Source organism: Accumulibacter sp., from assembly GCF_023806635.1.
Classification (GTDB): domain Bacteria; phylum Pseudomonadota; class Gammaproteobacteria; order Burkholderiales; family Rhodocyclaceae; genus Accumulibacter.
The window spans coordinates 1-92424 of record NZ_JAMTDQ010000064.1 but is presented as its reverse complement, the minus strand read 5'-3'; the positions used below and the strand labels follow the sequence as shown (position 1 = coordinate 92424).

General features: G+C 66.3%; 85 protein-coding genes and 2 pseudogenes. 50 read left to right on the top strand and 37 right to left on the bottom strand.

The genetic code is table 11. The features are described 5' to 3' along the window. Positions 1-227: 227 nt before the first annotated feature. Genes lspA through NFW30_RS12435 form a run of 3 tightly spaced genes read right to left on the bottom strand, consistent with a single transcriptional unit; the run spans position 228 to position 4469 of the window. Positions 228-722, bottom strand: coding sequence for a signal peptidase II (gene lspA / locus NFW30_RS12445; protein ID WP_295351623.1), 495 nt, complete (start codon positions 720-722; stop codon positions 228-230). After that, positions 709-3537, bottom strand: a complete 2829-nt coding sequence (gene ileS, locus NFW30_RS12440; protein WP_295372181.1) for an isoleucine--tRNA ligase — start codon at positions 3535-3537, stop codon at positions 709-711. Before ileS ends, lspA begins: the two co-directional genes overlap by 14 nt. Before the next feature lie 8 nt (positions 3538-3545). Continuing rightward, the gene (locus tag NFW30_RS12435) at positions 3546-4469 is read right to left on the bottom strand and encodes a bifunctional riboflavin kinase/FAD synthetase (RefSeq protein WP_295351628.1); all 924 of its coding nucleotides are present in this window, start codon (positions 4467-4469) and stop codon (positions 3546-3548) included. A gap of 94 nt (positions 4470-4563) precedes the next feature. Here NFW30_RS12435 and NFW30_RS12430 point away from each other — a divergent pair, with 94 nt between their 5' ends. The 10 genes from NFW30_RS12430 to NFW30_RS12385 all read left to right on the top strand — a co-directional run bounded on the left by NFW30_RS12430 (position 4564) and on the right by NFW30_RS12385 (position 13861). Beyond that, positions 4564-7020 carry a heavy metal translocating P-type ATPase gene (locus NFW30_RS12430; protein ID WP_295351631.1) on the top strand — a complete coding sequence of 819 codons (2457 nt, stop codon included), beginning with the start codon at positions 4564-4566 and terminating at the stop codon, positions 7018-7020. Positions 7021-7026: 6 nt separating this feature from the next. Further along, on the top strand, positions 7027-7236 hold the full coding sequence (gene ccoS, locus NFW30_RS12425) for a cbb3-type cytochrome oxidase assembly protein CcoS (protein WP_295351634.1): 210 nt from the start codon (positions 7027-7029) through the stop codon (positions 7234-7236). A 290-nt stretch (positions 7237-7526) separates the two neighbouring features. Further along, positions 7527-8954 (top strand): cytochrome-c oxidase, cbb3-type subunit I, encoded by a 1428-nt coding sequence (ccoN, locus tag NFW30_RS12420; RefSeq protein ID WP_295351637.1) that lies wholly within the window; start codon positions 7527-7529, stop codon positions 8952-8954. Between the two features lie 13 nt (positions 8955-8967). After that, positions 8968-9582 (top strand): cytochrome-c oxidase, cbb3-type subunit II, encoded by a 615-nt coding sequence (gene ccoO / locus NFW30_RS12415; RefSeq protein ID WP_295351640.1) that lies wholly within the window; start codon positions 8968-8970, stop codon positions 9580-9582. A gap of 4 nt (positions 9583-9586) precedes the next feature. Continuing rightward, the gene (locus NFW30_RS12410; RefSeq protein WP_295351643.1) at positions 9587-9781 is read left to right on the top strand and encodes a cbb3-type cytochrome c oxidase subunit 3; all 195 of its coding nucleotides are present in this window, start codon (positions 9587-9589) and stop codon (positions 9779-9781) included. Beyond that, complete coding sequence (ccoP, locus tag NFW30_RS12405) at positions 9778-10683, top strand: cytochrome-c oxidase, cbb3-type subunit III (RefSeq protein WP_295351646.1); 906 nt, start codon at positions 9778-9780, stop codon at positions 10681-10683. The genes NFW30_RS12410 and ccoP overlap by 4 nt, the downstream gene beginning before the upstream one ends. Positions 10684-10919: 236 nt before the next feature. Next, entirely contained in the window at positions 10920-12332 is a 1413-nt protein-coding gene (ccoG, locus tag NFW30_RS12400) for a cytochrome c oxidase accessory protein CcoG (RefSeq protein WP_295351650.1), read from the top strand. Then, entirely contained in the window at positions 12329-12871 is a 543-nt protein-coding gene (locus NFW30_RS12395; RefSeq protein ID WP_295351652.1) for a FixH family protein, read from the top strand. The genes ccoG and NFW30_RS12395 overlap by 4 nt, the downstream gene beginning before the upstream one ends. Before the next feature lie 15 nt (positions 12872-12886). Beyond that, on the top strand, positions 12887-13027 hold the full coding sequence (locus NFW30_RS12390) for a DUF3149 domain-containing protein (protein ID WP_295351655.1): 141 nt from the start codon (positions 12887-12889) through the stop codon (positions 13025-13027). Between the two features lie 69 nt (positions 13028-13096). Then, positions 13097-13861 (top strand): TonB family protein, encoded by a 765-nt coding sequence (locus tag NFW30_RS12385; protein ID WP_295372177.1) that lies wholly within the window; start codon positions 13097-13099, stop codon positions 13859-13861. Here the strand turns inward: NFW30_RS12385 and NFW30_RS12380 are convergent. Next, a complete protein-coding gene (locus NFW30_RS12380) occupies positions 13839-14402 on the bottom strand; it encodes an NUDIX hydrolase (protein ID WP_295351660.1) in 564 nt (187 codons plus the stop codon). The genes NFW30_RS12385 and NFW30_RS12380 overlap by 23 nt on opposite strands. A 256-nt stretch (positions 14403-14658) precedes the next feature. Between NFW30_RS12380 and motA the strand changes: the two genes are divergently transcribed. After that, complete coding sequence (motA, locus tag NFW30_RS12375) at positions 14659-15516, top strand: flagellar motor stator protein MotA (protein WP_295351663.1); 858 nt, start codon at positions 14659-14661, stop codon at positions 15514-15516. A 32-nt stretch (positions 15517-15548) separates the two neighbouring features. After that, a complete protein-coding gene (motB, locus tag NFW30_RS12370; RefSeq protein WP_295351666.1) occupies positions 15549-16505 on the top strand; it encodes a flagellar motor protein MotB in 957 nt (318 codons plus the stop codon). A gap of 92 nt (positions 16506-16597) precedes the next feature. On the opposite strand, the gene NFW30_RS12365 is transcribed toward motB, so the two are convergent. Beyond that, positions 16598-17206: a glutathione S-transferase gene (locus NFW30_RS12365; protein ID WP_295351668.1), complete on the bottom strand. Its 609-nt coding sequence runs from the start codon at positions 17204-17206 to the stop codon at positions 16598-16600. A 124-nt stretch (positions 17207-17330) separates the two neighbouring features. Here NFW30_RS12365 and purB point away from each other — a divergent pair, with 124 nt between their 5' ends. The 4 genes from purB to NFW30_RS12345 are packed head-to-tail and all read left to right on the top strand — an operon-like array spanning position 17331 to position 19838. Continuing rightward, a complete protein-coding gene (gene purB / locus NFW30_RS12360) occupies positions 17331-18698 on the top strand; it encodes an adenylosuccinate lyase (protein ID WP_295351670.1) in 1368 nt (455 codons plus the stop codon). Then, positions 18698-19027 (top strand): hypothetical protein, encoded by a 330-nt coding sequence (locus NFW30_RS12355; RefSeq protein WP_295351673.1) that lies wholly within the window; start codon positions 18698-18700, stop codon positions 19025-19027. Before purB ends, NFW30_RS12355 begins: the two co-directional genes overlap by 1 nt. Positions 19028-19030: 3 nt before the next feature. Beyond that, positions 19031-19351 (top strand): DUF2322 family protein, encoded by a 321-nt coding sequence (locus tag NFW30_RS12350; protein ID WP_295351675.1) that lies wholly within the window; start codon positions 19031-19033, stop codon positions 19349-19351. Between the two features lie 31 nt (positions 19352-19382). After that, positions 19383-19838, top strand: a complete 456-nt coding sequence (locus NFW30_RS12345) for a cytochrome c (RefSeq protein ID WP_295351678.1) — start codon at positions 19383-19385, stop codon at positions 19836-19838. Positions 19839-19911: 73 nt separating this feature from the next. Here the strand turns inward: NFW30_RS12345 and NFW30_RS12340 are convergent, their stop codons facing one another. From NFW30_RS12340 to NFW30_RS12295, 10 genes are all read right to left on the bottom strand, one after another. Next, positions 19912-20607 carry a cytochrome b/b6 domain-containing protein gene (locus NFW30_RS12340; protein ID WP_295351681.1) on the bottom strand — a complete coding sequence of 232 codons (696 nt, stop codon included), beginning with the start codon at positions 20605-20607 and terminating at the stop codon, positions 19912-19914. Positions 20608-20651: 44 nt separating this feature from the next. Continuing rightward, positions 20652-21596, bottom strand: a complete 945-nt coding sequence (gene secF / locus NFW30_RS12335; protein WP_295351684.1) for a protein translocase subunit SecF — start codon at positions 21594-21596, stop codon at positions 20652-20654. An 11-nt stretch (positions 21597-21607) separates the two neighbouring features. After that, positions 21608-23485, bottom strand: coding sequence for a protein translocase subunit SecD (secD, locus tag NFW30_RS12330; RefSeq protein WP_295351687.1), 1878 nt, complete (start codon positions 23483-23485; stop codon positions 21608-21610). Between the two features lie 59 nt (positions 23486-23544). After that, the gene (gene yajC / locus NFW30_RS12325; RefSeq protein WP_295351690.1) at positions 23545-23871 is read right to left on the bottom strand and encodes a preprotein translocase subunit YajC; all 327 of its coding nucleotides are present in this window, start codon (positions 23869-23871) and stop codon (positions 23545-23547) included. Positions 23872-23923: 52 nt separating this feature from the next. Further along, positions 23924-25039: a tRNA guanosine(34) transglycosylase Tgt gene (tgt, locus tag NFW30_RS12320; RefSeq protein ID WP_295351692.1), complete on the bottom strand. Its 1116-nt coding sequence runs from the start codon at positions 25037-25039 to the stop codon at positions 23924-23926. A gap of 136 nt (positions 25040-25175) precedes the next feature. Beyond that, a complete protein-coding gene (ppdK, locus tag NFW30_RS12315) occupies positions 25176-27908 on the bottom strand; it encodes a pyruvate, phosphate dikinase (RefSeq protein ID WP_295351693.1) in 2733 nt (910 codons plus the stop codon). Between the two features lie 163 nt (positions 27909-28071). Next, on the bottom strand, positions 28072-29694 hold the full coding sequence (locus NFW30_RS12310) for an NAD(P)-binding protein (RefSeq protein ID WP_295351696.1): 1623 nt from the start codon (positions 29692-29694) through the stop codon (positions 28072-28074). Continuing rightward, positions 29694-30707, bottom strand: coding sequence for a thiamine pyrophosphate-dependent enzyme (locus NFW30_RS12305; protein WP_034934664.1), 1014 nt, complete (start codon positions 30705-30707; stop codon positions 29694-29696). Before NFW30_RS12305 ends, NFW30_RS12310 begins: the two co-directional genes overlap by 1 nt. An 11-nt stretch (positions 30708-30718) precedes the next feature. Continuing rightward, complete coding sequence (gene porA, locus NFW30_RS12300; protein ID WP_295351701.1) at positions 30719-31972, bottom strand: pyruvate ferredoxin oxidoreductase; 1254 nt, start codon at positions 31970-31972, stop codon at positions 30719-30721. Next, positions 31965-32561, bottom strand: a complete 597-nt coding sequence (locus tag NFW30_RS12295; protein WP_295351703.1) for a 2-oxoacid:acceptor oxidoreductase family protein — start codon at positions 32559-32561, stop codon at positions 31965-31967. Before NFW30_RS12295 ends, porA begins: the two co-directional genes overlap by 8 nt. Before the next feature lie 232 nt (positions 32562-32793). Between NFW30_RS12295 and NFW30_RS12290 the strand changes: the two genes are divergently transcribed. Continuing rightward, complete coding sequence (locus NFW30_RS12290) at positions 32794-33798, top strand: DUF3616 domain-containing protein (protein WP_295351706.1); 1005 nt, start codon at positions 32794-32796, stop codon at positions 33796-33798. 98 nt (positions 33799-33896) lie between these two features. Here NFW30_RS12290 and NFW30_RS12285 read toward each other — a convergent pair whose 3' ends face one another. The 5 genes from NFW30_RS12285 to NFW30_RS12265 all read right to left on the bottom strand — a co-directional run bounded on the left by NFW30_RS12285 (position 33897) and on the right by NFW30_RS12265 (position 39782). Further along, a complete protein-coding gene (locus NFW30_RS12285) occupies positions 33897-34955 on the bottom strand; it encodes a MaoC family dehydratase (protein WP_295351707.1) in 1059 nt (352 codons plus the stop codon). Positions 34956-34988: 33 nt separating this feature from the next. Next, complete coding sequence (locus tag NFW30_RS12280; RefSeq protein WP_295351710.1) at positions 34989-36032, bottom strand: CoA ester lyase; 1044 nt, start codon at positions 36030-36032, stop codon at positions 34989-34991. Between the two features lie 66 nt (positions 36033-36098). Next, positions 36099-37319, bottom strand: a complete 1221-nt coding sequence (locus tag NFW30_RS12275) for a 2-methylfumaryl-CoA isomerase (RefSeq protein WP_295351712.1) — start codon at positions 37317-37319, stop codon at positions 36099-36101. A 21-nt stretch (positions 37320-37340) separates the two neighbouring features. Then, positions 37341-38570 carry a CoA transferase gene (locus tag NFW30_RS12270; protein ID WP_295372173.1) on the bottom strand — a complete coding sequence of 410 codons (1230 nt, stop codon included), beginning with the start codon at positions 38568-38570 and terminating at the stop codon, positions 37341-37343. Between the two features lie 24 nt (positions 38571-38594). Continuing rightward, positions 38595-39782: a CoA transferase gene (locus NFW30_RS12265; RefSeq protein ID WP_295351832.1), complete on the bottom strand. Its 1188-nt coding sequence runs from the start codon at positions 39780-39782 to the stop codon at positions 38595-38597. A gap of 1169 nt (positions 39783-40951) precedes the next feature. On the opposite strand from NFW30_RS12265, the gene NFW30_RS12260 reads away from it, so the two are divergent. From NFW30_RS12260 to NFW30_RS12210, 11 genes and pseudogenes are all read left to right on the top strand, one after another. Next, positions 40952-42394: a phosphoenolpyruvate kinase gene (locus NFW30_RS12260; RefSeq protein WP_295351716.1), complete on the top strand. Its 1443-nt coding sequence runs from the start codon at positions 40952-40954 to the stop codon at positions 42392-42394. A 39-nt stretch (positions 42395-42433) separates the two neighbouring features. Next, on the top strand, positions 42434-44110 hold the full coding sequence (locus tag NFW30_RS12255) for an acyl-CoA dehydrogenase family protein (RefSeq protein WP_295351719.1): 1677 nt from the start codon (positions 42434-42436) through the stop codon (positions 44108-44110). 43 nt (positions 44111-44153) lie between these two features. Continuing rightward, positions 44154-45341 (top strand): MaoC family dehydratase, encoded by a 1188-nt coding sequence (locus NFW30_RS12250; RefSeq protein WP_295351721.1) that lies wholly within the window; start codon positions 44154-44156, stop codon positions 45339-45341. A gap of 2 nt (positions 45342-45343) precedes the next feature. Then, on the top strand, positions 45344-47362 hold the full coding sequence (locus NFW30_RS12245; RefSeq protein ID WP_295351724.1) for a protein meaA: 2019 nt from the start codon (positions 45344-45346) through the stop codon (positions 47360-47362). A 7-nt stretch (positions 47363-47369) separates the two neighbouring features. Further along, positions 47370-48386 (top strand): methylmalonyl Co-A mutase-associated GTPase MeaB, encoded by a 1017-nt coding sequence (locus NFW30_RS12240; protein WP_295351726.1) that lies wholly within the window; start codon positions 47370-47372, stop codon positions 48384-48386. Between the two features lie 12 nt (positions 48387-48398). Then, positions 48399-49631: pseudogene (ccrA, locus tag NFW30_RS12235) on the top strand (crotonyl-CoA carboxylase/reductase); the annotation flags it as partial. 81 nt (positions 49632-49712) lie between these two features. Further along, on the top strand, positions 49713-50153 hold the full coding sequence (locus tag NFW30_RS12230) for a CBS domain-containing protein (RefSeq protein ID WP_363322104.1): 441 nt from the start codon (positions 49713-49715) through the stop codon (positions 50151-50153). A 164-nt stretch (positions 50154-50317) separates the two neighbouring features. Then, positions 50318-51295 (top strand): NADPH:quinone oxidoreductase family protein, encoded by a 978-nt coding sequence (locus tag NFW30_RS12225; RefSeq protein WP_295351729.1) that lies wholly within the window; start codon positions 50318-50320, stop codon positions 51293-51295. Positions 51296-51525: 230 nt separating this feature from the next. Then, positions 51526-51972 (top strand): MaoC family dehydratase, encoded by a 447-nt coding sequence (locus NFW30_RS12220; protein WP_295351732.1) that lies wholly within the window; start codon positions 51526-51528, stop codon positions 51970-51972. Positions 51973-52201: 229 nt separating this feature from the next. Then, positions 52202-52327, top strand: a complete 126-nt coding sequence (locus NFW30_RS12215; RefSeq protein ID WP_295351735.1) for a hypothetical protein — start codon at positions 52202-52204, stop codon at positions 52325-52327. Then, positions 52328-53188: an acyl-CoA dehydrogenase gene (locus tag NFW30_RS12210; RefSeq protein WP_295351738.1), complete on the top strand. Its 861-nt coding sequence runs from the start codon at positions 52328-52330 to the stop codon at positions 53186-53188. 107 nt (positions 53189-53295) lie between these two features. On the opposite strand, the gene NFW30_RS12205 is transcribed toward NFW30_RS12210, so the two are convergent. Together NFW30_RS12205 and NFW30_RS12200 are read right to left on the bottom strand one after the other, a co-directional pair. Beyond that, a complete protein-coding gene (locus NFW30_RS12205) occupies positions 53296-53883 on the bottom strand; it encodes an RloB family protein (RefSeq protein WP_295351741.1) in 588 nt (195 codons plus the stop codon). After that, positions 53880-54299 (bottom strand): hypothetical protein, encoded by a 420-nt coding sequence (locus NFW30_RS12200; protein WP_295351743.1) that lies wholly within the window; start codon positions 54297-54299, stop codon positions 53880-53882. Before NFW30_RS12200 ends, NFW30_RS12205 begins: the two co-directional genes overlap by 4 nt. Before the next feature lie 399 nt (positions 54300-54698). Between NFW30_RS12200 and NFW30_RS12195 the strand changes: the two genes are divergently transcribed. Continuing rightward, positions 54699-55841 (top strand): ABC transporter substrate-binding protein, encoded by a 1143-nt coding sequence (locus NFW30_RS12195; protein WP_295351745.1) that lies wholly within the window; start codon positions 54699-54701, stop codon positions 55839-55841. On the opposite strand, the pseudogene NFW30_RS12190 reads toward NFW30_RS12195, so the two are convergent. Continuing rightward, a pseudogene (locus tag NFW30_RS12190) lies at positions 55810-56277 on the bottom strand (FMN-binding negative transcriptional regulator); the annotation flags it as partial. The gene NFW30_RS12195 and the pseudogene NFW30_RS12190 sit on opposite strands and share 32 nt — an antisense overlap. Then, entirely contained in the window at positions 56235-56417 is a 183-nt protein-coding gene (locus tag NFW30_RS12185) for a hypothetical protein (protein WP_295351747.1), read from the bottom strand. The gene NFW30_RS12185 and the pseudogene NFW30_RS12190, both read right to left, overlap by 43 nt. Here NFW30_RS12185 and NFW30_RS12180 point away from each other — a divergent pair. Continuing rightward, positions 56409-56747: a hypothetical protein gene (locus NFW30_RS12180; protein ID WP_295351749.1), complete on the top strand. Its 339-nt coding sequence runs from the start codon at positions 56409-56411 to the stop codon at positions 56745-56747. The two genes, NFW30_RS12185 and NFW30_RS12180, sit on opposite strands and share 9 nt — an antisense overlap. Positions 56748-56777: 30 nt before the next feature. Here the strand turns inward: NFW30_RS12180 and cysS are convergent, their stop codons facing one another. Next, entirely contained in the window at positions 56778-58154 is a 1377-nt protein-coding gene (gene cysS / locus NFW30_RS12175; RefSeq protein ID WP_295351751.1) for a cysteine--tRNA ligase, read from the bottom strand. A gap of 115 nt (positions 58155-58269) precedes the next feature. Between cysS and NFW30_RS12170 the strand changes: the two genes are divergently transcribed. The 5 genes from NFW30_RS12170 to recQ all read left to right on the top strand — a co-directional run bounded on the left by NFW30_RS12170 (position 58270) and on the right by recQ (position 63153). Next, positions 58270-59244 (top strand): tetratricopeptide repeat protein, encoded by a 975-nt coding sequence (locus NFW30_RS12170; protein WP_295372170.1) that lies wholly within the window; start codon positions 58270-58272, stop codon positions 59242-59244. Between the two features lie 140 nt (positions 59245-59384). Further along, complete coding sequence (locus tag NFW30_RS12165) at positions 59385-59954, top strand: peptidylprolyl isomerase (protein WP_295351755.1); 570 nt, start codon at positions 59385-59387, stop codon at positions 59952-59954. Next, the gene (locus NFW30_RS12160; RefSeq protein ID WP_295351756.1) at positions 59951-60442 is read left to right on the top strand and encodes a peptidylprolyl isomerase; all 492 of its coding nucleotides are present in this window, start codon (positions 59951-59953) and stop codon (positions 60440-60442) included. Before NFW30_RS12165 ends, NFW30_RS12160 begins: the two co-directional genes overlap by 4 nt. Before the next feature lie 34 nt (positions 60443-60476). Further along, positions 60477-61214, top strand: a complete 738-nt coding sequence (locus NFW30_RS12155) for a UDP-2,3-diacylglucosamine diphosphatase (protein WP_295351758.1) — start codon at positions 60477-60479, stop codon at positions 61212-61214. A 109-nt stretch (positions 61215-61323) separates the two neighbouring features. Beyond that, positions 61324-63153: a DNA helicase RecQ gene (recQ, locus tag NFW30_RS12150; protein ID WP_295351838.1), complete on the top strand. Its 1830-nt coding sequence runs from the start codon at positions 61324-61326 to the stop codon at positions 63151-63153. A gap of 120 nt (positions 63154-63273) precedes the next feature. On the opposite strand, the gene mltB is transcribed toward recQ, so the two are convergent. From mltB to NFW30_RS12130, 4 genes are read right to left on the bottom strand one after another with little or no spacing between them, the layout of a single operon-like run. After that, entirely contained in the window at positions 63274-64311 is a 1038-nt protein-coding gene (mltB, locus tag NFW30_RS12145; RefSeq protein WP_295351760.1) for a lytic murein transglycosylase B, read from the bottom strand. Next, complete coding sequence (locus NFW30_RS12140) at positions 64308-66275, bottom strand: DUF3488 and transglutaminase-like domain-containing protein (protein WP_295351763.1); 1968 nt, start codon at positions 66273-66275, stop codon at positions 64308-64310. The genes mltB and NFW30_RS12140 overlap by 4 nt, the downstream gene beginning before the upstream one ends. After that, positions 66265-67239 (bottom strand): DUF58 domain-containing protein, encoded by a 975-nt coding sequence (locus NFW30_RS12135; RefSeq protein ID WP_295351766.1) that lies wholly within the window; start codon positions 67237-67239, stop codon positions 66265-66267. Before NFW30_RS12135 ends, NFW30_RS12140 begins: the two co-directional genes overlap by 11 nt. After that, positions 67239-68165 (bottom strand): AAA family ATPase, encoded by a 927-nt coding sequence (locus NFW30_RS12130; protein WP_295351769.1) that lies wholly within the window; start codon positions 68163-68165, stop codon positions 67239-67241. The genes NFW30_RS12135 and NFW30_RS12130 overlap by 1 nt, the downstream gene beginning before the upstream one ends. Before the next feature lie 111 nt (positions 68166-68276). On the opposite strand from NFW30_RS12130, the gene NFW30_RS12125 reads away from it, so the two are divergent. The 4 genes from NFW30_RS12125 (at position 68277) to NFW30_RS12110 (ending at position 72156) form a co-directional block, all read left to right on the top strand. Then, positions 68277-69203: a histone deacetylase family protein gene (locus tag NFW30_RS12125; RefSeq protein WP_295351771.1), complete on the top strand. Its 927-nt coding sequence runs from the start codon at positions 68277-68279 to the stop codon at positions 69201-69203. A 147-nt stretch (positions 69204-69350) separates the two neighbouring features. Further along, positions 69351-70229 carry a 4-hydroxy-tetrahydrodipicolinate synthase gene (gene dapA / locus NFW30_RS12120; RefSeq protein ID WP_295351774.1) on the top strand — a complete coding sequence of 293 codons (879 nt, stop codon included), beginning with the start codon at positions 69351-69353 and terminating at the stop codon, positions 70227-70229. A 17-nt stretch (positions 70230-70246) separates the two neighbouring features. Then, complete coding sequence (gene bamC, locus NFW30_RS12115; RefSeq protein WP_295351777.1) at positions 70247-71389, top strand: outer membrane protein assembly factor BamC; 1143 nt, start codon at positions 70247-70249, stop codon at positions 71387-71389. After that, complete coding sequence (locus tag NFW30_RS12110) at positions 71389-72156, top strand: MBL fold metallo-hydrolase (RefSeq protein WP_295351841.1); 768 nt, start codon at positions 71389-71391, stop codon at positions 72154-72156. Before bamC ends, NFW30_RS12110 begins: the two co-directional genes overlap by 1 nt. A 256-nt stretch (positions 72157-72412) precedes the next feature. Here the strand turns inward: NFW30_RS12110 and NFW30_RS12105 are convergent, their stop codons facing one another. After that, complete coding sequence (locus tag NFW30_RS12105; protein WP_034933564.1) at positions 72413-72760, bottom strand: hypothetical protein; 348 nt, start codon at positions 72758-72760, stop codon at positions 72413-72415. A gap of 167 nt (positions 72761-72927) precedes the next feature. After that, positions 72928-73263, bottom strand: a complete 336-nt coding sequence (locus NFW30_RS12100) for a hypothetical protein (protein WP_295351782.1) — start codon at positions 73261-73263, stop codon at positions 72928-72930. 565 nt (positions 73264-73828) lie between these two features. On the opposite strand from NFW30_RS12100, the gene NFW30_RS12095 reads away from it, so the two are divergent. Together NFW30_RS12095 and NFW30_RS12090 are read left to right on the top strand one after the other, a co-directional pair. Continuing rightward, entirely contained in the window at positions 73829-74107 is a 279-nt protein-coding gene (locus tag NFW30_RS12095) for a hypothetical protein (protein ID WP_295372167.1), read from the top strand. A 132-nt stretch (positions 74108-74239) separates the two neighbouring features. Further along, positions 74240-75487 carry a nucleoside transporter C-terminal domain-containing protein gene (locus tag NFW30_RS12090; protein WP_295351787.1) on the top strand — a complete coding sequence of 416 codons (1248 nt, stop codon included), beginning with the start codon at positions 74240-74242 and terminating at the stop codon, positions 75485-75487. Positions 75488-75554: 67 nt separating this feature from the next. Here the strand turns inward: NFW30_RS12090 and cobT are convergent, their stop codons facing one another. Beyond that, positions 75555-76589 carry a nicotinate-nucleotide--dimethylbenzimidazole phosphoribosyltransferase gene (gene cobT, locus NFW30_RS12085; protein WP_295351790.1) on the bottom strand — a complete coding sequence of 345 codons (1035 nt, stop codon included), beginning with the start codon at positions 76587-76589 and terminating at the stop codon, positions 75555-75557. 68 nt (positions 76590-76657) lie between these two features. Here cobT and cobU point away from each other — a divergent pair, with 68 nt between their 5' ends. Both cobU and NFW30_RS12075 read left to right on the top strand, forming a co-directional pair. Continuing rightward, positions 76658-77203 carry a bifunctional adenosylcobinamide kinase/adenosylcobinamide-phosphate guanylyltransferase gene (cobU, locus tag NFW30_RS12080; RefSeq protein ID WP_295351793.1) on the top strand — a complete coding sequence of 182 codons (546 nt, stop codon included), beginning with the start codon at positions 76658-76660 and terminating at the stop codon, positions 77201-77203. Between the two features lie 74 nt (positions 77204-77277). Continuing rightward, on the top strand, positions 77278-77742 hold the full coding sequence (locus NFW30_RS12075; RefSeq protein ID WP_295351796.1) for a universal stress protein: 465 nt from the start codon (positions 77278-77280) through the stop codon (positions 77740-77742). On the opposite strand, the gene NFW30_RS12070 is transcribed toward NFW30_RS12075, so the two are convergent. After that, positions 77739-79211 carry a cobyric acid synthase gene (locus NFW30_RS12070; RefSeq protein ID WP_295351798.1) on the bottom strand — a complete coding sequence of 491 codons (1473 nt, stop codon included), beginning with the start codon at positions 79209-79211 and terminating at the stop codon, positions 77739-77741. The genes NFW30_RS12075 and NFW30_RS12070 overlap by 4 nt on opposite strands. 198 nt (positions 79212-79409) lie before the next feature. Between NFW30_RS12070 and NFW30_RS12065 the strand changes: the two genes are divergently transcribed. The 6 genes from NFW30_RS12065 (at position 79410) to NFW30_RS12040 (ending at position 86408) form a co-directional block, all read left to right on the top strand. Then, positions 79410-80147: a ParB/Srx family N-terminal domain-containing protein gene (locus NFW30_RS12065; RefSeq protein WP_295351801.1), complete on the top strand. Its 738-nt coding sequence runs from the start codon at positions 79410-79412 to the stop codon at positions 80145-80147. A gap of 94 nt (positions 80148-80241) precedes the next feature. Next, a complete protein-coding gene (locus tag NFW30_RS12060; RefSeq protein WP_295351804.1) occupies positions 80242-81717 on the top strand; it encodes an FAD-linked oxidase C-terminal domain-containing protein in 1476 nt (491 codons plus the stop codon). Continuing rightward, entirely contained in the window at positions 81717-82784 is a 1068-nt protein-coding gene (gene glcE, locus NFW30_RS12055) for a glycolate oxidase subunit GlcE (protein ID WP_295351807.1), read from the top strand. Before NFW30_RS12060 ends, glcE begins: the two co-directional genes overlap by 1 nt. 13 nt (positions 82785-82797) lie before the next feature. Then, positions 82798-84051: a glycolate oxidase subunit GlcF gene (gene glcF / locus NFW30_RS12050; RefSeq protein ID WP_295351810.1), complete on the top strand. Its 1254-nt coding sequence runs from the start codon at positions 82798-82800 to the stop codon at positions 84049-84051. 35 nt (positions 84052-84086) lie between these two features. Beyond that, positions 84087-85427 carry an AMP-binding protein gene (locus NFW30_RS12045; RefSeq protein ID WP_295351812.1) on the top strand — a complete coding sequence of 447 codons (1341 nt, stop codon included), beginning with the start codon at positions 84087-84089 and terminating at the stop codon, positions 85425-85427. Positions 85428-85592: 165 nt separating this feature from the next. After that, positions 85593-86408, top strand: coding sequence for a protein phosphatase 2C domain-containing protein (locus tag NFW30_RS12040; RefSeq protein WP_295351815.1), 816 nt, complete (start codon positions 85593-85595; stop codon positions 86406-86408). Here NFW30_RS12040 and NFW30_RS12035 read toward each other — a convergent pair. Both NFW30_RS12035 and NFW30_RS12030 read right to left on the bottom strand, forming a co-directional pair. Then, positions 86382-87866, bottom strand: coding sequence for a DEAD/DEAH box helicase (locus NFW30_RS12035; protein ID WP_295351817.1), 1485 nt, complete (start codon positions 87864-87866; stop codon positions 86382-86384). The two genes, NFW30_RS12040 and NFW30_RS12035, sit on opposite strands and share 27 nt — an antisense overlap. A gap of 109 nt (positions 87867-87975) precedes the next feature. After that, entirely contained in the window at positions 87976-90066 is a 2091-nt protein-coding gene (locus NFW30_RS12030) for a DUF1631 family protein (protein ID WP_295351820.1), read from the bottom strand. Between the two features lie 238 nt (positions 90067-90304). On the opposite strand from NFW30_RS12030, the gene NFW30_RS12025 reads away from it, so the two are divergent. Continuing rightward, positions 90305-91342 carry an aldo/keto reductase gene (locus NFW30_RS12025; RefSeq protein WP_295351823.1) on the top strand — a complete coding sequence of 346 codons (1038 nt, stop codon included), beginning with the start codon at positions 90305-90307 and terminating at the stop codon, positions 91340-91342. Between the two features lie 129 nt (positions 91343-91471). Here the strand turns inward: NFW30_RS12025 and NFW30_RS12020 are convergent, their stop codons facing one another. Further along, the gene (locus NFW30_RS12020) at positions 91472-91873 is read right to left on the bottom strand and encodes a hypothetical protein (protein ID WP_295351826.1); all 402 of its coding nucleotides are present in this window, start codon (positions 91871-91873) and stop codon (positions 91472-91474) included. A gap of 255 nt (positions 91874-92128) precedes the next feature. Continuing rightward, on the bottom strand, positions 92129-92251 hold the full coding sequence (locus NFW30_RS12015; RefSeq protein WP_295351829.1) for a hypothetical protein: 123 nt from the start codon (positions 92249-92251) through the stop codon (positions 92129-92131). Positions 92252-92424 lie beyond the last annotated feature (173 nt).

Genomic DNA, 92424 nt, shown 5'->3' with positions numbered 1-92424 from the left:
CACTCCTCGAGGGTCTCGGCAAGCTGGCCGCTACCCATCTGCAGGGTGGCGGGCGACAGCCCGAAGGTGCTGACGTATTCGTTGCCAGCGAGGTCGGCGAGGCTGTAGTGCAGCGTCAGGTAGCTGTCCCGATCGACGCTGGCGGCTGCGGGTGTGGCGGTGGGCGGCATGCGTTTTCCCGTGCGTGGTGGCGATGGAATGGCTGCGGCACGGCGGCCGCCGCCTGCTCAGGGCGGGCTGCCCTGGCCTCGGGTGCTGCCGCTGGCGAACTGGTCCCAGATCAACAGCCCGGCACCGAGGCAGATCGCCGCGTCGGCGAGGTTGAAGGCCGGCCAGTAGAAGCCGGCGGCGTGCCACTGGATGAAATCGACGACGGCGCCGAAGCGCAGGCGGTCGATGACGTTGCCGACGGCGCCGCCGAGGATCATGGTGAGCGCCAGCGAGAGCCGGAACTCGCCGCTGTGGCGCGGCAGGATGCTGACGATCCAGGCGGCGATGGCGATCGCCAGCGCGGTGAAGAACCAGCGCTGCCAGCCGCCGGCATCCGAGAGGAAGCTGAACGCGGCGCCCGGGTTGAAGACCAGTACCCAGTTGAAGAATGGGGCGAAGTAGACGCTGTCGCCCGGCCGCAGCCAGCCGAGGACCAGCCACTTGCTGATCTGGTCGAGGACGACGACGATACCCGCCAGCCAGAGCCAGCGGTCGATGTTACGCGAAGGCACGTTCTTCGCCCGCGCCGAAGAGGTTGTCGAGGCAGCGGCCACAGAGCCCGGGGTGCTCGGCATGCCTGCCGACATCGGCGCGCACGTGCCAGCAGCGTTCGCACTTGGCGTGCGGCAGCGGCGCGCAGACCAGTTCCTCCCGGCTGTCGTGTACGAGGGTCGTCTGCGAGCAGATGAGGACGAAGCGCAGGTCGTCGCCAAGGGATGCCAGCGTGTCGTACTTCTCGCCAGCGCAGTGGATGCGCACCTCGGCCTGCAGCGACGAGCCGATGCGGCCGGCGATCCGCAGTTCCTCGAGTGCGCGCATGACTTCGCCACGGCAGTCGCGCAGGCAGCGCCACTTCTCGATGAGTTCCGCTTCGCCGGCGGGCGCCGGCAACGGCTGCCAGGTGTGCAGCATCACCGAATCGTTGCGGTCACCACTCTGCAGCTGCCAGATTTCCTCGGCGGTGAAACAGAGAATCGGTGCCATCAGCCGGACCAGGCACTGCAGGATGTGCCACAGGGCGCCCTGTGCCGAACGGCGCGCGGGCGAGGCGGCAGCCGTGGTGTACAGGCGGTCCTTGAGGACATCGAGGTAGAAGCCGCCGAGATCCTCGGAACAGAAGGTTTGCAGTGCCTGTACGACGCGATGGAACTCGAAGCGCTCGTAGTCGGCCTCGCACCGGCTCTGCAGCTGCCGCGTCATCGCCAGCGCGTAGCGGTCGATCTCGATCCACTGCGCGATCGCCGGCATGTCCTGCGCGGGGTCGAAGTCGGCGGTATTGGCGAGCAGGAAACGCAGGGTGTTGCGGATGCGGCGGTAGCTTTCGACGACGCGCTTGAGGATCTCGTCCGAGATCGACAGTTCGCCCGAGTAGTCGGTCGCCGCCACCCACAGGCGCAGGATCTCGGCACCGAGGGTATCGGCGATCTTCTGTGGCGCGATGACGTTGCCTTTCGACTTCGACATCTTGAGGCCCTTGCCATCGACGACGAAACCGTGCGTCAGCAGGGCCTTGTACGGGGCTCGGCCATCGATCGCGCAGCCGATCAGCAGCGAACTCTGGAACCATCCGCGGTGCTGGTCCGAACCTTCGAGGTAGAGATCGGCCGGATAGGCGAGTTCGTCGCGGTGCGAGCCGCGCAGGACGCTCGAGTGGGTCGATCCGGAGTCGAACCAGACGTCGAGCGTGTCGCTCATCTGGCGGTAGTGCGCGGCTTCGTCGCCGAGCAGTTCGGCCGGGTCGAGGGCGAACCAGGCTTCGATGCCGGCTCGTTCGACGCGTTGCGCGACGGCTTCGATCAGTTCGGCGGTGCGCGGATGCAGTTCGCCCGTCTGGCGATGCAGGAAGAAAGGCAGCGGCACGCCCCAGTTGCGCTGGCGCGAGACGCACCAGTCCGGGCGGGTGCGCATCATCGCCTCGAGGCGCGCGCGTCCCCAGGCGGGAAAGAACTGCGTCGCGTCGACCGCACGTTCGGCTCGCCAGCGCAGCGTCGGCTCCTCGTCGCCGGTGTGCGTCGGCGCCGACGCCGGCGCCGGCGGGCGGTGCTCCATGCCGATGAACCACTGCGTCGTCGCCCGGAAGATGATCGGCGTCTTGTGGCGCCAGCAGTGCGGATAGCTGTGGCGGATGGTCTCCGAATGCAGCAGGCGGCCGTTGCCGGCGAGTTCCTCGACGACCAGCGGGTTGGCCTCCCAGACCGACCTGCCGGCGAGTTCGCCGTTGCCCAGAGGCGGCGTGCCGGCGACGAAACGGCCATCGTCGGCGACCGGATTGTTCATCGGCAGGCCGTAGACCTTGCCCACGAGGTAGTCGTCGGTGCCGTGTGCCGGCGCCGTGTGCACCAGTCCGGTGCCGGCCTCGAGGGTGACGTGGCGGCCGCAGATCAGCGCCACGTCGCGCGCCTGGAAGGGGTGCCGGAGCAGCAGCTGCTCGAGTTCGGCGCCTGTCGCCGAGCCGATCACCGTGCCGCTCAGGCCGTAGCGCTGCAGGCACGACGGCGCCAGTTCGCGTACCAGGAGCAGCGCTCCCTTGCCGGTCTCGATCAGGTCGTACACGAAATCCGGGTGGGCGCAGACCGCCTCATTGGCCGGCAGCGTCCACGGGGTGGTGGTCCAGATGACGGCGAACGCCGGACCGCGCAGGTGGCTCAGCCCACAGGCGCGGGCCAGCCTGGCGGCATGATTGGGGTGCACTTCGAAGGCGACGTCGATCGCCGCCGAGCTCTTGTCCTCATATTCGACCTCGGCTTCGGCGAGCGCCGAACCGCAGTCGAGGCACCAGTTGACGGGCTTCAACCCCTGGTAGAGGTAGCCCTGGTCGAGGATGCGGCCGAGCGCACGGATCTCGTCGGCCTCGGTCATGAAGTCCATCGTCAGGTAGGGTTGCTGCCATGCGCCGAGGACGCCGAGGCGGATGAAGTCTTTCCTCTGCCGCTCGATCTGCTCGCCGGCGAAGGCGCGGCAGAGGGCGCGCACACGGTCGGCGGGCAGGTGCTTGCCGTGCAGCTTCTCGATCTGGTGCTCGATCGGCAGACCGTGGCAGTCCCAGCCCGGGACGTAGGGTGCATCGAAGCCGGCCAGCGTGCGGGCGCGGACGATGATGTCCTTGAGGATCTTGTTCACCGCGTGGCCGATGTGGATGTCGCCGTTGGCGTACGGCGGCCCGTCGTGCAGGACGAAGCGCGGGCGGCCCTGCGACACCGCGCGGATGCGCTCGTAGAGACCGGATTCCTGCCAGTTGGCGACCCACTGCGGCTCGCGCCGGGCGAGGTCGCCGCGCATCGGGAACGGGGTGTCGGTAAGGTTGAGGGTCTTCCTGTAGTCGGACATGATGGGTCTCACAACTGGAAAAGGGCCCGGATGGCGGCAACGTCGCTGGCGATCTGGGCGCGCAGCGCGTCGAAGTCGGGGAATTTCATTTCGTCGCGCAGCTTGTGCAGGAAACGGACGCTGAGGTGCGCGCCATAGATGTCGGCGCTGAAATCGAGCAGATGGACCTCGAGCAGGGGCCGCGCGGCCCGGTTGGCGCTCGGCCGGTAACCGAGGTTGGCTGCGCCCCGGTGCGGTCCGCCGGGCAGTCCGTGGACCTCGACGGCAAAGACCCCGCGCAACGGAGGGCGCTCGTGCTTGATGCGGATGTTGGCGGTGTGGAAGCCGAGCTGGCGTCCAATGCCGTCGCCACGGACGACGCGGCCGTCGATCGCATAGGGACGGCCGAGCAGCCGCGCCGCATGTTCGATCCGCCCGGTCTGCAGTGCGTCGCGCACCGCCGAACTGGATGCGCGTTCGCCATCCAGGGTAATGCTTTCCATGGCCTCGACGCGGAAGCCGAGCCGCGCGCCGGCGGCGCGGAGCAGCGCGAAGTCGCCACTGCGGCCGGCACCGAAGCGGAAATCGTCACCGACGATCAGCAGCCGCACACGCAGCGCGCCGAGCAGGACCCGCTCGATGAAATCGGCAGCACTCAACGAGGCGAAGGCGGCGTTGAAATGGCAGACATGCACCAGGTCGACGCCATCGTCGGCGAGCAGTTCGAGCTTCTCGCGCAGCGTCGACAGGCGTGGCGGCGCATCCTGCGGGGTGAAGAACTCGCGTGGATGCGGCTCGAAGGTGAGGACGGCCGCCGGCAGCCCGGCGCTGGCGGCAGCCGCAGTCAGGCGGGCGAGCAGGGCGCGATGGCCGAGGTGGACGCCATCGAAGTTGCCTATGGTGAGGACGGTGGCGCTGGGCGCTGTCTGTGAAAATCCGCGATAGACGAGCATCGGGCGCGAGTGGGAGCGGACAAAACGTGCGATTATAACCGGCCTGCTGCCGCGCCGGCTGGCGCTGGCGCCTTTTTCCTCGTCTGTTGCGGTGATGAACAACGGCAATTGTTACCATTGTGGCCAGGCCATCCCGGCGGGCGTCGACCTCGTCACGCGCATCGACGGAGCGCCGTGCGCGATGTGCTGTGGCGGTTGCCAGGCGGTGGCGCAGGCGATCGTCGACAACGGCCTCGGCGACTACTACCGTACCCGCGATGCGCTGCCCGACGCGCCGCGCGAGGCGATGCCGGCGATCGTCGATGGGCTGCAGCTCTACGACCATGCCGACTTCCAGAAGAGCTTCGTCCGCGTCCTGCCCGACGAGGCGGGCGGGTGCGAGCGCGAAGCCTCGCTGATCCTCGAAGGGATCACCTGTTCGGCGTGCATCTGGCTCAACGAGCAGCACCTGTCGCGACTCGCAGGCGTCACATCGGTGGAGATCAATTACGCCACGCGCCGCGCGCGCGTCCGCTGGGACGAGCGGCGGATCCGGCTGTCCGGGATCCTGGCGGCGATCGCCGCCATCGGCTATCGCGCCTATCCCTACGATCCGGCGAAGAGCGAGGAACTCGCGCGCGACGAGCGGCGCCGCGCCCTGTGGCGGGTGTTCGTCGCCGGCTTCGGCATGATGCAGGTGATGATGTACGCCGTGCCGGTCTATCTGGCGGGCGAGGGCGAGATGACGCCGGCGGTCGAACAGCTGATGCGCTGGGCCAGCCTGACGCTGACGCTGCCGGTGGTCTTCTATTCGGCGGCGCCCTTCTTCACCAACGCCTGGCGCGACCTGCGACTGTGGCGTGCGGGTATGGACGTGCCGGTCGCGCTGGGCGTCGGCGCGGCCTTCCTGGCGAGCGTCTGGGCGACGCTGACGGCCAGCGGCGAGGTCTATTTCGATTCGGTGACGATGTTCGTCTTCTTCCTGCTGAGCGGGCGTTTCCTCGAGATGACCGCGCGCCAGCGGGCGGTCAGCACCACCGAGGCGCTCGCCCGGCTGATGCCGGCGGTCGCCACCCGGCTGCCGGAGTACCCGGCCAGGCGGCAGCAGGAACAGGTCCTGGTCGCCAACCTGCAGCCCGGCGAGGTGGTGCTCGTGCGTGCCGGCGAGACGATCCCGGCCGACGGCAGGGTGCTCGAAGGGGAGAGCAGTGCCAACGAATCGCTGCTCACCGGGGAGAGCGCGCCGGTCCACAAGGGTCCGGGATCGGCGGTGACCGGTGGCGCGCTCAATGTCGAGAGCCCACTGCTGGTCGAGGTGACGCGGGTGGGTGAGGCGTCCCGGCTGTCGGCGATCATCCGCCTGATGGAGCGGGCGGCGACGGCGAAGCCGCGGATCGTCGAACTGGCCGATCGCATCGCCAGCCATTTCATCGTCGCATTGCTCGTCCTGGCCGCGGCGGTGGCGTTGGCCTGGTGCTTCATCGATCCGCGCCAGGCGCTGTGGATCACCGTTTCGGTCCTCGTCGTCACCTGCCCCTGCGCGCTGTCGCTGGCGACGCCGGTGGCGCTGACCGTTGCCAGTGGCGCCATGGCGCGCGCCGGTCTGCTGGTCACCCGCAGCCATGCCGTCGAGACGCTGGCACGGGCGAGCCACTTCGTCCTTGACAAGACCGGTACGCTGACGACCGGCGAGATGCGCGTGCTGCAAGTGCTGCCCCTCGCCGACGACAGCGCCGATTCGTGCCTGCGCCTGGCAGCGGCGCTCGAGCAGGCGTCGGAGCACCCTCTTGGCAAGGCCTTGCGCGTGGCGGCGGCCGGCTGCCCGTTGCCCGCCGTCGAGGCGCCTGGCAACGAGCCGGGTTGCGGCGTGACGGCGGTCCTTGGCCGCCGCCGCCTGCGCCTCGGCCGGCCGGCGTATGTGCACTCGCTGCACGGCCAGCCGTTGCCGGAATCGGCGAGTGCCGTTCTTGCCAGTGGCGACACGGTAATCGCCCTTGGCGACGAGGGGGGCTGGATCGCCCTCTTTCGCCTTGGTGACGAGGTGCGGCCGGAAGCCGCCGCGTTGGTGGCCGATCTGCGTGCCGCCGGGCGGCGGGTCGTGCTCCTGACCGGCGACTGCGAGCCGGTCGCCCGGCGCATCGCGCGCGGTCTGGCGATCGACGAAGTGGTGGCGGATGCGTCGCCGCAGGCGAAGCACGACCACGTCAGCCGCCTGCAGGCCGCTGGCGCGGTCGTCGCGATGGTGGGCGACGGCGTGAACGATGCGCCCGTTCTGGCGCAGGCACAGGTTTCGGTGGCCATGGGGGGTGGTTCGGAGCTGGCGCGCACGCAGGCGGACCTGGTGCTGCTGTCGGAGAACCTCGATCACCTGCGTCGTGGCATCCGGGTGTCGCGCCGCGCGTTGCGCGTCATCCGGCAGAACCTGTGGTGGTCGTTCGCCTACAATTTCGTCGCCCTGCCGCTGGCGATGGCCGGCTTCATCACTCCATGGATGGCCGGCATCGGCATGTCCGGCAGCTCGTTGCTGGTGGTGGCCAATTCGTTGCGGCTGCAGAAGACTGGCGGAGGCTGATCGCCGATGGAGACCCTCTACCTGCTGATCCCGATTTCCGTCGTCCTGGTCTTCCTGATCACGCTTGCCTTCTGGTGGTCGCTGCGCAGTGGTCAGTTCGACGACATGGAGGGGCCGGCGTACCGCATCCTGATGGATGACGACCGTTCCCCACCCGCGGCGGGCGCCGGCGACGGGCGGCCAGGCCGGTCGCCGGCCGATCCATGCGACTCTTGACGCAGGTCAATACGGCGGCCTGTCGAGCGGGGATAATTCGCGCGTCGCCGGCGCGAATGTTTCGGGATTCGCCGCCCGGTGCGTCCAGGGATGTTTCTCTGTTGGGGTTTCGGGTGCGTTTCGGCGCACCCCTTTTTTTGTCCGCAGGCGGGGGTGGCTCGTGCGCAGTGGTTGATCTGTGTCAAATTTGACACCCCCGGGTTAGAATAGCATCCGTTTATTCAGTGCCCGGGACAAGGGCATTCAGGGCGGTGAAAACCGGTTTTCTTGATCAGGAACGAGGTGAGTCCATGTCGGAAACTCAGTCAACATACAACTACAGGGTGGTGCGGCAGTTCGCCGTGATGACCGTCATATGGGGGATTGTCGGGATGCTGGTGGGGGTGATCATCGCCGCCCAGCTGGTCTGGCCTGAATTGAACCTCGGATTCCTGCATTTCGGGCGCCTGCGCCCGCTGCATACCAATGCCGTGATCTTCGCCTTCGGCGGTTGCGCCCTCTTCGCCACGTCGTATTACGTCGTCCAGCGGACCTGTCACACGCGGCTCTTCTCCGACGGGCTGGCGGCGTTCACCTTCTGGGGCTGGCAATTGATCATCGTGCTCGCCGCCGTGACCTTGCCGCTGGGGATCACCTCGGGCAAGGAGTACGCCGAACTCGAGTGGCCGATCGACATCCTCATCACGCTCGTGTGGGTGGCTTACGCGGTCGTCTTCTTCGGCACACTCGCCAAGCGCAAGGTGAGCCACATCTACGTCGCGAACTGGTTCTACGGCGGCTTCATCCTGGCCGTGGCGCTGCTGCATGTGGTCAATAGCGCCGCGTCGCCAGTCACCCTGTTCAAGTCATACTCGGCCTATGCCGGTGTCCAGGACGCGATGATCCAGTGGTGGTACGGTCACAACGCGGTCGGCTTCTTCCTCACTGCCGGCTTCCTCGGCATGATGTACTACTTCGTTCCGAAGCAGGCCGAGCGGCCGATCTACTCCTACCGTCTGTCGGTGGTGCACTTCTGGGCGCTGATCTTCACCTACATGTGGGCCGGCCCGCACCACCTCCATTTCACGGCGCTGCCCGACTGGACGCAGTCGGTCGGCATGGTGTTCTCGCTGATCCTGCTGGCGCCGTCGTGGGGTGGCATGATCAACGGCGTCATGACGCTCTCGGGTGCCTGGCACAAGCTGCGCGACGATCCGATCCTGAAGTTCCTGATCACCTCGCTGTCCTTCTACGGCATGTCGACCTTCGAGGGACCGATGATGTCGATCAAGACCGTCAATGCGCTGTCGCACTATACCGACTGGACCGTCGGCCACGTGCACTCGGGTGCGCTGGGCTGGGTGGCGATGGTTTCGATTGGTGCGATCTACTACCTGCTGCCCAGGCTCTTCGGCAAGAGCGAGATGTTCAGCGTCAGGCTGATCACCGTGCACTTCTGGGTGGCAACGATCGGCGTCGTGCTCTACATCGCGTCGATGTGGATCGCCGGCGTCATGCAGGGCCTCATGTGGCGCGCGGTCAATGCCGACGGCACGCTGACCTACAGCTTCGTCGAATCGGTCAAGGCCTCGTACCCCTTCTGGGCGATCCGTTTCCTCGGTGGCGTCCTGTTCCTGTTCGGCATGCTGGTGATGGCCTACAACATGTTCAAGACGATGGCTGGCGGACGGACGGTCGACGACGCGCGCGTCCTGGTGCCTGCCGCCCACCACGCCTGACAAGGAAGAAGCAATGAAGATCACGCAAGATGCAATCGAACGCAGCGTTCCGTTGATGATCGTGCTGACCCTGCTGGTGGTCAGCGTCGGTGGCCTGGTGGAAATCGTTCCACTGTTCTTCCAGAAGTCCACCACCCAACCGGTGACCGGTCTCAAGCCCTACGATCCGGTCCGCCTGACCGGTCGCGACGTCTACATCCGCGAAGGCTGTTTTCTCTGCCATTCGCAGATGATCCGTCCGTTCCGTGCCGAGACCGAGCGCTACGGGCATTATTCGGTCGCCGGCGAATTCGTCTATGACCACCCCTTCCAGTGGGGTTCGAAGCGTACCGGTCCTGACCTCGCCCGTGTCGGTGGACGTTACTCCGACGAGTGGCACCGGGTGCACCTGATCAATCCGCGGGATGTGGTTCCCGAGTCCAACATGCCTGCCTTTGCCTTCCTCGAGAAGGCGCCGGCCGACGCCAGCACCATCGAGGGCAAGATGCGCGCCCTGCGCCGGGTCGGCGTTCCCTACACCGACGAGGAGATCGCTGGCGCGAAGAAGCAGCTTGAAGGCAAGAGCGAACTCGACGCCCTCGTTGCCTACCTGCAGGGGATGGGCCTGGAACTGAAGAACGCCAGGTGAGCGCATGGACATCAACGACATTCGATCCATCGTCACCGTCGTTTCCCTGCTGACCTTCCTCGGGATCGTCTGGTGGGCCTACGGCGTCAAGGGCAACAGGAAGCGCTTCGAAGAAGCAGCGATGCTGCCGTTCACCGATGAGGAAGCTGATCGGATCGAACTTGGCTTGGATCGCAACGGACAGAGGAAAGCATCATGAACGATTTTGTGAATCAGTTTTGGAACTGGTATGTCATTCTGCTCGTACTGGGGAGCATCATCGCCTGTGGCGTGCTGCTGTGGACACAGAGCCAGCCACCGCCAGCCAAGCTCGACACCACCGGCCACGTCTGGGACGAGAACCTCGAGGAGTACAATCATCCGCTGCCCAAGTGGTGGATGTGGCTGTTCTACATCACGGTGTTCTTCGCCTTGGGCTACAGTGTGCTCTACCCGATGCTGGGCAGCTTCCCCGGGGTTCTTGGCTGGTCGTCGAGCGGCCAGTGGGCCAAGGAGATGGCGAGGTTCGACGAGCAGACAAAGCCGCTCTATGCCAAGTACCTGCAGACCGACCTCAAGGCGCTGGCGGCGGACAAAGTCGGCATGGAAACCGGCAAACGCCTGTACCTGACCTATTGCGTCCAGTGTCATGGCGCCGATGCCAAGGGCTCGAAGGGTTTTCCGAATCTGGCGGACAGCGACTGGCTGTGGGGTGGCGAGCCGGCGCAGATCGTCGAGACGATCGCCGTCGGCCGCAACGGCGTCATGCCTCCTCACGCCCAACTCGGCGCCGAGACGATCAAGGATCTGGCAAGCTATGTCCGTTCCCTGTCGGGTCTTCCCGCTGATTCGCTGCGTGCCGCCAAGGGCCAGGAGGCGTTCAACAGCGCCGGCTGTTCCGGCTGTCATGGTCCCGATGGCAAGGGGATGCAGGCGCTCGGCGCGCCCAACCTGACCGACAAGGTCTGGCTCTACGGCAGTTCCGAGGCGACGATCATCGAGACCATCACCAAGGGTCGCAACAACCAGATGCCGGCCTGGAAGGAGTTCCTCGGCGACGAGAAGGTGCATCTGCTGGCAGCCTACGTCCTGAGCCTGGGCCAGGCCGCAGGCGGCAAGTAGATCCTGATGGCTGAAGAACGGAGCGCATCGTCGCTCCGTTCTTGCATTTCCGGGCGGAACGCCGCCGCAGGCTTACCGATCCGTTCGTTCCGGCGCGCTGCCAGCGCCGGGCTTTCTCCGCCAGTCGCTGACTGCGGTTGCCGATGCATCGTGACTGATTCAGATCAATTTCGCTCTCACGCCACAAGCTAATATTAGAGTTTGGTGTAATTCGCAAGTGGATCGGAGCTGAAATCATGGACCAGGTGGCAAGCAAGGCCAAGGCAATCCCCATCAACGTCGACGGGCTCTACGAAAAGCATCGCACCGTCTACGCTCGCAGCACCACGGGAATCTTCAACAACTGGCGCTGGGCGATGGTCTGCTTCACCCAGGCGCTGTTCTACGGGCTCTGCTGGCTCGAGTGGGGCGGCCGGCAGGCGGTTCTCTTCCACATCGAGGAGCGTCGCTTCTACATCTTCGGCATGGTCTTCTGGCCGCAGGACGTGATCTACCTGGCGGTCCTGCTCGTCATCTCGGCTTATGCCCTGTTCCTTGTCACTGCCGTCGGTGGCCGCCTGTTCTGCGGTTACGCCTGCCCGCAGACGGTGTATACCGAGATCCTGATGTGGATCGAGCGCAGGATCGAAGGCGAGCGGCCGGCAAGGATGAAGCTCGACGCACAGCCGATGAGTGCGCGCAAGTTTCGTCTCAAGTTCACCAAGCACGCTCTGTGGCTGCTTGTCGCTCTGTGGACCGGCATCACCTTCGTCGGCTACTTCACTCCAATCAGGGAACTGCTGCCAGCGATCGCTACATTCGCCCTCGGGCCGTGGGAGACCTTCTGGATCCTGTTCTACGCCGCTTTCCTATATATGATGGCGGGCTTCCTGCGCGAGCAGGTGTGCAAGTACATGTGTCCCTATGCACGCTTCCAGGGCGTCATGTTCGACCCCGACACGCTGATCATCAGTTATGACCCCGAGCGCGGCGAGCCGCGCGGAGCGCGCCGGAAGGGGGGGGCGGTGAAGTCGGCGCCGCTCGGCGACTGCGTGGATTGCAGCATCTGCGTGCAGGTCTGTCCGACCGGGATCGACATCCGCAATGGCCTGCAGCTCGAGTGCATCGCCTGTGCCGCGTGCATCGACGCCTGCGACCAGGTGATGGACAAGGTCGGCTCACCGCGCGGCCTGATCCGTTACTCGACAGAGAACGCCATGGCGCGGCATTACACGGCTCGGCAGATGGCGACGCACCTGTTGCGGCCGCGCACGCTGCTCTACGCGAGCGTCCTGCTGGCGATCATCGTGGCGACCGTGTGGAGCCTGGCGCATCGTGTGCCGCTGAAGGTCGATGTGCTGCGTGACCGTTCGACCCTGTCGCGCGAGGCGGATGACGGACGCACCGAGAACGTCTTCAGCCTGCACATTTCGAACACCGACGAAGCCGACCACCGTTACGCGGTCGGTGTCAGCGGGCTGGAGGGAATCGAGATCGCCGGCGAGCGCAGCGTCGAGGTGCCGGCGGCGTCGTCGAAGACCTTCCTGCTGTCGGTGCGCGCAGAGCCGGGCGTCGGCAGGAAGGGTTCCAACGTCGTCCACTTCGAGATTCGCGCCGACGATGATCCGGACATCGCCGTGCGCGAGAAGACGAGTTTCTTCCAGCCATGAGCAGGGCCGCCAACTCGTCGGCAAAGGCGTGGTACCGGGAGCCCTGGCCATGGCTGCTGATGCTCGGGCCGCTGGTGGTCGTCATTGCCGGTGTGGCCACCGCCTATCTCGCGGTCGTCAGCAACGATGGGCTGGTCGTCGACGACTATTACAAGGAAGGGCTGGGGATCAATCAGCGCACGGCTCGCGATCAGCGAGCCGCGGATCTCGGGATCGGCGCCGAACTGGTGCTCGGCGGCAATGGCGAGCGCATACGGGTGCTGCTGCAGACCAGCGAAGGCGTCCGCATGCCGGAGTCACTGATTCTGCGCATCGCCCACCCGACTCGTCCGGGTCTGGATCAGAACCTGTCGCTGCGGGGCGAGGGCGGCCGCGTCTATGGCGGTCCGCTGCGGCGGCTGCAGGAGGGGCGCTGGCATGTCGTCCTGGAAGATGAGCGGCAGGAGTGGCGCTTGGTTGGCGATTGGGTTGCCGGGCCGGAGACGGTATTGCAGTTGCAGGCTGCGCGCCCGCCGACGGCCGCGGCGCAGGCCAATTGAGAGAGGAGCTTGGAGATGGCTTGGGATCTGCTTTTTTCGACCGATTATGGGCTGATGAGCCTGTTCGTGATCGTCTTCGTGGTCGGCATGTCGTTCTGGTTTGCTCGCTTCTTCAGCAGGAAGATACGCGAGGACGAGGCGCAGAGCCGCAGGTAGGCGCACAGGCAGCGTCTCGACGCGGACTGGCGGGGGCTGTCGGCGCGCGTCGCCGGCGAAAGAGGTTTCGTGGCTGACGCGGCACGCCGGCGGATTCTGTTCGCGCTGCTGGCTTCGCTGCTGGCGCACGCGGGTGTGCTGGCGCCTGGCTTTCGTCCGCCGCAGCGGCCGTCCGCAATGGCAGGGCAGCCGCTCATCGCCGTGATTGCCGAAACGGCGCCGTTGTCCGGAGATCTCGGGGCAGGCAGCAAGAGCGCCGCTGCGTCGCCGGATGCCCGCCGCGGGGCCGGCGGCGAGCGGCCCGCCGCGGCTGCGGCGCGGCGCTTGCCAGCGCCCGCATCGCCCGTTCCCGAGCAGGCGGCGACGTCCTTCGCGGACGATTCCCGAACGCCGCGGACGGGCCGATCACATTCTCCGCCGAGCGCGCCGCCAGCGAGCGGTGTGACGACCGCTGGTGACGGTGCGGTAGCGCCGGGCACTTCGGCGGTGGACGCCAGTGCGGCTGCGGCCGCGCCGTCTGCAGGAGTCAGTGCCGATGATCTGCGGCAGTACCGGATCGACCTGGCGATCGCGTCGCGTCGCTTCAAGGGCTATCCGGCGTTGGCGCGCGAGCGTGGCTGGGAGGGACGGGTCGAGGTGGCCGTCAGCGTCAGCGCCTGGCAACCACGTCCACAATTGTCGCTGGCTCGCTCGAGCGGCCATGCCCCGCTCGATCAGCAGGCAGTGGCGATGCTCGAACAGGCTGCGACCGCGACGCTTCTTCCGGCGGGACTCAGGGGGCGGGATTTTCGCATCCTGCTGCCGGTCGAATTCACGCTCGACGATGCGCGCTAGGCGCCTCCTGGCGGCGCACGATCGCGTCTTCGTGCAGGCGGAACCTGCCCTGCCGGCGATCGGCAAAGTAGGCCTGCAGGCACAGGGTGACACTCTGGAAGGCGAGTGACTGCCAGGGCAGCTCGTGTTCGCAAAAGAGCGCGGTTTCGAGCGTTTCGACGCCGGCAGCGAAGCCGGTGTCGAGCAGGCGGGCGCGATAGAAGAGGTGCACCTGGTTGATGTGCGGCACATTGACGAGCGAGAACAACTGCTCGATCTCGACGCGTGCGCAGGCTTCCTCGAGCGTTTCGCGAATCGCCGCCTCGGCCGTCGATTCGCCGTTCTCCATGAACCCGGCTGGCAGGGTCCAGAGCCCATGGCGTGGCTCGATCGAGCGCCGGCAAAGCAGGATGCGGTCCTGCCATTCGGCGATGCAGCCAACCACCAGTTTCGGATTCTGGTAATGGATCGTTCTGCATTGCCGGCAGACGTGCCGTGGCAGGCTGTCACCTGCCGGGATCACCAGTTCGACCGTTGCCCCACATTCACTGCAATGCTTCATCTTCTTGATTGCCTCGGGTGCTGCCTGCGCACGCCACAAGTTTAAACGATTTGTCTGCGCTGAGGCGTTGCCGGCACTCCTGCAGACTCCTGCAGCTGCGCCGCGACCCACGGCGCAGTGCTCGCAAGGGAGTCGCCGGAGCCCAATATAAGGACCTTTGGCCGATGCCGGGGCGGCGCAATGTGGCTACAATGCGCGACTATGATCGGGTTCGAGAAGCCGGACCGTGCGGACGCGCCAAGACAAGGGGGGGCGGATGTTTCTGATCGTTGGCTATGTGGTCATTCTGGCGGCGGCGCTGGGGACCTACGCGGTTCACGGCAGCCTGGCGGCACTCTGGGTGCCGCTCGAGTATGTGGCGATCGTCGGCCTGACGATTGGCGGCTTCGTCGCTTCGAACGACATCAAGATCATCAAGGCGACGATCGGCGCGCTGCCGAGCCTGTTCAAGGGTTCGAAGTATACCCGGACGCTGTACATCGACCTGCTGGCGATGCTCTTCGAGATTCTGGCGAAGGTCCGCAAGGAAGGCTTGATGTCGATCGAGAACGATGTCGAGAATCCGAAGGAGAGTCCGATCTTCAGCAAGTATCCGGCGCTCGCCGGCGACCACCATGTGATCGAGTTCATCACCGATTACTTGCGGATGATGGTCGGCGGCAACCTGAACGCCATCGAGATCGAAAGCCTGATGGACATCGAGATCGAAACGCACCACCACGAGGTCGAGACGCCCGGTCATGTGGTCTCGAAGGTGGGTGATGCGGTGCCGGCCTTTGGTATCGTCGTCGCCGTGATGGGCGTGGTCAACGTGATGGGATCGGTGGGCGAGCCGCCGGCTGTGCTCGGCAAGATGATCGGTGGCGCGCTGGTCGGCACCTTTCTCGGCATCCTGATCGCCTACGGCTTCGTTTCGCCGGTGGCCAGCCTGCTCGAGCAGAAGGCGCACGAGGGCTCCAGGATCTACCAGGTGATCAAGGTCGTCCTGCTGGCGTCGATGTCGGGTTATGCGCCGCAGGTGGCCGTCGAGTTTGGCAGGAAGGCCCTGGCGACCGATGTCCGCCCGAGTTTCCGCGAGCTGGAAGAGGAACTCAAGAACCGCAAGGGCAAGTAGGCGCCGGGGCAGCGACCGATTGGGGAGAATGAATGAGTGACGATCTGCGCCCGATAGTCGTCAAGCGGGTCAAGAAGGTTGCCGGCGGCCATCATGGTGGTGCCTGGAAGATCGCTTACGCCGACTTCGTGACGGCCATGATGGCTTTCTTCCTGTTGATGTGGCTGCTCGGATCGACGGCCAGTGGCGATCTCAAGGGGATTGCGGACTATTTCCAGAACCCGCTCAAGATCGCCTCGCAGGGGGGGTCGGGAACGGGCGACAGCTCGAGCGTGCTCAAGGGGGGCGGCAAGGATCTGACGCGCTCGTCGGGCCAGGTCAAGGGCGGCGACATCGATGCCAAGAACAAGACCGTCAACCTGAAGGAAACCAACGCCGAGCAGGTTCGCCGGGAGTTCGAGGAGCGCGAGAAGGTGAAGCTCGGCGAACTGAAGCAGAACATCGAGAAGCTGATCGAGAGCAATCCCGCGCTCAGGCAGTTCAAGAACCAGTTGCTGGTGGACGTGACCAGCGAGGGATTGCGCATCCAGATCGTGGACGAGCAGAACCGCCCGATGTTCGACACCAGCAGTGCCGAGCTGAAGCCCCATACCCGGGTGATCCTGCGTGAGATCGGCAAGGCGTTGAACGCGGTGCCGAACAAGCTGAGCCTTTCCGGCCATACCGACGCTGCCCAGTTCGGCGGTGGCGACAAGGGCTTCTCGAACTGGGAGCTGTCGGCAAACAGGGCGAACGCATCGCGGCGCGAGCTGATCGCCGGCGGCATGGATGAGCACAAGGTCCTGCGAGTCGTCGGTCTGGCTTCAACGGTCCTCTTCGATCGCAACGATCCGCTGAGTTCGATCAACCGCCGCATCAGCATCGTCGTCCTGAACCGCAAGGCGGAGGAGGCGTTGCTGCAGGAGGACGGCAAGGTGGACGCGGTCGAGGTCGGCGCACAAGGACTGGATGCGGATGCCGTCAGCGCGCCGGCAGCGCCGACGAAATGAGTCTCTCCTCGCCCATCCATCTGATCGGTCACGTCGTTCGCTCGCCCGCGCCGTGCATCTCGGCCTGCTCGCGACGACTTCCTTGCAACCGCTCAGCCCTGCGGTACGGTGTCGCTGAACGCCGGGCGCAGCATCAGCTTCTCGTAGAGGCGCGCGAGATTCGGGTGCTTGCCACGCCAGTCGATCTCCGGAAAGCGGAAGACGAGGTAGCCGAGCGCACAGCCGCTGGCGACGTCGGCGAGCGAGAAGTGGGTGCCCATGCACCAGTTGCAGTCGGCGAGCTCGCTCGCCATGTATTCCACACTGGTGATGATCTTGGCTTGCTGACGACTGATCCAGTCCGGGCTCTGCTGCACGACGGGCCGCTTCCTCTCGAGGAACACCAGCGCCGCAGCATCACAGATCCCGTCGGCGAGTGCCTCCCAGCGCTTCACCTCGGAACGTTCGCGGTTTGGCGCGGGCATCAACTTGTTGTTGGGCGCGACGTTGTCGAGGTATTCGACGATGACTCGCGAATCGAACAGGACGGTGTTGTCGTCGAGGACGAGCACCGGTATCTTGCCCAGCGGATTGACGTGGCTCACCTGGTTCTCGGGCAGCCATGGCGAGTCGACCTCGAACTCGTAGTCGATCTTCTTCTCGGCCAGAACGACCCGCGTCTTGCGGACGTACGGACTGGTCAGTGATCCGATGAGCTTCATCTGTTTCCCAATGGTAAAAAACTGCGCACGATTATAGCATCGGGCCCGCAACCCGGTTACGGCTGCACCTCAGGGACGGGTAGAATACCCGGGTGTCCCGTTGTCTGTTCAAGGATTGTCCTGCATGTTGCCTTCACCGCTCACATCGCTCTCACCACTCGATGGTCGCTACGCCGGCAAGGTGGATGCACTGCGCCCGGAGTTTTCCGAATGCGGCCTGATCAGGCGTCGCCTGCAGGTCGAAGTGGCATGGCTGCAGGCGCTCGCTGCCGATCCGCATCTGGACGAGGTGCCTCCCTTCTCGGCCGCCACCCTGTGTCAGCTCGATGCCCTGGTGGCCGACTTTGGTCCCACCGAAGCGGCTGAGGTGAAGGAGATCGAGGCGGTCACCAACCACGATGTCAAGGCGCTCGAGTACTGGCTCCGGAAAAGGCTGGCGGACAACGTCGAGGTCATGCGCGTCGCCGGGTTCATCCATTTTGCCTGCACCTCGGAGGACATCAACAACCTGGCTCATGCGTTGATGCTGCAGGGCGCGCGCGGCGAGACGATGTTGCCGACACTGGACCGGGTCGTCGAGCGCCTGCGCGAACTGGCGCACGAGTTTGCCGATCTGCCGATGATGTCGCGCACACATGGTCAGCCGGCCACGCCGACGACGCTGGGCAAGGAAATGGCGAACGTCGCCTTCCGGCTGCGGCGCGCGCGCTCGGCGATCGCCGGTGTTCGCCTGCTGGGGAAGATCAATGGTGCCGTTGGCAACTACAACGCACATCTGGCGGCATACCCGGACCATGACTGGGAGGGCTTCGCGCGTCGCTTCGTCGAGTCGCTCGGCCTGGAGTTCAATCCCTACACGATCCAGATCGAGCCGCATGACTCGATGGCGGAGCTGTTCGATGCCTTCGCGCGTGCGAACCTGATCCTGATCGATCTCAACCGCGACATCTGGGGCTATATCTCGCTCGGATTCTTCCGGCAGAAGCTCAAGGCCGGGGAGATCGGTTCGTCCACCATGCCGCACAAGGTGAATCCGATCGACTTCGAGAACTCGGAGGGCAACCTCGGCCTGGCCAATGCGCTCCTGCGCCACCTTGCCGACAAGTTGCCGATCTCGCGCTGGCAACGCGATCTCAGTGATTCGACGGTGCTGCGCAACATGGGCGTTGCGCTCGGTTACACGCTGCTCGCCTACGACTCGCTGCTGCGCGGTCTCGGCAAGCTGGAGGCCGATGCCGGGCGACTGCACGCCGATCTCGATGCGAACTGGGAACTGTTGGCCGAACCGGTGCAGACCGTCATGCGCCGGCATGGCGTCGCCAACCCCTACGAAAGACTCAAGGAACTGACGCGCGGCAAGCGCGTTTCGCCGGCGGAGATGCGCGCCTTCGTCGAATCGCTGGGGCTGCCCGAGGCAGCAACGGCCGAACTGATGCGCATGACTCCCTCGAGCTACACCGGTATGGCGGCCGAACTGGCGAGGAGAATCTGATGGGCGCCAACCGGCACTCGCCCGCCGGCATCGGTCCGGATCGCGAGCCGGCGCCGGCAATGGTCGCCTGCCCGAGTTGCGAGCGAATGGTACCGGCCGACTCGGCTTATTGCCCGCATTGCTGCGGTGAGGATGGGCGCCGTGGCGCGCTGGTGCGTGGTGGCATGCTCGGCTGGATCTTCGGTTTTCTGACCGGCGGGCTGGCCAGCGCCGCCTGGTCATCCTTCGTCGGGCCGGAACAGACGACATGGACCCCGGTGCTGCTGACGACCTTCGGTTGTGCGGCGGCGGGGATCGTCATCGGCATCGCCGTAAACTGGCGACGCTGAGCCGTGTCGGTCTTCGCCGCGAATCTGCGCAAGCTGCCGGGGATTTCGCACCTGCAGGCCATCCACCTGCTGGATGCGACGGGAGAACTCCTCGGCAGCGTCGAGAACCGTGCCGGAAGCCAGGGTGCGCTCGCGATCTACAATCACCTTGCGCAGACCTATGGCGCGATCACTCCCGAGGCAGCGGCAAAGGGTCTCGAACTGTTTGCCGAAAACGTCGATGAGGCGCGTGCCAACCCTGGCCGGCATCCCAACATCGACCGCCTGCTGCTGCTCGTCAGCGAGCAGCGGACCTTGCGCACCAAGCACGTCTTTGCGCTATGAACCCCTACCTCAACCACAACGGAGAGAAACCATGAAGACAGTCGTCGCAGCGCTCTTGCTGACCACCTGTGCCGGGGCCGTCTGTGCCCAGCAGGCCCTGAAGCCGGAGGAGATGATCAAGTATCGCAAGGCCGGTTACAGCTTCATGGCGTGGAACATGGGCAAGATCAAGGCCAATCTCGAAGGTGCCTACAACAAGGAGCAGGTGATCGCCGCTGCCAACGTCGTCGCAGCGACCGCCAATTCCGGCATGGGTGCCTTGTTTGGCGCGGGTACGGACAAGGACGTCGGCAGCGAGAAGACGCGAGTCAAGCCGGAGTTCTTCAAGGAGCAGGAGAAGGTCAAGGAACTGGCGATGGCCTACATCAAGGAAGCCAACGAGTTGCAGAAGGTGGCTGCCACCGGCGACGCGGCGGCGGTGAAGGTACAGTTCGGCAAGACTGGCGAAAGCTGCAAGGCCTGCCACGACAAGTTCCGCAAGGATTGAGTGCGGCGGCACACGTCGCTGCCGGATCGAGTGCGGCCGGCAGCGACGCCGCTGCGCTGCCGATTGCCGGGCTCTACCAGGCGGGAGCGGACACCGGTGCTGCCGCCGGTGGCGGTACCCACTCCCCACTGCCGGCATAGACCGCCGCGACGGCAAACAGCAGCGCGACGATGAACGCCAGCGGCCCGCCTCCGGTTGCCGGCGGCCCATGTTCCGGAGCGACCTCCTTCCAGCCGGTCAGCATCGGTCTGACCAGGTTCTCCTTCCTGACGTGCGCGTAGAAGCCGATTGCCGTCAGGTGCAGCAGAACCAGTAGCACGAGCAGGTTGACCGAAAGCTTGTGCCAGCCGGTCAGGCGCTCGCTGAGCTCGCTGCTGACCAGTGCGTACAGGGGGCCGCGGAAGGCGATGTCGTCATTGGCGAAGAGACCGCTGCCGACCTGAAAGGCAAGGAGCCCGAGGAGGCCGAAAACGGAGAGCGCGCCAAGCGGATTGTGGCCGAGTCCGCGCCACTGGCCGCGCAGGTAGGCCATGATGGCGGCGGGCGTCGGCAGAAAGGAGATGAAACGGGCGTAGGTCGAGCCGATCAGTCCCCACAGCAGGCGAAAGCTCAACAGACCGAGGATGGCGAGACCGAAGCGGCCGTGCCAGACCATCGCGTTGCCGCCGATCTTGCCGCTGACGAAGGATGCGACGACGAGCAGCACGAGCGCCCAGTGGAAGACCCGTGTGGGCAAATCCCAGACGCGGATGCGCTGCCTGTCGCTCATCTCCTGACCTCCGTCGTTGCACGTAGCCGTGGTCGCGTTGCCAGTCAGACGACCGCACCTTCCTCGTTGGCGCCCTCGATCTGACGCTTCGGTTTGACGAACTGCTCGCGCGACACGCCCAGCCACATCACCAGCGGGCTGGCGACGAGCACCGACGAGTAGATGCCGAAGCAGATGCCGATGGTCAGTGCCAGCGAAAAATAGTACAGCGTCTCGCCGCCGAAGATGAGCATCGAGAGGACCATCATCTGCGTCGAACCATGCGTGATGATGGTGCGCGAAATGGTGCTGGTGATCGCGTGGTCGAGCACCTGTGGCGTCGTCAGGCCACGCGTCTTCTTGAAGGTCTCGCGCACGCGGTCGAAGACGACGACCGATTCATTGACGGAATAGCCGAGGACGGCCAGCACGGCGGCGAGGACCGAGAGCGAGAATTCCCACTGGAAGAAGGCGAAGAAGCCGAGGATGATCACCACATCATGCAGGTTGGCGATGATCGCCGAGACCGAGAAACGCCACTCGAAGCGGAAGGCGAGATAAAGCACGATGCCGACGACCACCAGCAGCAGCGCCAGCGCGCCGTTCTCCGCCAGTTCCCTGCCCACCTGCGGGCCGACGAACTCGACCCGTCGCAGGTCGGCTCCCGGTGCCTCGGCAGTCAGCGCCTGCATCACCGATTCGCCGATCCGGGCGGTGTTCTGCTCCGCCTTGAGTGGCAGCCGGATCAGCACATCGCGGCTGGAGCCGAAATTCTGGACCGAGAAGTCACTGTGGCCGGCCTTGGCGAGTCCCTCGCGGACCTTTTCGAGATCGGCCGCCTGCTCGTAGTTGATCTCGATCAGCGTGCCGCCGGTGAACTCGACCGAGAGGTGCAGGCCACGGCTGACGAGGAAGAAGACCGAGAGCAGAAAGGTGAGCAGCGAGATGACGTTGAACGTCACCGCATGGCGCATGAACGGGATGTCTTTTCGGATGCGGAAGAATTCCATCGGTCCGTTTCCTATCTGGCAGTCGTGGTGCTGCCATCGATCGGCTTCCAGACCTGGCCGATGGCAAGGGATTCGAGTTTGCGGCGACGGCCGTAGATCAGGTTGATCATTGCGCGCGAGACGACGACGGCGGAAAACAGCGAGGTCAGAATGCCGAGGCAGTGCACGACGGCGAAGCCACGTACCGGTCCGGAACCGAAGATCAGCAGCGCGACGCCGGCGATCAGGGTGGTGATATTGGAGTCGAGGATGGTGCCGAATGCCCGCTCGTAGCCGGTGTGGATCGCCGCCTGCGGTGTCGAGCCATTGCGCAGTTCCTCGCGGATGCGCTCGTTGATCAGCACGTTGGCGTCGATCGCCATGCCCAGCGTCAGCGCGATGGCGGCGATTCCCGGCAGCGTCAGGGTCGCCTGCAGCAGTGAGAGCAGGGCGACGAGAAAGAGCAGGTTGGCCGCCAGGGCGACGACCGATACCACTCCGAAGAGTTGGTAGTAGGCGATCATGAAGACGGCAATCGCTGCGAAGCCCCACATCGTCGAATGGAATCCCTTGCGGATGTTCTCGGCGCCGAGGCTGGGGCCGATGGTCCGCTCCTCGATGATCTCCATCGGCGCGGCGAGCGAGCCGGCGCGCAACAGCAACGCCGTGTCGTTGGCCTCGACGGTACTCATGCGGCCCGATATCTGGACACGCCCGCCGGCGATCTCGGCCCGGATGACCGGCGCCGTGATCACTTCGCCCTTGCCCTTCTCGATCAGCACGATCGCCATCCGCTTGCCGACGTTGTCGCGCGTGACGTCCTTGAAGATTCGCGCGCCAGCGGAATCGAGGGTGAGATGTACCGCCGGTTCCGATGTCTGGTTGTCGAAACCTGGCTGCGCGTCGGTCAGTCGGTCACCGGTGAGCACGACCTGCTTCTTCACCAGCAGTGGCATGCCACCACGCTCGACGTACAGTTCGGTGCCAAAGGGTACCTGCCCGGCCAGGGCGGCTTCGATCGCCCCCGCGGTTTCCTCGACCATGCGGATTTCCAGCGTTGCCGTCCGGCCGAGGATGTCCTTGGCCTTGGCGGTATCCTGGACGCCCGGCAACTGGACGACGATCCGGTCGGCCCCTTGCTGCGCGATCACCGGCTCGGCGACGCCGAGTTCGTTGATCCGGTTGTGCAGCGTCGTCATGTTCTGCTTGATGGCGAATTCCTGGATCCGCTTTATTGCCTCCGGCCTGAGCGTGCCGACGAGCCGCAGATCATCGCCTTCCCCCTGGTCGGCGAGGAGCAGTTCCGACTGGTTGTCCTCGAGTACGATGCGCGCCTTGGTGCGCGTCTCACCGTCACGGAAGCGGATCACCATCCGCTCGCCCTCGCGGCTGATGCCGGCATGGCGGATGTTCCTGTCGCGCAGCAGGCTGCGCAGGTCGCCGCCGAGGGCATCGAGCCGCTTCGTCACGGCGCCCTTCATGTCCACCTGCAGGAGGAAGTGAACCCCGCCGCGCAGGTCGAGACCGAGGTACATCGGCAGTGCGTGCAGGCTGGTCAGCCAGCGCGGCGAACTCGACAGCAGGTTGAGCGCGACGACGTACTGCGGGTCACCCGGGTCCGGATTGAACTGCTTTTCCAGCACGTCCTTCGCCTGCAACTGCTGGTCGGTCGTTGCCAGCCGGACCTTGACGCCATTGCTGTCGAGGAAGATGCCGCTGTTGGCGATGGCAGCGGCCTGCAGCGCACTGGCGACACGCTCGCGCGCCCGGTCGTCGATCTTGATCGTCGCCTTGGCGCTGGAAACCTGTACCGCCGGTGATTCGCCGAAGAAGTTCGGCAGCGTGTAAATGAGGCCGAAGACCAGTGCCAGGCCGACGATGACGTATTTCCAGAGCGGATAACGATTCATGGATGCTTGCCGTCAGGGGTGTGTGCCAGTTGCCCACGGGTCGGGCAACGAGAAGCTGGTCAGAGCGCTTTCAGCGACCCCTTGGGCAGGACCAGCTGCACCGCTGGTTTCTGCACCTGGATCTCGACGCCCTCGGCCACTTCGAGGCTGACGAACTGCTCGCCGACCCTGGTGATGCGGCCGGCGATTCCGCCGCCGGTGATGACCTCGTCACCCCTGGCTAGGGCCTCGACCAGCGCCTTGTGCTCCTTGGCGCGTTTCATCTGTGGCCGGATCATCAGGAAGTAGAGGACGACGAACATCAGGATGATCGGCAGCAACTGCATGAAGCCGCCGGTCGGGTCGGAAGAGGCTGCCTGTTGGGCGTGGGCGGTGCTGATCAGCACATCATTCTCCTGAGAAAACAGTGGCGTTGGAATCGAGCCGGCGATTGTACCACTAGCCTTCGCCCTGCTGGGAACGCGCCAGGTGAAAGGACGCCACCGTCGCCGGCAGCGTGCCGGAGCTGATCGCCTGCCGCAGGTCGCGCATCAGCTCCTGGTAGTAATGGAGGTTGTGCAGCGTCGCGAGTTGCGCGCCCAGGATCTCGCGAGTGCGGTTGAGGTGATGCAGATAGGCGCGCGAGAAATTCTGGCAGGTGTAGCAGGAACAACTCGTGTCCAGCGGGCGCCGGTCGCTGCGGTGGCGGGCGTTGCGGATGCGGATGTCGCCGTGGCGGGTGAACAGGTGGCCGTTGCGCGCGTTCCGCGTCGGCAGGACGCAGTCGAACATGTCGATGCCGGCGGCGACGGCGCCGACCAGGTCCTCCGGCGTGCCGACGCCCATCAGGTAGCGCGGCCTCTGCGGCGGCAGCCGCGGCGCCGTATGCGCCAGGATCCGCCGCATGTCGTCCTTCGGTTCGCCGACCGAGAGACCGCCGATGGCGAAACCGTCGAAGCCGATGTCGAGCAGGCCGGCGAGCGATTCGTCGCGCAGATCCTCGTGCATGCCGCCCTGGACGATGCCGAACAGGGCGTTGCCGTTCAGCAGGCGGTCATGCGCCGCGCGCGAACGGCGGGCCCAGCGCAGCGACAGGCGCAGCGAAGCCGCCGCCTCGGCGTGGCTGGCCGGGTAGGGTGTGCATTCGTCGAGGATCATGGCGATGTCCGAGTCGAGCACGTGCTGGATGCGCATCGACTCCTCGGGTGTCAGGAGGAGGCGGTCGCCGTTGACCGGCGACTGGAAGCGCACGCCTTCCTCGCTGATGCGGCGCAGGGCGCCGAGCGAGAACACCTGGAAGCCGCCGGAGTCGGTGAGGATCGGCCGCTCCCAGGACATGAAGCGGTGCAGCCCGGAATGCGCCGCGATCACCTCGAGGCCCGGGCGCAGCCAGAGGTGAAAGGTGTTGCCGAGGCAGATCTGGCTGCCGGTGGCGAGCAGCTCACGGGGGCTCATCGCCTTCACCGTGCCATAGGTGCCGACCGGCATGAAGGCCGGGGTGTCGACGGTGCCGTGGCAAAGGTGCAGTAGACCGCGACGGGCTGCGCCATCGCTGGCGAGGAGCTCGAATTTCATCGCTGTTCGGGACGATCGGAGCAGGCTTGCCGGCAAACGGAGTGCCGGCAGAAACAAAACGCCCGACCGGAGGTGGCCGGTCGGGCGAGAAGGCCTGCTGACCGGCGAACCGGCCAGCAGGACACCCACTGGCGCCTCAGGCGGGATTGTCGATCGCTGCCTGGGCGGCTGCCAGACGCGCGATCGGTACCCGGAATGGCGAGCAGCTGACGTAGTCGAGACCGGCACGGTGGAAGAAATCGACCGAAGCCGGGTCGCCGCCGTGCTCGCCACAGACGCCGAGCTTGATGCCCGGGCGCACCGAACGGCCCTTCTCGACCGCCATCCGGACCAGCAGGCCGACGCCCTTCTGGTCGATCGACTGGAACGGATCGCGCTCGTACATGCCGTCCTTGAGGTAGCTCGGCAGGAACTTGCCGGCGTCGTCGCGCGAGAAGCCCATGGTCATCTGCGTCAGGTCGTTGGTGCCGAAGGAGAAGAACTCCGCCTGCTGGCCGATGCTGTCGGCGATCAGCGCGGCGCGCGGCGTTTCGATCATCGTGCCGAGCAGGTAGTCGAGCTTCTCGCCGCGCTCGGCGAAGACCGCCGCCGCCGTCGCCCGGATCACCTTTGCCTGCGCGTTGAATTCACGCACCGTACCGACCAGCGGGATCATGATCTCGGCCTTGACCTCGATCCCCTTGGCCTTCATGTTGAGGCCGGCCTCGAGGATGGCGCGTGTCTGCATCTCGGTGATTTCCGGGTAGGTGATGCCGAGACGACAGCCGCGATGACCCATCATCGGGTTGAACTCGTGCAGATCCTCGACGCGCATCTTGATCACCGGCAGCGGCAGGTTCATCTCGTGCGCCATCACGCGCTGGTTCTCTTCGTCGTGCGGGACGAACTCGTGCAGCGGCGGATCGAGCAGGCGGATGGTGACGGCAAGGCCGTTCATCTCGCGGAACAGGCCCTCGAAGTCGCCGCGCTGCATCGGCAGCAGCTTTGCCAGCGCCTTGCGGCGACCGGCTTCGTCGTCGGCGAGGATCATCTCGCGCACCGCCTTGATGCGGTCGCCCTCGAAGAACATGTGCTCGGTCCGGCACAGGCCGATGCCCCTGGCGCCGAAGTTGCGCGCCACCTTGGCGTCTTCCGGCGTATCGGCATTGGCGCGCACGCCAAGCCGCCGATGCCGGTCGGCCAGTTCCATCAGGGCGCCGAAGTCACCGGTCAGCTCGGCTTCCTTGGTCGGCACCTGGCCGAGGAAGACGTCTCCGGTCGAACCATCGAGCGACAGCCACTCGCCTTCCTTCCAGGTCTCGTTGCCGACCGACATCGTGCGTGCGTGGTAGTCGACGTGCACCGCGCCGGCGCCGGAAACACAGCACTTGCCCATGCCGCGCGCGACGACGGCGGCGTGCGAGGTCATGCCACCGCGGGCGGTGAGGATGCCCTTGGCGACGCTCATGCCGCGCAGGTCTTCGGGTGAGGTTTCCTGGCGCACGAGGATGACCGTCCTGCCCTTGCGCACCCAGTCCTCGGCCTCGTCGGCGAAGAAGACGATCTGTCCGGTTGCCGCACCGGGCGAAGCCGGCAGGCCGTGCGCGATGACCCGCGCCTTGCGGATCGCCACCGGGTCGAAGACCGGGTGCAGCAGTTCGTTCAGTCGCTCGGGGTTGACGCGGCGCAGCGCTTCCTTCTCGTCGATGATGCCCTGCCGCAGCATCTCCATCGCGATGCGCACCATCGCCGCACCGGTGCGCTTGCCGTTGCGCGTCTGCAGCATCCACAGGCGGCCTTCCTGGATGGTGAATTCGACGTCCTGCATGTCGGCGTAGTGCCGCTCGAGCTTTGTCTCGGCCTGCAGCAGCTGCTGGTAGATCTCCGGCATCAGTTCCTCGAGCGACGGGAAGCGCGCCCGGCGCTCGTCTTCGCTGACCATCGCCAGCTGCGCCCAGCGGCGTGAACCCTCGAGGGTCACCTGTTGCGGTGTCCGGATACCGGCGACGACGTCCTCGCCCTGCGCGTTGATCAGGAACTCGCCGTTGAACAGGTCCTCGCCGGTACTCGCGTCGCGCGTGAAGGCGACGCCGGTGCCGCTGTTGTCGCCGAGGTTGCCGAAAACCATCGCCTGCACGTTGACCGCCGTTCCCCAGCTCTCCGGGATGTCGTTCAGCTCGCGGTAGACCTTCGCGCGGTCATTGTTCCAGCTCTGGAAGACCGCCATTACCGATCCCCAGAGCTGTTCCCACGGATCGCTCGGGAACTCGCGGCCGACGCGCGCGCGAATCAACCCCTTGAAGCGCGTGACGAGTTCCTTGAGATCCGCGGTGTCGAGTTCGGTATCGAGCTGGACCCCCTTCTTCTCCTTGACCATGTCGATAACGACTTCGAATGGATCGTGATCCTCCTTCGACACCGGCTTGAGGCCCATGACGACGTCGCCGTACATCTGGATGAAGCGGCGGTACGAGTCCCAGGCAAAGCGCTCGTTGTTCGCCTTGCGCGCCAGTCCTTCGACCGCCGCGTCGTTGAGTCCGAGGTTGAGGATGGTATCCATCATTCCCGGCATCGAGGCGCGCGATCCCGAGCGTACCGACAGCAGCAGCGGATCCGACGAATCGCCGAACTTCTTGCCCATCTCCTGTTCGACATAGGCGACGCCGGCGCGGACCTCGGCATCGATCAGCTTCAGGACGGCATCCTGGCCCTGTTCGGTGTAGACGGTGCACATCTCGGTGCTGATCGTGAACCCGGGCGGGACGGCGATTCCCAGACGGCACATCTCCGCCAGGTTGGCGCCCTTGCCGCCGAGCAGATTCTTCATCTTGGCGTCGCCGTCGGTTCGCGCGGCACCGAATACGTATACGTTCTTGCTTGCAGTCGTCATAAAAACCCCACTCATGAGGAGAGAATGAAAGGGCACTTCGAACGGCACGTTCGCAGTGCCCCGAGAGTCGGTGACCCGGGCGCCTGTGCCGGATCACGGTGTGGCGGCGCCGCTGCCGATGCTGCCGTTCAGCGGCGCGAAAACCGGGGAAAGGTTGACGATACTATATCTCTTCCGCCTCCATCTTGATCGCGCCACACGGGCATTCGGCAACGCACATGCCGCAGCCCTTGCAGTAGTCGTAGTTGAACTCGAAGCGCTTGCCGGGGCCGAGCTTGATCACCGCGTTGTCGGGGCAGACGCCGTAGCAGTTGTCGCATTCGAAGCAGTTGCCGCAGGACAGGCAGCGGCGCGCCTCGAACAGGGCGTTGTTCTCGTCCAGCCCGCCCTGCACCTCCTCGAAGGTCGACTGGCGGCGGATGATGTCGAGCATCGGTCGCACCGTCTTCGGTGCATCGGCGTAATACCAGGTGTTGAGGTTCTCGAAGCTCGCCACCTCATGCTTGGGCGGCGCCACATACTCCTCGCCGCGCAGCCAGGCATCGATGTTGCGCGCCGCCTTCTTGCCGTGACCGATGGCGACCGTGACGTTGCGCTCGGCCGGCACCATGTCGCCTCCAGCGAAGATTCCGGCATGACCGGTCATCATGTTGGCGTTGACCTGCACGACACCGTCGCTGACCTCGAGCCCGGGCACGCCCTCGAGCAGGCCGAGATCGACATCCTGGCCCAGCGCCAGCACCAGCGAGTCGGCCTCGATGGTTTCGTACTCGCCCGTCGGTTGCGGGAAGCCCTTGCTGTCGAGCGCCATCTTCTCGATCGTCAGCGAGGATTCGTGCGCCTGCTTGATCGTCGACAGCCACTTGACCATGATGCCTTCCTGCAGAGCCTCTTCGACTTCGAAGTCGTGCGCCGGCATCTTCTCACGCGTGCGGCGGTAGACGATCAGTGGCTCGGCTCCCATGCGCTTGGCGGTGCGGGCGACGTCGATGGCCGTGTTGCCGCCACCATAGACGACGACGCGGCGGCCGAGCAGCGGCTTCTCCTCGCCCTCCATGCTGCGCAGCAACGAGATGGCATCGATGATCTTCGCCGCGTCACCGGCGGGAATCATCGCCCGCTTGCCGATGTGGGCGCCGACCGCGAGGAAGGCAGCGTCGAAGCCCCCATCCTGCATCGTCGCGAGGATGTTCTCGACCTTGCTGCCGAGCTTCACGGTGACACCGAGGTCGACGACCCGCTGCATCTCGGCTTCCAGCACCTCGCGCGGCAGGCGGTACTTGGGAATGCCGAAGCGCATCATGCCGCCGAGCAGCGGCCCGGCTTCCTGGACGGTGACCCGGTGGCCGAGGCGGCGCAGGTGGTAGGCAGCCGACATTCCCGATGGGCCGGCGCCGACGATCAGGACGTGCTTGCCCGACTCGCTGGTCGGCGGCGTCAGCTTCCAGCCGCGCTTGAGCGCCTCGTCGCCGAGGAAGCGCTCGACCGAATTGATGCCCACCGGCGCATCGAGCTGGCCGCGGTTGCAGGCGCCCTCGCAGGTGTGGTAGCAGACCCGTCCCATGATCGCCGGGAACGGGTTGTCCTTCGTCAGGTGCCGCCAGGCGCTCTCGTAATCGCCCGATTCGGCGTGGAACAGCCAGCCCTGGATGTCCTCGCCGGCCGGGCACTGCTTGTTGCACGGCGGCAGCCGGTCGAGATAGACCGGCCTCGAGGTGCGCCAGGAGCCGGTGCGGTTGGCCAGCGATGAGCCGGGATCGAGGGTGATCGCAAAGGGTTTGTCCATCAGTTCGCCTCCTGGTCGAGCAGTCCGTACTTGCGAATGTTCTTGTCTGCCGCCGCCTGCAGGCGGGCGATCGTCTCCACTGCCGGCTTCTTGCCGAAGAGGTGGGCATAGCGTTTCTGCAACTTCAGATACTCCTCGACGGGTTGTGGCCGGCGGATCTTGAGGACGCCGGTGACCTCGCCATGTTCGGCCTCGAAGACCGGGAAGATGCCGGTTTCCTTCGCCAGCCGCGCCAGCTTGATGGTGTCCTGCGAGGCCGCGCCCCAGCCGAGCGGGCAGGGTACGAGGATGTGGATGTAGCGCGCGCCACGCAGACCCATCGCCTTGGTGACCTTGTACTCGAGGTCGCGCAGGTCGGCGACGGTAGCCGTCGCGACGTAGGGGATCTCGTGCGCCATGGCGATCGCCGGCACGAACTTGCCCTGGCCGAAGACATTGCCCGGTTCCGGACCGACCGGCATGGTGGTCGCCGTACGTGCCGCCGGCGGCGTCGCCGAACTGCGCTGGACGCCGGTGTTCATGTAGCCGCCGTTGTCGTAGCAGATGTAGAGCACGTCATCGTTGCGCTCGAACATGCCGGACAGACAGCCGAAGCCGATGTCGGTGGTGCCGCCGTCACCGCCCTGGGCGACGACGCGGACGTCATCCATCTGGCCCTTCTGTCGCTTGACCTTGATCGCCGCGGCGATGCCGGTACCGATCGCGGCCGTGTTGCCGAACAGCGAGTGAATCCACGGGATTTGCCACGACGTCTCCGGGTAAGGAGTCGAGAAGACTTCGAGGCAGCCGGTGGCGTTGGCGGCGATCAGGCGCCCGCGGGCGGCATTCATCGCCGCGTCGATCGCGTAGCGGGCGCCAAGCGCCTCGCCGCAGCCCTGGCAGGCGCGGTGTCCCGAGTTCAGCGAATTGGTCCGTTCGACGTTGGCCTGGACGCTGCGCTCCTCGGCGGAGAGCAGGCGGTTGCCGACGGTGAAGGTTCCGGTCTGGTAGAAATGAACGGGTTGGAAGCTCATGGTCGTTCTCCTCAGCCGATGCGGGCGGCAACGACGCCGATGTCGCGCAGCATGCTCTCGGCTGCCGGACCCGAACGGCGCTTGGTGCGCTCGCGTTCGAGTTGCTTGTTGACGACGTTCCAGTCGAGATCGAGGAACGTGAGGTGGCCGAGTTCGCCACGGATCGCCTTGCCGAAGAGCCCGCGCAGTGACTTGCGGGTGATGGCACGGCCGCCCAGTCCGGCGACGACGGTGTGGCCGTGCAGCTGCAGGCCGGACATCGCCATGCGCACGTCGGTCGACAGGATGCCGCCGATGCCGACCGCCAGGCTCTTCTCGAGGACCACCACGCGCTGCGCGTTCTGCAGCGCCGCACGGACGCTGTCGAGCGGGAACGGACGGTACGAGGTGATGCCGAGGACGCCGATCCGCTGGCCCTCCCGGCGCATCTCGTCGACGGTGTCCTTGATCGTGCCGAGGACCGAGCCCATGGCGACGACGACGGTCTCCGCATCGTCGATGAGGTAGCTGTGGGTCAGACCGCCGGAATCGCGGCCGAAGACCGCCTTGAACTGCTCGGCCAGTTGCGGGATGCGCTCGAGCGCCTGCATCTGTTTCGCGTGCGCCAGGTAACGGACCTCGGAAAAGGCTTCCGGACCGACCATGGCGCCGATCGACACCGGTTCCTTCGGATCGAGCACCTGGCGCGGCTCGTACGGCGGCAGGAAGGCGTCGACCTGCTCCTGCGTGGGTACGTCGACACGCTCGTAGGCGTGCGTCAGGATGAAGCCGTCCATGCACACCATCACCGGCAGGCTGACCTCTTCGGCCAGCTTGAAGGCCTGGATGTGCAGGTCGAGCGCCTCCTGGTTGGTTTCGGCAAACAGCTGGATCCAGCCGCAGTCACGCTGCGAGAGCGAGTCGGAGTGGTCGTTCCAGATGTTGATCGGCGCACCGATGGCGCGGTTGGCGACCGTCATGACGATCGGCAGACCAAGGCCGGCAGCGTTGTATACCGCCTCGACCATGAACAACAAGCCCTGCGAGGCGGTGGCCGTGTACGTCCGGGCGCCGGTGGCCGACGAGCCGATGGCGACGCTCATGGCGGCGAACTCGGACTCGACGTTGATGAACTCGCAGTTGGCAACCTCACCCGCCTTGACCATTTCGCCAAGGCCTTCGACGATATGCGTCTGCGGCGAGATCGGATAGGCGCAGATCACCTCCGGCCGACAGAGTGCGACCGCCTCGGCGACGGCGTGTGAACCCTCGGTCTGTTTAAGCATGTGCAGTCTCCCCGTGCCGCGCGTGTGCGACCTCATCGATGACGAACTGGTAAGCCTCGCTGGCGGCAGCGACGTTGTTGCTCGCCACCTTGTCGGAGAATTTGGCATTGATCGCCTGGATCACCGATTCCAGGCGGATGACTCCCGAGGCGGCGGCGAAACCCGCCAGCAGCGGCACATTCGGCATCGGCCGGCCGACATGCTTGCGGCTGAGTTCGGTGGCCGGTACCGTGCACAGGCGATCCTGCGGCCAGTCGCGGACATAATCACCGAGACCGAGCTCGTCGAAGCTGCGGCTGGTATTGATCAGGATGTACCCATTCTTCTTCAGGCCGCTGAAGACATCGACCTGGTACAGCAGGGTGGGATCCTGGATGATCAGTGCGTCCGGTTCCATGATCGGCTCGCGCAGGCGGATCTCCTTGTCGGCGATGCGGCAGAAGGCGACGACGGGGGCTCCGGTGCGTTCCGAACCGAAACTTGGGAAGGCCTGAGCGTGGCGGCCTTCTTCAAAAGCAGCAATCGACAACATCTCGGCAGCCGTCACCACGCCTTGGCCACCGCGACCGTGTATGCGGACCTGGAACATATTTCCTCCATTGTTTTACATCGTTCTTTCGACGTCCGCGCAGCATAGCCGAGTTCAACTCCGATGAAAACAACGATACCGCGGCGTATGGTGAAAGTTCACCTCACGATGTGGGGCGGATCGGCGCCGGCTGCGGCCGAAGGCTCTGCCAGTTGCCCGCGTCACCGGCCGCCAAGCTATGATGTCGCCGGTACGCGAGCTCGCCGTCGCGCCGTCACCAGGGAGCCAGCAAATGAAGGCAGCGCTGAAAGTCGTCCTCATCGTCCTGCTCACAGCGGTCGGTCCGGGAATCCGGGCGGACCAGTCGGAGCGTTTCAGCTATCGGGGACCCTGTGATGCATCGGCCGCAGTCGCCCTCGATGCCGAGCATTTCGTCGTCGGCAACGACGAGGATGCCGTCCTGCGGGTCTATCGACGTGGACAGGCGACTGCGGTGGGGCGTGGTCTCGACCTGTCGCGCTTCCTCGACGTGTCCGCGGGCGACGAAGTGGATATCGAGGCGGCGGCACGCGTCGGCAACAGGATCTACTGGATCAGCTCGCATGGCCGGAGCAGCGCCGGCCGCAAGGAAGAGAGCCGCCGGCGCTTCTTTGCCACCGACATCGTCGATGCCGCGGACGGCCGGCCGCCGTATCTGCGAACCGTCGGCACGCCCCATGCAGGTCTGTTGCGGGCGATGGAAAAGGCCCCCGAGTTGCGGGCGTACCGTTTGCGGGACGCGGCACGGCTGGCGGCCGAGGCGGAAGGTGGGTTCAACATCGAAGGCCTGGCGGCGACGCCGGACGGCCGTTTGCTGATCGGGCTGCGCAACCCGTTGCCGCAGCGGCGTGCGTTGCTCGTTCCCTTGCTCAACCCGGCGGCGGTGGTGGCTGGCGAGCAGGCTGCAGAGCTGGCGCAGGCCATCGAGCTCGATCTTGCCGAGCGGGGCATTCGCAGCATCGAACGGGTGGGCTCGTCGTACCTGATCGTCGCCGGTCCACCGGCCGATAGCGGTAGCTTCAGGCTGTTCCGCTGGTCCGGTGTCGCAGGCGATGCGCCGCAGGCGCTGATCGACGTCGATCTGCAGGATCTCCGGCCGGAGGCCCTGTTCGCGGTCCCCGGTGGCCGGCTCGTCCAGCTGCTCAGCGATGATGGCGGGGTCAGGTCCGCAGGCGGCAGGGAGTGCAAGAAGCTGCCGCGGCAGCAGCAGGGTTTCCGCAGCCTGACGTTGCCGCTGCTGCCACAGGAAGAGCGCTGAGCGCGGCAGCAGCCGGCGATCGGGGTCCTTCGGCAAGAGGGATGCAGGCGGCGGTGCGCGGCGCGCCGTGCGCAGCGCCGCAATCGCCACCGGCACCGCTACGCGCGCCGGGGAATCAGCACCGTGTAGTCGAAATCGAGCAGGACTCCCGCCTCGTGGGAGCCGTCGGCCGTCTTGTACGGAAAGTTGCTGCACGGCAGGTCCTTGGTCGCCACGGTGCGCAGGCGCAGGGCGCCGACATCGCTGCGCCCGGGCAGCGTCAGCGGCTCGATGACCTCGGTCCACGCATAGATGGTGTCGCCGGCGAAGGCCGGACTGACATGCCGGCCGCCATTGATGGCGGCGATGGTGAAGGCGTTGGCCAGCCCGTTGAACGACAACGCACGCGCCAGGCTGAGGATGTGGCCGCCGTAGACGACGCGCCGCCCGAAACGTCCGCCGCGCTCGCTCTGCTGGTTGAAATGGACGCGCGACGCGTTCTGGTAGAGGCGAGTGGCGAGCATGTGCTCGCTCTCCTCGATGGTCACGCCGTCGACGTGATCGATGCGCTCGCCGGCGGCATAGTCTTCCCACAGTTCGTCGCTGCCGGACAGCGAAGTGTCGTACTGGTTGAGGCGGATTCCCGCCGGAACGACCAGCTCGCCGACATCGACCTCGTCGGGGAGTTCGGGAACGCAGGTCGGTTGGGGAGGCGAGCGGGGATCGCGTTTGCGTACCATCACCCAGCGGCAGTACTCGAGGGCGATCTGTCCGCGCTGGTTGACGCCGCACGACCTGACATGGACGATGCCCGACCGGCCGTCGCTGTTTTCCCGCAGTCCGATCACCGTCGAGTCGGCGCTGAGTGTGTCGCCCGGGTAGACCGGGTGGCCGAAACGGCCGGCGGCGTAACCCAGGTTGGCGATGGCGTTCAGCGAGATGTCCTGTACCGTGCGCCCGAACACCATGTTGAAGGCGAGGAGGTCGTCGACCGGCGCGCGCGGGAAACCGAGGCTGTGGGCGAAGGTATCGGCCGAGGTGGTCGCGAAGCGTGAGCCGGTCAGCGCCGTGTACAGGGCGACGTCGCCTTCGGTGATCGTCCGCGGCGGCGCGTGCGCGACTTTCTGGCCAACCTGGAAGTCCTCAAAGAAGTTGCCGAGTCTGTTCTTCGCGCTCACTGCATGTCCTCCCTCTGCCGTTGATGGGGTGTGCTACAGGCCATAGGCGGCGGCGAGTTCCGGGTCGCGGCGGGCGACCAGTCGCGCCAGATCGACGATGACCTTCGCCTGCTTCCAGGTGGCATCGTCCTGCATCTTGCCGTCGATGGTCGCCACGCCGCTGCCGTCAGGCATCGCCTCGAGGATACGCTTGGCGAAGAGGACTTCCTTGATCTCGGGGCTGAAAACGCGCTTGGCGATGGCGATCTGGTTGGGTGCCAGCGACCAGGCTCCCGAGCAGCCCATCAGGAAGGCATTGCGGAACTGCGCTTCGCAGGCGGCTTCGTCCTTGAGATCGCCAAACGGCCCGTAGAACGAGCGCAGACCATGCGCGACGGCGGCGTCGACCATGCGCGCGACCGTGTAATGCCAGAGGTCCTGCTGGAAGAAGGCGCGCTGATCGTGACCCGCTTCGGGGTCGGCGAGGACGCCGTAGCCGGGATGGCCGCCACCGACCCGCGTCGTCTTCATGCCGCGGGAAGCGGCCAGGTCGGCCGGACCGAGGCTGAGGCCATGCATGCGCGGGCTGGCGCCGCAGATCGCCTCGACGTTGCTCACCCCCTGCGCGGTCTCGAGCAGCGCGTGCAGCAGGATCGGCTTGCGCACCGAGTACTTCGCTTCCAGCAGCGCGACGTACTGATCAACGAAATGGATGTCCCACGGTCCCTCGACCTTGGGGATCATGATGACATCGAGCCGGTTGCCGACATGGCGGATGATCTGTTCGAGGTCGTCGAGCAGCCACGGGCTGTTCAGTGCATTGACGCGCACCCACATGGCCGTGTCGCCGAAATCGTGCTGGCTCAACAGTTCGATGAAACCGGCACGCGCCGCCTCCTTGGCGTCGATCGGGATCGCGTCCTCGAGGTTGCCGCACAGGACGTCGCACTGGCGGGCGGTCTCCGGCGCCTTGGCGCGAATCTTCTCGATGTGCGGCGGAAAGAAGTGGATCATCCTTTCCGGCCGTACGGGCAGTTCACGCAGGGGTTGCGGCGCACCGATGGCAAGCGGTTTGTAGAAATGGACGGGCAGTTTCATGGCGTTTCCCCTGGTGGCAAGAAGGCGTGTGGATGCGGCGGCAGGATGCGGCCGGCGGCCGCGATGTCAGGCCGGCCCGGCGACGATGCGCGCATCGTGCAGGCGGCCGACCTCGGCCTCGTTCAAGCCGAGGACGTCGAGCAGGATCTCGTCGGTGTGTTCCCCGAGTCGCGGTGCCGGCATCGGCGGCAGGCGCGGCACCCGGCTGAAATCGAGCGGCGTTGCCGGCATCAGGTAGGAGCCGATGCCCGGTTGTTCGACGAGCGAGAACATCGGATTGTCGGTCGAACAGTCGGGGTCGAGCGCGATCGCTTCACGCACGCTGCGGTACGGACCCCAGGTGACGCCATGCGCATCGAGTGTCTGTGCCACCTCGGCGAGCGTGCGGGCGTGAAACCACGGTTCGAGCAGGGCGGCGATCTGCTGCCGCGCGCGATAGCGGTTGCCCTCGTTCTCGAGGTCGAAGCCGAGGCGGGCAGCGAGGGCGGCGATCGCCTCGCGCAGACCGGTGGCCTTCAGCAGGCGGTGCCATTGCATCGCCGTCAGGCCGACGATCATCAGCCGCTTGCCGTCGAGCGTCGCGAAGTCGCGGCCGAAGGCGCCGTAGAGATAGTTGCCCTGCCGTGGCCGGTCGCTGTCATTGACCATCACCTCGGCCAGCATGCCGAAATTGCCGAGCATCGCCAGCGCCACGTCCTTCAGGGCCAGACGGACGAGTTGTCCTTCGCCGCTCAGCCGCCGATGCCGCTCGGCGGCGAGCAGGCCGACGGCGATCATCTGGCCGCTGATGAAATCCCAGGCTGGGAAGACGTGATTGACCATCTCCGGCGAACTGAGCGGTCCGGTCATCATCGGCAGGCCGACCTGCGGGTTCAGCGTGTAGTCCACTTCCGAACTGCCGTCACGGCGCCCGCTGAGGTGGACCATGATCAGGTCCTTGCGGTGCGCCTGCAGTGCCTCGTAGGCCAGCCAGCCCCTGGCCGGGAAGTTCGTGCTGAAGAGCCCTGCCTGCTCGCCCGGAGCACAGATCAGCTGCGTCAGCAGTTCCTGTCCACGCGGGAAGCGGAAATCGACGACGATCGAGCGCTTGCCCTTGTTCAGACCGGCCCAGAACAGGCTGTGCCGACCATCGAGGGTCAGCGGCCAGCGACCCTGGTCGAGGCCGCCACCAGGCGGGTCGAAGCGGATGACCTCGGCACCAAGTTGCGCGAGCGTCATCCCGCCGAGTGGCGCGGCGACGAAAGCCGAGCCCTCGACGACTCGCAAACCGCTGAGAATTCCCTGCATCGTAGGCTCGACTCCGTGGTGTCAGATGACGCGCTTGCGGCGCAGTTCTTCGATTCCGGCCGCGTCGAGGCCGAGCAGTTCGTGCAGCACCTCGTCGGTATGCTGTCCCAGCCGCGGTCCCAGGTGTTTGATGCGTCCCGGCGTCAGCGACAGCCGCGGCAGCACGGATGGCACGATGACCGTCTCGCCGATGTCCGGCTCGTCCATCGCGACCAGGTTGCGCCGGGCATGGAACTGTCGATCGCCGAAGATGTCCGCGATGCTGTTCAGCGGCCCGGCCGGTGCGCCGGCGGCGAAGCAGCGATCGAGGATCTCGTCGCGATGCAGCGAGCCGCACCAGTCGCGGACGATCTCGTTCACATCGTGCCGGTTTTCCAGCCGTGTCTTCTGGTCGCCGTAGACGTGTGGTGCCGCCAGCTCCGGTCGGCCCATGGCCGTCGCCAGCCGTTCGAAGAGTTTGTCGGTGACGCACGAGATCGCCACCCACTTGCCGTCATCCTTGGTTGGGAAGTGTCCGTGTGGACACGCGAAATCGTTGTGCGTCGGCCCGTGCCGCTCGCGCACGCGGCCGAACATGCCGTAAGCCGGAGCCAACTCGTCGGTGCAGCGAAAGACCGACTCGTAGAGTGCGGCGTCGATGTACTGTCCCTGGCCGGTGCGGTCACGGTGGCGCAGGGCCATCAGGATGCCGAGGCAGCCGTAGAGGCCGGTGAGATAGTCGCCAAGCGTCGTCGATCCCGGTGTCACCGGCGTGCCGCGCGGCATCCCGGAGAGGAAGGCGATGCCGCCGACGGCGTGCGCGACGCGGGCGAAACCGGGCCGGTCGCGGTAGGGGCCGGTCTGGCCGTAACCGGTGACGCGCAGCATGATCAGCCGCGGGTTGATCTGCCGCAGCACCTCCCAGCCGAGCCCCCATTTCTCGAGCGTGCCAGGGCGGAAGTTCTCGCACAGCACATCCGACTTCTCGATCAGCGCCTTGAACAGTTCGCCACCTTCGGGCAGGCGCAGGTCGATGGTCACCGATTTCTTGTTGCGCGCTTCGCTCAGCCAGGCGAGCGTGTCCTTGCGGCGCGTCGGCGTGCCGAAGTGGCGCATCGGGTCGCCGCCCTGCGGATTCTCGACCTTCAGGACCTCGGCCCCGAACTCGCCCAGGATGCTGGCGCTGTAGGGCGCGGCAATCACCGTCGCCGCGTCGATGACACGGATGCCGGCGAGCGGCAATCGATCTTCCGCGTCTTCTGTCTTGGGCATGGCTGTCCTTGCTGTGCTATGGCTTCAGATGATCCGGCGCTGCCGCAGGCGCCTGATTTCCTGCGCCGGGATGCCGAGCAACTCGCGCAGGATCTCGTAGGTGGCGTTGCCCAGCGGCGGCCCGAGGTTGGCGATTCGGCCCGGGGTCTCGGAGAGGGTGGGAACGACGCCAGGGATGACGACTTCGCCAAGTCCTTCCTCGCACAGCCGGGCGAGGTTGCCGCGAGCCTGGAAGTGTTCGTCCTCGAAGATGTCGGCGATACTGTTCAGCTTGCCGACCGGCACCTCGCCGTCGATGCAGCGTTGCATCACCTGCTCGCGGTTCAGCGAGCCAACCCATTCGATCACCAGCCGGTTGACCTCGTCACGTGCCGCCAGGCGCTGGCGCTGGTTGCCGTAGCGATCGGCGGCAGCGAGTTCGGGTTTGCCCATCACGGCAGCGAAACGTTCGAACATCCGGTCGGTCGTGCAGGCGATCGCCACCCACTTGTCGTCGACCGTGCGAAAGTGTCCGTGCGGCACGGCGACGAAGCTGCCGGCGCCTTCGCGCTCGCGGACCTTGCCGAAGAGGCCGTAGGCCGCGGCGATCTCGTCCATCTGGCGGAAGACCGCCTCGTAGATGGCGATGTCGATGATCTGTCCCTCACCACTGACTTCACGATGGCGCAAAGCGAGCAGGATGCCGATTGCACCATAGAGGCTCGAAAGGTAGTCGCCGAGCGGCGCGGTGCCCGGGACCACCGGTGTTTCCCCCGGGAAGCCGGCGAGATAGGACAGGCCGGCGAAGCCGTGCGCGATATGGGCAAAACCCGAGCGCCGGCGGTACGGTCCGCTCTGCCCGTAGCCCGAGACACGCAGCATCACCAGGCCGCGATTGGCCTGTCGCAGTTCCTCCCAGCCGAGCCCCCACTCCTCCATCGTCCCGGGGCGGAAGTTCTCGATCAGGACATCGGACTTGCCGACGAGCTTCAGGAACAGCTCGACCCCTTCGCGTTGCCGCAGGTCGAGGGTCACCGACTTGCGGTTGCGGCCTTCGCTGAGCCACGCCAGGGTCGCGTCGTGACGTTTCGACGCCGTGCCGAAGCGTCGCATCGGATCGCCGGCGACCGGATGTTCCACCTTGAGAACCTCGGCGCCGAACTCGCCCAGGATCGATGCCGCATGGGGACCGGCGAGGAAGGTGCCGACGTCGATGACACGCAGGCCGCTCATCGGCAGTTGCTCGCCGTCCGGCGGGCGTTCACGCTCGTCCTCGGACGACGGCCCGCCTGTCGCGGCCAGTTCGTCCCTCGCGTCACCTGTCAACGCAGCGTGCTGTCTGGCAGGTTTGGTCGAGTCTGGCTCCACTGTCATTGCCGATCCTCCCTGCTGTTCCTCCGGCGATCCGGCCATCTCTGCCGGCCATCGCCGCCACCCCTCGCGGTCGCCGGTGGGCCGCTGCCATCGTCGCGCGCCGGGCGCGAGCGTTGTGCAGATCGCCAGGCACTTGCCACCCGGAGTCAACGAAGCCTCGAAGTATAGTTTCAAAAAGCAGTGGCCGATACAGCTTGCGTTGCCTTGTCGCAGTGGGCGGCGGGCAACCGGACAGCGTCTGCGGTTTGCTGGTGACGGTCTTGCGCCCGGCGGGACGGTCATTGGGCGAAGTGACCGAACGGCCGTCGCCGGCAGCTTCCCGACATCCGAACGCGGGCTGGAAAAGTGGTCGGCGATGGGCTATAGTGGTTTCGGTCGTGCGGGAATGGGCCGGCTGCCCTGTATCGTGGGGTTGAGGCGTGGCCGTGGCACCCGCAGTGGCGGCAGTCATCCTCTGTGCGAAAGTACGGCGGTGTGGGTCGCAGGCGCCTCAGGCGCCGGCAAGGGCAATCGGGGGGCGAGCGGATCCGGGGCTGCAGGTGGCCCGCAGAGGGTTTCGTTTGCCGGACAGCGACATTTGCGAGTCGAAGGTGGAACGGGACCGGCGAAGGGGAAGCCAGGGAGCAGCCTGCGGTTGCCGGGCCGTCGCCTGTCGTCCCCACTTCTGCAACGGACCCGGCTGGCGTGGTCCGGCGCCAGCCAGCGGTCGTGTCGGTGGCCATTCGCATGCCCGGTTTCCCAGTGGCCACGGCGCCCGCCAAGCGAGCGCGCCGCACGCATCCGGGTCGCTGCCGGAGCTTTCGCCTCCCTGTCGCAGCGGCGTGCCCGCCGCCCCCATGACCAACTCATCGGCCGCCTGCGACGGCGGTCCTGCAAGCGCCTCTGCCTGCCGGTCGACGCCAGACATCCTTTCCCGATCACCACTTGCCCGGCCGAGCGCGGGCGGGGGGCTGTTCGTGCATCGCTGGCGCGACTGGCACGCGAATGACGTATTCCCCTGAATTCAGCAACGATTACGGAGGCAACACATGAAGCTCACGCTGACCCCTGACGAACTGAACGCCTGCTATGGCGAGCTGCACGAGGCGAATGCAGCCTTCAAGGGGCATTACCCCGCGGATTCCTCCGAGCGGCAGCCGGTGCACACCGTTTACGGCGGCGCCAACCTGTTCAAGGCTGGCTTTGCCGGCAAACTCGGCGAGGTGGCGCTGAAGACCCTCGACACCTTTGCGCCGAACTATCACGTCTTCGCCCGCGTTCTCGGTTTGCCGGGTGCGGAGACCCTGCCCAGCAACCCCGTCGAAATCGATAGCCTGACGCGCGCGCTGGAAAGCAACCCGGAGCAGGTGCGCGAGGTCAAGCAGGCGGCCTGGCTGGCGTTCACCGTCTATAACCGGGTGGTCAAGAAGCTGCGGACCGAGCCCATCGAGGACAACCGCGTCGACTTCGAGGATGGCTACGGCAATCGGCCGGACGACGAGGAGGATGGTCACGCCGTCGCCGCTGCCGACGAGATCGCCAGGGGGATGAGCGAGAACGTTCTCTCGCCGTTCATCGGCATCCGTATCAAGACCTTTTCCGACGAGTGCAAGGTACGTTCGATCCGCACGCTCGACATCTTCCTCACCCGCCTGGCCGGGAAGACCGGCGGCCGGCTGCCGGAGAACTTCATCGTCACCCTGCCCAAGGTGACCACCCCCGAGCAGGTCGCAGCCTGCGCCGGAATCCTGGCGAAGCTCGAGGCGCGGCTGGGTTTTCCGAAAGACTCGCTGCGCATGGAGATCATGATCGAAACGACGCAGTCGATCATCAACCACCGCGGCGAGAATACGGTGCCGCTGCTGGTCGCCGCCGCTGCCGGCCGCTGTCGGTCGGCGATCTTCGGTACCTACGATTACACCGCGTCGTGCAACATCACGGCGGCGCACCAGAGCCACACCCACCCCTCGTGCGATTTCGCCCGCCACGTGCTGCAGGTCAGCCTCGCCGGCACCGGCATCACGATCAGCGATGGCGCGACCACCAGCATGCCGATCGGACCGCACAAGGCGGCCGCCGGGGCGGCCCTCTCACCGCAGCAGCTGGACGAGAACCGTGCCGTCGTGCATGGTGCGTGGAAGCTGCACTACGACAACATCATGCACTCGCTACGGCACGCCTACTACCAGGGGTGGGATCTCAATCCCGGGCAGTTGCCGGTGCGCTACGCGGCGGTCGACACCTTTTTCCTCAGTGGCCTGCAGGATGCTTCGGCGCGGCTGAACGCCTTCCTCAACAAGGCGGCGCAGGCGACGCTCGTCGGCAACACCTTCGACGATGCCGCAACGGGCCAGGGGTTGCTCAACTTCTTCCTGCGCGGCCTGGCCTGCGGTGCCATCACCGAGCAGGAAGTCCTGGCGACCGGGATCACGCTGGACGAATTGCGTTCGCGCTCGTTCGTCCGCATCGTCAATGACCGGACGCGGAAATAGACACTGCGCCGGCACCACGCAACTGGAAAGGGATGAGTGATGACTGAGGTGAACTGCGGGATACAGGGGGCGTTGCCGTATCTCGATGCCGCCGATGCGGCGATCAGGAAAGCGCTGCTCTGGATGAAGCAGCAGTGCACGGGCAGCAAGGGCGTATCGGGCGAGAAACTCGACGCGCAGCAGATGGCCAGCTTCGATCTCGCCTGGTGTGCCGCCGAGGCGACCGCGGCGCGCTTTGCCGCCGATTACGCGGTGCGGGTCGTGGCTGCCGGCCAGCAGGCCGAGGGCGTCTGCCTCGAGGAGCGGATGGCGCTGGCGTTCTGCGCCGAAGCCCTGCAGAACATCCACAACCGCTTGTGGGCGAGGCCGCAGAGTTTCGGTCTCGGCGAGGCGGACGTTGCCGCGCTCGCCTCGTCCGGCCTCAGCCGTTTCTGCCAGGTGCAGCTCGATGCCGCTCATCTCGAAGCGCTCGGTCGCGATGTCGTCGCGCTGAACGGTGCCAGCGGCGCCTACATGCTCAGCGACGACGCGACGATGATGCAGGATTCGTTCCGCAAGCTGGCGACGAACGTGGTGATGCCGCTGGCCGAGGAGATTCACCGTCACGACCGGATCATTCCGCAGGAGATTCTCGAGCCGCTGACCGAGATGGGTTGTTTCGGCCTGTCGATCCCCGAGCGCTATGGTGGCATCCAGAGCGACGACCACGAGGACAACATGGGGATGATCGTGGTCACCGAAGAGTTGTCACGCGGCTCGCTCGGTGGCGCCGGCAGCCTGATCACGCGGCCGGAAATCCTCAGCCGTTCGTTGCTCAAGGGTGGTACCGAGGAGCAGCGCGGGAAATGGTTGCCGAAGGTGGCGATGGGCGATCCGCTGTGCGCGATCGCCGTCACCGAGCCGGATACCGGCTCCGATGTCGCGGCCATGCGCCTCAAGGCCAGCAAGTGCGAGGGTGGCTGGATTCTCGATGGGGTCAAGACCTGGTGCACGATGGCCGGCAAGGCCGGTCTGCTGCTCGTCCTCGCCCGTTCCAACCCCGACCGTTCGCTCGGCCACAAGGGCCTCAGCATGTTCCTGGTCGAGAAGGATTCGTACGAGGGACACGACTTCGAGTACCGCCAGCCCGGCGGAGGTGTTCTCAGCGGCCGTGCAATCGCCACCATCGGCTATCGCGGGATGCACTCCTACGAGGTCTTCTTCGACCATGTCTTCGTCCCCGACGAGAACCTCGTCGGCGGGCCGGAGGGCGAAGGCAAGGGTTTCTACTTCACCATGGCCGGCTTTGCCGGCGGCCGCATCCAGACCGCGGCGCGTGCCATCGGCGTCATGCAGGCCGCCTTCGAGAGGGCGGTCTCCTATGCCCAGGAGCGCAAGGCTTTCGGCAAGCCGATCGGCGACTTCCAGCTGACGCGTGTCAAGCTGGCGCGCATGGCGACGCTGCTGACCGTCTCGCGCCAGTTCACCTATGCCGTCGGTCGCCTGATGGACCAGGGCGGTGGGCAGATGGAAGCGAGCATGGTCAAGCTGTTCACCTGTCGCACCGCCGAATGGCTGACGCGTGAGGCGATGCAGATTCACGGCGGCATGGGCTACGCCGAGGAGACGGCGGTCAGCCGCTACTTCCTCGATGCGCGCGTGCTGTCGATCTTCGAGGGGGCCGAGGAAACCCTGGCCCTCAAGGTCATCGCCCGCTCACTGATCGACGCCGTCTGACACGGGCCGGCGCCGCCACCGCGTCTTGCAAGAGGAGGTTTCCATGTCGCAGGCAATTCGTTTCCGACCGCAGGTCGAACTCGCGCCGACGCTCGCGGTGGCGGTCGACCAGGTCCGTCATCCGCACTATGGCCGTTATCTGGAGGAGTTCGAGCCCGGACAGGTCTTCGTCCACCCGCGTGGCTTCACTTTCTTCCGGGCGCAGATGGAAGCCTTCGCGCGGACCTACATGCAGTGCAATCCGCTCTACCTGAACGAGGAGTTTGCCCGTGCGACCGGCTTCGCCGGTCTGCCGGCGTCGCCGCAGATGGTCTTCAACGTCGTTCTCTCGCTCGGCGTGCAGAACGACTCGGAGAAGGCGATGGCAAACCTCGGCTACTACGATGCGCAGTTTCTGCGGCCGGTGTATGCGCAGGATACGATCCGCTCGCTGACCAAGGTCATCGACCGCAAGGAGCGCGGCGCCGGCAAGCCGGGGATCGTCACCATCCGCACGCTGGGCATCAACCAGAACGACGAGGTCGTTCTCCAGTACCAGCGCAAGATCATGGTTGCCGGGCAGGGCGGCCGTCCGCCGACGACACCGTTGCCGGCGTCGGCGGACGGGCGGATGCCGGCGTTCCCCTGGGTCGACGACGCCGAGGTCTTCCTGCCCCGCTTCCCTGCCGTCCTGCCGGCCGGGCTCAGCGGCCCGCGTTCCGGCTTCGAGGATTTCACGGTCGGCGAGATCATCGTTCATGCCAACGGGCGGACGATCACCGACGAGCACCTGGCGCTGACCTATGCGGTCGGCAACACCCATCCGCTGCATTTCGACCGCGTCTTCAGTTCGGGACTGTCGGGAAAGATGAGCGGCGATCCGATCGTCTACGGCGGCCTCGTCTTTGCCTGGCTGGAGGGCCTTGCCAGCCGCGATGTCAGCGACAACAGCGTCTGGGAACTCGGTTTCACCGAGGGCTACCACACGCAGCCGTCGATCGCCGGCGACACCGTCGCCGCGCTGTCGCGCGTGTTGGCGTGCGAGGATGCTCCGGGCGATCTCGCCGGCCGCTTCGGGGTCGTCAGCTTCCAGCTCATCGGTGTCAAGAACGTCAGCGCCGCCGTCGCGCTGGCGAGCCATGGTGCCGATCTGTTCATCAAGGAGAACGACAAGAAGGATCTCGGCAAGGAAAAGATCGACGAGAAGATTTTTGAGATCGAGCGGCGTCTCTTGATCAGGAAGAGGAGGTAGTCATGGTTGCCCCGCGCAGGAAGAAGGACCAGCCGTGGTTGATGCGGACCTACAGTGGTCACAGCTCGGCCAGAGCGTCCAACGCGCTCTATCGTACGAATCTCGCCAAGGGGCAGACCGGCCTGTCGGTCGCCTTCGACCTGCCGACGCAGACCGGCTACGACGCCGACAGTCCACTGGCGCGCGGCGAGGTGGGCAAGGTCGGTGTACCGATCTCGAGCATCGCGGACATGGATCAGTTGTTCGACCAGATCCCGCTCGACCAGATGAACACCTCGATGACGATCAACGCCACCGCGGCGTGGCTGTTGTCGCTGTACATCGGTCTCGCGCAGCGGCGGGGAATCGATCCGAAGACGCTCAGCGGCACCACCCAGAACGACATCATCAAGGAATACCTGTCACGCGGCACCTACATCTACCCGCCGGGCCCGTCGATGCGGCTGATCGCCGACACGATCAACTACACGGTGAAGAACGTGCCGAAGTGGAACCCGACCAACGTCTGCAGCTACCACCTGCAGGAGGCGGGAGCGACGCCGGTGCAGGAACTCGCTTATGCCTTGTGCACGGCGATGGCGGTTCTCGACCGGGTCAAGGCTTCAGGCGAAATCCCGCCGGACGAGTTTCCGCAGGTCGTCGAGCGCATCTCGTTCTTCGTCAATGCCGGCATCCGCTTCATCGAGGAATGCTGCAAGCTGCGGGCATTCGGCGAAATGTGGGACGAGCTGACACTGACCCGCTATCAGGTCCAGGATGCGAAGCTGCGTCGCTTTCGCTATGGCGTGCAGGTGAACTCGCTCGGCCTGACCGAGGCGCAGCCGGAAAACAACGTGCAGCGGATCGTCCTCGAGATGCTGGCGGTCGCGCTCTCCAAGCGGGCGCGCGCACGTGCGATCCAGCTGCCGGCTTGGAACGAGGCGATGGGTCTGCCGCGTCCGTGGGATCAGCAATGGGCGCTGCGGATACAGCAGGTGATGGCTTTCGAGACCGATCTCCTCGAGTATGAGGACATCTTCGACGGATCGCCGGTGATTGCCGCCAAGGTCGGCGAACTGATCGCCGGAGCCCGGCGCGAGATCGAGAACGTCGAAGCGCAGGGCGGCATCATTGCCGCGATCGAGTCGGGCTACATCAAGCGCGAACTGGTCGGTAGCCACATGAGCCGCCTGCGCGCCATCGAGGCGGGTGAGCTGAAGATCATCGGCGTCAACTGTTTCCACGAGACAGCCGAGTCACCGCTGACTGCCGGCAGCGATGGCGCCATCATGAAGTCCGACCCGGCAGCCGAGCGGCAGCAGATCGAAAGGCTGCAGGAGCATCGCCGGCAGCGCAGCGATGCCGACGTGCGCGCTGCCCTGCAGGGGCTGGCCGACGCGGCGAAGAGCGGCGACAACATCATGCCGAACTCGATCCGCTGCGCGCTGGCAGGTGTCACCACCGGCGAGTGGGGTGATTCGCTGCGCGCCGTCTTCGGCGAGTTCCGGCCGCCGACGGGGGTCGACATCGCCATCGACAGTCGCGAGGTGCTCGGCAGGAAGGATCAGGTGACCGACCTCAGGGAGCGGGTCGCCCGCACCGGCAACGCGCTGGGCCGCCCGCTGAAGCTGTTGGTTGGCAAACCGGGGCTCGATGGCCATTCGAACGGCGCCGAACAGGTGGCGGTCAAGGCACGCGACGTGGGTTTCGAGGTCGTCTACGACGGCATCCGGCTGACGCCGCAGCAGATCGCCCAGGCGGCGCAGGAGGAAGGGGTGCACGTCGTCGGGCTGTCGATCCTCTCGGGAAGCCACATGGAACTGGTCGGGTCGGTGCTGCAGGAACTGCGCGCCCGTGATCTGGCGGGCCTGCCGGTGGTTGCCGGCGGCATCATCCCGCCCGCGGACGCCGAGCGGTTGCTGGCGCTTGGGGTGCGCGCGATCTACACGCCGAAGGACTTCAACCTGAACGCGATCATGGGCGACATCGTCGACGTCGTGCGGGAAACCAACGGTCTCGAGCGGCTGGGTGGACTCTCCTGAGAGGTCGATGACGAACCTGGTCCTTCCCGATCCCGAACGGCTCGCGGCCCGGATCCAGGGCGGTGAGCGGGCGGCCGTTGCCAGTGGCCTGAACCTGCTGGACAACCGCCTGCCGGCGGCGCGCAGCCACGCGGTGCGGCTGCTCGCATGCCTGTCCGGAGAGCGTTCGCTGAGCGCGGGGCACCTGATTGGCGTCACCGGACCGCCGGGTGCCGGCAAGTCGTCGCTGGTGTCGGCGATGATCCGCGAATGGCGGCTCGCCGGCAGGACGGTCGGTGTTCTGGCGGTCGATCCGTCGAGTCGGCCCGAACTGGGTGGTGGCGCGCTGCTCGGCGACCGCATCCGGATCAAGAGCGTCGGGCAGGACGAGGGGCTCTTCATCCGCTCGCTTGCCAATCGCAACCAGCTGGGCGGCGTCGCCAGCGAGGTGTGGCCGATGAGCTGGCTGCTGCTGGCCTGTTTCGACGTCGTCGTCATCGAGACCGTCGGCGTCGGCCAGACGGAGATCGACATCGCCGAGATCGGCGACACCGTCTGCTATGTGGCGCAGCCAGCGTCCGGTGACACGATCCAGTATCTCAAGTCCGGGATCATCGAAATCCCCGACATCTTCGCCGTCAACAAGGCCGACCTCGGCGCCGCAGCCCGCAAGACGGCGAGCGAGATCGGTCGCAGTGCCCCGCGGCAGGATCGCCGTGAGGGCTGGGATTACCCGGTCTGCCTGCTGAGCGCGACGATGCAGACAGGTATCAAGGAGTTTCACGCGCACTTCGATCGACACCGACGCTTCCTCGTCGCGGCCGGCCTCCTCGAGCGGCAGCGCAGCCAGCACCAGAGTGGCTGGGTCTTGCGGCTGCTGAAGGAGGAGTTCGGCACTTTCGGCCTGGGGCTGCTCGGCGGCCGTACCACCATCGAGGAGCGGCTGGGCGCGTGTCGATCGAGTCAGTTCGAGGAGTACGAGCGTATGCGAGAGCATATTCTTTCCCGTTTGCTGTCGGTCAACCAACCGACCCTTTCACCATAAGAGGAGCATCTGATGAGCAAGCAACTGTATGCACTTGGCGAACTGCCTCCGTTGGGCGAAGTCCCGGAGAAGATGCACGCCTGGCTGATCCGCCCGGAGCGCTTTGGCAAGCCGACCGAGGCATTTCAGCAGGAAGTGGTCAACACGCCGGCGATTGCCGACGACGAGGTGCTGGTCCTTGTGATGGCGGCCGGCATCAACTACAACAATGTCTGGGCCGCGCTCGGAATTCCGGTCAACGTGATTGCCGCCCGCAACAAGGCGGGTGAACCCGAGGATTTCCACATCGGTGGCAGCGATGCTTCGGGCATCGTGTACCGGGTCGGCAAGGACGTCACCAATGTCAAGGTCGGTGACGAGGTGGTCATGCACTGCGGTCAGTGGAGCCGCAACTGCGAGTGGGTAAGGAACGGCGGCGACCCGATGTACTCGCCGAGCTTCCGTATCTGGGGCTATGAGACCAACTATGGCAGCTTTGCCCAGTTCACCCGGGTGCAGGGTCATCAGTGCATGCCGAAGCCCAAGCACATGACTTGGGAAGAGTCGGCAGCCTACACGCTGGTGGCGGCGACCGCGTGGCGGATGCTGCACGGCTGGGGCGCCAGTTCGATCAAGAAGGGTGATGTGGCGCTGATCTGGGGGGGGGCGGGAGGACTCGGCTCGATGGCGATCCAGATTGCCAAGGCCGTCGGCGCCACTTCGGTCGCCGTCGTCTCGGGCGAGGACAAATACGACTACTGCATGAAGCTCGGTGCCAAGGGCTGCATCAACCGCAACGACTTCGACCACTGGGGCATGCTGCCACACTGGAAGGACAACGCCGGCTACGCCAAGTGGCTCAAGGGAGTGCGCGCCTTCGGTTCGAAGATCTGGGAGATCCTGGGTGAGCGGCGGGCACCCAACGTCGTTTTCGAGCATCCCGGCGAGACGACCATTCCGACTTCGATTTTCGTTTGTGAGACTGGCGGCATGGTCGTGGTCTGCGCCGGCACGACCGGCTACAATGCGACGGTCGATCTGCGCTACCTCTGGATGCGGCAGAAGCGACTGCAGGGATCGCATTTCGCCAATGCCGTGCAGTCCAACGAGATGAATCAGCTGGCGCTGCGTGGCCAGCTCGATCCCTGCATGTCGCGTGCCTTCGCCTACGAGGAACTGCCGCTTGCCCATCAATTGATGCACGACAACAGGCACCCGCACGGCAACATGTCCGTTCTCATCAGCGCCACGCAGTTTGGTCTCGGCGTCAGCGGCAAGGCGCCGGTGACCATCGTTCACCCGACGCTGCCGAAGGGCGACGTCCATACGACGCCGGCACCGTACCCGATGTCGGTTCCGCTGCCGAGCATCGCCGAAGGCGAGCCGATCACCATCGCCGACGACGGCACCCGTGTCCGCGACCTGATGCATCGCGGCATCATCTCCTGCACTCCGGACGACACCGTTGGTGTGGTCGCCAGGCTGATGGTCGAGAAGGAAATTCACGCGGTCGTGGTGATGGATGCCGAAGGCAACGCGGTGGGGGTCGTGTCGCAAACCGACATGGTGCTGGCGCGGCAGGGGAGGACGCCAGAGCAGGCGCGGTCGATGCTGGCACGCGAGGTGATGACGCCCGGCTGCGCGACCTGCGACGCCGACATGCTGTTGAGCGACGCGGTCAGCCTGTTGACTGCACGGCGGATGCATCGCCTGGTGGTCACCGAGAAGGATCAACCGGTTGGGGTCATCTCGATGACCGATGTCGTGCGCAAGATCATCGGCGAATGAGTTGCGCTTGTTCGCGTTGATCGGATGTCGTGTCTTCCCCTCCCTGCGCCGGGGAGGGGAATGAGCACGAGTCACGGCGACGTCGCCCTGATCCTGCCGGCACCCTTCCTTGCCCTCGCAGCAGGGAAGGGCGGCCTGTTTTCCGGACCACCTGAACCCCAGCCATGAAAGCCATCGTTTGCCATGCGCTCACCGGACCCGACGCGTTGCGCCTCGACGATGTTCCCGAGCCTCGTCCCGGTCCTGGGCAGGTGCGGATTCGCGTTCGCGCCTGTGGTGTCAATTTTGCCGACAGCCTGGTCACCCGCGGCCAGTACCAGAAGCAGCCGCAGCCGCCGTTCAGCCCGGGTTTTGAAGTGGCCGGCGAGGTTGTCGAAAGTGGCGCCGGCGTGCAGAGTCTCGCCGTCGGCGACCGGGTGATCGCCCTCACACCGTACGGCGGTTACGCCGAGCAACTGGTGGCCGATGTGAACCGCTGCGTGGTGATGCCGGCAGCGATGTCGTGGGAGGACGCTGCCGCGTTTCCGGTGGTCTTCGGCACCTCGCATGTCGCCCTGTGGCATCGGGCGCGCCTGCGTGCCGGGGAAACGCTGGTCGTGCATGGCGCGGCGGGCGGTGTTGGTCTGACTGCCGTCGCCATCGGCAAGCTGTTGCAGGCGAGGGTCATTGCCACCGCCAACGGGCAGGCGAAGCTGCAGGTGGCGCGCGAACACGGCGCTGACCACCTGATCGACAGTGGGGTGGACGATGTCCGCCTGCGGATCAGGGAGCTGACCGGCGGTCGCGGTGCCGACGTGGTCTATGATCCGGTTGGCGGCAACTTGTTCACCGCCTCCTTGCGCAGCATGGCCTTTGAAGGCCGGATCCTGGTAATTGGGTTCGCGGGCGGTGGCGTCCCGCAGATCCCCGCCAATCACCTGCTCGTCAAGAACGTGGACGTGATCGGCGTCAATTGGCCCGCCTACGCCGAGATGCACCCGCAGCTGATGGGCGAGAGCTTCCGCAAGCTGATGCAGTGGGTGGTCGACGGCGCAATCAGGCCCCATGTTTCCGCGACCTATCCACTTGCACGGGCGGTCGAGGCCCTGAATCAGGTGCTCAGCCGCAAGTCGACGGGTAAAGTCGTGATTGTGATGAACTAGCCATGGCCGGCAGCGCCGATCGGCCTTCCGACCGTGCTGCGTGCTGCCGGCTCACCGAGGAGCGGTCCGCCGCGACAATGCTTTGCTTCCCGCGGTTGTGATCGTCGTCCTGGCGAGAGACCAGGCGCACGGCAGGACCCGCGGGATGATCAGACGGGCGCTGGCAGTCGCGAGCGCCTTTTTCCCAGGCGCGGCCAAATCCGCGCCGATGTTCAGCAGAAAGGACTGTCATGAATCCACAAAACGGTTACGACATTGAAGACCTGTCGGTCGGAATGAGCGCGGAAACTGCCAAGACCATCACCGATGCCGATCTCGTGCTCTTCGCGGGGGTATCGACGGACGTCAATGCGGTTCATATGGACGAGGAGTTCGGTCGCACGACGATGTTTGGCGGCCGCATCGCGCACGGCATGCTGTCGGCCAGCCTGATCTCGGCGGTGTTGGGAAATCGCCTGCCCGGCCCCGGAACGATCTACATGAATCAGTCGCTGCGCTTCCGCGCCCCGGTTCGTCCCGGCGACACGGTGCGCGCCAGGGTCACCGTCAAGGAAGTGATCGAAGACAAGTGCCGGGTGGTGCTCGATACCGTGTGCACCGTCGGCGACAAGGTGGTCATCGACGGCGAAGCCACCTTGATGGCGACCTCCCGCAAGAAGCGCGAGGCCGGCAAGTAGTCGGTTGCAGCGATCGAGCGCGTGCCGGCGGCCGCCTTCCGGTTTCGTCTCGCGCGAAGCCGGAAGCGGCGGCCGCTCTGCGTCGACAGGCAGACAGAAGATCGATTCGCGACGAAACAGGTACACGGCAGCGACAAAGCGCGAGACAATCGGCCTGTGCCGGCAGCAGCGGGCGTCCTTCGTCCTGCTGCGGCGGGAACCGTGCCGATGATCAGCAGGAAGGACTGCCATGAATCCCCAGAACCATCAGGATGTCGAAGCGCTGTCGATCGACATCAGTGCGGCAACGGAGAAGATCGCCGCTGCGGTCCTGATGCCCACCTCGCTCGGCAAGCGAATGGCGGGGTGCAAGTAGATGAGCAACCCCGGCAGCGACTTCAGTGCCTGGATCGGTCGTCAGCATAGCACTGACGACGATCTCGGGCTGGCGGCAGTGCTGGCGGCCGCGGCGACGCTCGGCGATGGCTCTGAGAGCTTTACCTGCGGCAGTGCGCTGCCGCCGCTCTGGCACTGGTTCTACTTCCTGCCTCAGGTGCCGCAGGCGCACCTCGGTGTCGACGGGCATCCGCAGCGCGGCGGCTTCATGCCGCCGATTCCTTTCCCGCGACGGATGTTCGCCGGCGCGCGGTTGCGCTTTCACGCGCCGTTGCTGCTCGGCCAGTCGGCGCGACGCGTCACCACCATTCTCGATGTACGCTTGAAGAGCGGACGCTCCGGCTCACTGGCCTTCGTTTCGCTGCACCACGGCTACCATCAGGGCGATCGCCTGTGCATCGACGAAGAGCAGGACATCGTCTACCGCGAACCGGGTCCGGCGCTGCCTGCGCCGACGGTCGTCGACTGGCCGCCGCTGCCGGCGGCAGCCTGCGCACGTATCGTCACGCCCGATCCGAGGCTGCTCTTCCGCTTCTCGGCGCTGACCTTCAACGCCCACCGGATCCATTACGATCGTCCGTACGCGATCGACGAGGAGGGCTACCCTGGCCTCGTCGTGCACGGTCCGCTGACCGCCGTGCTGCTGCTGGACCTGCTGCGACATCAGGTGACACGCCCGGTGCAGGAATACAGTTTTCGCGGCCTGGCGCCGCTCTTCGACCTGGCGCCCTTCCGGCTGGTGTGCACCCAGGAGGATGGCGGCTATGCGCTCGCGGCGCAGGGGCCCGACGGCACGTTGGCGATGAGCGCCAGGGCTGTGCTCGCCGAGGCGGCCGGGTAGTCGAAGCCAGCGGCGGCGACGCCATGGCCATGGGTGTCGACGGCGGACTGCAGCCGGCCAGTGGTCGAGGCTTTCGTGAGCAGGGTTGCTGCCGCAGATCTCCGCCGTCAGCGGAGGCTTTCGACGAGATGATGTATGCGTGTCGTCTGATCGCGTGGCCAAGGTGTTCTCGGATCGGTATCGAGCTCACGCGCACGCTTGCAGGCATCCGCGATGTTGCCGTTGGTTACGAGCGCAGCTACGTCGAAATGGCTCTTGGTGCGGAATCCAGGCCATTCGCGGGCCAAAGAGCGACAACAGTCTTGACAGTCAGCAAATGGGCGGTTCGGCAAGAGAGGCAACCACAGCCAGAGTTCGAAACACGGATTGCTCAGTGCTAGGTGGTAGCGGCTTCTTTGCCTGCCGATCAGCGCCCAAGCGGCGACGAGTTCGTCCTCACTCCAAGTGTCGCGATCGACGACCACCCAATACTCGGTGTCTGGACCGGGCTGGTACCGGCGTTCGTTTTCCGTGAGGCGCTCGCCGACCTCAAGCGGGCTGGTCTTGTGCCTTGGGTTGTCAAGGACTTTCAACCGAAAGGTCCCGTGACGTCCAGGTTGAAAGGCGGCGAAGTACAACGGCTCCGTCGCATCGCCCTCGGCAGCAATGACGAACAGGCGCTTGGTCCTTCTGAAAGCGCTGCGCCGGGAGATCAAGTGCCACCTCTGGTCTTTGCTGACACAGCGACCGGATCACTGGGAGGCTGCGTCTCGCCGTCGACCGCGGCTATTGATGCGCGGCGGCCACGCGCTCGTAGCGGTGCTAGGTGCGGGATGCCAGAAAAGCGACCTTCCAGATAGGCTTTTCGAATGTCTCTGTCGGCGCGCAGCGTGCTCAGTTCCTCGGTCATCTCGGCACCCATGCGGCTGCTTGCGAGTGGCTGTTCGCGCAGTTCGACACCTGTGACGCCCGTGCCAGAACGGCTGAGCAGATCGATCGTATGGTCACGCAAGTCGCGCCTATTCGATCCTTCCAGTTCGAGCGAGACATACGGGGCGCCAGGTTCCAAAATGATCAACTGGTCGCGGAACCAGGGGAAAACCGGTGCCAGCAGGCCGAGGTTGCGGTCCATGGCTTCGTGTAGAAAGAGCTGATTCGGCGCTGTACCCTTGGCGACGAAGCGGGCAACTGCCGGTCATCATCCCCGACCCCAGGCCCTGCCCAGGCGTCGAGGGAGAAGTCGGGCTTGCCTCCGTCCGTACCTCGCCATCTCGGTCTTCTCCTTGTCGCCCCCTCGTCTCAGATCCTATCGAGGCGGCAACTAGTCTGGCACAGCGGGGCTGCCTGCAGGCACGCCACAGCGTGGCCTCCCTGGCCGGAACGGTCGCGACTGGCAGCGACCGCCGACGCCGTTCCGGAGAAAGCGGGTCGACCCGCGTAAGCGCCGTGTCAGCAAGCTTCGCCATCCTGCGCGGGTGGTCGGGGTCGCCGCCATTGGGTGGCGCCCGGGGCGTCACGCGAGGAGGGCGGCATGAAGCTGGCCGGAGCATTGTTGTGGGTAGCCCTGATCTGGGGTGGAGCGGTTGCAGCGAGCGAGGTAGGCGTCACCGACAAGAGCATCCTGATCGGCATGACGGCGCCGTTTTCCGGTCCCAGCGGACCGTACGGGCTGGACATGAAGATGGTCATCAACGCCTATTTCCGGCAGATCAACGACGCCGGCGGCGTGCATGGCCGGCGGCTCGACCTGCGCAGCCTCGATGATGGCTACGAGACCGAGCGCACGGTCGCCAACACCAAGGCACTGATCGCCCAGGAGCAGGTCTTCGCGCTTCTCGCGTTCTACGGCTCGAGCCCGACGACGGCGGCGATGAACGATGTCTTCGGCATCGCCAGGGTGCCGCTGGTGGGGACGATCTCCGGCGCCGACTCGCTTCGTCACTCGCCGCGCGACCACCCGCCCAACCGCTACATGTTCAACGTCCGTGCGAGCTACGCCGACGAGACCGAGGCGATCGTGAACCAGCTCGCCTCGCTCGGGTTCAAGAGCATTGCCGTCTTCTACCAGAACGACGGCTTCGGCAAGTCCGGTCTCGAGGGTGTCCTGGCGGCGCTCAGGAAGCACAATCAGGTGCCCGTCGCGGTGGCCACGGTCGAGCGCAACTCGGTGGATGTCGGTGGCGCCGTGCAGACCATTGCCAGGGCCAACCCGCAGGCGGTGATCATGGTCACCCTGTACAAGGCCAGCGCCGCCTTCGTGCGCGAGATGAGGAAGGCGAAGCAGAATCCGCAGTTCATGACGCTGTCGCCGGTGGGCGCCGATCTGCTGGTGCAGGAACTGGGTGACGAGGCGCGCGGCATCGGCATTTCGCAGGTCATGCCCTACCCCTGGAACGACACCCTGCCGATGGTGCGCGAGTACCACCGCCTGTTGGGCAAGCAGGCGAAGCCCTCGTACTATGGGATCGAAGCCTACGCCATGGCCAGAGTGCTGGTCGACGCGCTGCGCAAGGCGGGCAAGGAACCGACGCGCGAGAAGCTGGTGGCCGCGCTCGAGAGCATGCAGAACCACGACCTTGGCGGATACCGGGTCAGCTTTTCGCCGACCGAGCGCGCTGGTTCACGCTTCGTCGACCTGACGGTCATCGGCAGCGGCGGACGGGTGCTGCGCTGACTTGCGGCGTGCCAGTTTCCGCCTTGGTGGGACACCAGGACGGGGTAACGTCAGAATCAGGACCATGGAACATGCCCAGGGCCTCGGTGTTGCCGTTGATGTCCTTCAAAAGTGGATTGGCGCGGGCGGCGTAGCCACGCAAGCTGCCGAAAGGGCCCCGTTCGAGCGCTGAGTGCAGCGGAACGTGGTTGGCGTTGAGCCCGCTCCATGCGGCCTGCAACAGAAACTGGACCTTCACGGCCTCAAACGGGAAGACGATCTGGCCGTCCTCTGTGCGGGCGAGCACACCAGCGTTCAGCAAAGCAGTTACATCACCGTGAACGGCCTTCACGTCTCGGCCAACGCGACGCGCAGCCTGGCGAATTGATACTGGACCCGCTCCACACAATGCCTTCAGTAGCTCCCACCGCTTTTCGGTATGGAGTTGGAGGAGAAGACACAGCCGGTGTTCGTCGTGGCGACGGCGAACGACATTTCGCAGTTGCCGCCGGAGCTGCTGCGCAAGGCCGGCTCGACGGGATCTTCTTCGTCGACCTGCCGACGACCCGCAATCGCGCCGAGATCCTGATGATCCACCTGGCCCGCCGGCAGCGGTCGCCGACCGACTACGACATCGCCGCGGTGGCGCGCGCGACCGACGGCTTCAGCGGCGCCGACCCCGAAGAGGTGGTGATCAATGCGCTCTTCGAGGCGTACGACGAGAAGGACCGGACGCTGAAGACCGCGCATCTGCTGAACGCGGCGCGGGAAATCATCCCGCTGTCGCGTTCGCGGGCGCGCCAGATGGAGACGCTGCGCCAGTGGGCGGCGACCAACTGCCGGATGGCTGCGGCCACCGAGAGCGACGAGGCGGCTGGCGAGCAGGACGGCCTCTCGAGCCGGCGGGCGCGGCTGGTCGATCTCTGAAAGCCGGGCGTCTGCCGCACCGGCCCGGGCTCAGGCGCGACGCCAGCTCGTTCCGTTGGCGCTGTCCTCGAGGATGACTCCGGCGGCCAGCAGTCCGGAGCGGATGCGATCCGCTTCAGTGAAATCGCGACGCTTCTTGGCGGCAGCCCGTTCGGCGATCAGCGCTTCGATCGTCTCGGCCGTCGTCTCGCCATCGCGCGCCGGCGATGCCTGCAGGAAGTCCTGCGGTTCACGGCCGAGCAGTCCGAGCAGTCCGGCCAGTGCGCGCAACTGGCAGGCGAGCGGCGCCGACTGGCTGCGATTCACTTCGGCTGCGAGGTCGAAGAGCACGGCGCAGGCTTCCGGCGTGTTGAAGTCGTCGTTCATTGCCGCCGCGAAACGCGCTGCGTGCGGCTCGCTCCAGTCCACTTCCGCCGCCGCTGCCACAGGTAGCGCCTTCAGTGCGGTATAGAGCCTGGTCAACGCGTGCCGGGCATCGTCGAGGTGGGCGTCGGAGTAGTTCAGCGGGCTGCGATAGTGTGCCCGCAGGATGAAGAAGCGCAGCACTTCGGCGTCGTACCGGCGCAGTATTTCGCGGATGGTGAAGAAGTTGCCGAGCGACTTCGACATCTTTTCCTCATCGACACGGACGAAGCCGTTGTGCATCCAGTAGTTGACGAAGCGGCAGCCGTGCGCACCCTCGGACTGGGCGATCTCGTTCTCGTGATGCGGGAACTGCAGATCCTGCCCGCCACCGTGAATGTCGAAGTGCGCTCCGAGCAGCTCCGAACTCATCGCCGAGCACTCGATGTGCCAGCCCGGACGGCCGTCTCCCCAGGGCGAAGCCCACGACGGTTCACCTTCCCGGGCACTTTTCCAGAGCACGAAGTCGAGCGGGTCTTCCTTTGCGCTGTCGATGTCGACGCGCTCGCCAGCCCGCAGGTCGTCGAGTGACTTGCCCGAGAGCTTGCCGTAACCGGGAAAGCGACGCACCGAGAAATTGACGTCGCCGGCCGCCGCACGATAGGCGAGGCCATTCTCCTCGAGCCGCCGGATCAGGCGCAGCATCTGCGGCACGTAGTCGGTCGCGCGCGGTTCATGGTCCGGCCTGGCGACGCCGAGCGCCGCCGCATCCTCATCCATGCAGCGGATGAAGCGCGCGGTCAGCTCGCCGATGGTCTCGCCGTTCTCCGCTGCGCGGCGGATGATCTTGTCGTCGATGTCGGTGATGTTGCGCACGTAGCAGACCTTCAGTCCGCTCGCCCGCAACCAGCGCTGGACGATGTCGAAGACCACCAGGACGCGCGCGTGACCGAGATGACAGTAGTCATAGACGGTCATGCCGCAAACGTACATCCGTACCTCGCCGGGTACGATGGGGACGAATTCCTGCTTGTCTCTGGTCAGCGAGTTGTAGATCTTCAGCATCTTCGGGTCTGCGGGAACGTGCCGTGAGCGGCTGCCAGCGGCGGAGGATTTTGGTTTGGCGGGAGTTCTTGCTAGAATCGGCCGCTTTCCTGTTCCTGCTGCCCTCCGACCGCGCGTGGCCCAGTATACCACACCGATGCTTGCCAGCCCCTTGCCAGCCCTCCGCTGCGCGCTCCTCGTCTGGGTGCTCGGCGGGGCGGCGTCCGTGGCGTTTGCCGACAACCTCGCCGATGCCCAGCGGCTGCTCAAGCAGGGCCAGGCGGCGGCGGCGCTCGAAATGATCGAGGAGCACCTGGCGAGCAATCCGGCGGATGCGCGCGGACGCTTCAGCAAGGGCCTGATCCTCGTCGAGATGGGTCGTCCCGCCGATGCCATGACCGTCTTCAGCAAGCTGATCGAGGACTATCCGGAACTGCCCGAGCCGTACAACAACCTGGCCGTTCTCTACGCGCAGCAGAAACAGTACGACAAGGCGCGGACGGCGCTCGAAATGGCGATCCGGATCCAGCCGACCTACGCCACCGCCTACGAGAACCTTGATGACATCCATGCCCGGCTGGCTGGCCAGGCCTATGAGAAGGCGCTGCAGATCGACCCGGCGAAGAAGGCGGCGCAGCGGAAGCTGTCGCGCGTGCGCGAGGTCGGCAGCGGTGGCCTGGGCGATGCCGGCGCGAGCACTGCGCGGCTGGCTGCGGCCCCGGATTCGCCGGCTGCCGGCGTGGCCGACAGGGCGTCCGTCGCGGCTGTTACTGCGGACGAGAAGGAAGTGGCGAAGATGATCGAGGGCTGGGCCAGGGCCTGGTCGCGCAAGGACGCGAAGGCGTACTTCGCCCACTATGCCACCGACTTCCGCCCGCCGCGCGGCATGACGCGCAAGACTTGGGAGGAGGGGCGCCTGCGGCCGATGCGCAAGCCCGGCCGCCTGCTCGTCGAGGTCGACGACATCCGCGTCTCTTTCGCTGATGGCAAGGCCACCGTACGTTTCCGGCAGACCTTCACTTCGCCGGCGCTCACCTCGACGGTGGCCAAGACGCTGGTCCTCGTCAGGTCCGGTGGCCGCTGGTTGATCCAGGAGGAACGTGTCGGCTGATCGCGGAGTGCCGCACCGGCCATCCGGCACCGCATCCGGCCATTTCGTTGCCGCCCGTCGCGGCGACGGCTGTTGGCTGGCCGCTGCCTGCCGCCACCTTTCGCCCGCCCGCCGGGAATTGCTTGCCAAGGAGTAGCCCGATGTTGAGAAAGATCCTTCTCGCGCTTGCCGGCGCCCTGTTGTCGGTCGTGGCCGTGGCGGCGCCCAGCGTCGAGATGCAGACGAGCATGGGGCGCATCGTCATCGAACTCGATTCCGAGAAAGCGCCGAAGACCGTGCGCAACTTCCTCCAGTACGTCAATGAGGGCTTCTACAACGGCACCGTCTTTCACCGCGTGATTCCTGGCTTCATGATCCAGGGCGGCGGTTTCACGGTCGAGATGGAACAGAAGCCGGCGCCGCGGCGGGTGGAGAATGAGGCGAAGAACGGGCTCAGGAACGACCGCGGGACGATCGCCATGGCGCGTACCGCCGATCCGCATTCGGCGAGTGCGCAGTTCTTCATCAATCATCGCGACAACGCGTCGCTCAACCATCCGTCGCCCGATGGCTGGGGCTACACGGTCTTTGGCCGCGTCACGCAGGGTATCGAAGTGGTGGACCGGATCGCCGGCGTGGCGACGGGCAACCGCGCGATGCATCAGAACGTTCCTCTTGAGCCGGTCACCATCCAGTCGGTCAGGATCCTCTCCGAGAAAGGCAAACCATGATCAAGCTCCATACCAGCCTGGGCGTCATCGCCATCGAGGTCGACGCCGACAAGGCGCCGCTGTCGGCGCAGAACTTCATCGACTACGTTGCCGCCGGCCACTACGACAACACCGTCTTCCACCGCGTGATCCCGGGCTTCATGGTGCAGGGCGGCGGTTTCGCGCCGGGCATGAAGCAGAAGCCCTGCCGGCCGCCGATCCGCAACGAGGCCGACAACGGGCTGAAGAACGAGGCCTACACGGTGGCGATGGCACGCACCGCGGAGCCGCACTCGGCGACGGCGCAGTTCTTCATCAACGTCGTCAACAACGACTTCCTCAACTTCCGTGCACCCAATGCGCAGGGCTGGGGCTACTGCGTCTTCGGCAAGGTGGTCGAGGGGCGCGAGGTGGTCGACCGGATCAAGGCCGTGCGCACCGCAACCTCGGGTTTTCATTCGGACGTGCCGGTCGAGGACGTGTTGATCGAGCGGGCGGAAGTCTGCTGATGCCGCGTCCGTAGACGAGCGCAGCAGGTAACGCGTGCGACCGACCCTGTTCATATCCGACCTGCACCTGGCGCCCCAGGAGCCGGAGGTGACGCGGATTTTTCTCGACTTCCTGCGCGGGCGGGCGCGGGCGGCGGAGAGCCTGTTCATCCTCGGCGACCTCTTCGAGGCATGGCCGGGCGACGACTGCCTGGACGACCCCGCCGACGGTCTGGCCGTCGAGGTTGTCGCCGCCCTGCATGAGCTGGTCGCCGCCGGAGTCGGGCTGGCGGTGATGCACGGCAATCGCGATTTCCTGCTCGGCGAGCGTTTTGCCGCTGCCAGCGGCGCCCGCCTGTTGCCCGATCCGTGGCTGCTGGCGCTGCCCGGCGGTGAGTTCGTCCTGGCGCATGGTGACGCCCTGTGTTCGGATGACCGCGAGTACCAGTCGTTTCGCGCACTGGTTCGCCGTCCCGACTGGCAGCAGGCCTTCCTTGCCCGTCCGCTGAGCGAGCGCAAGGCGGTCGCCGCGGCTTTGCGGCAGCAGAGCGAGACGGCCAAGCGAGACAAGGCGCAGTACCTGATGGATGTCAATCCGGTCGAGACCGATGACTTCCTGCGCGCCCACGGCTACGTCGGACTGATCCACGGCCACACGCATCGTCCGGCGGTACACGATCACCTCGTCGATGGCATCCACGTCCAGCGCTGGGTGTTGGCCGATTGGCACGCGAACCGTGGCGAATGCCTGTGCTGGAATGGCGAGCGCCTGACTCGCGAGTGCCTGAACTGACGCGCAGCATGACGCGGCCTCAGCCGCGTTCCCGCCAGATGGCTGTCACGCGCCCTGGCGGCTGGCAATGCCTGCCGTCTCGCCACCGGTCGCGGCAGGTAGCGGGACGATGAGTGCCGCGGCGCATGAGATTCTGTCGCGGGTCTTCGGCTATCCGTCCTTCCGCGGACAGCAGGAGGAAGTGGTCGACCAGCTCGTTGCCGGTGGCGACGCGCTGGTACTGATGCCGACCGGTGGCGGCAAGTCGCTCTGTTACCAGATCCCGGCGCTGCTGCGCAGCGGCGTCGGTGTCGTCGTCTCGCCGCTGATCGCGCTCATGCAGGACCAGGTCGGGGCGTTGCGCCAGGTTGGCGTCAACGCAGCCTTCATCAACTCGTCGCTCGACTTCCGTGCGCTGGTTGACACCGAGCGCCAGCTGACGGCCGGTGAACTCGATCTGGTCTACGTCGCTCCCGAGCGGCTGCTCGGCGAGCGCTTCCTCGGCATCCTCGCGGAACTGGTCGCGCGGCAGCGGGTCGCCCTGTTCGCCATCGACGAGGCGCACTGCGTGTCGCAATGGGGACATGACTTTCGCCCGGAGTACATCCAGCTCGGCGAGCTGCATCAGCGCTTCCCGGGGGTGCCGCGCATCGCGCTGACGGCGACGGCCGATCAGCTGACCCGGCAGGAAATCATCACCCGCCTGCATCTCGAGCGGGCACGCCTGTTCGTGGCGAGCTTCGACCGCCCGAACATTCGCTACCAGATCGTCGAGCGCGACAATCCACGCAGGCAGTTGCTGAGCTTCCTCGGCCAGCATCGGGGCGAGGCGGGAATCGTCTACTGCCTGTCGCGGCGCAAGGTCGACGAGACGGCATCCTGGCTGCTGGCGCAGGGGATCCGTGCCCTGCCGTATCACGCCGGTCTCGGCGCCGGTGACCGGCAGCGGCACCAGCAGAATTTCCTGCGCGAAGAGGGCGTCGTGATGGTGGCGACGATCGCTTTCGGCATGGGCATCGACAAGCCGGATGTCCGTTTCGTCGCCCATCTCGACCTGCCGAAGAGCCTCGAGGCCTATTATCAGGAAACCGGTCGCGCCGGACGTGACGGTGATCCCGCCGAGGCGTGGATGACCTACGGCCTGAACGATGTCGTGATCCACCGCCAGATGATCGAGGATTCGGCGGCGCCGATCGAGCAGAAGAGGGTCGAAAGACAGAAGCTCGACAGCATGCTCGCTTACTGCGAATCGGCGACCTGCCGCCGCGTCATCCTGCTCAACTACTTTGGGGAGGACGCGCTGCCCTGCGGCAACTGCGACGTCTGTCTCGATCCGCCGCAGGTGTGGGATGGCACGGTTGCGGCGCAAAAGGTCCTTTCGGCTGCGTTGCGTACCGGCCAGCGCTTCGGTGCCGGCCACCTGATCGACGTTCTGCGCGGCAAGAGCACCGACAAGGTGCGGCAGTTCGGTCATGATCGCCTGCCGACCTTCGGTGTCGGCAGCGAACTCGACGAGATGGGCTGGCGTTCCGTCTTGCGACAGCTGCTCGCCGCCGGCGTCCTCGAAGCCGATGCCGCGGCCTACGGAGCGCTCAAGCTGACCGACGGCGCCCGCCCTGTCCTGCGCGGCGAAGCGGCGCTCATGCTGCGCCGGCGGTCCGATCTTTCCGGGAGCCGTGCTGCCCGCGGCAGGAGTGGCGTCGGTGGCGCTGCCGATCCACCGCGGCCGCATCGGCAGCAGGACTCCCCTCTGGTGGACAGGCTGCGCCAGTGGCGCAGCGCCAAGGCCCGCGAGCAGAGTGTTCCCGCCTACGTGATCCTGCACGACCGGACGCTGTTCGAGATCGCAGCAGCGCTGCCGGCGTCGTCGCAGGAGCTGCTCGCGGTACCCGGGATCGGTCTCGCCAAGGTGCAGCGCTACGGCGACGAGTTGCTCGCCCTCGTCGCCGGCGGCGAATGAGCGTGTCCGGCGTGCGTAGTGGTGGCGGCCACCCGTTGGCGAGCCAGCCGATTCTGCAGGCGCTTCCGGCAGCGTTGCGCTGCCGGCGCGATGGCGAAGACGCTCGCCGCTCGACCGCCGCTAACGCGCGCCGCCACGGGCGACCGGGGCTGCCGCCGCGCGCGCCGCTTGCGCCAGCCGCAGTTCCTCGGCCAACTGGAAGACCGCCATCGCGTAGAAGCTCGAGCGGTTGTAGCGCGTGATGACGTAGAAGTTGTTGAAGCCAAGCCAGTACTCGGTTGCGGCACCGGGTGTGACGAGGTCGATCAGGGCGGCGGCACGGTCGCCGTCGGCCACCGCGGCAACCCCCTGCGCGGCGAATTCGCTGACGCTCAACGACGGCTTGATGCCGAGGGCGAGGAGGGCGGCGGGATTGCCATTGACCGTCGCCGGTACCGCGACCGGCTCGCCCGTCTGCCATCCATGCTGCTGCAGGAAGCGGCCAACGCTGCCGATCGCGTCCGGGTAGCTCTGGCGCAGGTCGATGCGGTCATCACCGTCGAAATCGACGGCAAAGCGGCGCTGGCTGCTGGGCATGAATTGCGGGATGCCGATGGCGCCGGCGTACGAGCCCTTGACGCTGAGCGGACTGATGCCGTTCTCGCGCGCGAGGAGCAGGAACTGCTCGAGTTCGCCGCGGAAGAATTCGGAGCGCGGTGGGTAGAAGAAAGCGAGCGAGGCCAGTGCCTCGAGGACGCCGAAGCTGCCCATGTGCTGGCCATATATCGTTTCGACGCCAATGATGGCGACGATCACCTCGGCCGGCACGCCATGGATCGCCTCGGCGCGCTGCAGCGTCGCGGCATGCTTCTGCCAGAACGACAATCCCCCCGCCAATCGCTGCTCATTGACGAAGCGCTCGCGATAGCGCTCCCATGATCGCTGCTTCTCCGGCACCGCCGGTGGGCGGATCGCCTTGAGGACCGTCGCATTCGGTCGCAGGACGGCGAACTGGCGCGTCAGATGGGCGATGTCGAAGCCGTGCTGCTCGTGCATGCCGGCGATGAATGCCTGCACGTCAGGGTTCTGGCTCAAACCGGTTCCCTGCTCGGCGCTTGTGGGCAGTGCCGCGAGACTGAGCGACAGGGCGAGGAGCAGGCTGCTGGCGAGGTGTTTCAAGGACGGTTTCTCCATCTGGCGGGTAGGCGGTGCACACATTCCTGCAGGACGAGCAACTGCTCGCTGTCGCCGCGGCCATAGCGCAGTGCCGCGTAGCAGCGTGCCGCTTCGCTGGTGAGTGCCGCCAGCTGCGGCCGTTCGACGGCGACCCGACGAGCGAAAGCGAGCGGCCCCTCCCAGGCGGCCCGCGTCACTCCACGTCGCTCGAGCGCCCTGCAGTACCTCTGCCATGCTCGCTGCGCCGGATCGGCGCGACGACGACGGGGCAGCGTCCAAACGGTGACGAGGAACAGAGCGACGCCGCAGAGCACGGCCAGCACCGCGCTCATGCCTTGCCAGTCCGGGTTGGCCATGCCGAAGCGGGAAAGCATTTCGCGCTGCCGCTGTGGATTGTAACCGAGGACCCACTGATCCCAGGCGTTGTTTGCAGCCTCCCAGCGATACCGCAGCTGGCGCAGCCAGTCGGCATCGAGGCCGACGATGGCGGGTAGTGGTTCGCCTTGTGGCAGGGCGGCGACGATTCCCTGTTCGATGCGCGAAGGGGCGACCGCTGCCGTCGGGTCGTAGCGCACCCAGCCCTCGCCCGCGAGCCAGACTTCGGCCCAGGCGTGTGCATCCGACTGGCGGACGATGAGGTAGCCATCGACGGGGTTCACCTCGCCGCCCTGGTAGCCCGCGACGACGCGCGCCGGCACGCCGGCCGCACGCAGCAGGAAGACGAAGGCCGAGGCATAGTGCTCGCAGAAGCCACGTCGGGTGCCGAAGAGGAACTCGTCGACGGCATCGGCGCCCAGCAGCGGCGGCCGCAGGGTGTAATGGAAGTCCTCGTTGCGGAACAGGCCGAGAACCGCATCGGCGATCCGTGCCGGTGGTTGCGACTTCCACTTCGCGGCCAGTGCCCGCGTCCGCGGATTGATGTTCGGTGGCAGGGACAGTGCCTGCTGCAGGACGGCGGCCGTTTCGCTGCGGTTGGCGTGGTAGTCGACCGATGATGTGAAGGCGAAGCGGGCGCGGGTGCGCAGCGGCTCGCGCGCCAGGACCTCCAGCGTCGGCGCCTGCACGGCGCCTGCCGGCAGGCTGGTCGCCACGTCGAGCGCGAGCAGCCAACGCTGACCGTGCGCTTCGATGATGCTGCTGTAGCTGTACGGCGTTCCCCTGGCTTCGACGACCGGTGCCATCCGCAGTCGGCCGCTCGCTGTCGTGCTGGCGCGCCAGGTCAGACCGTCGTAGGCGTCGAGCACCGGGCCACGCCAGTAGAGATCCGCTTTCTCCGGTGTCCCGCCGGCGAAATGGCTGCGAAAGGCGATCGCTCCGGACAGAATGAGGTTGCTGATCGACCCCGGTGCCATCTCATTGGAAAGGCCGCTGCGCCCAGCGTGCGCGTCCTGCGGCAGGCCCCAGAGCGGGCCGGAGACACGCGGAAAGAGCAGATAGAGGATGAGCATGAAAGGCAGCGCCTGCAGCAGCAGCAGGCCGGCCTGGCGGATGATCGCGGCAGGTGGCTGCGAACCGCCATGCAGGCGGATCAGCGCTGCTGTCAGCAGGGTGCAGCTGGCCAGCAACCAGAGGCCGGTCGGGATGCTCTGTGAATAGAAGTAGTGCGTCAGCAGGAGAAAGAAGCCGAGCATGACGACCACCATGGCATCCCGCCGGGTTTTCATCTCGAGTGGCTTGAGCGCCATGAAGATGACCAGCATGGCGACTCCGGAATCCCTTCCGAGCAGGCTGCGATACTGCCAGGCGATGCCCGCCAGTGCGGCCAGGACGAGCAGCGCGAGAAGCCATCGCGGTGGCAACGGTCGCCTCCGCCACCACAGCCAGAGTCGCCAGAGCAGCGCGGCGGCGAACAGCACGCTCAGCCAGGGCGGCAGGTGTTCGCCATGCGGACTGGCGGTGGCCAGGGCGACGGCGAGGAGCCAGGGGACGGCAGCCTGGTCGATGGCTTGCGGCGGACTAGGCCGCATCGCGCCTCTCCTCCGTCTGGTACAGGGCGAGGGTCTGCAGACAGGCCGCCCGGTGGGCGCTGCCGGTGGCAGGCGCGATCTGCTGGTTGGGCAGTCGCAGTCCGTAGCATGCCTGTTGTTCGTCGGCGAGCATGATCCAGCCGGCGAGGATCGACAGCCGTTCCTCGCTGTCGCGATCGGCCGGAGTCAGTGACCAGTCGAGCCAGAGTTCGTCACTCGCGCCACCGGCGAACTGCTTGACCAGCAGCGCCTGCTCGTCCGTGCGGCGGGCCACCGCTTTCCAGGCAATGTGCCGCGTGGGGTCGCTGAGCTGTCGTGGACGAAGACCGGCGAAATCCTCCTGGCCGCCGTCCCCCTGACGATGCTCGGCGATGGTGGCGGCTGACGCGGGCGGCAGCGGTGTGCGCAATGGTTTCGGGTAGACGACGCACGACCAGGAAGGATGGATGTAGCTCCAGGCGCGGAACAGCCCCAGCGGATAGCGGGTGACGAGCGTCACGCGGCCGGGATCGAGTCGGCCGCGGCGCTGTGCCAGGCAGGGCAGGGTGATCGACGCACTCCCTTCTGCCGGCAGATCGACCGCCACCACCGGCTGCGCACTGAACGACAGTTCGAGGGCTCGCCGCTGCTGCCGGCGCGGGTTGTCGAGTTGCAGCGGGAAGCGCGCCAGAGCGCCGACGAATGTCGCGTCGGCGCGTCCGGGCGTCAGGCGCAGCCCGAAGAGGTTGTGAAAGCTGTGCACCATCGCCACCAGACCGAGGCCGGCGAGGAGAAAGATCAGGGCGTGTCCGAGGCTGAGGTCGTAATTGATGGCGCCGACCAGCATTACCAGGAGGACCACGGCAAAGAGGATCCCGGCGGCGCTCGGGACGATGAAGATGCGGCGCTGGCCGAGCATGAGCGGCCACTGCTGGTCGTGCCGGCGGCCGAAGAGCCACTGCTGCAGGACGTTCAGCTGGCGCATCAGGGCAGCTTGACAGAGCGGATCAGGGCGGCGATGTCCTCGCCGTCGGCCTGGCTGCCACTGACCAGGCGCAGGCGGTGGCGGGCCACTGCCGGCAGCACGGCCTGTACATCCTCCGGCAGGACCATCTCGCGGCCGTCGCTGAAGGCCCAGGCGCGGGCGGCGGCGAGCAGGGCGAGAGCGGCGCGCGGGCTCAGGCCGTGCACGAAGCGCTGCTCGCGGCGACTCGCTTCGATCAGCAGCTGGACGTAGTCGAGCAGCGCCGGTGAAGCGTGCACCGCGGCCGCCTGTCGCTGCAGCGGTGCGAATTCGCCGTCGTCGAGGCAGGCGGAAAGGGTCGGCAATCGCTCCCGGCTGCCGCCGCTCTCGAGCAGTGCGCGTTCGGCGTCACGATCCGGGTAGCCGAGGTCGAGACGCAGCAGGAAGCGGTCAAGCTGCGATTCGGGCAGGGGAAAGGTGCCGATCTGGTGCGAGGGGTTCTGCGTGGCAATGACGAAGAAGGGTTCCGGCAGCCGTCGCGTTTCGCCCTCGGTGGTCACCTGCCCCTCTTCCATCGCCTCGAGCAAGGCGCTCTGGGTTCTCGGTGTCGCACGGTTGATCTCGTCGGCGAGCAGCACCTGCGAGAAGACCGGGCCGGGCAGGAACCTGAAGCCGTTCCGCTCGCGGTCGAAGATCGAGACGCCGAGTATGTCCGCCGGCAGCATGTCGCTGGTGAACTGGATGCGCGCGAACTGCAGACCGAGCAGCCGGGCCAGCGTGTGCGCCAGCGTCGTCTTGCCGACACCGGGCAGATCCTCGATCAGCAGATGGCCCCTGGCCAGCAGGCAGCACAGCGCGAGGCGGGTCTGGTTGCCCTTGCCGAGGATCACCGAGTCGGCGGCGGCAAGGATTCGGCTGACCGGGGAGTGGTTGTTGGCGGTTGGCATGGCTTGTCGTCGGGAAGCAATTGGGATGATAATAAACCATCAGTTCCCAACCCGTTCCATCGCTGGGCAGGGCGCCGCTGGCGGCGTCACTGTCGCGACCGAAGGATTACAGTGAGTGTCACGGCTTTCATCACCCATCGCGATTGCCATCTGCATGACATGGGTTCGTACCATCCTGAAGCGCCCGAGCGTCTGAGCGCGATCAGTGACCACCTGATCGCGCAGGGCCTGGATTCCTATTTCGTCTATCACGATGCGCCACTGGCCACTTTCCAGCAGCTCAAACGGGTGCATACCGCGGCGCATCTCGAGCGGCTGAAACGCGCCTCGCCGGACCTCGGGATCGTACACCTCGACCCCGACACGGCGATGAACCGCCACACCTGGCAGGCGGCGATGCGAGCCGCCGGGGCGGGCGTGCTGGCTGTCGATCTGGTGCTTTCGGGGCAGGCCGAGAATGCGTTCTGCGCCGTGCGACCGCCCGGTCATCACGCCGAGCGTGCGACGGCGATGGGTTTCTGTTTCTTCAACAACATCGCGGTTGCCGCGGCGCACGCACTGGCGGCGCACAACCTCGAGCGCGTGGCCGTGATCGACTTCGATGTGCACCACGGCAACGGTACCGAAGACTGTTTTCGCGGTGACCCACGGGTCCTGATGGTCAGCACCTTCCAGCATCCGTTCTACCCCTACAGCGGGACCGAGACCCCGGCGCCGAACATGGTGAACATTCCGTTGCCGCGCGGCACCGATGGCGAGGAGTTCCGGCGCGTGGTGAGCGATCTCTGGATGCCGCGACTGCGCGAGTTCAAGCCGGAAATGTTGTTCATCTCGGCGGGTTTCGACGCCCACTACGAGGACGAGATGGGTGGTTTGCGGCTGCTCGAGCAGGATTACGCCTGGGTCACCGGGCAGCTCAAGGATCTCGCCGACGAATGTGCGCAGGGTCGGATCGTGTCGATACTCGAGGGCGGCTACTCGCTGTCGGCTCTGGCTCGCAGCGTTGCCGCGCACATGCGGATCCTGGCCGAGCTCTGATTCCTCCCGGTAGCCCTGCGGCAGCGTCTCGCGGCGATGCCGCTCGCGTTTTTCGTCGCCAAGGCGGGTGCCTTCGGTTAGAATGCGTGCTTCAGATTTCCCCCCGCGGGATCTCCCCGGGGTCTTGACTGGCGCGCACGCAAACTCATGATTACTGGATCGATCGTAGCGATTGTCACCCCGATGCAGGCCGACGGCAGCCTTGATCTGCCCGCGATGCGCCGGCTCGTCGATTTCCATGTGCAGCAGAACACCGACGCCATCGTCGTCGTCGGCACGACGGGCGAGTCGCCAACGGTCAACCTCGCCGAACACTGCGAGTTGATCCGGGTCGTCGTCGGGCAGGCGGCAGGCCGCCTGCCGGTCATTGCCGGCACGGGTGCCAATTCGACCGCCGAGGCCATCGAGCTGACCCGCTTCGCCCACCAAGCGGGGGCCGATGCGGCGCTGTCGGTCGTGCCCTACTACAACAAGCCCGGGCAGGAGGGGCTGTATCGCCACTTTCGCGCGATCGCCGAGGCGGTCGATATGCCGCTGATCCTCTACAACGTACCGGGTCGCACGGTGGCCGACCTGAGCAACGAGACGACCCTGCGTCTGGCCGAAGTGCCGAACATCGTCGGTATCAAGGACGCGACGGGCAACATGGACCGCGGCGTCGAGCTGATTGTCCGTTCGCCCTCGGGTTTCGCGGTCTATAGCGGTGACGATGCCAGCGCCTGTGCACTGATGCTGATGGGTGCGCAGGGAGACATCTCGGTCGTTGCCAACGTCGCGCCGCGGCTGATGCACGAGATGTGCCGCGCGGCGGTGGCCGGCAACGTGGCCGAGGCGCGGGCGCTGAACGCGCCGCTGATCGGTCTGCACCGGCAACTGTTCTGCGAGGCGAACCCGATTCCGGTCAAGTGGGCGTGCCAGAAACTGGGTCTCATCGGTGACGGCTTGCGTCTGCCCCTGACGCCGCTGTCGCCGGAAAATCACGCCCGTGTCTTGGCCGCGCTGTCGCAGGCCGGCGTGCTCGTCTAGGCAGCATGCGTCAGCCGATGAGACCAGTCGCCAAGCGCCTGCAGATCGTCTTGCTGCTGTTGCTCGCCGGCTGCAGCAGTTCGCTTCTCGAGCCGAAGCGGATCGAATACAAGACCGCCGGGTCGAGCAACGTGCCGCCGCTCGAGATCCCGCCGGACCTCACCTCGCCGACGCGTGATGATCGCTATGCGGTTCCTGATGCCGCCGGCAAGGGGAGCGCGACCTACTCGCAGTACGCAGCCGAGCGTTCACCACAGGCGAGGGCGCAACAGAAGGGCGAGGTCTTGCCCGAGGTCGACCAGGCGCGCATCGAACGTTCGGGAACGCAGCGCTGGCTGGTCGCATCCGGGACTCCGGACAAACTTTGGGGGACGGTCAAGGAGTTCTGGCAGGAGACCGGCTTCCTGATCAAGCTCGATCTGCCCGATGCTGGCGTGATGGAGACGGACTGGGCAGAAAACCGCGCGAAAATCCCGCAGGATTTCATCCGCAATGTCCTTGGCAAGGTGATCGATTCGGTCTACTCGACGGCCGAGCGCGACAAGTTCCGTACCCGCATGGAAGCCGGCAGCACGCCGGGGACGACCGACATCTTCATCAGTCACCGTGGCATGTACGAGATCTTCGTCTCGGAAGGCAAGGATCAGACGAAGTGGCAACCCCGCCCGGCGGATCCCGAACTCGAAGCCGAAATGCTGCGCCGCCTGATGATTCATCTGGGCAGTGAAGAGAAACGTGCGAGCGCAGCGCTCAAGGCGGCGCAGGAGAAGCCCTTTGAGCGGGCGAGGCTGACGCGCGGTGCCGATGGCTCGGGCGCACTCGAAGTCGAGGAATCCTTCGATCGCGCCTGGCGACGGGTGGGGCTGGCTCTCGACCGCGTTGCCTTCACGGTGGAGGATCGCGATCGAAGTCGTGGCCTGTACTTCGTCCGCTACGTCGATCCGGAGAGCGACAACGAGAAGAAGGAGGAGGGCTTCCTGGCGAAGCTCAATCCGTTCAAGGGAAGTTCGACTGCCAAGCCACAGACCCAGTACCGCATTTTCGTGCGGGCGACGGCAAGTTCCCGCTCGACCGTGCAGGTGGTACTGGCTGATGGCGCCGTCGACCAGTCGGAAACGGCAAGAAAGATCCTCAATCTGCTCTACGATCAGTTGAAGTGATGCGTTTTGCCTCGCTGGGCAGCGGCAGTCAGGGTAACGCACTGATTGTCGAGGCGAGCGGGACCCGGCTGTTGCTCGACTGCGGCTTCTCGATCCGCGAGGCGACTCTGCGGCTGGCTCGCCTCGGCATCGACCCCGGCGGCCTGGCGGCGATCCTGGTGACGCACGAACATGCCGACCACGTCGGCGGCGTCTTCGCGTTTGCGCGTCGCCATCGGTTGGCCGTCTATCTGACCCACGGCACGTACAAGATGGCGGCTCGAGGCAGGAGCGTCCTGACCGATTGCCGCCTGATCGACGGGCATGCGGTGTTCGCCATCGACGACATCGAACTGCGTCCCTTTCCGGTGCCGCACGACGCCCGCGAGCCGGTGCAGTACGTCTTCAGCGATGGCGATTGCCGTCTTGGCGTACTCACCGACAGCGGTTCGATCACGTCGCACATCGTCGACGTCCTGCGCCTTTGCGACGGACTCGTCCTGGAGTGCAACCATGATCAGGGATTGCTCGCCGCATCGCGCTATCCGGCGCCGCTCAGGCGACGCATCGGTGGGCCCTTCGGCCACCTCGAGAATGGGCAGGCGGCGGAGCTGTTGCGGCAGGTCGACACGCGCCGACTGCAGCATGTCGTTGCTGCCCACCTGAGCCAGGAGAACAACCGGCCACGTCTGGCGGCGCGGGCGCTGGCGCTGGCGCTCGACTGTGGCGAGGAGTGGATCGGTGTTGCCGACCAGGAGGGCGGGTTTGGCTGGCGCCAACTCGGCTGAGATCTCGTGCGAGTGGCAGCCATCAGGCCGACTGCGGTGTCCGATGCGAGTGGGCCGTGCGGCGGGCGGGTCAGGCGTCCGGCTCGTCGACAACCGCTGCAGGCCGAGGACCGGAATCCTGCGTCAGCCGGCTCGCGCATCCGAGGCCGGTGACGCGGCGACGGCACTGCGCTCCTGGCGGGGCGAATGCTGGCGCACACGAGAGGGCAAAGAAAAAGCCGGCTTGTGCCGGCTTCTTCCTGTCGCGATCCCGAGCTTACTTCTTGGCGGCGTCGGCAGCTGCGGCACCGGCAGCCTTGGCGGCATCGGCAGCAGCACCAGCGGCGGCACCGGCAGCCTTGGCGGCATCGGCAGCGGCAGCACCGGCAGCGGCACCTGCCGTCGCTGCGGCGTCGGCTGGCTTGGCGGCGGCGTCGGCCGGCTTCGCCGCGTCGGCGGCAGGAGCAGCAGCCGGAGCGGCAGCCGGAGCGGCAGCCGGAGCGGCAGCCGGAGCAGCGGCTGCCGGGGCAGCGGCGGGAGCGGCAGCCGGCTTGGCTTCTTCTTTCTTGCCACAAGCGGTAACGGCCAGAGCGAGCAGCGCAGCAACGAGGAGGGAGTTCTTCATCGGGGGTTCCTTATGGACGTTGGAAAACGGATAAAACGAGCCAGAAGCTTGAAGGTTGACCGGCAAGCGTCGATCAACTCGCGATTCTAGCACCTTATCGCCCCCTGGAACCCTGACTGGCGAGAAAGCACGAGAAAGCAGGAGCTGGCAACAGTCTTCTGCCGCTCTCAGAGTGCCCGCCGCTGCAGTGACGGCGGATCGATCCAGCCCAAAGCCAGGGCCAGGAAAAGCATGATGGTCAACAGGATGAACAGCGAGGTCAGCCCGGCGATGATCAGGGGCCCACTGCACTGCTGCCGTGCCCTGTCGTTCAGGCCCAGATAGTCGGCAATCGACAGCGGGCGTTGCCCTCCGGCTGCCCGTGTCTCGGCTGCGACGAAGCGGTTGCCGCAGGCCGAGCAGCGATAGGGGGCCAGCTGCTTGCGGCGCAGGCTCCAGCCTTCCTTCAAGCCGCGACGACGCGATCGGTGGAGGTCCGCCGAGTGGCACTTGGGACATTTCATGGCGACGTCAGGGCTCCAGTCGGTTCGACAGCGGGGACGCAGGCTGCGGTCTGTTGCCGGTGGTGGCCGAAAAAACTCTACATCAGGTGGCGGAATGCGATGTGCGTTTTTTCATGGCGCGCCGAAACTCGCCGGTTGGCCGTTGGCCATGCCCATGCCGCCAGCTTCGCGTCCGCGATGGACCAGTTTCCATTTGCCCGTGTGGGGGAAAGGTCGGGGATGAGTGGAAACGGTCATGGCTCTCATGATACGGGTGTCGCAGGAGGAATGGCCGCTTCGGCTGCCGGCGAGGGACGCGGCAGGTGGTTGATCGTGTCGTGGATGGCAGTCGGGCCGCAACCGGCACGCCGCCACGGCACGGCAACGTGGGGGGCGGTTGTCATTGCCCTGGCCCATCACCACAGGTGCTACACTCGGAGCGATGCGACCCCATCCCTTGCTTGCTGTCGTGGTGCTTGGTCTGATGGCTGACGCGGCGGCAACATCCGTCGTTGTTGGTGGCGAGTGGGTGGCTGGCCTCGGGCCGGCGCCCTCCGGGCTGTGGCTGGCACCTTACGGATATCCCATGCCGGCGCCGGGTGCCCTCGATGCCTTCGGCCGCTGCCTTGCTCCCTGGAATTGTGCGGACTATGAACAGATGCGACGCTTCCTCGATCGCTATCAGCGCAACTATGGTGCTCGCTTTGCTCCCGACGTGCCGCCTTCACCGTCGCGCTGGCCGCAGCGCGACGTGCCGCCGACGCCGGCAGACCAGATCCAGCCGGCGTATCGCAATGCCAGCCAGGTTCGTCCCGAGTTTGCGCCCGCAGGAGTATTGGCCATACCGCCGCCGGCGAGCCGCTAGGGCTGCAGCGCTTGCCGACTCCCGGTCGTGGAGCCGGTCGTCGGTCACCGGCGGCAGCGGCCGACCGAGTCCGGGCTCGCGCCGTCCCGGCGTCCGCAGCCGCTGGTCGCAGGACCCGATCGGGGGGCGGCCTTGAATCCGCTGCTGCAGGCCATCCTCGGTTACCTGCTGCTGCTTGCCCTGGCTTGGGTGATTTCGGCGCGGCGGTCAGCGGTTCCGTGGCGCACCGTGTGCGGCGGCATTCTGTTGCAGGGGTTTCTTGCGCTGCTGATCTTCCGCCTGCCGGCGGCGCGGACCTTCTTTGCGGGCTGCAATGATGCACTCCTGGCGGTCGCGGCGGCGACGCGCGCGGGCACCGCGCTGGTCTTCGGCTTCCTCGGCGGGGCGCCGTTACCGTACGACGAGGCGACTTCGGGGAACAGTTTCGTGCTCGCCTTCCAGGCTCTGCCGGTGGTTCTGGTGATGAGCGCCCTGTCGGCGCTGCTCTATCACTGGCGCGTCCTGCCGCTGCTGGTCCGCGGCTTTTCGCTCGTGCTCGAGAAGACCCTCGGTGTCGGCGGCGCGGTCGGCATGTCCAGTGCGGCGAACGTCTTCGTCGGCATGATCGAGGCGCCGCTGTTGATCCGGCCCTACCTGGCAGTGGTCAGCCGCGGCGAGCTGTTCATCATCATGAGCAGCGGCATGGCTGGCGTCGCCGGTACGGTGATGGCGCTCTACGCCGGCATCCTCGGACCTGCCGTCCCGGACGCGCTCGGTCACATCCTGGCCGCATCGTTCATCAGCGCGCCGGCCGCGATCGTCTTCGCAGTCATCCTCGTGCCGCCTGCCGGGGCTCCCAGCGGACGTCATCTCGCCCTGCCGCCGACCGACCGCTCGAGCATGGAGGCGATCACCCGCGGGACCGGTGAAGGTGTAAGCTTGCTGATCAACATTGCCGCGATGCTGATCGTCCTGGTGGCGCTGGTCAGTCTGGCCAACCAGTTGCTCGGCACGTTGCCGATGGTCGCTGGCGGAGCCATCTCGCTGCAACGCGTGATTGGCTGGTTGATGGCGCCACTGGCCTGGATGGCCGGCGTTCCCTGGTCAGAGTCGGCGGTCGCCGGCGAACTGCTGGGGACGAAGACGGTGCTCAACGAGTTGCTCGCCTATCTCGATCTGGCCCGTCTGCCGCCCGACGCCTTGTCGGCCCGCAGCCGGATCATCATGACCTATGCCCTGTGTGGCTTCGCCAATCTCGGCAGTCTCGGGATTCTGCTCGGTGGCATGTCGTCGATGGTGCCCGAGCGACGCGCCGAGATCGTCGAGCTTGCTCCCTGGACCCTGCTGTCGGGTACGCTGGCGACGCTATCCTGTGGCAGCGTCGTCGCCATGCTGCTGTGAGCGGCCGCTTCCCGCCGGTTCGACGCGTACGATCCCGCCCGTGGCGGCGGTGGATTCTGCGTCAACTCTAGATCTGTTCGCTGACACCGGCGCTGGCAAAACTCGCCATCTCATTGACAAAGGCGGCAGCTGCGCGGACCAGGGGCCACGCCAGCGCAGCGCCGGTTCCCTCGCCGAGGCGCAGGCCGAGGTCGAGCAGCGGCTCGGCGGCGAGGCTGCGCAGCTGCGCCTGATGACCCGCTTCGGCAGAGCGGTGGCAGAAGACGCAGTAATCGCGAACGGCGGGTGCGTGGCGGGCGGCGACGAGCAGGGCGGCGGTGACGATGAAGCCGTCGATCAGCAGCAACATCCGCTGGGCTGCCGCAGCAAGCATGGCGCCAGTCATCATGGCGATCTCGAAACCGCCGAACTCCGCCAGAACGTCGAGCGCATCGGCATCCGGTGGCAGGTTGGCGCGCTTCGCCGCCTGTGCCAGCAGCGCCCGTTTGCGAGCCAGGCCGGCGTCGTCGAGACCAGTGCCGCGGCCGACGCAGTCGGTGAGTGGCGTGCCGGTGAGTTGATGTGTGAGCAGCGAGGCCGAGGCCGTGTTGCCGATTCCCATCTCACCGAAACCGAGCACCCGGCAGCCCTCGCCCGCGAGGCCGTCGACGATCGCAGCGCCGTGGGCCAGTGCCTGATCCCGTTGCTCAGGACTCATCGCGGCCTGCTCCAGATAGTTGCGCGTGCCACTGGCGATCTTGGCGTCGATCAGTCCGCTGCGGGGGCCGAAGTCGTGCGCCACGCCGGCGTCCACGACCTGCAGTCGCAGACCGTTGTGGCGCGCGAAGACGCTGATCGCGGCTCCGCCGGCGAGGAAATTCTCGACCATCTGCCAGGTCACTTCCTGCGGGTAGGCGGAGATGCCGGCAGGGGCCGCCCCGTGGTCGCCGGCGAAGACCAGCAGGTGTGGTTGGCCGAGGCTTGGCGTCAGTGACCGCTGGATCATGCCGATCTGCAGTGCGAGGCGCTCGAGTTCGCCCAGCGATCCCGGCGGCTTGGTCTTGCTGTCGATTCGCGCCTGCAGGCCGGGAAGGGGAGCGATCGCTTCGATGGTGAACTTCATGGGACGACGAGTGGCGGCAGCGAAGCGCCGGATTATACTCGTCCCGCGCTCGTGATAAGCTCGCTGCCATGCGAGAACTGATCATTGGCGGTGCCCGTTCGGGCAAGAGTCTGCTGGCCGAGCGTCGGGCCGGCGAGTGCGGATTGCAGGTGGTCTATGTCGCGACGGCGCTGGCGCTCGACGCCGAGATGTCGCGCCGCATCGAGCAACACAAGGCTCGACGCAGCCCGGAGTGGGGGCTGGTCGTCGAGCCGCTCGATCTGGCTGCGGCGCTGCGGCGGCACGCGGCGCCGGGTGTCTGCCTGCTGGTCGACTGCCTGACGCTGTGGTTGTCGAACCTGCTGTTCGCCGGTGACGCCGCGAGCCAGGCCGAAGCCGGCGAGGCCATCCGTTGTCCGTGTCTTGCCGGAGCGACACAGGCGCTCGTCGACCTGCTGCCGGAGTTGCCCGGGCGGGTCATCCTGGTGTCGAACGAGGTCGGCTGCGGCTTGGTGCCGATGGTGCCGGTGTCGCGACTGTTTGCCGACGAGCAGGGCCGCCTGAACCAGCGCGTGGCGGCGGTCTGCGAGCGGGTGACGCTGGTTGCCGCGGGGCTGACGTTGACGCTCAAGTAGGATCTGCTGTTCGCGATCCATCGGTGTTATTGTTTCGCGTGTCAGACAACCGTGTCGAACGAGGAAGCGGGACTATGTACAAGAAGATCATGGTGGGCGTGGACCAGAGTTTCATGACCGGCCAGGTGATGCGGGCAGCGATCGCACTGGCGCGGGTCAGCGACGCACGGCTGACGATCTGCCACGCGATCGACGAGACCCTGCTGGCGCAGCGCGAGGTGGCGATGATGCTGCCGAACAGCGTCGGCAAGACGGAGGCGCGCATGCGGCTCGGTGCCCAGGGCTTCCTCGCCGGCCTGCAGCAGGAAGCGCGTGCCGCCGGCATCGACGCCGAGATCAGGATCGTCGAGTCGGAAGAGAAGCACGTTTCCGACATGCTGATCGAAGCGGCGGGCGAATGGCAGGCCGATCTGCTGGTTGTCGGCACGCACGGGCGGCGGGGGATCGAACGTTTCTTCGTCGGCAGTGTCGCCGAGCGCCTGGTGCGCAAGGGATCCACGTCCTTGCTGCTGGTGCGCGGCGAGGAGCAGGAAGCCTAGAGCGGCAGCCACTCGGCCAGCCGCTGCAGATCGACGTTCTGCTCGACGGCATCGGCGAGCCGCTCGATGTCGTCCTCCCGCCGCTGCCGCGCGTCGAACTCCTGTGCCGGTCGATGGCCGGCCCAGGCGAGCAGCGCAGCCAGGGCTGGCGGCGATTCGAAGAGGCCGTGGCAATAGGTGGCGAGCACCTGGTCGTCTTGCGAAATCGCGCCGTCAGGCTGGCCGCCGAGTATCGCCGCCGGCAGCGCCAGGGCTTCACCGCTGGTGACGCCCATGTGGATGCGATAGCCGGTGAGCGGTGGTGAGCCTGAGCCCGGCAGCACGAGATTGCCGCTGACATTCTCGAGCCGCTTCTCGCTGGCCAGTGTCGTTTCGTAGTTCAGCCAGCCGAATCCCGGCGTACTGCCGCTGGGTCCCTCCAGTCCGAGCGGGTCGTGCAGCTGGCAGCCGAGCATCTGCAGGCCGCCGCAGATGCCGATGAGCTTGCCACCGTAGCGCAGGTGCCGGCGCAGCGCCTCTTCCCAGCCCTGGGCGCGCAGCCAGGCGAGGTCCGACTGCACCGCCTTCGATCCCGGCAGGACGATCAGCTCGCAGGGCGGCGGCCGCTCGTTGGCGCCGACGAAGCGGAAATCGACCTCCGGGTGAAAGCGCAGCGGGTCGAGATCGTTGTGGTTCGAGATGCGCGGATAGGCCGGCGCGATCACCCGCAGCGGGGGCGCCGTCTTGCGTTCCCTCTGCCGCGGCACGGCGTCCTCGGCGTCGAGATAGAGGCCGTGCAGATACGGGAGAACGCCAAGCACCGGTTTGCCTGTGCGTCGTTCGAGCCAGCGCAGGCCGCTTTCGAGGAGGCCGATGTCGCCACGAAAGCGATTGATGACGAAGCCCTTGACCCGCTCCTGCTCGGATGCGGCGAGCAGGTCGAGCGTGCCGCAGAGGTGGGCGAAGACGCCACCGCGGTCGATGTCGGCGATCAGGATCACCGGACAGTCTACCGCCTCGGCGAAGCCCATGTTGGCGATGTCGCGAGCGCGCAGGTTGATTTCCGCCGGGCTGCCGGCTCCCTCGACGAGCAGACAATCGTACTGTTCGCAGAGGCGTTGCCAGGAAGCGAGAACCGCCTGCATCGCCAGCGGCTTGTAGGCGTGATAGTCGCGTGCGTCGAGGTCGCTGATCGCCTTGCCGTGGATGATCACCTGCGCCCGCCTGTCGGTGGCCGGCTTGAGCAGCACCGGGTTGAAGTCGGTCTGTGCCGGCAGGCCGGCAGCCAGCGCCTGCAGGGCCTGCGCGCGGCCGATCTCGCCGCCATCGACGGTCACCGCCGAGTTGAGCGCCATGTTCTGCGGTTTGAAGGGCGCGACGCGCACGCCGCGGCGGTGCAGGATGCGGCAGAGGGCGGTGACCAGAACGCTCTTGCCGGCGTCGGAGGTGCATCCCTGGACCATCAGGCAGGGGGTTCGCTGTTCGTTCATGTTGCAGGCTCGGATCGGGTGGCCGTGATTGTCGCACGTCTGCCATGCGAACTTGTGTTGACGGATGCTGCCACCATCGGCATCCTTGTCCGGTGGCCGCTGGCGGCTGCTCGCACGGGTGGCGGAAGATCACCGCGCGCAACGCCGCCAGCGGTCCATCGCCCGGGTCAACACAAACGACAATCTAGGAGGAAGACGATGGATTTCGATTATCAGGAGTGCTCAGGCAAGGCGCACCGCAGTGGCGAGTTGTACCAGATCAAGGTGTCCGCCCTGCATCCGACACAGTGTGCCGTCGGTCTCGACGAGGTCTATGCGCGGGCGGAGTCGATGCGCAGGAAGAGCCGCGATGAGCTGACCGCCTACCTGATCACGCGGCCGGTGCCGGTCGTCATCGGCCGCGGCAACAAGTTCTGCCTGACCGATCACCACCACCTGGCGCGGGCGGTCTGGGAGACGGCGAAGGGGAAGAACGACGCCGGCATCACCACGGACGACGCGCGGGTGGTCGTCGAGGTCCTCTACAACTGGAGTGTGCTCGAGGACTACAATTTCTGGAAAGCCATGCACGACGCCGCCTGGGTCTACCTCTTCGATCAGACCGGCGGCGGGCCACTGCAGCCGTCGCAGCTGCCGACGCACATCAAGGACCTGCGCAACGATCCCTATCGCGGGCTGGCGTGGTACGTACGGTCGCATTTCGGCTACTCCAAGAGACCGAGCGACTTCGCCGAGTTCCGCTGGGCGCAGTACTTCCGCATGCGCATGATTCTCGAAAACGACATCCTGCGCAACGAGACCCGGAGTACGGACGTGCTGATCTCCAAGATGAAGGAGGACGACCGCAACCGGATCATCGAGCAGGCCATCGCCTTCGCGAGGTCGCCCGAGGCTGCCGGTTTGCCGGGCTATTCCGGTTTCGTCAGCGGCGCGTGAGGCGCCGGCAACGGGGGCGCGGCGTGACTACCGGAACTGCCAGCCACAAGCGCTTCGCCTGCAGCGATCAACTGGCCGAGGAGGGAGCAGGAGAATGGAAGGTACGCTGGCCGACCGCCGCTACACCGTTGACCGGACAAGACTGATCAGGCGCCTGCGCGCGGTCCTGCCTGCCAGCGCCCTGCTGGCCGAGGAGGAGGAAATGCGGCCGTACGACTGCGATGGTCTGACCGCCTTTCGCCAGTTGCCGTTGCTGGTCGCGCTGCCCGAGAGCGAGGAACAGGCGCAGGCGATCCTGCGCATCTGCCATGAGTTGCGCGCGCCAGTCGTGCCGCGCGGTGCCGCGACCGGCCTCTCGGGCGGAGCGACGCCGCATCCGGACGGGGTGCTGGTGTCGCTGGCGAAGCTGAAGAAGATCATCGACGTCGACCCGCTGTCGCGCACCGCCATCGTCCAGCCAGGGGTGCGCAACCTGGCGGTCTCCGGGGCTGCCGCGCCGTATGGCCTCTACTACGCACCCGACCCGTCGTCGCAGATCGCATGCACGATCGGCGGCAACGTCGCCGAGAATGCGGGCGGCGTGCACTGCCTTAAGTATGGCCTGACGGTGCACAATGTGCTGCGCGTGCGCGGACTGACGATTGCCGGCGACATCGTCGAGTTCGGCAGCGCGGCGCTGGATGCACCGGGCTACGACCTGCTGGCGCTGCTGAATGGTTCGGAGGGACTGTTGGCGATGATCACCGAGGTCACCGTCAGGCTGACACCGAAGCCGGAGCTGGCGCAGGTCGTGATTGCCTCCTTCGACGATGTCCGCAAGGCGGGCGACGCCGTTGCCAGCATCATTGCCGCGGGCATCATCCCGGCCGGACTCGAGATGATGGACAGGAAGGCGACGCACGCCGTCGAACCCTACGTCAACGCCGGCTATGACCTGCAGGCGGAGGCGATCCTGCTCTGCGAATCAGATGGCACGCCCGAGGAGGTGGCCGAGGAGATCGGCCGCATGCGGGCGGTGATCGAGAGGAGCGGTGCCGCGGGTATCCGCGTGTCGCAGAACGAGGCCGAGCGGCTGCGCTTCTGGGCCGGGCGAAAGGCGGCCTTTCCGGCCGTCGGTCGCCTGACTCCGGACTACCTGTGCATGGATGGCACCATTCCGCGACGGCGGCTGGCCGAGATGCTGGAGGCGATCAACGCTCTTTCCGAAAAATATGGGTTGCGCTGTGCCAATGTCTTCCACGCCGGCGATGGCAACCTGCACCCACTGATCATGTACGACGCCAACCAGCCGGGCGAACTCGACCGGGCGGCTGCCTTCGGGGCCGAGATCCTCGAACTCTCGGTTCGTTTCGGGGGCACCATCACCGGCGAGCATGGCGTCGGCGTCGAGAAGATCATGCTCATGGCAGAGCAGTTCAGCCTGGTGGAGATCGATGCCTTTCACCGGCTCAAGGCGGCCTTTGACGAGCACGGCCTGCTCAATCCGGGCAAGGGCGTGCCGACGCTGGCGCGCTGCCGTGAGTACACACAAGCGCGCGCCGGTAGCGCGAGCGCGTCGGCGAGGCCGTGATGGACGCGCTGCTCGAAGACTGGGCTGGCCGCATCAGGGAAGCTGCCGGCGGTGGTGGCAAGCTGGCGATTCGCGGCGGCGGCAGCAAGTCGTTCTACGGCGGCGCCGAAAGCGGCGAGCCCTTCGCAGTCGGCGACTACCGGGGCATCGTCGCCTACGAGCCGACCGAGCTGGTGGTGACCGCTCGCGCCGGAACCCGCCTCGCCGACCTGGCGGCCGTCCTCGCCGAGAAGGGTCAGTGGTTGCCCTTCGAGCCGCCGCTTTTCGGGCCGCAGGCGACGGTCGGCGGCATGCTGGCGTGCGGACTGTCGGGCCCGCGGCGGCAGGCGATGGGCGCCGTACGCGATTTCGTCCTCGGCGTCCGCCTGCTCGACGGGCGCGGCGAGGTGCTTTCCTTCGGTGGTCAGGTGATGAAGAATGTCGCCGGCTACGATGTGCCGCGCCTGCTCGCCGGCAGCCTGGGTACGCTCGGCGTGATCCTCGAGGTGTCTTTGAAGGTGCTGCCGCGGCCGGTTGCCGAGAGCAGCCTGCGTCTTGCCAGCGACGAGGTGGCGGCATTGCAGCGACTCAACCAATGGGGGGGGCGGCCGCTGCCGATCTCCGCCTCGGCCTGGCACGACGGCGTCCTGACGCTCCGCCTGTCGGGAGCGGCGGCGGCAGTGGTGGCGGCGCAGCGGACGCTGGCCGGCGAGTTGCTCGATGAGGCGGTGGCAGATGCCTTCTGGCAGTCGCTGCGCGAGCAGGAGCACGCCTTCTTTGCCGGTGACGCTCCATTGTGGCGCCTCGGTCTGCCTTCGGTGGCTCCGCCGCTGGGACTGGGGCCGACGCTGATCGAATGGGGCGGCGCGCAACGCTGGCTGCGCGGCGGCGAAGCAGGCGCCATCCGGGCGGCGGCAGCCAGGGTCGGCGGCCATGCCACCCTGTTTCGCGCTGACGCGACGCTGAAGGCCGCCGCCGGCGTGTTCCAGCCGCTGCCCGAAGCGCTGGCGCGGATTCACCGCAACCTGAAGCAGGCTTTCGATCCGCAGGGGATTTTCAATCCCGGCCGGATGTATCCGGACCTATGAGAGTTCGCCGACCATGCAGACCAATCTAGCCGATTTCATCCGCGACACACCGGCTGGCCGCGAGGCTGACGCCATTCTGCGCAGCTGCGTCCATTGCGGCTTCTGCACGGCCACCTGCCCGACCTTCCAGCTGCTCGGCGACGAACTCGACGGGCCGCGCGGTCGCATCTACCTGATCAAGCAGATGCTCGAAGGCGGACCGGTCAGCGAGACGACGCAGCTGCATCTCGACCGCTGCCTGAGTTGTCGTTCCTGCGAGACGACCTGCCCCTCGGGAGTCCGCTATCACCGGCTGCTCGAGATCGGGCGCGAAGTCGTCGAGCACAAGGTGCCGCGGCCGCTGGCGGCGCGGGCGATGCGTTTCCTGCTCTGTGAGGCGCTGCCGCGCAACTGGATCTTCGGACCGGCGGTGCGGCTCGGCCAGGCGATGCGACCACTGTTGCCGCGCGCGCTGGCCGACAAGGTGCCGCCTGCCGCGGCTCGCGCTGCGCTGCCGTGGCCGCGCGCCGCAGGGCACCGGCGACGCATGATCGCGTTGGCCGGCTGCGTACAGCCGACGCTGACCCCGGCCACCAACGCCGCGACCGCACGAGTCCTCGACCGCCTCGGCATCGAGCTCGCCGAGGTACCCGCTGCCGCATGCTGTGGTGCCTTGCGCTACCACCTGCAGGCGCAGGAAAAGGCACTCGACGACATGCGCCAGGTGATCGACGCGTGGTGGCCGGAGGTCGAAAGCGGCCGCGTCGAGGCGTTCGTCATGACCGCTTCGGGTTGCGGCGAGCATGTGCGTGTCTACGGCGAAGTCCTGCAGAACGACCCGGCCTATGCGGCAAAGGCGGCGCGCATCGCGCAGATGACGCGGGACGTTTCGGAGATCCTCGCCGGTGAGCAGGATCGTCTCGTCGAACTGCTGCGCGCGGCAGGCGGCGGCAGCGGTGAGCGGCTTGCCTTCCATTCGCCGTGCACGCTGCAGCACGCGCAGAAGATCCGGGGCGTCGTCGAGGGCCTGCTCGCAGCCGCCGGCTATCAGTTGTCGCCGGTTGCCGACCCACACCTGTGCTGTGGATCAGCGGGTACCTATTCGATCAGCCAGCCGGTACTGGCGACGCAACTGCGGGACAACAAGCTGGCGGCAATGAATGCCGGCCGGCCGGTGTTCCTGGTCACCGCCAACATCGGCTGCCAGACGCACCTGCAGAGTGGCAGCGCGACGCCGGTACGGCATTGGATCGAACTCATCGACGAACGCTTGGGAATGGCTTCCTGAGCGTCGGCGCAGGGACGAGGAACGGCGGGCAGACGGTGGCGAGCGACAGTCAGGCCGGTGATCAGCAGCAACGCAGCCGCAGCTTTCGCTGGCGGGTTCCGGCGCGGTTCAACATCGCCGACGATGTCTGCGGCCGCTGGGCCGGCGATCGTGGTCGTTTCGCGCTGTACTACGAAGATGCCTGCGGTTTCAGCTCGGCGCACACTTTCTGGGACATCCAGCGCGAGGCCAACCGCCTGTCCAACGTTCTCGCCGCTCTGGCGACGGTCGCCGGCGACCGCGTTGCCGTCGTCTTGCCACAGCGCCCCGAAGCCGCCATCGCTCTGGTCTCGATCCTCCAGATGGGCGCGATCGCGGTGCCGCTCGCACCTCGGCTCGGGCCCGATGCGCTTGCACCCCGGCTCCGTGACTCGGGCGCACACCTGGCCATCGTCGACGAGACGGCTTTGCCGGCCCTGTCGCAGGTGCGCCACCGCTTGCCGGCGTTGCGGCATGTGATCGGTGTCGGCGCGGCGGTCGGCAGGGCAGTCAGACCCTGGGCAGCCGTCGTCGAACATGCCTCACCGAGCTACACACCGAAGGACACGGCGGCCGCCGACCCGGCGCTGATCCTTTACCCGGATGCTCCGGCCTGCGGGGCACACGGGGTTCTGCTTGCGCAGCGGGCCCTGCTCGGCAATGTGGGCGCCTACGCCAGCGCGCACGAGTGCTTCCCGCAGGACGCGGACCTCTTCTGGTCGCCCATCGACTGGGTGTGCAGCGGCGGCCTCCTGCAGGGTTTGCTGGCGACCTGGCATTTCGGCCGGCCGCTGCTGGCGTACAACGGGCCCTTCGAAGCCGGCAAGGCCTTCGCCCTGCTGCAGCACTACGCGGTGCGCAACTGCCTCCTCGAACCGTCGGCGCTGCAGATGCTGCAGCAGACGCTGCCGGATCCCCGGGCGACCTGCGACCTCGAATTGCGCACCCTGGCGAGCAGCGGCCAGCCGCTGAGCGAGGCGACCCACAAGTGGTCGCGGGAGAAGCTCGGCGTGACGATCAGTGAGATCTGGTGCGGCACCGGGATCAGCGGCATTCTCGGTCCCGGCGCGGCGCGCTGGCCGACCAGCCCGGGTTCGCTCGGGCAGCCGTATCCCGGACACCGGGTCGCGGTCCTGGATCATCAGGGCGCGGTGCTCGGTGCAGGCGCCGTCGGCGCACTGGCGGTGCATCGTGTATGCAACGGTGAGGAGGACCCGGCGGTGCCGCTCGGTTTCTGGCAGGGGCACGCGGCCACCGATGCCGGGCTGCCCGGTGATGGCTGGTTCCTCACCGGCGTTCTGGCGGCAACCGACGCCAAGGGCGATTTCTGGTACCACGGGCGTGTCGGCGATGTCTGAAGTCAGGCGCATTTTCGTCGCACCTGCCGTTCGTCGAAAGCGATAGAATTGAACGTCACGATGCATGCGTGAGACGGTCGTCGCGGTCCTGCGGCGGACGCGGTGGGGGCAGAGCCGCAGCGGTGCGGGGTGGGCGGCCGGAGAAGGGGCGAATGGACGAGGGACATGGGGATTTCAGTTGATGCCTGCGTTGCCCAGCATCAGGGCGATCGCCGTGAACAGCAGGACCGTGCCGCCATCGTGCCGCATCCGCGTGGCGGTGGCGTCGTCCTCGCCGTCGTGGCGGACGGCATGGGCGGGCACACTGGCGGTGTGATCGCCGCCAAGCAGGTGGTGCACACCGCGCGCAACAACCTCGAGGGCTTTTCGGCACGCAACGATTCGGCCCGGATCCTGCTCGAGTCGAGCCTCAATGAGGCGCACATGCTGATCAAGGCATCGCGTTTCATCAACGAGAAGGACCCGCACAGCACGGCGGTCATGCTGCTCCTGCAACCGGGCAAGGTGAGCTGGGCACACTGCGGCGACAGCCGTCTCTACCACTTTCGCGGCGACAGCCTGATCTTTCGCAGCACCGATCATTCCTACGTCGAGCAACTCGTGGTGCAGGGGCGGCTGACACCCGAACAGGCGCTGGTTCACCCCAACCGCAACATCCTGCTGACTTCGCTCGGTGGCATCGAGCTGCCGAAGATCGCCTTCGGCGAGAGCGCGAGCCTGCAGCCCGGAGACACTTTCCTCCTCTGTTCCGACGGCCTCTGGGCCTATTTCACCGATCAGGAACTGGCGTGGGTGATCAACGGCTCCTCGTCCGCACGCGAGGCATCGGAGCTGCTGATCGGGCGCGCGCGCGCACTGGGCAACGGCGATGGCGACAACATTTCGCTCGCCATCCTGAAAGTCGTCGATGCGGCGACAGCCGAGCAGGTCGCCCGGCCAGCGGTCGAAGTGGCGTCACTTGCGTCCCAGTCCGCCCAGTAAGGCTGCGACGGGACGGCGGGTCTTGTGCGGGTGGTCGCCGTGTACGGGGAGCCGGGCCGCTTCGCCGGCAGCGGTGGTCGCAAGCGGCGGCGGTACGCTACTCTCGTAAGGCTTGCTGAAGTCGAAGCCGTCGGCGGCGATGTGCGATGGGCGCCCGCTGCCGTGGCGGTCACGACCGTCCCGGCGCTCGCCGTTGCGGCCCGGCCGCAGCTGCTCGTCGCGCAGCCCGCCCGGCGCGGCCGCGGCCGGTGGGGACGTCGACGCCGGTCGCCGCAGATGGCCACGTTTGCCGCTCGGCGGATAGCTGTAATCGTATTCCGGCTCGAAGCCGGGGACGACGATCTGCTCCACCTGCAGCCGGATCAGCTTCTCGATGTCGGCGAGGTACTGTACCTCGCTGGCAGAGACCAGCGAGACTGCGGTTCCCGGCTTGCCGGCCCGGCCGGTGCGGCCGATGCGATGGATGTAGTCCTCGGGCGTGTGCGGCAGTTCGTAGTTGATCACATGCGGCAGTTCGTCGATGTCGAGACCGCGGGCGGCGACGTCGGTGGCGACCAGGACGAGGATCGAACCATCCTTGAACGCCTCGAGCGCCTTCAACCGGTCCTGCTGGCTCTTGTCGCCGTGGATCGAGTCGGCTGCGATGCCGGCCCGTTGCAAGTCGCGCGCCAGGCGGTTGGTTTCGATCTTGGTGCGGGTGAACACCAGCACCTGATTGAAGTCGGCCGACTTCAGCAGCTTGACCAGCAGCGCCCGCTTCGCCACCGCGGCAACCGGGTGCACGCGGTGCGTGATGGTTTCCGAGACCGTGTTGCGGCGGGCGACCTCGATCAGCACCGGCGACTTGAGCATGCGGTCGGCAAGCTTCTTGATTTCCTCGGAAAAGGTTGCCGAGAACAGCAGGCTCTGCCGCTGTGTCGGCAGCAGGTTGATGATGCGCGTGACATCGGGGATGAACCCCATGTCGAGCATGCGGTCGGCCTCGTCGAGGACCAGCGCCTGGACGCTGGCGAAGTTGAGGCACTTCTGCTCGAAGAGGTCGAGCAGACGCCCGGGCGTCGCCACCAGAACCTCGACGCCACAGCGGATCTCGGCGATCTGCGGCTTGATGTCGACGCCGCCATACACGCAGGCGCTGCGCAGCGGAACATGTCGGCTATAGGTCTTGACTGACTCGTGCACCTGGATCGCCAGTTCGCGGGTCGGCGCCAGCATCAGCACCCGTACCGGATGCCGCGCCGGCGACGGGCTGGCGTTGGCAAAGCCGAGGATGCGTTGCAGCAGCGGCAGGGTGAATGCTGCCGTCTTGCCCGTGCCGGTCTGCGCGCCGCCCATCAGGTCGCGGCCGGCGAGGACGAGCGGGATCGCCTGCGCCTGGATCGGCGTCGGTTCGGCGTAACCCTGGTCCGCAACCGCCTGCAGCAGATCAGGTGCCAGGCCCAGTTCATCGAAACGCATGCGCGGAACCTCGGGATCGGGTCATCATCAGTCTCATATAAGACTGATTATACATCGCTTGCCAGACTGCAGTCGGCTGCGCCGCGCCGGCTGCCCGAGCGCGACCGGCTCAACCCCCGCCCAGACGGCGAAGGGCACGTTCGGCGGCGGCGTCGAAGAGGCCGACGCGTGACACGATGCGTGCCCTGCCGCTGGCAATCTGGCGGTCGAAGAAGGAGCGATGTGCCGCCACCGCCCAACTCCAGTCCGGGTTGAACAGGAGGGCCGTCGCCCCGGCCGGGTCCAGCCAGCAGCTCAGACCGCAAACTGGTGCGGCATCCGGCAGGCTGAAGCGCAGCCATTCCCCGACCTTGAAACCGGCCGTGGCGCTTGCCTGCGCCGGGCGCTCGCTGCTTGCACTGCCCAGATAGCGTACCCGCCGCCCGCCGTCCTCGATCAGTTGCGCGCCGCTTCCAGCAGCGTCCCTGAGCGCCTCGGCAAACCTGCTCGTCGGCCGCGCGCCTGCAGGCCCCTCTCCTGCCGGGGCAGCAGTCGGCTGGTTGCGCAGGGCTGCCGTCTGCAGGTCGAAGAGCCGGTCGAGGAAGGGCTTGCGCTCGTCCGCGCTGATGCCGATCGCGTCGAGGCCATCGGCGATCCGCTTGAGCAGTGAGGAAGCCATCCCGGCGAGCCGCTTGCGCTCCTCTGGGCCCTGTTTCGGCAGCACGCTCCAGATCAGATCGTCGGCGGTTCGGCTGTGCTGCTGCCAGAGCTCGCCGTTTGGGCCCCCTTCGGCGCCGGCAGAGATCATCACGCGCAGCCAGTACGTCTCGAGAAAGACGGCGATCTCGGCCGCGTGTGTCCGTGCCAGGCTGGTTCGCAGCCAGGTCGCAGCCAGTTGGCTGGCGTATCGTCTGTTCTCGTGCGCGCGCACCATCTGCTCATACGGTTCGGCAGACGCCCGGATCGCCCGCTCGCGTTCGTCGATCAGCGTTGCGAGATCGGCGAGCAGGTTGTCGAGATCGATCGGCTTTCGTCCAAGCGCTGCCCGCGCCGTTGCGGCCAGCCGGCACAGCCGCGCGCACAGCGGGTGCCCCGATGGCGCATCGCGCGAGAGGCCCAGCGCCGCATGGCCGATCCGGTTGAGTAGCAGGCGGGCGGGGTGAGTCTCGTTGGCGAGCAGCGCCGGGTCGACGATCGCCACCTTCAGCAAGGGAATCTGCAGGTTGCCGAGCGCCGCACGGATGACGTCCGGCAACTCATCCGACTCGAACATGGCTTCGAAGATCAGCGCCATGGTGTCGATGATGACCGCTTCCGGTCGCCCTGCCGGGAGATCGAGATCCCGCGATCGCGGCGCAGCAGCGCCTGCAGTGCTGGTGGCCGTGCCGTCTGCTGTCGAGGCGCGTGCCTCGAGTGCCGTCAGCCGGGCGAGCAGATGCTGGAGCATGACGAGCGCTGCCGTGTCGAGCGTCGGACTGCCGGCCTGCGGGCCGTCAGCGCCGGCCAACGGGGCTGCGCTGGCCGTTGGCGTGCCGGCGGCCTGCTGCCGGACGAAGTCCTGCAGTGCCGAACTCGACGACTGGCCATGGCTGGCCGGGCTCCGTGGCGATGGCACCGTCACCGTTCCCGTGTCCGCCGTCTGCCGGCTCTCGATCGGCGCCGCTTCGACGCCCTGGCTGGCGAGGAAGTCGTCGATCTCGCCGTAGATCAGGGGAAGTTGCTGCAGCAGCCGCTGTTCGATCCGCTCGAGCAGGGTCAGCGCCTCGTCGAGGCTGCGTGTCGCCTCGCGGGACAGCGCCCAGAGTCCGAGGCAGATCACTTCCGGACCCAGTGGTTCGTCGCCGTCATTGCTCGCCGCCCAGCCGAGCAGCGTCCGGTAGCGCGACTGGCAGCGGGACAGAGCGCGCCCGCCGGCCTCACGCAGGCGGCTGCCGACGTTGCGGATGCGGATGTCGAGTTCGAGATCGTCGTCGCCCATCAGGGTAAGGCGCGAAGCCGTCAACTCGCTGGTCTGCCCGAAGTCGTCGTCCGAGTGGGTGGACAGCAGCTCGTCATGCGCTTCACCGATCTCTCGCTCGAAAGCCTCTGCGGCCGCCGGCGAATGTGCGGCGCAGATCCTGACGATCTCACCCAGCCGGCGCTGGAGAATCTCCCTGCTGGCGCGGGTCAGGGCGAGTTGCCGCTCGCCGGGGCGACAGGTTGGCGGTTCGTATGGAGGCATCGGTCGAGCCTTCGGGTTGCCCGCGCAGATCTCGGGTGGTCTCGTTTGTTGTATCGTATTGGCGTCCGGTTGGCCGCTGCAGACCGCGTTGCAGCGCCGGCGGGATCATCGTCCCGATTATAGACGACGACATCCGTCCTGATGAACGCCTTTGCACGATGGCAGCGGGCCTTTCGCCTCGCGCACGGCCGTGCCGAGGCTCTTTTTGACCGTCGCCGGGCGACGGGTGGGAGAAGACATGCAGCGCAGATTCCTTGGCAACAGCGACCTGCAGGTGTCGGAGATCTGCCTCGGCACGATGACCTTCGGACAACAGAACAGCGAAGCGCAAGGCCACGCGCAGCTCGACCGGGCGCTGGCAGCCGGGATCAACTTCATCGACACCGCCGAGATGTACCCGGTGCCACCGCGGGCGGCAAGCTGCGGCCGTACCGAGGAGATCGTCGGCAGCTGGCTGCGCCGGCAGGCGCGCGACCGCCTCGTCATTGCCAGCAAGGCTGCCGGACCGTCGCGCGGCCTCCACTGGATACGCGGCGGCGAACACGCATTCGACTACGGCAGTCTGCGCAGCGCGGTCGAGGGCTCGCTGCGGCGACTGCAGATCGACCACATCGACCTCTATCAACTGCACTGGCCGGCGCGCAATCAGCCGATGTTCGGCCAGTGGCAATTCGATCCGGCGAAAGAGCACGCGGCGACGTCCATTCTGGAAACGATCGAGGCTCTGGCGAGGCTGATGCGCGAGGGCAAGATCCGCCACTATGGCCTTTCGAACGAGCATCCCTGGGGTGTCATGGAGTTCGTCCGCCTTGCCCGCGAGAACGGTTTGCCGCGACCGGTCTCGCTGCAGAATGCCTACAACCTGCTCAACCGGGTGTACGAAAACGGGCTCGCCGAGGTCTGCCATCGCGAGGGGGTCAGCCTGTTACCCTACTCGCCGCTCGCTTTCGGTATCCTGACCGGCAAGTACCTGCGCGACCCGCAGGCGGCCGGCCGCATCAACGAATTTCCCGGTTTCGGCCAGCGCTACGGCAAGGCTGGCGTCGCACCGGCGGTGGGCGCCTACGTCGAACTGGCGGCCCGGAACGGGCTGACGCCGACGCAACTGGCACTGGCCTTCGTCTACTCACGCTGGTTCGTCGCCAGCACCATCATCGGCGCCACCAGCGTCGCGCAGCTCGACGAGGACCTGGCCGCGCTGGCCCTGCCTCTGTCGCCCGCGCTGTTGACGGAGGTCGACGCGATCCACCTGCGCCACGGCAACCCGGCTCCGTGAACACGAGTCGGTGAGGGCGTCGCGAACAGGCGCAATCGGCGGGAGCGCTCCGCTCTGGGGTCGATGGTCAGCGCGTCAGCGGGATGTGCGTGGGTGCTGCTGACCGCATGCGGGACGACGCGATGGTTTCTATTCCTTCGCCGTCGGCTTCGCAGCCGACTTGCCTTCGCCTTCGGCGGGCTCGCTGGCGGGAGCCCTCTTCTTCTTGCTGCCGGGGGGTTGCGGCGGCGGCAGCTGTGGCTCGACGGTTTCGAGCTTGTTCTCGCGCATGTAGATGTCCATGTCGCGCCAGCCCTCGTAGATCGAGGCCTTCGGGAGCCAGGAATAGATCGAGTAGCAGTCCTCGATCGCCCGCCCGGATTGTCGACACGCGCCGCCAACCGCCTTGCCCTCGGCGTCCAGGCGCGCGAGCTTCGCGCCGGCCGGCTCGATGCCGACCGCCTGCTGCGCCGAGTCGCAGGCGCTCAGGCCAGGCAGCAGCCAGCAGGCGATCAGGAAGGTACGGAATGGCAGGCGCGCACGATCGAACACGGTGCTTCCCCGGGAAGCTGAGGATCAGTCGCGCATTGTAACCACAATCGACGGATCGCTACCTGCGACTCGCGGCGATGCGCGGACGAAATGGGCGACCCGTTCCGCTTCTGCCTCCACTGCGGGCCAGGCGCGGCAGCAATCTGGTCTGGTTGGAAGGAGTCGGCTCCAGCACGGACGGGCCAGATGCTCCGCCGCAGGCGATCGGACCAAGCAGTCCCGCGACGCAGGTTGCCGCGGTCAGGAGCCCGCCGATCACTTCGCGCGGTCGAGGTCGAAGCGGTCGGCATTCATCACCTGCGGCGACGCGATGCAGCCATGCGCGAACTTCGTCCGGTTGTCGTCCTGCGCATGGATCTGGGCGCTGGCGCACGGCACCGCAGTCGATTGCGGAAACGGTCCGCCAGCGCTTCAAGCACCGCGAGCGGCTGCGGTCGTTGACGACGACCGACAGCAAGGCGCAGCGATACGGGCAGGGTCGGACGGCGGGCAGGTCGCCAGCACTTCTCATTTCAAATCCGCGCAAGGCGGTGGTTGGCTGAGGTTGGCGC

What these genes read in the sequence shown, in the direction of transcription:
- ileS (WP_295372181.1), bottom strand. Translation starts at nt 3,537, where the DNA reads ATGTCCGACTACAGGAAGACCCTCAACCTTACCGACACCCCGTTCCCG.
- NFW30_RS12435 (WP_295351628.1), bottom strand. Translation starts at nt 4,469, where the DNA reads ATGCTCGTCTATCGCGGATTTTCACAGACAGCGCCCAGCGCCACCGTC.
- NFW30_RS12430 (WP_295351631.1), top strand. Translation starts at nt 4,564, where the DNA reads ATGAACAACGGCAATTGTTACCATTGTGGCCAGGCCATCCCGGCGGGC.
- ccoS (WP_295351634.1), top strand. Translation starts at nt 7,027, where the DNA reads ATGGAGACCCTCTACCTGCTGATCCCGATTTCCGTCGTCCTGGTCTTC.
- ccoN (WP_295351637.1), top strand. Translation starts at nt 7,527, where the DNA reads ATGTCGGAAACTCAGTCAACATACAACTACAGGGTGGTGCGGCAGTTC.
- ccoO (WP_295351640.1), top strand. Translation starts at nt 8,968, where the DNA reads ATGAAGATCACGCAAGATGCAATCGAACGCAGCGTTCCGTTGATGATC.
- NFW30_RS12410 (WP_295351643.1), top strand. Translation starts at nt 9,587, where the DNA reads ATGGACATCAACGACATTCGATCCATCGTCACCGTCGTTTCCCTGCTG.
- ccoP (WP_295351646.1), top strand. Translation starts at nt 9,778, where the DNA reads ATGAACGATTTTGTGAATCAGTTTTGGAACTGGTATGTCATTCTGCTC.
- ccoG (WP_295351650.1), top strand. Translation starts at nt 10,920, where the DNA reads ATGGACCAGGTGGCAAGCAAGGCCAAGGCAATCCCCATCAACGTCGAC.
- NFW30_RS12395 (WP_295351652.1), top strand. Translation starts at nt 12,329, where the DNA reads ATGAGCAGGGCCGCCAACTCGTCGGCAAAGGCGTGGTACCGGGAGCCC.
- NFW30_RS12390 (WP_295351655.1), top strand. Translation starts at nt 12,887, where the DNA reads ATGGCTTGGGATCTGCTTTTTTCGACCGATTATGGGCTGATGAGCCTG.
- NFW30_RS12380 (WP_295351660.1), bottom strand. Translation starts at nt 14,402, where the DNA reads ATGAAGCATTGCAGTGAATGTGGGGCAACGGTCGAACTGGTGATCCCG.
- motA (WP_295351663.1), top strand. Translation starts at nt 14,659, where the DNA reads ATGTTTCTGATCGTTGGCTATGTGGTCATTCTGGCGGCGGCGCTGGGG.
- motB (WP_295351666.1), top strand. Translation starts at nt 15,549, where the DNA reads ATGAGTGACGATCTGCGCCCGATAGTCGTCAAGCGGGTCAAGAAGGTT.
- NFW30_RS12365 (WP_295351668.1), bottom strand. Translation starts at nt 17,206, where the DNA reads ATGAAGCTCATCGGATCACTGACCAGTCCGTACGTCCGCAAGACGCGG.
- purB (WP_295351670.1), top strand. Translation starts at nt 17,331, where the DNA reads ATGTTGCCTTCACCGCTCACATCGCTCTCACCACTCGATGGTCGCTAC.
- NFW30_RS12355 (WP_295351673.1), top strand. Translation starts at nt 18,698, where the DNA reads ATGGGCGCCAACCGGCACTCGCCCGCCGGCATCGGTCCGGATCGCGAG.
- NFW30_RS12345 (WP_295351678.1), top strand. Translation starts at nt 19,383, where the DNA reads ATGAAGACAGTCGTCGCAGCGCTCTTGCTGACCACCTGTGCCGGGGCC.
- NFW30_RS12340 (WP_295351681.1), bottom strand. Translation starts at nt 20,607, where the DNA reads ATGAGCGACAGGCAGCGCATCCGCGTCTGGGATTTGCCCACACGGGTC.
- secF (WP_295351684.1), bottom strand. Translation starts at nt 21,596, where the DNA reads ATGGAATTCTTCCGCATCCGAAAAGACATCCCGTTCATGCGCCATGCG.
- secD (WP_295351687.1), bottom strand. Translation starts at nt 23,485, where the DNA reads ATGAATCGTTATCCGCTCTGGAAATACGTCATCGTCGGCCTGGCACTG.
- tgt (WP_295351692.1), bottom strand. Translation starts at nt 25,039, where the DNA reads ATGAAATTCGAGCTCCTCGCCAGCGATGGCGCAGCCCGTCGCGGTCTA.
- ppdK (WP_295351693.1), bottom strand. Translation starts at nt 27,908, where the DNA reads ATGACGACTGCAAGCAAGAACGTATACGTATTCGGTGCCGCGCGAACC.
- NFW30_RS12310 (WP_295351696.1), bottom strand. Translation starts at nt 29,694, where the DNA reads ATGGACAAACCCTTTGCGATCACCCTCGATCCCGGCTCATCGCTGGCC.
- NFW30_RS12305 (WP_034934664.1), bottom strand. Translation starts at nt 30,707, where the DNA reads ATGAGCTTCCAACCCGTTCATTTCTACCAGACCGGAACCTTCACCGTC.
- porA (WP_295351701.1), bottom strand. Translation starts at nt 31,972, where the DNA reads ATGCTTAAACAGACCGAGGGTTCACACGCCGTCGCCGAGGCGGTCGCA.
- NFW30_RS12295 (WP_295351703.1), bottom strand. Translation starts at nt 32,561, where the DNA reads ATGTTCCAGGTCCGCATACACGGTCGCGGTGGCCAAGGCGTGGTGACG.
- NFW30_RS12290 (WP_295351706.1), top strand. Translation starts at nt 32,794, where the DNA reads ATGAAGGCAGCGCTGAAAGTCGTCCTCATCGTCCTGCTCACAGCGGTC.
- NFW30_RS12280 (WP_295351710.1), bottom strand. Translation starts at nt 36,032, where the DNA reads ATGAAACTGCCCGTCCATTTCTACAAACCGCTTGCCATCGGTGCGCCG.
- NFW30_RS12275 (WP_295351712.1), bottom strand. Translation starts at nt 37,319, where the DNA reads ATGCAGGGAATTCTCAGCGGTTTGCGAGTCGTCGAGGGCTCGGCTTTC.
- NFW30_RS12270 (WP_295372173.1), bottom strand. Translation starts at nt 38,570, where the DNA reads ATGCCCAAGACAGAAGACGCGGAAGATCGATTGCCGCTCGCCGGCATC.
- NFW30_RS12265 (WP_295351832.1), bottom strand. Translation starts at nt 39,782, where the DNA reads ATGAGCGGCCTGCGTGTCATCGACGTCGGCACCTTCCTCGCCGGTCCC.
- NFW30_RS12260 (WP_295351716.1), top strand. Translation starts at nt 40,952, where the DNA reads ATGAAGCTCACGCTGACCCCTGACGAACTGAACGCCTGCTATGGCGAG.
- NFW30_RS12255 (WP_295351719.1), top strand. Translation starts at nt 42,434, where the DNA reads ATGACTGAGGTGAACTGCGGGATACAGGGGGCGTTGCCGTATCTCGAT.
- NFW30_RS12250 (WP_295351721.1), top strand. Translation starts at nt 44,154, where the DNA reads ATGTCGCAGGCAATTCGTTTCCGACCGCAGGTCGAACTCGCGCCGACG.
- NFW30_RS12245 (WP_295351724.1), top strand. Translation starts at nt 45,344, where the DNA reads ATGGTTGCCCCGCGCAGGAAGAAGGACCAGCCGTGGTTGATGCGGACC.
- NFW30_RS12240 (WP_295351726.1), top strand. Translation starts at nt 47,370, where the DNA reads ATGACGAACCTGGTCCTTCCCGATCCCGAACGGCTCGCGGCCCGGATC.
- NFW30_RS12230 (WP_363322104.1), top strand. Translation starts at nt 49,713, where the DNA reads ATGTCGGTTCCGCTGCCGAGCATCGCCGAAGGCGAGCCGATCACCATC.
- NFW30_RS12225 (WP_295351729.1), top strand. Translation starts at nt 50,318, where the DNA reads ATGAAAGCCATCGTTTGCCATGCGCTCACCGGACCCGACGCGTTGCGC.
- NFW30_RS12220 (WP_295351732.1), top strand. Translation starts at nt 51,526, where the DNA reads ATGAATCCACAAAACGGTTACGACATTGAAGACCTGTCGGTCGGAATG.
- NFW30_RS12215 (WP_295351735.1), top strand. Translation starts at nt 52,202, where the DNA reads ATGAATCCCCAGAACCATCAGGATGTCGAAGCGCTGTCGATCGACATC.
- NFW30_RS12210 (WP_295351738.1), top strand. Translation starts at nt 52,328, where the DNA reads ATGAGCAACCCCGGCAGCGACTTCAGTGCCTGGATCGGTCGTCAGCAT.
- NFW30_RS12200 (WP_295351743.1), bottom strand. Translation starts at nt 54,299, where the DNA reads ATGGACCGCAACCTCGGCCTGCTGGCACCGGTTTTCCCCTGGTTCCGC.
- NFW30_RS12195 (WP_295351745.1), top strand. Translation starts at nt 54,699, where the DNA reads ATGAAGCTGGCCGGAGCATTGTTGTGGGTAGCCCTGATCTGGGGTGGA.
- NFW30_RS12180 (WP_295351749.1), top strand. Translation starts at nt 56,409, where the DNA reads ATGATCCACCTGGCCCGCCGGCAGCGGTCGCCGACCGACTACGACATC.
- cysS (WP_295351751.1), bottom strand. Translation starts at nt 58,154, where the DNA reads ATGCTGAAGATCTACAACTCGCTGACCAGAGACAAGCAGGAATTCGTC.
- NFW30_RS12165 (WP_295351755.1), top strand. Translation starts at nt 59,385, where the DNA reads ATGTTGAGAAAGATCCTTCTCGCGCTTGCCGGCGCCCTGTTGTCGGTC.
- NFW30_RS12160 (WP_295351756.1), top strand. Translation starts at nt 59,951, where the DNA reads ATGATCAAGCTCCATACCAGCCTGGGCGTCATCGCCATCGAGGTCGAC.
- recQ (WP_295351838.1), top strand. Translation starts at nt 61,324, where the DNA reads ATGAGTGCCGCGGCGCATGAGATTCTGTCGCGGGTCTTCGGCTATCCG.
- NFW30_RS12140 (WP_295351763.1), bottom strand. Translation starts at nt 66,275, where the DNA reads ATGCGGCCTAGTCCGCCGCAAGCCATCGACCAGGCTGCCGTCCCCTGG.
- NFW30_RS12135 (WP_295351766.1), bottom strand. Translation starts at nt 67,239, where the DNA reads ATGCGCCAGCTGAACGTCCTGCAGCAGTGGCTCTTCGGCCGCCGGCAC.
- NFW30_RS12130 (WP_295351769.1), bottom strand. Translation starts at nt 68,165, where the DNA reads ATGCCAACCGCCAACAACCACTCCCCGGTCAGCCGAATCCTTGCCGCC.
- dapA (WP_295351774.1), top strand. Translation starts at nt 69,351, where the DNA reads ATGATTACTGGATCGATCGTAGCGATTGTCACCCCGATGCAGGCCGAC.
- bamC (WP_295351777.1), top strand. Translation starts at nt 70,247, where the DNA reads ATGAGACCAGTCGCCAAGCGCCTGCAGATCGTCTTGCTGCTGTTGCTC.
- NFW30_RS12110 (WP_295351841.1), top strand. Translation starts at nt 71,389, where the DNA reads ATGCGTTTTGCCTCGCTGGGCAGCGGCAGTCAGGGTAACGCACTGATT.
- NFW30_RS12105 (WP_034933564.1), bottom strand. Translation starts at nt 72,760, where the DNA reads ATGAAGAACTCCCTCCTCGTTGCTGCGCTGCTCGCTCTGGCCGTTACC.
- NFW30_RS12100 (WP_295351782.1), bottom strand. Translation starts at nt 73,263, where the DNA reads ATGAAATGTCCCAAGTGCCACTCGGCGGACCTCCACCGATCGCGTCGT.
- NFW30_RS12095 (WP_295372167.1), top strand. Translation starts at nt 73,829, where the DNA reads ATGCCGGCGCCGGGTGCCCTCGATGCCTTCGGCCGCTGCCTTGCTCCC.
- cobT (WP_295351790.1), bottom strand. Translation starts at nt 76,589, where the DNA reads ATGAAGTTCACCATCGAAGCGATCGCTCCCCTTCCCGGCCTGCAGGCG.
- cobU (WP_295351793.1), top strand. Translation starts at nt 76,658, where the DNA reads ATGCGAGAACTGATCATTGGCGGTGCCCGTTCGGGCAAGAGTCTGCTG.
- NFW30_RS12075 (WP_295351796.1), top strand. Translation starts at nt 77,278, where the DNA reads ATGTACAAGAAGATCATGGTGGGCGTGGACCAGAGTTTCATGACCGGC.
- NFW30_RS12070 (WP_295351798.1), bottom strand. Translation starts at nt 79,211, where the DNA reads ATGAACGAACAGCGAACCCCCTGCCTGATGGTCCAGGGATGCACCTCC.
- NFW30_RS12065 (WP_295351801.1), top strand. Translation starts at nt 79,410, where the DNA reads ATGGATTTCGATTATCAGGAGTGCTCAGGCAAGGCGCACCGCAGTGGC.
- NFW30_RS12060 (WP_295351804.1), top strand. Translation starts at nt 80,242, where the DNA reads ATGGAAGGTACGCTGGCCGACCGCCGCTACACCGTTGACCGGACAAGA.
- glcE (WP_295351807.1), top strand. Translation starts at nt 81,717, where the DNA reads ATGGACGCGCTGCTCGAAGACTGGGCTGGCCGCATCAGGGAAGCTGCC.
- glcF (WP_295351810.1), top strand. Translation starts at nt 82,798, where the DNA reads ATGCAGACCAATCTAGCCGATTTCATCCGCGACACACCGGCTGGCCGC.
- NFW30_RS12040 (WP_295351815.1), top strand. Translation starts at nt 85,593, where the DNA reads ATGGGGATTTCAGTTGATGCCTGCGTTGCCCAGCATCAGGGCGATCGC.
- NFW30_RS12035 (WP_295351817.1), bottom strand. Translation starts at nt 87,866, where the DNA reads ATGCGTTTCGATGAACTGGGCCTGGCACCTGATCTGCTGCAGGCGGTT.
- NFW30_RS12030 (WP_295351820.1), bottom strand. Translation starts at nt 90,066, where the DNA reads ATGCCTCCATACGAACCGCCAACCTGTCGCCCCGGCGAGCGGCAACTC.
- NFW30_RS12025 (WP_295351823.1), top strand. Translation starts at nt 90,305, where the DNA reads ATGCAGCGCAGATTCCTTGGCAACAGCGACCTGCAGGTGTCGGAGATC.